At 65.1% G+C, this 111723-nt stretch carries 110 protein-coding genes, 1 tRNA gene and 2 pseudogenes (1 of these 113 cut by a window edge); 68 read left to right on the top strand and 45 right to left on the bottom strand.

The features are described 5' to 3' along the window. Positions 1–1286, bottom strand: the 5' portion of a protein-coding gene (locus tag NATPE_RS09965) for a DUF790 family protein (RefSeq protein ID WP_006180592.1). The gene continues 319 nt to the left of window position 1, outside the view; 1286 of the gene's 1605 nt are visible here — the first part of the coding sequence; the start codon lies at positions 1284–1286; the stop codon falls past the left edge of the window. A gap of 114 nt (positions 1287–1400) precedes the next feature. Between NATPE_RS09965 and NATPE_RS09960 the strand changes: the two genes are divergently transcribed. Next, the gene (locus NATPE_RS09960; protein ID WP_006180593.1) at positions 1401–1982 is read left to right on the top strand and encodes a hypothetical protein; all 582 of its coding nucleotides are present in this window, start codon (positions 1401–1403) and stop codon (positions 1980–1982) included. A gap of 134 nt (positions 1983–2116) precedes the next feature. On the opposite strand, the gene NATPE_RS09955 is transcribed toward NATPE_RS09960, so the two are convergent. After that, complete coding sequence (locus NATPE_RS09955; RefSeq protein ID WP_006180594.1) at positions 2117–3583, bottom strand: DEAD/DEAH box helicase; 1467 nt, start codon at positions 3581–3583, stop codon at positions 2117–2119. 130 nt (positions 3584–3713) lie between these two features. Here NATPE_RS09955 and grpE point away from each other — a divergent pair, with 130 nt between their 5' ends. From grpE to NATPE_RS09930, 6 genes are all read left to right on the top strand, one after another. Continuing rightward, the gene (gene grpE, locus NATPE_RS09950; protein WP_006180595.1) at positions 3714–4796 is read left to right on the top strand and encodes a nucleotide exchange factor GrpE; all 1083 of its coding nucleotides are present in this window, start codon (positions 3714–3716) and stop codon (positions 4794–4796) included. Positions 4797–5023: 227 nt separating this feature from the next. Beyond that, positions 5024–6958, top strand: a complete 1935-nt coding sequence (gene dnaK, locus NATPE_RS09945) for a molecular chaperone DnaK (RefSeq protein WP_015299010.1) — start codon at positions 5024–5026, stop codon at positions 6956–6958. A 264-nt stretch (positions 6959–7222) separates the two neighbouring features. Further along, the gene (locus NATPE_RS21400; RefSeq protein ID WP_015299009.1) at positions 7223–8017 is read left to right on the top strand and encodes a halocin C8-like domain-containing protein; all 795 of its coding nucleotides are present in this window, start codon (positions 7223–7225) and stop codon (positions 8015–8017) included. 639 nt (positions 8018–8656) lie between these two features. After that, on the top strand, positions 8657–9829 hold the full coding sequence (gene dnaJ, locus NATPE_RS09940) for a molecular chaperone DnaJ (protein ID WP_006180598.1): 1173 nt from the start codon (positions 8657–8659) through the stop codon (positions 9827–9829). A 152-nt stretch (positions 9830–9981) separates the two neighbouring features. Continuing rightward, positions 9982–10575, top strand: a complete 594-nt coding sequence (locus NATPE_RS09935) for a DJ-1/PfpI family protein (RefSeq protein WP_006180599.1) — start codon at positions 9982–9984, stop codon at positions 10573–10575. 180 nt (positions 10576–10755) lie between these two features. Further along, positions 10756–11502 carry a hypothetical protein gene (locus NATPE_RS09930; protein WP_006180600.1) on the top strand — a complete coding sequence of 249 codons (747 nt, stop codon included), beginning with the start codon at positions 10756–10758 and terminating at the stop codon, positions 11500–11502. Between the two features lie 66 nt (positions 11503–11568). Here the strand turns inward: NATPE_RS09930 and NATPE_RS09925 are convergent, their stop codons facing one another. Both NATPE_RS09925 and NATPE_RS09920 read right to left on the bottom strand, forming a co-directional pair. Next, a complete protein-coding gene (locus NATPE_RS09925; RefSeq protein ID WP_006180601.1) occupies positions 11569–13149 on the bottom strand; it encodes an FAD-dependent oxidoreductase in 1581 nt (526 codons plus the stop codon). A gap of 56 nt (positions 13150–13205) precedes the next feature. Further along, complete coding sequence (locus tag NATPE_RS09920; RefSeq protein WP_006180604.1) at positions 13206–14414, bottom strand: MFS transporter; 1209 nt, start codon at positions 14412–14414, stop codon at positions 13206–13208. Between the two features lie 191 nt (positions 14415–14605). Between NATPE_RS09920 and NATPE_RS09915 the strand changes: the two genes are divergently transcribed. Beyond that, positions 14606–14887, top strand: coding sequence for a ubiquitin-like small modifier protein 1 (locus NATPE_RS09915; protein ID WP_006180605.1), 282 nt, complete (start codon positions 14606–14608; stop codon positions 14885–14887). A 28-nt stretch (positions 14888–14915) separates the two neighbouring features. Here NATPE_RS09915 and NATPE_RS09910 read toward each other — a convergent pair whose 3' ends face one another. Next, positions 14916–16586, bottom strand: coding sequence for an aldehyde ferredoxin oxidoreductase family protein (locus NATPE_RS09910; RefSeq protein WP_006180607.1), 1671 nt, complete (start codon positions 16584–16586; stop codon positions 14916–14918). 110 nt (positions 16587–16696) lie between these two features. Between NATPE_RS09910 and NATPE_RS09905 the strand changes: the two genes are divergently transcribed. The 4 genes from NATPE_RS09905 (at position 16697) to NATPE_RS09890 (ending at position 20152) form a co-directional block, all read left to right on the top strand. Then, positions 16697–17350 (top strand): HAD family hydrolase, encoded by a 654-nt coding sequence (locus NATPE_RS09905; RefSeq protein ID WP_006180609.1) that lies wholly within the window; start codon positions 16697–16699, stop codon positions 17348–17350. A gap of 77 nt (positions 17351–17427) precedes the next feature. Then, positions 17428–18354, top strand: a complete 927-nt coding sequence (locus tag NATPE_RS09900) for a hypothetical protein (protein ID WP_006180610.1) — start codon at positions 17428–17430, stop codon at positions 18352–18354. 121 nt (positions 18355–18475) lie between these two features. Continuing rightward, a complete protein-coding gene (locus NATPE_RS09895) occupies positions 18476–19438 on the top strand; it encodes a M48 family metallopeptidase (protein ID WP_006180611.1) in 963 nt (320 codons plus the stop codon). A gap of 129 nt (positions 19439–19567) precedes the next feature. Then, positions 19568–20152: a GNAT family N-acetyltransferase gene (locus tag NATPE_RS09890; protein ID WP_006180613.1), complete on the top strand. Its 585-nt coding sequence runs from the start codon at positions 19568–19570 to the stop codon at positions 20150–20152. A 20-nt stretch (positions 20153–20172) separates the two neighbouring features. On the opposite strand, the gene NATPE_RS09885 is transcribed toward NATPE_RS09890, so the two are convergent. Further along, positions 20173–20436, bottom strand: a complete 264-nt coding sequence (locus tag NATPE_RS09885; RefSeq protein WP_015299007.1) for a hypothetical protein — start codon at positions 20434–20436, stop codon at positions 20173–20175. Between the two features lie 56 nt (positions 20437–20492). On the opposite strand from NATPE_RS09885, the gene NATPE_RS21390 reads away from it, so the two are divergent. The 3 genes from NATPE_RS21390 to mce all read left to right on the top strand — a co-directional run bounded on the left by NATPE_RS21390 (position 20493) and on the right by mce (position 23187). After that, positions 20493–20843 carry a hypothetical protein gene (locus tag NATPE_RS21390; protein WP_006180615.1) on the top strand — a complete coding sequence of 117 codons (351 nt, stop codon included), beginning with the start codon at positions 20493–20495 and terminating at the stop codon, positions 20841–20843. 118 nt (positions 20844–20961) lie between these two features. After that, complete coding sequence (locus NATPE_RS09875; protein ID WP_006180616.1) at positions 20962–22644, top strand: acyl-CoA mutase large subunit family protein; 1683 nt, start codon at positions 20962–20964, stop codon at positions 22642–22644. A gap of 159 nt (positions 22645–22803) precedes the next feature. Next, positions 22804–23187, top strand: a complete 384-nt coding sequence (gene mce / locus NATPE_RS09870; protein WP_006180617.1) for a methylmalonyl-CoA epimerase — start codon at positions 22804–22806, stop codon at positions 23185–23187. A 73-nt stretch (positions 23188–23260) separates the two neighbouring features. Here the strand turns inward: mce and NATPE_RS09865 are convergent, their stop codons facing one another. Next, the gene (locus NATPE_RS09865; RefSeq protein WP_006180618.1) at positions 23261–24196 is read right to left on the bottom strand and encodes a hypothetical protein; all 936 of its coding nucleotides are present in this window, start codon (positions 24194–24196) and stop codon (positions 23261–23263) included. 198 nt (positions 24197–24394) lie between these two features. Next, positions 24395–25033: a ferredoxin--NADP reductase gene (locus NATPE_RS09860; RefSeq protein ID WP_006180620.1), complete on the bottom strand. Its 639-nt coding sequence runs from the start codon at positions 25031–25033 to the stop codon at positions 24395–24397. A gap of 266 nt (positions 25034–25299) precedes the next feature. Between NATPE_RS09860 and NATPE_RS09855 the strand changes: the two genes are divergently transcribed. Beyond that, positions 25300–27054 carry a 2-oxoacid:acceptor oxidoreductase subunit alpha gene (locus NATPE_RS09855; protein ID WP_006180621.1) on the top strand — a complete coding sequence of 585 codons (1755 nt, stop codon included), beginning with the start codon at positions 25300–25302 and terminating at the stop codon, positions 27052–27054. Then, complete coding sequence (locus NATPE_RS09850) at positions 27054–27920, top strand: 2-oxoacid:ferredoxin oxidoreductase subunit beta (RefSeq protein WP_006180622.1); 867 nt, start codon at positions 27054–27056, stop codon at positions 27918–27920. The genes NATPE_RS09855 and NATPE_RS09850 overlap by 1 nt, the downstream gene beginning before the upstream one ends. Before the next feature lie 137 nt (positions 27921–28057). Here NATPE_RS09850 and NATPE_RS09845 read toward each other — a convergent pair whose 3' ends face one another. Continuing rightward, positions 28058–28720 carry a DUF6517 family protein gene (locus NATPE_RS09845; protein WP_006180623.1) on the bottom strand — a complete coding sequence of 221 codons (663 nt, stop codon included), beginning with the start codon at positions 28718–28720 and terminating at the stop codon, positions 28058–28060. Between the two features lie 146 nt (positions 28721–28866). Here NATPE_RS09845 and NATPE_RS09840 point away from each other — a divergent pair, with 146 nt between their 5' ends. From NATPE_RS09840 to NATPE_RS09830, 3 genes are all read left to right on the top strand, one after another. Then, positions 28867–29988, top strand: a complete 1122-nt coding sequence (locus NATPE_RS09840; RefSeq protein WP_006180624.1) for a pyridoxal phosphate-dependent aminotransferase — start codon at positions 28867–28869, stop codon at positions 29986–29988. Between the two features lie 68 nt (positions 29989–30056). Continuing rightward, positions 30057–30386 carry a YbjQ family protein gene (locus NATPE_RS09835; RefSeq protein WP_006180626.1) on the top strand — a complete coding sequence of 110 codons (330 nt, stop codon included), beginning with the start codon at positions 30057–30059 and terminating at the stop codon, positions 30384–30386. 79 nt (positions 30387–30465) lie between these two features. Next, positions 30466–31431: an NADPH:quinone reductase gene (locus NATPE_RS09830; RefSeq protein WP_006180628.1), complete on the top strand. Its 966-nt coding sequence runs from the start codon at positions 30466–30468 to the stop codon at positions 31429–31431. 37 nt (positions 31432–31468) lie between these two features. Here the strand turns inward: NATPE_RS09830 and NATPE_RS09825 are convergent, their stop codons facing one another. Both NATPE_RS09825 and NATPE_RS09820 read right to left on the bottom strand, forming a co-directional pair. After that, complete coding sequence (locus NATPE_RS09825; protein ID WP_006180629.1) at positions 31469–31858, bottom strand: DUF7344 domain-containing protein; 390 nt, start codon at positions 31856–31858, stop codon at positions 31469–31471. Between the two features lie 124 nt (positions 31859–31982). Continuing rightward, positions 31983–32990 carry a TIGR04024 family LLM class F420-dependent oxidoreductase gene (locus tag NATPE_RS09820; protein WP_006180630.1) on the bottom strand — a complete coding sequence of 336 codons (1008 nt, stop codon included), beginning with the start codon at positions 32988–32990 and terminating at the stop codon, positions 31983–31985. Between the two features lie 337 nt (positions 32991–33327). Between NATPE_RS09820 and NATPE_RS21385 the strand changes: the two genes are divergently transcribed. Continuing rightward, positions 33328–34320 (top strand): IS5-like element ISNpe16 family transposase, encoded by a 993-nt coding sequence (locus NATPE_RS21385; RefSeq protein ID WP_015298782.1) that lies wholly within the window; start codon positions 33328–33330, stop codon positions 34318–34320. Between the two features lie 21 nt (positions 34321–34341). Here the strand turns inward: NATPE_RS21385 and NATPE_RS09810 are convergent. After that, a pseudogene (locus NATPE_RS09810) lies at positions 34342–35979 on the bottom strand (alkaline phosphatase D family protein); the annotation flags it as partial. A gap of 171 nt (positions 35980–36150) precedes the next feature. On the opposite strand from NATPE_RS09810, the gene NATPE_RS09805 reads away from it, so the two are divergent. From NATPE_RS09805 to NATPE_RS09795, 3 genes are all read left to right on the top strand, one after another. Next, complete coding sequence (locus NATPE_RS09805; RefSeq protein ID WP_006180634.1) at positions 36151–37572, top strand: FAD-binding oxidoreductase; 1422 nt, start codon at positions 36151–36153, stop codon at positions 37570–37572. Positions 37573–37665: 93 nt separating this feature from the next. Next, positions 37666–38535 (top strand): hypothetical protein, encoded by an 870-nt coding sequence (locus tag NATPE_RS09800; RefSeq protein ID WP_015299004.1) that lies wholly within the window; start codon positions 37666–37668, stop codon positions 38533–38535. Positions 38536–38655: 120 nt separating this feature from the next. Further along, the gene (locus NATPE_RS09795; protein WP_006180637.1) at positions 38656–40203 is read left to right on the top strand and encodes a TrkH family potassium uptake protein; all 1548 of its coding nucleotides are present in this window, start codon (positions 38656–38658) and stop codon (positions 40201–40203) included. A gap of 14 nt (positions 40204–40217) precedes the next feature. Here NATPE_RS09795 and NATPE_RS09790 read toward each other — a convergent pair whose 3' ends face one another. After that, positions 40218–42002: a histidine kinase N-terminal 7TM domain-containing protein gene (locus NATPE_RS09790; protein WP_006180638.1), complete on the bottom strand. Its 1785-nt coding sequence runs from the start codon at positions 42000–42002 to the stop codon at positions 40218–40220. 97 nt (positions 42003–42099) lie between these two features. Then, entirely contained in the window at positions 42100–43788 is a 1689-nt protein-coding gene (locus NATPE_RS09785) for a thiamine pyrophosphate-binding protein (protein WP_006180639.1), read from the bottom strand. Positions 43789–43883: 95 nt separating this feature from the next. Here NATPE_RS09785 and NATPE_RS09780 point away from each other — a divergent pair, with 95 nt between their 5' ends. Continuing rightward, a complete protein-coding gene (locus NATPE_RS09780) occupies positions 43884–44744 on the top strand; it encodes a UbiA family prenyltransferase (protein WP_006180640.1) in 861 nt (286 codons plus the stop codon). A gap of 36 nt (positions 44745–44780) precedes the next feature. On the opposite strand, the gene NATPE_RS09775 is transcribed toward NATPE_RS09780, so the two are convergent. The 4 genes from NATPE_RS09775 to NATPE_RS09760 form a co-directional block, all read right to left on the bottom strand. Continuing rightward, complete coding sequence (locus NATPE_RS09775; protein WP_006180641.1) at positions 44781–44984, bottom strand: hypothetical protein; 204 nt, start codon at positions 44982–44984, stop codon at positions 44781–44783. A 158-nt stretch (positions 44985–45142) separates the two neighbouring features. After that, positions 45143–45418, bottom strand: a complete 276-nt coding sequence (locus NATPE_RS09770; protein ID WP_006180642.1) for an amphi-Trp domain-containing protein — start codon at positions 45416–45418, stop codon at positions 45143–45145. 178 nt (positions 45419–45596) lie between these two features. Next, entirely contained in the window at positions 45597–46778 is a 1182-nt protein-coding gene (locus tag NATPE_RS09765; RefSeq protein WP_006180643.1) for a redox-regulated ATPase YchF, read from the bottom strand. A gap of 203 nt (positions 46779–46981) precedes the next feature. Continuing rightward, positions 46982–47710: a GNAT family N-acetyltransferase gene (locus tag NATPE_RS09760; RefSeq protein WP_006180644.1), complete on the bottom strand. Its 729-nt coding sequence runs from the start codon at positions 47708–47710 to the stop codon at positions 46982–46984. Between the two features lie 178 nt (positions 47711–47888). Between NATPE_RS09760 and NATPE_RS09755 the strand changes: the two genes are divergently transcribed. Next, positions 47889–48338: a hypothetical protein gene (locus NATPE_RS09755; protein WP_006180645.1), complete on the top strand. Its 450-nt coding sequence runs from the start codon at positions 47889–47891 to the stop codon at positions 48336–48338. A 28-nt stretch (positions 48339–48366) separates the two neighbouring features. Here the strand turns inward: NATPE_RS09755 and NATPE_RS09750 are convergent, their stop codons facing one another. From NATPE_RS09750 to NATPE_RS09740, 3 genes are all read right to left on the bottom strand, one after another. Next, positions 48367–48924, bottom strand: a complete 558-nt coding sequence (locus NATPE_RS09750) for a DUF7344 domain-containing protein (RefSeq protein WP_006180646.1) — start codon at positions 48922–48924, stop codon at positions 48367–48369. Positions 48925–49322: 398 nt separating this feature from the next. After that, on the bottom strand, positions 49323–50030 hold the full coding sequence (locus tag NATPE_RS09745) for a helix-turn-helix domain-containing protein (protein WP_006180647.1): 708 nt from the start codon (positions 50028–50030) through the stop codon (positions 49323–49325). A gap of 368 nt (positions 50031–50398) precedes the next feature. Then, the gene (locus NATPE_RS09740; protein ID WP_006180648.1) at positions 50399–51322 is read right to left on the bottom strand and encodes an HhH-GPD family protein; all 924 of its coding nucleotides are present in this window, start codon (positions 51320–51322) and stop codon (positions 50399–50401) included. A gap of 125 nt (positions 51323–51447) precedes the next feature. Here NATPE_RS09740 and NATPE_RS09735 point away from each other — a divergent pair, with 125 nt between their 5' ends. Next, positions 51448–51771 (top strand): hypothetical protein, encoded by a 324-nt coding sequence (locus tag NATPE_RS09735; RefSeq protein ID WP_006180649.1) that lies wholly within the window; start codon positions 51448–51450, stop codon positions 51769–51771. Between the two features lie 208 nt (positions 51772–51979). Beyond that, on the top strand, positions 51980–52108 hold the full coding sequence (locus NATPE_RS23255) for a hypothetical protein (RefSeq protein WP_006180650.1): 129 nt from the start codon (positions 51980–51982) through the stop codon (positions 52106–52108). 78 nt (positions 52109–52186) lie between these two features. Here the strand turns inward: NATPE_RS23255 and NATPE_RS09730 are convergent, their stop codons facing one another. Beyond that, on the bottom strand, positions 52187–52573 hold the full coding sequence (locus NATPE_RS09730; RefSeq protein ID WP_006180651.1) for a MaoC family dehydratase: 387 nt from the start codon (positions 52571–52573) through the stop codon (positions 52187–52189). Between the two features lie 168 nt (positions 52574–52741). After that, positions 52742–54649: a DHH family phosphoesterase gene (locus tag NATPE_RS09725; protein ID WP_006180652.1), complete on the bottom strand. Its 1908-nt coding sequence runs from the start codon at positions 54647–54649 to the stop codon at positions 52742–52744. A gap of 169 nt (positions 54650–54818) precedes the next feature. On the opposite strand from NATPE_RS09725, the gene NATPE_RS09720 reads away from it, so the two are divergent. Together NATPE_RS09720 and NATPE_RS09715 are read left to right on the top strand one after the other, a co-directional pair. Beyond that, the gene (locus tag NATPE_RS09720) at positions 54819–55103 is read left to right on the top strand and encodes an AbrB/MazE/SpoVT family DNA-binding domain-containing protein (protein ID WP_006180653.1); all 285 of its coding nucleotides are present in this window, start codon (positions 54819–54821) and stop codon (positions 55101–55103) included. Beyond that, a complete protein-coding gene (locus NATPE_RS09715) occupies positions 55100–55576 on the top strand; it encodes a PIN domain-containing protein (RefSeq protein ID WP_172637289.1) in 477 nt (158 codons plus the stop codon). The genes NATPE_RS09720 and NATPE_RS09715 overlap by 4 nt, the downstream gene beginning before the upstream one ends. Before the next feature lie 65 nt (positions 55577–55641). Here NATPE_RS09715 and NATPE_RS09710 read toward each other — a convergent pair whose 3' ends face one another. Beyond that, complete coding sequence (locus NATPE_RS09710) at positions 55642–56760, bottom strand: PQQ-binding-like beta-propeller repeat protein (RefSeq protein WP_015299002.1); 1119 nt, start codon at positions 56758–56760, stop codon at positions 55642–55644. A 161-nt stretch (positions 56761–56921) separates the two neighbouring features. On the opposite strand from NATPE_RS09710, the gene NATPE_RS09705 reads away from it, so the two are divergent. Together NATPE_RS09705 and NATPE_RS09700 are read left to right on the top strand one after the other, a co-directional pair. Beyond that, complete coding sequence (locus NATPE_RS09705; RefSeq protein ID WP_006180656.1) at positions 56922–57416, top strand: Mov34/MPN/PAD-1 family protein; 495 nt, start codon at positions 56922–56924, stop codon at positions 57414–57416. A 94-nt stretch (positions 57417–57510) separates the two neighbouring features. Continuing rightward, entirely contained in the window at positions 57511–57939 is a 429-nt protein-coding gene (locus NATPE_RS09700; RefSeq protein ID WP_006180657.1) for an adenylyltransferase/cytidyltransferase family protein, read from the top strand. Between the two features lie 20 nt (positions 57940–57959). Here the strand turns inward: NATPE_RS09700 and NATPE_RS22685 are convergent, their stop codons facing one another. Both NATPE_RS22685 and ilvD read right to left on the bottom strand, forming a co-directional pair. Beyond that, positions 57960–58115, bottom strand: coding sequence for a hypothetical protein (locus NATPE_RS22685; protein ID WP_006180658.1), 156 nt, complete (start codon positions 58113–58115; stop codon positions 57960–57962). A 132-nt stretch (positions 58116–58247) separates the two neighbouring features. After that, positions 58248–59975 carry a dihydroxy-acid dehydratase gene (gene ilvD, locus NATPE_RS09695; protein WP_006180659.1) on the bottom strand — a complete coding sequence of 576 codons (1728 nt, stop codon included), beginning with the start codon at positions 59973–59975 and terminating at the stop codon, positions 58248–58250. Between the two features lie 578 nt (positions 59976–60553). Between ilvD and NATPE_RS09690 the strand changes: the two genes are divergently transcribed. From NATPE_RS09690 to NATPE_RS09635, 14 genes are all read left to right on the top strand, one after another. Then, a complete protein-coding gene (locus NATPE_RS09690; protein WP_006180660.1) occupies positions 60554–61540 on the top strand; it encodes a beta-ribofuranosylaminobenzene 5'-phosphate synthase family protein in 987 nt (328 codons plus the stop codon). 236 nt (positions 61541–61776) lie between these two features. After that, positions 61777–62613, top strand: coding sequence for an RAD55 family ATPase (locus NATPE_RS09685; RefSeq protein ID WP_006180661.1), 837 nt, complete (start codon positions 61777–61779; stop codon positions 62611–62613). Between the two features lie 68 nt (positions 62614–62681). Beyond that, on the top strand, positions 62682–62927 hold the full coding sequence (locus tag NATPE_RS09680) for a hypothetical protein (protein WP_006180662.1): 246 nt from the start codon (positions 62682–62684) through the stop codon (positions 62925–62927). Further along, positions 62920–63420 carry a hypothetical protein gene (locus NATPE_RS09675; protein WP_006180663.1) on the top strand — a complete coding sequence of 167 codons (501 nt, stop codon included), beginning with the start codon at positions 62920–62922 and terminating at the stop codon, positions 63418–63420. Before NATPE_RS09680 ends, NATPE_RS09675 begins: the two co-directional genes overlap by 8 nt. 48 nt (positions 63421–63468) lie before the next feature. Next, entirely contained in the window at positions 63469–63798 is a 330-nt protein-coding gene (locus NATPE_RS09670) for a transcription factor S (RefSeq protein ID WP_006180664.1), read from the top strand. Between the two features lie 96 nt (positions 63799–63894). Continuing rightward, positions 63895–64626, top strand: a complete 732-nt coding sequence (locus NATPE_RS09665) for a GNAT family N-acetyltransferase (RefSeq protein WP_006180665.1) — start codon at positions 63895–63897, stop codon at positions 64624–64626. 81 nt (positions 64627–64707) lie between these two features. Continuing rightward, positions 64708–66018 (top strand): DNA polymerase Y family protein, encoded by a 1311-nt coding sequence (locus NATPE_RS09660; protein ID WP_006180666.1) that lies wholly within the window; start codon positions 64708–64710, stop codon positions 66016–66018. Between the two features lie 143 nt (positions 66019–66161). After that, on the top strand, positions 66162–67478 hold the full coding sequence (locus tag NATPE_RS09655) for a J domain-containing protein (protein WP_006180667.1): 1317 nt from the start codon (positions 66162–66164) through the stop codon (positions 67476–67478). An 89-nt stretch (positions 67479–67567) separates the two neighbouring features. After that, positions 67568–68089, top strand: a complete 522-nt coding sequence (locus tag NATPE_RS09650; RefSeq protein WP_015299000.1) for a helix-turn-helix domain-containing protein — start codon at positions 67568–67570, stop codon at positions 68087–68089. Between the two features lie 77 nt (positions 68090–68166). After that, positions 68167–69030: an alanyl-tRNA editing protein gene (locus NATPE_RS09645; RefSeq protein WP_015298999.1), complete on the top strand. Its 864-nt coding sequence runs from the start codon at positions 68167–68169 to the stop codon at positions 69028–69030. 441 nt (positions 69031–69471) lie between these two features. Then, complete coding sequence (locus NATPE_RS22255; protein ID WP_015298998.1) at positions 69472–70266, top strand: hypothetical protein; 795 nt, start codon at positions 69472–69474, stop codon at positions 70264–70266. A 121-nt stretch (positions 70267–70387) separates the two neighbouring features. Then, positions 70388–70663, top strand: coding sequence for a hypothetical protein (locus NATPE_RS22250; RefSeq protein WP_152422569.1), 276 nt, complete (start codon positions 70388–70390; stop codon positions 70661–70663). 424 nt (positions 70664–71087) lie between these two features. Then, positions 71088–72326, top strand: a complete 1239-nt coding sequence (locus tag NATPE_RS09640) for a mandelate racemase/muconate lactonizing enzyme family protein (RefSeq protein ID WP_006180670.1) — start codon at positions 71088–71090, stop codon at positions 72324–72326. Positions 72327–72372: 46 nt separating this feature from the next. After that, positions 72373–73551 (top strand): S1C family serine protease, encoded by a 1179-nt coding sequence (locus NATPE_RS09635; RefSeq protein WP_006180671.1) that lies wholly within the window; start codon positions 72373–72375, stop codon positions 73549–73551. Between the two features lie 91 nt (positions 73552–73642). Here NATPE_RS09635 and NATPE_RS09630 read toward each other — a convergent pair whose 3' ends face one another. Further along, positions 73643–73837 carry a hypothetical protein gene (locus NATPE_RS09630; protein WP_006180672.1) on the bottom strand — a complete coding sequence of 65 codons (195 nt, stop codon included), beginning with the start codon at positions 73835–73837 and terminating at the stop codon, positions 73643–73645. Between the two features lie 156 nt (positions 73838–73993). Between NATPE_RS09630 and NATPE_RS09625 the strand changes: the two genes are divergently transcribed. From NATPE_RS09625 to NATPE_RS09615, 3 genes are all read left to right on the top strand, one after another. Further along, positions 73994–74173 (top strand): protein translocase SEC61 complex subunit gamma, encoded by a 180-nt coding sequence (locus NATPE_RS09625; protein WP_006180673.1) that lies wholly within the window; start codon positions 73994–73996, stop codon positions 74171–74173. Continuing rightward, positions 74173–74610, top strand: a complete 438-nt coding sequence (locus NATPE_RS09620) for a transcription elongation factor Spt5 (RefSeq protein ID WP_006180674.1) — start codon at positions 74173–74175, stop codon at positions 74608–74610. Before NATPE_RS09625 ends, NATPE_RS09620 begins: the two co-directional genes overlap by 1 nt. Before the next feature lie 312 nt (positions 74611–74922). Further along, the gene (locus NATPE_RS09615) at positions 74923–75726 is read left to right on the top strand and encodes an alpha/beta hydrolase (RefSeq protein ID WP_006180675.1); all 804 of its coding nucleotides are present in this window, start codon (positions 74923–74925) and stop codon (positions 75724–75726) included. 67 nt (positions 75727–75793) lie between these two features. Here the strand turns inward: NATPE_RS09615 and NATPE_RS09610 are convergent, their stop codons facing one another. Continuing rightward, positions 75794–76081, bottom strand: a complete 288-nt coding sequence (locus tag NATPE_RS09610; protein ID WP_006180676.1) for a DUF7565 family protein — start codon at positions 76079–76081, stop codon at positions 75794–75796. Between the two features lie 137 nt (positions 76082–76218). Here NATPE_RS09610 and NATPE_RS09605 point away from each other — a divergent pair, with 137 nt between their 5' ends. Next, entirely contained in the window at positions 76219–76971 is a 753-nt protein-coding gene (locus tag NATPE_RS09605; protein WP_006180677.1) for a PHP domain-containing protein, read from the top strand. A 158-nt stretch (positions 76972–77129) separates the two neighbouring features. Beyond that, on the top strand, positions 77130–78353 hold the full coding sequence (locus NATPE_RS09600; protein ID WP_006180678.1) for a mandelate racemase/muconate lactonizing enzyme family protein: 1224 nt from the start codon (positions 77130–77132) through the stop codon (positions 78351–78353). A 172-nt stretch (positions 78354–78525) separates the two neighbouring features. On the opposite strand, the gene NATPE_RS09595 is transcribed toward NATPE_RS09600, so the two are convergent. The 5 genes from NATPE_RS09595 to NATPE_RS09575 form a co-directional block, all read right to left on the bottom strand. Beyond that, positions 78526–78843 (bottom strand): RPA12/RPB9/RPC11 RNA polymerase family protein, encoded by a 318-nt coding sequence (locus NATPE_RS09595; protein ID WP_006180679.1) that lies wholly within the window; start codon positions 78841–78843, stop codon positions 78526–78528. Between the two features lie 117 nt (positions 78844–78960). Further along, positions 78961–79425, bottom strand: a complete 465-nt coding sequence (locus NATPE_RS09590) for a Mut7-C RNAse domain-containing protein (RefSeq protein WP_006180680.1) — start codon at positions 79423–79425, stop codon at positions 78961–78963. Positions 79426–79443: 18 nt separating this feature from the next. After that, entirely contained in the window at positions 79444–81195 is a 1752-nt protein-coding gene (gene polX, locus NATPE_RS09585; protein ID WP_006180681.1) for a DNA polymerase/3'-5' exonuclease PolX, read from the bottom strand. Then, complete coding sequence (locus tag NATPE_RS09580; protein WP_006180682.1) at positions 81192–81632, bottom strand: DUF5788 family protein; 441 nt, start codon at positions 81630–81632, stop codon at positions 81192–81194. Before NATPE_RS09580 ends, polX begins: the two co-directional genes overlap by 4 nt. A gap of 127 nt (positions 81633–81759) precedes the next feature. Next, entirely contained in the window at positions 81760–81963 is a 204-nt protein-coding gene (locus NATPE_RS09575; RefSeq protein ID WP_006180683.1) for a hypothetical protein, read from the bottom strand. Between the two features lie 454 nt (positions 81964–82417). Here NATPE_RS09575 and NATPE_RS09570 point away from each other — a divergent pair, with 454 nt between their 5' ends. The 3 genes from NATPE_RS09570 to NATPE_RS09560 all read left to right on the top strand — a co-directional run bounded on the left by NATPE_RS09570 (position 82418) and on the right by NATPE_RS09560 (position 85462). Continuing rightward, positions 82418–83368 (top strand): rhomboid family intramembrane serine protease, encoded by a 951-nt coding sequence (locus NATPE_RS09570; RefSeq protein WP_006180684.1) that lies wholly within the window; start codon positions 82418–82420, stop codon positions 83366–83368. A gap of 60 nt (positions 83369–83428) precedes the next feature. Beyond that, complete coding sequence (locus tag NATPE_RS09565; protein WP_006180685.1) at positions 83429–84220, top strand: endonuclease V; 792 nt, start codon at positions 83429–83431, stop codon at positions 84218–84220. Positions 84221–84505: 285 nt separating this feature from the next. Beyond that, positions 84506–85462: an SDR family oxidoreductase gene (locus NATPE_RS09560; protein WP_006180686.1), complete on the top strand. Its 957-nt coding sequence runs from the start codon at positions 84506–84508 to the stop codon at positions 85460–85462. A gap of 18 nt (positions 85463–85480) precedes the next feature. On the opposite strand, the gene NATPE_RS09555 is transcribed toward NATPE_RS09560, so the two are convergent. Continuing rightward, positions 85481–86005, bottom strand: coding sequence for a DUF7097 family protein (locus NATPE_RS09555; RefSeq protein ID WP_015298997.1), 525 nt, complete (start codon positions 86003–86005; stop codon positions 85481–85483). A gap of 109 nt (positions 86006–86114) precedes the next feature. Between NATPE_RS09555 and NATPE_RS09550 the strand changes: the two genes are divergently transcribed. The 3 genes from NATPE_RS09550 (at position 86115) to NATPE_RS09540 (ending at position 88685) form a co-directional block, all read left to right on the top strand. Then, positions 86115–86477, top strand: a complete 363-nt coding sequence (locus tag NATPE_RS09550; RefSeq protein WP_006180688.1) for a hypothetical protein — start codon at positions 86115–86117, stop codon at positions 86475–86477. Positions 86478–86592: 115 nt separating this feature from the next. After that, a complete protein-coding gene (locus NATPE_RS09545) occupies positions 86593–87006 on the top strand; it encodes a DUF192 domain-containing protein (RefSeq protein ID WP_006180689.1) in 414 nt (137 codons plus the stop codon). A gap of 77 nt (positions 87007–87083) precedes the next feature. After that, positions 87084–88685 carry a (R)-citramalate synthase gene (locus tag NATPE_RS09540; protein ID WP_015298995.1) on the top strand — a complete coding sequence of 534 codons (1602 nt, stop codon included), beginning with the start codon at positions 87084–87086 and terminating at the stop codon, positions 88683–88685. 66 nt (positions 88686–88751) lie between these two features. Here NATPE_RS09540 and NATPE_RS09535 read toward each other — a convergent pair whose 3' ends face one another. From NATPE_RS09535 to NATPE_RS09515, 5 genes are all read right to left on the bottom strand, one after another. Beyond that, the gene (locus NATPE_RS09535; protein ID WP_006180691.1) at positions 88752–88952 is read right to left on the bottom strand and encodes a hypothetical protein; all 201 of its coding nucleotides are present in this window, start codon (positions 88950–88952) and stop codon (positions 88752–88754) included. Between the two features lie 88 nt (positions 88953–89040). After that, entirely contained in the window at positions 89041–90699 is a 1659-nt protein-coding gene (locus NATPE_RS09530; protein WP_006180692.1) for a 4Fe-4S ferredoxin N-terminal domain-containing protein, read from the bottom strand. A gap of 296 nt (positions 90700–90995) precedes the next feature. Further along, positions 90996–91080 (bottom strand) — tRNA-Ser (locus NATPE_RS09525). 99 nt (positions 91081–91179) lie between these two features. Next, on the bottom strand, positions 91180–93870 hold the full coding sequence (gene ppc, locus NATPE_RS09520) for a phosphoenolpyruvate carboxylase (RefSeq protein WP_006180693.1): 2691 nt from the start codon (positions 93868–93870) through the stop codon (positions 91180–91182). A gap of 383 nt (positions 93871–94253) precedes the next feature. After that, on the bottom strand, positions 94254–95183 hold the full coding sequence (locus NATPE_RS09515; protein WP_006180694.1) for an NAD-dependent epimerase/dehydratase family protein: 930 nt from the start codon (positions 95181–95183) through the stop codon (positions 94254–94256). A gap of 183 nt (positions 95184–95366) precedes the next feature. On the opposite strand from NATPE_RS09515, the gene NATPE_RS09510 reads away from it, so the two are divergent. The 4 genes from NATPE_RS09510 (at position 95367) to NATPE_RS09495 (ending at position 98336) form a co-directional block, all read left to right on the top strand. Next, positions 95367–96689: an MFS transporter gene (locus NATPE_RS09510; protein ID WP_006180695.1), complete on the top strand. Its 1323-nt coding sequence runs from the start codon at positions 95367–95369 to the stop codon at positions 96687–96689. A gap of 82 nt (positions 96690–96771) precedes the next feature. Then, positions 96772–97227: a MaoC family dehydratase gene (locus NATPE_RS09505; protein ID WP_006180696.1), complete on the top strand. Its 456-nt coding sequence runs from the start codon at positions 96772–96774 to the stop codon at positions 97225–97227. 2 nt (positions 97228–97229) lie between these two features. Then, positions 97230–97754 carry a carboxymuconolactone decarboxylase family protein gene (locus NATPE_RS09500; protein ID WP_006180697.1) on the top strand — a complete coding sequence of 175 codons (525 nt, stop codon included), beginning with the start codon at positions 97230–97232 and terminating at the stop codon, positions 97752–97754. Between the two features lie 81 nt (positions 97755–97835). After that, entirely contained in the window at positions 97836–98336 is a 501-nt protein-coding gene (locus tag NATPE_RS09495; RefSeq protein WP_006180698.1) for a molybdopterin-dependent oxidoreductase, read from the top strand. A gap of 19 nt (positions 98337–98355) precedes the next feature. On the opposite strand, the gene NATPE_RS09490 is transcribed toward NATPE_RS09495, so the two are convergent. Beyond that, positions 98356–99612, bottom strand: coding sequence for a cytochrome D1 domain-containing protein (locus NATPE_RS09490; protein WP_006180699.1), 1257 nt, complete (start codon positions 99610–99612; stop codon positions 98356–98358). 233 nt (positions 99613–99845) lie between these two features. Here NATPE_RS09490 and NATPE_RS09485 point away from each other — a divergent pair, with 233 nt between their 5' ends. The 6 genes from NATPE_RS09485 to NATPE_RS09460 all read left to right on the top strand — a co-directional run bounded on the left by NATPE_RS09485 (position 99846) and on the right by NATPE_RS09460 (position 106243). After that, a complete protein-coding gene (locus tag NATPE_RS09485) occupies positions 99846–100340 on the top strand; it encodes a hypothetical protein (protein WP_006180700.1) in 495 nt (164 codons plus the stop codon). A gap of 111 nt (positions 100341–100451) precedes the next feature. Next, the gene (locus NATPE_RS09480) at positions 100452–100853 is read left to right on the top strand and encodes a universal stress protein (RefSeq protein WP_006180701.1); all 402 of its coding nucleotides are present in this window, start codon (positions 100452–100454) and stop codon (positions 100851–100853) included. Positions 100854–100911: 58 nt separating this feature from the next. Beyond that, positions 100912–101826 (top strand): universal stress protein, encoded by a 915-nt coding sequence (locus NATPE_RS09475; protein WP_006180702.1) that lies wholly within the window; start codon positions 100912–100914, stop codon positions 101824–101826. A 151-nt stretch (positions 101827–101977) separates the two neighbouring features. Continuing rightward, positions 101978–102406 (top strand): universal stress protein, encoded by a 429-nt coding sequence (locus NATPE_RS09470; protein WP_006180703.1) that lies wholly within the window; start codon positions 101978–101980, stop codon positions 102404–102406. Between the two features lie 165 nt (positions 102407–102571). Beyond that, positions 102572–103645 (top strand): CNNM domain-containing protein, encoded by a 1074-nt coding sequence (locus tag NATPE_RS09465; RefSeq protein ID WP_006180704.1) that lies wholly within the window; start codon positions 102572–102574, stop codon positions 103643–103645. 1215 nt (positions 103646–104860) lie between these two features. Next, on the top strand, positions 104861–106243 hold the full coding sequence (locus tag NATPE_RS09460) for an ATP-binding protein (protein WP_006180705.1): 1383 nt from the start codon (positions 104861–104863) through the stop codon (positions 106241–106243). Positions 106244–106303: 60 nt separating this feature from the next. Here the strand turns inward: NATPE_RS09460 and NATPE_RS21375 are convergent, their stop codons facing one another. The 5 genes and pseudogenes from NATPE_RS21375 to NATPE_RS09440 form a co-directional block, all read right to left on the bottom strand. Further along, positions 106304–106723: a hypothetical protein gene (locus NATPE_RS21375; protein WP_241432733.1), complete on the bottom strand. Its 420-nt coding sequence runs from the start codon at positions 106721–106723 to the stop codon at positions 106304–106306. A 232-nt stretch (positions 106724–106955) separates the two neighbouring features. Beyond that, a complete protein-coding gene (locus tag NATPE_RS21370; protein ID WP_206538396.1) occupies positions 106956–107645 on the bottom strand; it encodes a site-specific integrase in 690 nt (229 codons plus the stop codon). A 153-nt stretch (positions 107646–107798) separates the two neighbouring features. Further along, positions 107799–108659 (bottom strand): hypothetical protein, encoded by an 861-nt coding sequence (locus NATPE_RS09445; RefSeq protein ID WP_006180708.1) that lies wholly within the window; start codon positions 108657–108659, stop codon positions 107799–107801. An 808-nt stretch (positions 108660–109467) separates the two neighbouring features. Continuing rightward, positions 109468–109599, bottom strand: a pseudogene (locus NATPE_RS23040) (RNA-guided endonuclease TnpB family protein); the annotation flags it as partial. Between the two features lie 46 nt (positions 109600–109645). Further along, positions 109646–110071, bottom strand: a complete 426-nt coding sequence (locus tag NATPE_RS09440) for an ester cyclase (RefSeq protein ID WP_006180709.1) — start codon at positions 110069–110071, stop codon at positions 109646–109648. A gap of 194 nt (positions 110072–110265) precedes the next feature. On the opposite strand from NATPE_RS09440, the gene NATPE_RS23565 reads away from it, so the two are divergent. Further along, on the top strand, positions 110266–111204 hold the full coding sequence (locus NATPE_RS23565) for a helix-turn-helix transcriptional regulator (protein WP_449406627.1): 939 nt from the start codon (positions 110266–110268) through the stop codon (positions 111202–111204). The last annotated feature ends 519 nt before the right edge of the window (positions 111205–111723 follow it).

The raw sequence follows: 111723 nt of genomic DNA, 5'->3' as shown, positions 1-111723 counted from the left end.
TCGGCGACCAGCTGGCGTTCGTACTCCCGGAGGACGTCGGCGACGTCTTTGACCCGGACCGTTCCCGAGTAGGGGATCGCCCGGTGGTCGCGGGCCGCGATCTCCTCGCCGACGCCAAGCGACTCGTCGACGGCCACGAGCATGTCCACGTCCTCGAGGTCGGCCAGTTGCGAGAGTTTCTTCTCGACGTACTCGGGGGTCCAAAACCCCATGATCTCGAAGTAGAGCCGGAAGTCGCCGTAGGCGTAGTCGAACGCAAAGTCCGGGATCATCACCCGCGTCCCCGTCGCGAGCGGCTCGGGCTCGCGCACGAGGTCCCAGTCCAGATCCAGGTTCGTAAAGCGGGCGGCGAAGTCCGCCTCGACGCCGCTGTCGAACGAGACGTCCGCGACCGGTTCGGCGTCGGGCACCCGAACGGGATCATCGTGGGAGAGCGAGAGCGTCCGCTCGGTCCCGCGGTCGTCGATCGTCGCCTCGAGCGACCACCGCTCGGCCGACGCGACGGTCCGCAGCAGCCGGGCAAAGCGGGTGCCGTACCGCCGCGTCGCCCGGAAGAGCCGGGTCGGGCCGGTCACGACGACCTCCCGCTCGGCGATCCCGTCCGCGAGGTCCGTCTCCGAAACCCCGCCGCTCGGCGTCGGTTCCTCCTCGAGTCGGCGAATCTCGTACAGCAGTCGCAGGCGCTTGATCGCCGAGATCAGCGCCTTCGGATCACTCGAGCGGACACGGACTTCGGTCGCGTCGAACAGCGCCGTCTGGGCCAGCGAGAGGTTGTACTGGGCGAGCAGTCCGTCGGGGTCCCAGCGCGACTCGACCGCGGTCAGGACCTGTCGCTCCTCGAGGTCGGCGTAGAGGGCGGTCTCGAGGTCGTCGGCCGAAACGTCGAGCGACTCGCCCGCCCGGATCAGCGCCATCGCCCGCTCGTCCTCGGTGACGACGCCGACCGCCTCGGCGGCCTCGAAGGCCGCCCGGCGAGCCCGTTCGGGGTCGATCGCCGCGTCGGTCTCGAACGTCGCCTCGCGCTCGAGCAGCGCCGAGAGCCCGCGGACGAGTTTGAAGTCGTCGGCCCCGCGCTCTCGCGGCACCCCGCTCGAGCCGTCCGGGACGCGTGGTGTCCCGCGCTCCAACTCCGTCAGCGCGGCCTCGAGTTCGCCACGGGGTTCGCCGACGTGGCCCTGATAGGTGCCGATCACCCTGGCCGCGAGCGGGCGTTGGTCGCGGCCGGCGAACTGCGGGTGGTAGCCGCCGCCGGCCCGCGAGACGCGCAGCAAGTCCTTCGTCAGCATTCGTCCGATGTCGGCGCGGCACCGGCAAAAGTGGCCCGGACGAAGACCCGGCGATCGCCCTCGCCGACGGGGCTCAGCCACTGATATTACGGCGGTTCGGTTCCACCCTCCGGTATGGACGATTCGTCGCTCCGGATCGCGTACGAGACCCACGACGGGGTTCGGGAACTGGTCGACTGCCTGGAACACACCCTCGAGTCGCTCAGCATCGACTTCGATCGGTGGGACGAACAGTACGTCAAAGGTCCCGGGATGTACGTCGCCGTCGTCATCGGGCCGTCGGTCGCGGACTTCGCGTACCCGATGGGCGACAACACGTGGCCGACGGACCGCTGTCACGACGTCCGTCTCGATCCCGACGCCTTCTACGAGACGGCCCGGGAGGTCGCGAGGACCCGCGACGGGGCCGTCGTCGTCAGCGTCGACGGCGTCGTTCAGGAACAACTGGTCCGGTTTACCGACCTCTCACCCGACGAACTCGAGTGCGGGGCGGGGGACCCGGACGACCCCGGCTACGAGGACTGGATGGGGTCGCGTCACATGAGCGCACTGGATACCTCCCGGCGGCCGAACGTGGTGTCGACGCTGACGCTAAGCGAGGAGACCGGCCGCGTGACGCGCTTCGAGGACGGCTCGTTCGAGACGACCGAGCGGGGGGACCTCGGCGGGGAGTGGAACGTAGACGTTACCCACTGAAGCGACGCGACAAGACCACACGGGCCGGATCGCGGGACTGTGCCGCCTCGAGCGTGGGTCGACGTGGACTCCAAGGTCGGTCGGAGTCGCTCGATTCGATCGGTGACGACCCGCTGTGGGGCCCCTTCGGCGCGTTACTCCCGCCGTCGGGCGGCGATCCGTTGCTCGCCGGTATCGGCTGTGATGACCTCGTAGAGGACCGCCCGGCCGCCGTCGGCCTTCGGTCGGAGGATCCGCCCGAGTCGCTGGACGAACTCCCGTTCGCTACCGCTGCCCGAGAGGACGACCGCGACGTTCGCGTCGGGGACGTCGACGCCCTCGTCGAGGACGTTCGAGGTCGCGATCCGGGTATAGCTCCCATCGCGGAACCGCTCTAGGATCTCGCGACGCTCCGCTGTCCCGGTCCGGTGGGTGATCGTCGGAATCAGGAACCGCTCGCTGACGTCGTACGCGAGGTCGTTGTGGGCGGTAAAGACGATGACCCGATCGTCCCGGTGGTCGTCGAGGATCCCCGACAGCGCCTCGAGTTTCGCCTCGCTACCAAACATGATCTCCCGTGCGCGCTGGCGCGCGAGCAGCGCCTCGCGGGCCTCGGGGTCCGATCCCGACCGCTTGACCAGTTCCTGGTAATCCGAGCCGCTTCGCATCTCGATGTTCGATCTCGCGAGATAGCCGGTGAACGTCTCCTGGTTTCGTTCGTATTCCTCGCGCTCCTCGGGGGTCAGCGACACCTTGAGGCGCTTGAGGTCGTAGGCCGCGAGGTGGTCGCCGGCGAGGTCGTCCACGCCGACCTGGTGGACGAGCGGCCCGACGAGGGCTTCGACGACCTCGTGGGCACCGTCGGGGCGCTCGAAGGTCGCGGTCAGGCCCACGCGTGCGGGGGCGGCGAGCAAGCGTGCGATCTCGCGGTACCCCTCGCCGCCGAGGTGGTGGGCCTCGTCGAAGACGGCGAATCCGAACCGGTCTCCCACCGAATCGGCCTTCAGATATGCCGAATCGTACGTCGAGACGGTGATCGGCTCGAGTCGTTGCTCGCCGCCGCCGAAGCGCCCGATCGGCGTGTCGAACTCCCGCTTGAGTTCTCGCTCCCACTGCTCGAGGAGGTCGATCGTCGGGACGACGATCAGCGTCGGGACCGAGAGCCGCTCGATCGCCTTCAGGGCGATGACGGTCTTGCCGCTGCCGGTCGGCAGTTCGAGGACGCCGGCGGGCGCTCGAGCGGGCGACTCCGGCCCGGGCGCGTCGGCCCACCGGTCGGTCCCGAGCCACGCCTCGAGCGCCCGTTCCTGATACGGCCGAAGTTCGTAGGCCGATGTGAGGCTGGCGACGGACTCGAGATCGAGGACGCGGTCCTCGACCGCGGCGTCGGCCCGCCACAGCGCCGCCCGCAGTTCGGCGTAGCGGTAGGCAGGGACGCGCCAGCAGCCGGTTCGGGAATCGGCCTCGAGTTCGGGGACCGACTCCCGGAGCGACGACGGCGAGAGCGGTGCCGTCTCGAGGCCGTCGATCCGAACCGTCCCGTCCTCGTACCGGCATTCGATCGAGGTCGGCTCGTCGTTCGGGCTCCGCGTCACGCGTCCCAGTCGGGGGTAGATACACATATACGGTCGGGTACTCGGGACGGCAAATCTGGAGATGGGGCGGTCTGGGCGACTAGATGGGCACAGCGATGCCGGCGGCTCCGACACGGGTACCTCAACCCTTTTATTACCGCTGTTCGTTGACAGCCATATGAGCGAAGACGAGGGCACGGAGACGTCCGCCCCGGGTGTCCCGTCCGAGGAGGAATCCGACGACGGCGAGACGGCCGCGGCGGACCCCGATGTCTCGACGGATGGGGAATCAGAGCCGGCTCCCGACGTCGAGGAGTCGGACGCGGAACCCGCGGGAACTGACGACGAGAGCGAGGCGACGACCGACGCCGACGGGGACGCGACCGAGAGCGAGTCGGCCCCTGCCGCGGCTGAGACTGACGCACCCGAAACCAGCGAGGACATCCAGCGACTCCTCGATCGGGTCACCGAGTACGACGACGAACTCGCCCGTCAGATCAACTCGATCGTCGAGGAGGCCCGCGATCTGAACGGGACCGTCAGCCACCAGCGCGAGGAACTCGAGGACCTCGAGCAACGCGTCGAGTCACAGGCCGAGACCATCGGCGACCTGCAGGACGAACTCGAGGCCCGCGACGACCGACTCGAGGAATACGAGGCGGAAGTCGAGGACTTGAAAAGCCGGCTCAAGCGCAAGCAGGCCGACTTCCAGAACTACAAGAAACGCGCCAAGAAGCGCCAACAGCAGATCAAAGACCGCGCGACGGAGGACCTCGTCGAGCGGCTCATCACCGTCCGGGACAACCTCAAACGCGCCCTCGAGGAGGACAGCGACGACGTCGAGAGTCTGCAAGAGGGCGTCGAGATGACGCTCAAGGAGTTCGACCGCATCCTCGAGGACGAGAACGTCACCGAGATCGATCCCGAGCCTGGCACCGCGACCGATCCCCAGCGCCACGAGGTCATGATGCAGGTCGACAGCGACCAGCCCGAGGGAACCGTCGCCGACGTCTACACGCCCGGCTACGAGATGGGCGACAAGGTCATCCAGAACGCACAGGTCACGGTCTCGAACGGGGAGTTCGCCGACGATGAGGACTCGAGCGCCGATGCGGACGGCGACGCTGACGGCTCGAGCGCCGACGACGGCGAGTCCGGGACCGAGGAGGAGTCGGCCGAATCCGACGACGGGGCGGCCGACGACGGCGAAGAGGACGCAGAGGCGATCGAACTCGGCGGCGAAGTCGCCGACGACGAATAGCCGTTCTCTCAGAGTATCGCCGTTCTGTCCGTCTCGACGACGCAACTGACCGGTTCACAGTCGACCACCGGTCCGACACGGCGGGCCGATCGACCGATCTCCCCGCCCGTTTTTACTGAGATCCAACTGCCGCGAGCGAGCCGCTACTCCCTCGTATCGGGCTTTTATTCGGGTTTCGAGCCCGGCTAGTAACCTTTAAAACAAAGTGCGCACAATACCCCTCCACGATGGCGAGCAACAAAATTCTCGGAATCGACCTCGGCACGACGAACAGCGCGTTCGCGGTGATGGAAGGCGGCGATCCGGAGATCATCGTCAACTCCGAAGGCGAACGGACCACCCCCTCCGTCGTCGCCTTCTCCGACGACGAGCGACTCGTCGGGAAGCCGGCCAAGAACCAGGCCGTCCAGAACCCCGAAAAGACGATCCAGTCGATCAAGCGCCACATCGGCGAGGAAGACTACACCGTCGAGATCGACGACGAGGAGTATACGCCCGAGGAGATCTCGGCGATGATCCTCCAGAAGATCAAACGCGACGCCGAGGACTATCTCGGTGACGAAGTCGAGAAGGCCGTCATCACGGTCCCCGCGTACTTCTCGGACCGACAGCGCCAGGCGACCAAAGACGCCGGCGAGATCGCCGGCTTCGAGGTCGAGCGCATCATCAACGAGCCGACGGCCGCTTCGATGGCCTACGGCCTCGAGGACGATCAGGACCAGACCGTCCTCGTCTACGACCTCGGTGGCGGGACGTTCGACGTTTCCATTCTCGATCTCGGCGGCGGCGTCTACGAGGTCGTCGCGACCAACGGTGACAACGACCTCGGGGGCGACGACTGGGACGAGGCCATCATCGACTGGCTCGCCGAGGAGTTCGAGGCGGAACACGGGATCGACCTCCGCGACGACCGACAGGCCCTCCAGCGGCTGAAAGACGCCGCCGAGGAGGCCAAGATCGAACTCTCCTCGCGCAAGGAGACCGAGATCAACCTGCCCTTCATTACGGCGACCGACGACGGCCCGATCCACCTCGAGGAGTCGCTGACCCGTGCGAAGTTCGAGTCGCTGACCAGCGACCTCATCGAGCGGACCGTCGAGCCGACCGAGCAGGCCCTCAAGGACGCCGGCTACGAGAAAGACGAGATCGACGAGGTGCTGCTCGTCGGCGGTTCGACGCGGATGCCCCAGGTCGGCGAGAAGGTCGAAGAACTGACCGGCAAGGAGCCCCAGAAGAACGTCAACCCCGACGAGGCCGTCTCGCTGGGCGCGGCGATCCAGGGCGGCGTGCTTGGCGGCGAGGTCGACGACATCGTCCTGCTGGACGTGACCCCGCTCTCGCTGGGGATCGAGGTCAAGGGCGGCCTCTTCGAGCGTCTCATCGAAAAGAACACGACGATTCCGACCGAGGAGTCGAAGATCTTCACCACCGCGGCGGACAACCAGACGACGGTTCAGGTCCGGGTCTTCCAGGGCGAGCGCGAACTGGCCGAGGAGAACGAGATGCTCGGTGAGTTCCACCTGACCGGCATCCCGCCGGCCCCCGCCGGAACGCCCCAGATCGAGGTCACGTTCTCCATCGACGAGAACGGCATCGTCAACGTCTCCGCCGAGGACAAGGGCAGCGGGACCACCGAAGAGATCACCATCGAGGGCGGTGCCGGTCTCTCCGACGAACAGATCGAGAAGATGCAAGAAGAGGCCGAGAAACACGCCGAGGAAGACCAGCAAAAGCGCGAGCGCATCGAAGCGCGTAACGCCGCCGAGGCGACGATCCAGCGCGCGGAAACGCTGCTCGAGGAGAACGACGAGCAGGTCGACGACGATCTCCGCGCCGACATCGAGGGCGCGATCGAGGATCTCGAGGAGACGATCGACGACAACGAAGCCGACGCCGACGACATCGAGTCCGCAACCGAATCCCTGAGCGAGGAGCTGCAGGAGATCGGCAAGCAGATCTACCAGCAGGAGGCCGGTGCCGGTGCAGCTGGCGGCGCTGGCGGTGCGGCAGGCGGCGCTGCAGGTGCCGGCGGTGCCGGAATGGGCGGCATGGGCGGCGGTCCGAACCCCGGCCCCGAAGCCGGCGCTGCCGGCGGCGAGGACGAGGAGTTCGTCGATGCGGACTTCGAGGACGTCGACTTCGAGGACGACGACGAGGAGTAAGCGGCCAGTCCGAGTCGCCGACTCGGAATACGACCGCAGAGCGAGTTTTCCAATTTGACGGAAATAACTAGTAATTTGAGGAGATTTCTTCGCCCGACAGAAGGTTAGCACGAGCATGGTAAATGTGTCCCTCGAGTTGTGAATGGGGTCCATCGTAATTTCGAAACTAAATAGAGAAGGGTTGAAACCAAGAAACCAGATTATTAAATCAATAGTTCGACTATCCATTGGATATAAATAGTGGACAATATAATTGGTATTTGTATGTCGGAAGACAACAGAAACAGGTCGCCGCTTACTCGTCGGAAAGTGTTGAAAAGTACTACAATGAGTTCAGTTGCTATAGGAACGTTCAGTGGTATCGGTAGTGGTTCTGTAGGCAGTCGAACCGGTGAAATAGAAGAAATAGGCAGGCATAATAAAACAAGTCTCGTGTCTAGGGTTCGCCAATCAAACGAGTATCTGACCTATGAGGAGTACTTTGACAATCAAGATTGGATCGACATTCTAGACGAACCATCCGTCTATAAAATAACGGATGGTGAATCCACGGAAGATAGAACAGGAACAATAATCTCATTTCCATTAGATTCTTCTGATTCGACGGTCGATGCCGATCTCACATTTACTCTTGAAAATGGATCTGTTACATACTCTAAAGCGTTAATGTCGGAGTCGATAGCCGACGAGACATACGAAATAACTGAAATCCGGCTACAGAACGGTGAGATAAAGAAGACAGTTACCGAAGCCACATTAGAAAATGGTAGGATTACCACCTCTTCTAGCGATCGTGATGGGGTTGTAACTCCTCAAGGCCGGAACGGTGTTAGTTGTGGTCAGTGTACAACGATAATGAGGGAACTGTGTCGGGTTGGATGTAGCGCCAATACGGGGCTTATCTGTGCAGGGGTCAGCTTTGTTGGGACGCCTCTAGCCGGAATAGGCTGTGGTGTTGTAGCGACGATAGTCTGCGCTCATGTTGCAGTCCCGAACGATTGTACCGTTAGCGATAGTCTTCAACACGAAAACCTCTGTGAAGAAGGCGGATTCTGCTAACTATCCCTCGTTTTTGATCGTAAGAGTGATTGCCACACGTGTACAGAATCGCTGACGAAAAGCCCACTACCGATGTGTGATCAACAATCAGATGACGGGTTCTATTCTAGTAGAGTGAAAAAAACGGTAGTGTATTTTTTCGTTACCTTTTCCGCATCGTTCGTAATTGCCATCTATAGAGGGATGTCCGTAGCGGAATCTATCGGGACCTCGTTTGTATTCGCTGTAGTATTCGCAGCAGTTATCTGGTATGTGTGGGTTGAAGCATAACTCCACTTCGTTTGCGAACCGACGTGGCCGTATTCCTCTAATCACTACCAGCTATCGTAGCCGCCCTCCAAGGTAGGGCGGATCGGTCCAGAAGAGTTACCGACACGTGCCTCGTCAAAATTAGAAAGTGATCATATTGGGATAGTAGGAGTGGAGAATAGGTTTATTAATAATCAATTATAGAGTTAGTTATTATAGATTTAGTAACTATGTGCCCAGAATAAGGGTGGGGATTTTAACTTCTGACCGGACGGCGGTGAACTGCGGGATTAGTTGGAGTTGCCTGTAAATGGGAACTGGCGAACTGGATCGCATCTTCCGTAGAGCGGTCGTTTCAAGTGGCTCAGACGAGTATCGGTTGCACAACGAATGAGCGAGGACTTCTACGACGTTCTCGGCGTGAGCCCCGACGCGTCTGCCGAGGAGATCAAACAGGCGTATCGGTCGAAGGCCACCGAGTATCACCCCGACGTCAGCGACGACCCCGATGCCGAGGAGAAATTCAAGAAAATTCAGAAGGCAAAGCAGGTCCTAACCGACGAGGAGAAACGTGAGGCCTACGACCGGATGGGTCATGACCGCTACGAACAGGCCGAGAAACACGGTTTCGACGCCAGCCAGGCCGGCGGTGCCGGCGGCATGGGCGGCGGCCCGTTCGGCGGGATGGGCGGTGGCGGCATGGGCGGCGGTGGTGGTCTCGGCGACCTCTTCGAACAGGTCTTCGGCGGCGGTGGCGGCGGCGGACGCGGCCGCCGGCAGCCACGCAAGGGCCGGGACCTGCGGACCGAACTCGAGATCGATCTCGAGGAGGCCTACGAGGGGGCTGAAAAGCAGTTCACCGTCGAGCGGCCCGAGGAGTGTGACGTCTGCGAGGGCGAGGGCCACCCGCCGGAGGCCGACGCCGAGACCTGTTCGGAGTGTCAGGGCCGCGGGCAGGTGACCCAGGTCCAGCAGACGCCGCTCGGCCGGGTCCAGCAGACGACGGCCTGTCCCCGGTGTGAGGGCGAGGGGACGATCTACTCCGAGACCTGTGGCGAGTGTCGCGGCGAGGGCTACGTCCGCACCGAGGCGACGCTGACCGTCGAGGTTCCGGCCGGTATTCAGGAAGGCCAGACGCTGCGGATGGAAGGCGAGGGCGCGCCCAGTCCCGAAGGCGGCCCCCGCGGCGACCTGCTGATCGACGTCTCGATCCGCGACCACGAGGAGTTCGAACGCGAGGGTGACGACCTGCGCTACCGGCTTCCCGTCTCCTTCCCGCAGGCCACCTTCGGCGACACCGTCGAGGTCCCCACCCTCGAGGGCGGTGCCGAGTTCGAGATCCCGCAGGGTACTCAGAGCGGCGAGACCTTCCGCCTCGAGGGCAAGGGGATGCCCCGCCTGCGCGGCCGCGGGCAGGGCGACCTCTACGTCAAAGTCCAGGTCGTCACCCCCGAGAGTCTCAACGAGGACCAGCGCGAGGCCCTCGAGGAGTTTGCGGAGGCCGGCGGCGACGAGATCGAAGTGAAGGAAGGCTTCTTCGAGAAGATCAAACGGGCGTTCTGAACCGACGACAGTCCGGTCGGGTCCTCGTCTCGAGTCGGGCAGTAGCGGCGCGGGTTTCTCAGTTGACCGGCTATCCGTTCGCCCTGCTGAGTGTCGTGATAACAACCAACACGTGTTATGATCATCGCGACCGAACTACCGTGTGGAATACCATGACAGAACATCGGATCCTGCTCCTCGCGGGCGACTTCGTCGAGGACTACGAGGTAATGGTCCCGTTCCAGGCGCTCGAGATGATCGGCCATGAGGTCCACGCCGTCTGCCCGGAAAAGGAGGCTGGCGACACCTGTCCGACCGCGATCCACGACTTCGAGGGCGACCAAACCTATACCGAGAAACCGGGCCATCAGTTCGAACTGACCCACGACTTCGACGCGGTCGAGCCGTCCGAGTACGACGCGCTGGTCGTCCCTGGCGGGCGCGCGCCTGAGTACCTCCGGACCTACGACGAGGTCCTCGAGATCACGCGGCACTTCTTCGCGGAAGACAAACCCGTCGCGGCGCTGTGTCACGGCCTCCAGATCCTCGCCGCGGCCGACGTCCTCGAGGGCCGAACCTGTACCGGGTATCCGGCGCTCGAGGCCGACGTCCGCGGCGCGGGCGCGGAGTGGACCGGCGAGGTGACCCGCGACGGGAACCTCGTGACGGGACAGGCCTGGCCCGACCACCCCGAGTGGCTCGCCGAGTTCCTCGAGGTCCTCGGGACCGACGTGGATCACGCCGAGCCGGCGGCCGCCGACGACTGATACGGTTTGCTGTCCCGATGTCAGGTGGGACCGCAGGGCGGTCGCGGTCCCACCGACAATGACTGACAGACCGTATGAGGCGGGCGACGCGGACCGAACCCCGCCGTATAGCGGGAGTCGAAGGCGAGATGGACGACGCGAGTCGGCGTGCTTTTTCCCCCGCGGTCCCCAGTCCCGAGTATGAACGTTGGGACGGTCGACGACCTGCTCACCCGCGAGCTGCGGGACGACCGGATCGCCCTCGTCGACGCGACGGGGCGGGAGTACGACTACCACTGGCTGTGTACGACCGCGTGGAAGGCCGGCAACTTCCTGCGCCACTCGGGCGTTCGCAAGGGCGTCACCGTCGGCGTCGTCGGCGACGGCCCCCTCGCTTTGCTGGCTTTCTTCGGCACAACGTTGCTCGAGGGGACCACCCGATTCGATCCCCCGACGGATCTCGCGGATGAGGACGACTTCCGGACGCTCGTCGCGCCCGTCGATCGTCTCGAGTCCTACGACCTCCCACAGGGGGCCCAGCGGGTCGGGTACGGTGACAAGCCCGACGCCCCGGACGTCCATCACTTCGACGCGGGGCTGTGGAGCGAGAACCCGTCGTTCCCACCGCTCTCGATCGACCCCGAGACCACGATCCTGACCGACGGCGAGCGGACGGTCACCCACAGGCAGGTCCTCGAGGCTGCACACGGTGTTCTCGAAGGGACGGACCTCGGGGCCGACGACCGCGTCGTGGTCCGGGGGCCGCTGTCCGACCCCCGGACCGTCGTCGCGGGCGTGATCGCGCCGCTGCTCGCGAAGGCCGTGATCGTGCTGCCGGGCGACGCGAACGACGGTGAGAAGTTGGGTGACTACGCCGTCTCGAGTGAGTCTGACGCGCCGGTTCCGGAGCCCGGTCGGATCGACCTCGAATCGGTGTCGCTCGAGTAGATTGGTCGCTTTCGCGGCCTCGTTACGCTCGGTTCGCGTCCCGAACGATCGGCAGCGACGACAGCGTCACAGCTGCCGGTACAGCAAGCCCTCGACCGCCGGTCCCGACAGCACCTCGCCCTCGTGGGAGAACCGCGAGCCGTGACAGGGACAGTCCCAGGTGTGTTCGGCGTCGTTCCACCGGACGAGACAGCCCATGTGCGGACAGGTCGCCGAGACGGCGTGGGTCGTGCCCTCGTCGTCGCGGTAGAGTCCCACGGGCTGGCTTGCGCGCCGGACGACGCGGGCATCACCCCGTGGCAGGTCAGCAGCGCCGTCGGCCCCGAGAGCGGCCAGTAGGGACTTGATCCGGTCGCCGACGAAGCTCCCACCGACCGTCGCGTTCTCCTTGAGGAAGCGCTTGGCCGACGCCTTCGGGGTGAACCGCTGGGGGTCGAAGACGTCGGCCCACGGGCTCGAGCCCTCGACGATCAAGTCAGCGAGGATCGTTTCCGCGGCGGTGCCGGTCGTCATTCCCCAGCCCTTGAACCCAGTCCCGACGTAGACGCCCTCCGAGAGCGGATCGATCCGGCCGATGAAGGGGACGTCGTCGACCGGGGAGTAGTCCATCGTCGACCAGCGGTACTCGACCGACGCCACGTCGAAGCGCTCGCGGGCGAAGGCCTCGCAGCGGCGGTAGCGTTCGGAGGTCGGGACGCCGTCGACGCTCGGCTTGTGGCTCTGGCCGCCCACGAGCAGGAGATCGCCGTCCTCGTCGTCCACGTCGTCACCCGCGCCTGCGCCGCCGTTCGCGACCGAGTACGTCCGCATCGTCGCCGCCGGCGAGGCCGTGTTGTAGTACATCCCCTCCGGCGGCGTCCCGTCGATCCGGACGGCCAGCAGGTACGCGCGGTGGGGGTGCATCCGCGCGAAGTAACCGGCCCGATCGAGAACCGGGAAGTGGGTCGCGACGACCACGTCGTCGGCGACGACGGTCCCGTGGTCGGTCTCGACGCGACACGGCGACCCGGGCTCGACCTCGAGCGCGCGGGTCTCCTCGAAGACGTGGCCGCCGTCGTCGTGGATCCGCTCGGCGATCGCGAGCAGGTACTTCCGCGGGTGGAAGGCGGCCTGCTCGTCGAAGCGGACCGCGCCGGGGACGTCGAACGGCAGCGGGGTCTCATCGACGTACGAGGCCGGCAGGTCGACCCGCTGGGCGGCCGCGACCTCGTCGCGGATCTGTCCGAGGTCGTCGGGCGAAGCGGCGTAGGTGTAGGCCGGCGTCCGGCGGAAGTCACAGTCGATGTCCAGCGTCTCGACGCGCCGTTCGACCGTCTCGATCGCCGCCTCGTTCGCCGCGGCGTACTGGCGCGCTTTCCCTTCGCCGAACTGCGAGACGAGCCGGTCGTAGACCAGTCCGTGCTGGGAGGTAAGCTTCGCCGTCGTGTGCCCGGTCGTCCCCTCGACGATCTTGTCGGCCTCGAGGACGACGACCGACCGCCCGGCATCTTGCAGTTCGAGCGCGGCGGAGAGGCCGGTGATGCCGCCGCCGACGACGGCCGCGTCGACGGTCAGTCCGTCCTCGAGCGGGCCGTACTCGGTCGTGGGAGTCGTGGCGAGCCACAGCGACTCGGGGCGCGGGGACTCGGCTGGGATGGAATTCGACATCGATTCGGGTCCGGCTATCCACACCCAGACAAAAGGACCGGGGGGTGAGAACGGGGTCAGGACGACGCGTCGCGGAGCCGGCTCGATCCCAGTCCGACGGCGGCGATACCGGCGATCGCTGCGGCAGCGGCGAAGACGCCGTCGACGCCCGCGAGGGGAACGAGCGCACCGAACAGGACCGGCGAGAGGAACTGTCCGGTGTAGCCGACGGAGGCGATGTAGGAACTGAACTGCCCCTGTCGGTCCGGCGGGACGAGGGCTTCGACCCAGGCGAACGTCGACGGGAAGACCAGACCGATCCCGAGGCCGAACAGGACCACCGGCACGGCCGCGCCCACAGCGGTGTCGACGACCGTCGCGGTCGCGAGTCCGCTGGCCCAGAGGACAAAGGCCGCGAAGACGAGCGTCGACCGATCGGCGTAGCCAAGCAGTCGGTCGTAGGCGATCGCCGAGACGCCGCCCGCAGCGCCGTTGGCGGCCAGATAGAGGCTGATCCGCAGCGACGAGGTCACGCCGATACCGGAGAGCAGTTGGGGATAGTAGACGACGATCACGTACAACAGGGCGTTCGCCCCGAAGTACAGCAGGTAGACCAGCGGGAGCGCCGGCCGGTCCCGGAAAACCGCGAGGACGCCGCCGCCCCCGCGTTCCGCCCCGTCGGCCCGGCCGCTCCCGTTCGCGGCCGTTTCGTCGTCGCCGCTCGAGGCTCCCACCTCGGGGACCGTCGCCGCGGCCAGCAGGCCGAGGGGTACGGCGACGAGATAAATACCGAACGGGGCGTTCCACGCGAGGCTCCCGGCCGCGCCGCCGACGAGGGGCCAGACCGCCGCGCCGGCGCTGTTCGCGCTGCTGCGATAGCCCAGCGCGCGCTCCATCGCCTGCCCTTCGTAGAGATCGTAGATGAGGACGGTCACTGACGTATACACCGCGGCAGTCCCGAGCCCGAGGACGACGCGGGAGGCAAGCAGCGGGAGGAACGAATCGACGAGCAGTCCCGCGCCGCCGCCGAGCCCGTAGACGAACAGGCCGCCCACGAGGGGCCGACGCGGCCCGACCCGGTCGACGAGCGCTCCCACGACCGGGCTCGCGAGGACGATCACGCCGCCGTGAGTGGTGATGATCAGGCCGGCCGCGGATCCCGATACCCCGAGTTCGTCCCGTATCTGGGGGACGATCGGGCCGAGGATCGCCCCGGCCATGACCGTCAGCGTCGCCGCGGCCACCACGACCCAGAGCGTCCGCCGGCGCTGTGTCGACGTTGCCACTGGTCGGCTCTCCGAAGTGAACGTCCAACAGGATTGTGATCGCGGCCGACGCTCCTGACGGGATGGCGTCGGCCGAGCGTGACCGGCTTCGGCAACGCGCAGTCCCGAATGAGTCCGTAGCGTCACGACTGCGTGTTCGTCGCGGCGCTTGCCCCGTCGATTTCAAGGTCTCTCCCGTCGAACGGTTGGTCGTGCAACTCGAGTGCGTCTTCTTCGGCCCCTTTCGCGACGCGGTCGGCGAGAAGACCGTTCGCTACGAGACCGAAGCAGAGACCGTCGGCGACCTTCTGACCGACCTCGAGACCGCGTTTCCGGCCCTCGAGGGGGAACTCGTCGCCGACGACGGGGCGGGGCTGGCCGGGGACACGGTCGTCACGAAGGACCAACGCAACGTCGTCCATCTCGCGGGGCTCGAGACCGAACTCGATCCCGACGCGGTGATCCGGCTGGTGCCATCGGTCTACGGCGGTTGAGCGGCGGGATAACGGGCGGCGAACGGGCTCAGTCTGCGGACGGTGCTGGCGGCGACTCGATCGCGCGGGTCGGGATCGTCCCGTCGTCGTTCCAGCCTCGCGCTGCGTAGTACTCGCCGATCGCTTCGTCGAGATCGGGGATCTCGTAGGGGAGATCGTCGTCCTCGCGGTCGAATCCCCGCCGGTTGTTGAAGTGGCGCTCGAGTTCGACGGTGCGAGCCCCGACCTCGAGCAGCGTTTCGCAGTCGGCATCGAACAGCGTCTCGAGTCGCTCCGGGGTGGCGTAGTCGCGCCCGAAGACGCAGACGATGCCGGTGTCGAGGAAGGCGGCGAGGTCCTCCCGCTCGACCAGCCGCTCGGCCTTGCCGAGCGTCCCCTGCGGATCGAGTTCGCCGCTGTACTCCAGCGCCAGCATGCTGGCATAGAGGTGGTCGGCACCGCGGTTCGCGACGGCGTAAGAGAGTCCCTGCCCGTGGAGGACGCGGCCGTCGTGGGCGGCGAACTCCATGCCCTTCACGGTGTAGTTCTCGACCCCCAGCTCGTCGTGGGCGCGATCGACGCCCTCCGCGAGCAGGTCGCCGATCCCCTCACGGTACGCGATCTTTTCAGTTATCTCGTGGGCGAGGTCCGCATCGCCGAACGCGTCCTCGCTCTCGAGGTAGGCCGCGACCGTGACGCCCGCGGAGATGGTGTCCATCCCCAGCGTGTCACAGAGTTCGTTCGACTGCATGACGTCGACGACGTCGTCGACCCCCTGCATGGAGCCGAAGGCGTAGATCGTCTCGAACTCCGGCCCCTCGGTCTCGAGGCCGGTCTCCTCGTCGCGGGTCGGGAGTTTGCAGGCGTAGGCACAGGCCGAGCAGGCCCCCTTTTTGTACTTCTTTTCCTCGACGGCGTCGCCGCCGATGTCGGCGGCCCCCTCGAACTCGTACTCCCGGAAGTACCGCGTCGGCAGCGAGAAGTTGTCGTTGATGAACTCGGTGCCGCCCGCGGTGCCCTGACTGCGCATCCGGTCGTCTGCCGTCGCCGCCTCGCGGTGGATCTCCGACTCCGGCGGGTCCGGGATCTCGACCGGCGGCTCGGCGTCGCCCTCGAAGGTGACGCACTTGACGTTTTTCGCGCCCAGTATCGCGCCGAGCCCGCCGCGGCCGAAGGCTCGCGAGTCGAAGGTCATCGCCGAGGCGAACCGCACCTGGTTCTCCCCCGCCGGACCGATCGCGATGCAGTGTTCCGGGCCCAGATCGTGGCGTTCGCTCATGTACTCGGAGGTCTCGGGCACCGTCGCCCCCTCGAGGTCGGGTACCGGTTCGAACTCGACGCCCGAATCCGTGACGTGGACAGCGAGCAACTCGTCGCTCTCGCCGACGATCTCGAAGGCACTGATTCCCGTTCCGACGAAGTTTCGCGAGAGATAGCCGCCGGCGTTGGCCGAGACGAGGCCGTCGGTCAGCGGCGAGAGCCCGGTCATGTTCATCCGACCGGTAAACGACATCCGCGACTGCTGGAGCGGCCCGGTCGAGACGTAGACCCGGTTTTCCGGGCCGAACGGGTCGGCGTCGAAGGGGATCCGTTCGTGGGCAAGCGCCGTTGCGGCCGCTCGGCCCCCGATCGCGTCCGCGAGCAGCTCGTCGATTTCCGTCCTGCGTGCGGTCCGCTCGCCCACGTCGACGGTGAGCAGCGGGCCTTCTGCGTGAAGCATGATACCTCATAGCAGGGGAACCCCCTTAGCTTTGGGTCGTCGTGACACGACGGTTCGACCGGTTTCGATCGGACAGATTTACGATCCGCGAGCGGACACCGTCGAGACGAATGCAGTACGATACGGTCCTGTTCGACTTCGACGGCGTCGTGGTCGAGACGCCCTCGAGCCAGCGACTGGCCGACGCCCTCGAGCGAGTCTACGAGCGGCTTGGGCGGTCGGGCCCGGCGGCGGAGACGGTCCGCGAGTTGATGGCCGGCGACTTCGATGCGGTCGCGACGCGGTGTCGGGACCTCGGCATCGAGGCCGACGCGTTCTGTGAGCGAGCGGCCCGTGAACTGGTCCGGACCCAGTGTGAGTCCGTCGAGCAAGGCCTGCGCTCGGCCTACGACGACGTCGCCGCGGTCCGCTCGCTCGAGGTTCCGCTCGGGATCGTCAGCGACAACCATCCGACCGTCGTCTCGACGCTGCTCGACCGGTTCGGGTTCCGATCGCCGTTCGAGACGGTTCGGGGCTGTCCGCTGACGCCGGCCGGCCTGGCCCGGCGCAAGCCCGATCCGACGAACATCGAGGCCGCACTCGCCGACCTCGAGGCCGAGTCGGCGCTGTACGTCGGCGATAGGGCCGTCGACGTGCGGGCGGCCGACAACGCGGGGATCGATTCGGCGCTGCTCTCGCGGTCCGACACGGACTCGGCGGACGCGGCGGTCGACCCGACCTATCGTCTCTCGTCGCTCGCGGCCGTCCCCTCGCTCGTCGACTGAGTCCCGGCGATCGTCCGTCACGGCCCGGTGGCAGATTCGTGGCCGCGCTTTTTCAGCCCCGTCCGCGTAGCCAGCGTATGGAACCCGACGACACCTGGACGAGCCTCCGGCGACACTGCGAGGCCCTCGAGCCGGGTGCGGAGCTGCTGACGCCGGTCTCCGAGCGGCCATTCGGGATCGAGCGCACCGACGACGACCGGCTCGTCGTTCGGTTCGGCGACAGCGGCGAGACGCGGCCGCTCTGGCGCGAGCAGTTCGTCGTCTTCCTCGAGCGACTCGACGAGGGGGCGGTCCCGATCGAGGGGCTTCAGCCGGGCGTCGAGCCCTACGCCAGCGTCCTGACGCTGGCCCCGGCGTACACGGCCGACAACGACGCGGTTCGGTACGATCCCGACGCCACCGGCGGCGAGAGTCCGTTTCTCGTCTCGGCGGCGGCCGCGCGGGACCCGCCCGAGCGCGTCCACGACGATGCCCGCTTGCTCGCCGCCGTCCTCGAGCGGATCGACGCCGACGAGCCCGCCGCCCTCGACACCGAGGCGCTGACCGACCTCTACGTGCTGGCCTCCGATACCCAGCACGGGGCCGATCGCCTGCGGCGCTCGGCACGGGACCCGCTGCTCGAGCGACTCGGGCCGGACCAGCGGCTGCACGGCCGCTACGGCACCGTCCGTCGGACGACGCGGGAGCGCCAGCGCCCGAAAGACGAGGCGACGATCTTCGAGGCCCTCGACGACCACGGCATCCCCCGCGAGTGGGTCACCGGCATCGACCGGGACAAACTCGACGTCGTACTGGCCGTGACCGACCTCGAGGAAGACGATGTCTACGACGTCGACGAGGACGTCTTCGTCCAGAAGGTCGGCGTCGACGAGGACGAGAAGTACACCCGCCTGCAGGGGCTGGCCGACCGGATCGACGACCTCGCGGACGCCGAGGGCGAGGAGTTGCGCGCGGAACTCGACGCGATCGAAGATCGGCTCGAGGAGGCGCTGTCGGCGGGGTAGTGTCGGCGTGACGGCGTCCCGGCGCTCATCCGGGCGAATCGGGAGTCGGCGAGCGACAACGATCGAGTTGGGCCGTCCGATACCCGTTTCAATCGGCCCTCCCTACACGCGACCGACAACCATGTCCGTCTCTCGAGCGGGAAACGGGACCCGGCTCCTGATGGCACTTGTCGGCCTCGCCGTCCTGGTGTGGTACCTCGCGCTGGCCGCGGTCAGCTACTGGGTGCTGTCGGTCCTTCGGGTGACCGCACCGGGTCCACTCGGCACGCTCGCGTTGATCGTCACTGTCGCCGTCGTCGTCGGCGTACTGAGCTACCGCTTTGGCACGTCGCAACTGCTCTCGAGCCTCGAGGCGGTCGAACTCCCCCGATCCCACGCGCCTGACCTCTTCCGCCGGCTCGATCGCCTCGAGTCGCGGATGGACGTCGACTCGCCGACGGTCCTGCTTGCACGATTGCCGATGCCCAACGCCTTCGCGCTGGGCACGGCACGCAACGGGACGATCGTCCTCGACCGATCGCTGTTCCGACTGCTTTCGCCCGACGAACTCGAGGCGCTGCTGGCCCACGAACTCGCCCACCTCGAGCGCTACGACGCGTTCGTGCAGACGCTTGCCTACAGCGGTTTCCGGACGCTCGCCGGGCTCGGCTTTCTCGTGTTGTCCCCGGTCCTGTTGCCGATCGCGGGGATCGCTCGGGCGGTCGCGTGGCTCCGTGGGCGGCCAGGATCGTGGCAGCGAACGGCGTTCGGTCGGCTGCTGGTGGTACTCGAGTCGGGCGCGGTGTTCGCGTTCATCGCCGTGACGCTGCTGGTCCGGGCCCACTCGCGTCGCCGGGAGTACGCCGCCGACGATCGGGCCGCCGCGGTGACTGGCAAGCCGGTCGCGCTAGCTCGCGCGCTCCGCCGAATCCAGCGGGCCGCGGAGCCCCCGCGTGGGCTGCTCGCACCGCTGTACGTCACCACCGACGACGAGGACGCACTGAGCCGGCTGCTGTCGACCCATCCCTCGACGGACGACCGGATCGAACGGCTGCTCGAGCGCGCTCGAGACCGGGAACGGGAAACGCGGCGAGCGGCCGCCTGACTCGCTCGGCTCACGGTGTCGCGGTTCCGGCAGCTCGCTATCGACCGGTGAACCGGCCGTCCCCGACGCTCGCGGAGCGATCCTGCCAACCCACAAACGCTTTTGGCCGCACGTCGCCTACGTCGAGGCATGTACGTGCGGGACGCGAAAAACAGGGAAGAGGTCTGGCTGCTCGACCACATCGAGTCGATGGGGCTCGACGAAACGGCGTTCCGCTCGCGCGACTACGTCGTCGCGATCGACGAAGCGTCCGGCGAGAAGGCCGGCTTCGGCCGCATCCGCGTTCACAAGCCCGATGAGGGCGACAACGTCTGTGAACTGACCAGCATCGGCGTCCTCGAGAGCTGGCGCGGGCAGGGCGTCGGTGCCCACGTCATCGAGCGGCTCGTGGAGTACGCCGGCGACGAGGGGTTCGACACCGTCTACGCCCTGACCGGCGAGGGTGCATACCTTGCCCAGTTCGGCTTCCAGCGGGTCGACGAGTCGGCGCTGCCGTCGATCCTCCGGGAGCGGCTCGAGGCCAAGCGTGAGGGGTCGGATCCGGACGCGAAGCCGCTGACGATCGACGGTGCCGAGTTCCGGGTCCCCGATCGGCTTCGCGAGGCGTTCAAACATGCCCCCGAGGGCCGGGCCGAGGCCGATGACGACGAGTCGCCCGAGGACTTCGGCATCGACCCCGAGTCGGCGACGTACAAGTACGACACGGGTCGATGAGTCGGATGGCGACGCTTCCGTCAGCGACTCGAGCCCGGTCGGCCGGCGCGCTCGTGGAACCCGTGGCGGAACGCGACCCAGCAAATTCCACAGAGAAAGACGATCGGCGGCGCAACGGCGAAGGCCCACAGCGGGTCCAGCCCCCACACCAGCAAGAGCAGGAGGTTCCCGAGCCCGATCACCAGAAACGGCGCGACGTAGCGGGCCGCGCGGCGACGGTCGTCACCGCCGCGGGCCGGCGTCGACGCCTCGGCGGACTCCTCGAGCGACGCGTCGCCGGACATACGCGTGCTGTCGACGCCGCGAAACATAAGTGGCCGTGGCGACGCAAGTGACTCTCATGGAGACGAACCGATCCGACGAGACGGGCGACCGGACCGACGCGGGAGAGACGGCGGATCACGGTGACTCAGCCGATGACGACGGCGTCCGCGTCTGGCTCGTCGAGCGAACCTACGGCGACGACGAACTCAACATCGTCATCCTCGTGTACGCAACCGAAGACGGCCGGCGGTATCACCGGCGTGAGCGGGCCCTGACGAGCTTCGGCGGGCCCGCTCGAGAGACGAAGGCCAGCCTGGTCGTGCCGCCGAACTCGCTTGGTACCGTCGACGACGTGGCGACCCAGGAGCGCTACGCCGAGGAGGCTGCGCGGATGGCCGCCCGACACGACCCCGAGGACAGCGTGTGATACGGTCTCCTGTCGGACAGGAACCCCTCTGAGCCGTCGGCGACGCGACCGCGTCGCCGGCCGCAGATCTCGCCGTGTTCATCAAACTTCAAGCCCCGGCCGGTCCTCGGTAATCATAATGTTCGATCCCGACGAACTCGAGGAGATCCGTGCCAGCAAGGAGGAGTGGCACGAGGCGGAAGTCGAACCCGTCATCGAGCGCTTCGGCGAGCGCAAGGAAACGTTTACGACCGACACGGGGGGGCAAGAGGTCGATCGGCTCTACACGCCCGACGACGTGGGCGATCTCGACTACGAGGACGATCTCGGCAATCCGGGCGAGCCGCCGTACACGCGCGGCGTCTACTCGACCGGCTACCGCGGCCGGCTCTGGACGATGCGCCAGTACGCCGGGTTCTCGACGCCGGAAGACACCAACGAGCGCTATCACTACCTGCTCGACGAGGGCCAGACGGGGCTGTCGATGGCCTTCGACCTGCCGACCCAGATGGGCTATGACTCCGACGCCGACATGGCTGCCGGCGAGGTCGGCAAGGCCGGCGTCGCGATCGACTCGCTCGAGGACATGGAGACCGTCTTCGACGGCATCCCGCTGGACGAGGTCTCGACCTCGATGACGATCAACGCGCCCGCGTCGGTGCTGTTGGCGATGTACATCGCGGTCGGCGACCAGCAGGGTGTCGACCGCGAGGAACTTCGGGGGACGATTCAAAACGACATCCTGAAAGAATACATCGCACGCAACACCTACATCTACCCGCCGGAAGCGTCGATGCGGATCATCACGGACATCTTCGAGTTCTGTGCCGAGGAGACGCCGAAGTTCAATACCATCTCGATCTCGGGGTATCACATCCGCGAGGCGGGGTCGACGGCCGCCCAGGAACTCGCCTTTACGCTCGGGAACGGCATCGAGTACGTCGAGACGGCGATCGAGGCTGGCCTCGACGTCGACGAGTTCGCGCCGCAGCTTTCCTTCTTCTTCAACGGCCACAACAACATCTTCGAGGAGGTCGCGAAGTTCCGCGCGGCCCGTCGGATGTGGCACGACATCATCGACGAGCGGTTCGACCCCGACGACCCCAAGTCCAAACAGCTCAAGTTCCACACCCAGACGGCCGGCTCGATGCTGACCGCCCAGCAGATCGAGAACAACGTCGTCCGCGTCGCCTATCAGGCGCTGGCGGCCGTCCTCGGCGGCACCCAGAGCCTGCACACGAACGGGAAAGACGAGGCGCTTGCGCTGCCGACCGAGGAGTCCGTCCGAACCGCGTTGCGGACCCAGCAGATCCTCGCCCACGAGTCGGGCGCGGCCGACACCATCGACCCCTTGGCGGGGAGTTACTACGTCGAGTCACTGACCGACGAGGTCGAGGAAGAGGCATACGAGATCTTAGACGAGGTCGACGAACGCGGCGGTATGCTCGAGGCCGTCGAGCAGCAGTGGGTCCAGCGCCAGATTCAGGACACCGCCTTCGATCGCCAGAAGGAGATCGAGGAGAAAGAGCGCGTCATCGTCGGCGTCAACGAGTTCGAGAGCGAGGACGGGGAGCCCGAGATGGACGTCCAGGAGATCACCGAGGAGGACCAACAGCGCCAGATCGACAGCCTCGAGCAGACCCGCGAACGCCGGGACGACGAGGCCGTCGACGCGGCGCTCGAGGCGCTGCGGGACGCGGCCCAAAGCGACCGGAACGTGATGCCCTACATCATCGACGCCGTCAAGGCCTACGCGACGGTCGGCGAGATTTGTAACGTCATGCGCGACGAGTTCGGCGAGTACCAGCCCGGCGCGGTCTGACGGCGCTCGAATCGTCGACTGCGACCGAACGAATCTTCGTCCCGATATCCCGTTTTCCGCGGTCGATGTCCGACTGGGGCCCGTCTCCCGGTCCGTGCGGGCTCGAAACGCCACGAAAAATCACAACAGTAACACGGCCATCGACCGGAGTACAGGCCGATGCACTTCGATCACGCCGGCATCGCAACCGACGACGCACAGGGACTCGCAACGCTGTACGGCGATCTCTTCGGTCTCGAGGTCGCTCACGAGGAGGTGTTCGACGGCATGCGCGTTGTCTTCCTCGACTGTGGCGACGGCTATGTCGAACTGCTCGAGCCGATCGAGGAGGGGACGATCGCGCGCTATCTCGAGGACAACGGGGCGGGAATCCACCACCTCGCGCTCGCGACAGACGACATCGAGAGGGCCCTCGAGACGGTCCGGGACCACGACGTGACGCTGATCGACGAGGACCCCCGTCCGGGCGCGTGGGGCCATTCGGTGGCGTTTCTCCACCCCAAGGACACCGGCGGGATCCTGATCGAACTCGTCGAACACTGAGACGGACTCGTCTCCGGCGCGACCGTCGCTCGCGGTTGCACCGGACAAGCAGCCCGTCTGCCCGACCGCCGGGCTACCCGGCGGCGAACTCGTTCGTGGTGATCACCCGCCGTTCGTCGCCGGTCGCGTGGACGACCGCGACCCGGCCGGGATACCGACCCTCGAGATCGATCTCGACCTCGTAGTCCGCGGTCCCGAGGCAGTCGACGCAGGTCTCGGCCTCCTGTTCGCCGACGGCGACGGTGACCACGAGCAGGTCGCGACCGTCGTCGTCGGTGACGTCGGCCAGCTCGAGGGTGTGACACGGCGTCGGGATGCGGATCGACCCCTCGACCAGCACACGCTCGTTTTCGAACTCGACGGTCGCGTCGTCACCGTCGGTCCGGCCCGCACACTCCCGGCCATCGACCGCGAGCGATGCGTCCGCTACGTCGGGCACCGGGCAGGGGATCGTCGACGACGTCGACTCCGTCTCCGTGCCGGATTCGGAGAGTGTGACGGTCGTCCGAGAGCGAACGCAATCGAACGGCCGGCGACTGATCCCGTCGGTGACCGTCGACTCGCCCGTCTCGCCGTCGCGGCGCGACGTGACCGTGACCGTATACGGTCGTGGCTCGACAAACACGATCGTCCGTTCCTCGCCGGCCCCGAGATCGAGATCGCGCTCGAGCAGTGGCTCGTCCCGTTCGTCCTCCCCGTCGCCGTCGATCGGGTCACTTCCGTCAGCGTCGTCGGCCGAAACGACCACGGCGACCGTCCGCTCGGTCTCGCCGTCGTTGCGGAGGGTGAACTCGTGTGGTGGGTGGGCCTCGAGGAACGGTACCTCATCGGGGTTGCCGACCACGATCGCATCGGGCCCGGCGGACTCGCTGCCCCGACGATCGGTGTCGTCGCTCGAGCCGTCGACGTCCGGCCGCTCCGACTGGAGCCGCTCGAACCGCGAGTCGGCACAGCCGGCCAGGCCACACGCCGTTCCGGTCGTGAGCGCGAGGAGGTCGCGACGTCGCATACGCGCTCCCACACCGATCGGGCATAAACACCTTTGTCACGGCTTCGTACCTGTGCTATCGACGGACTTTCAGTTTCGAAGAGAGGCAACTGTTGCGGCCGGACTGACCCCACTCGAGGGGATCGGCGTCACGTTATCAACGGAGTCGCGGGAGTGACGGCGTCGCCACCTCGAGTCGGTGGCCGGTGAGCCGGCCGATTACCCGAAGTTCTCGATCAGCGCGTCGTCGGGATCGCCGCCCGCGGCCTCGATCGCGTCCGCGACAGCGGTGACGAAGTCGTCGAAGCCGAATGCGTAGACCTGACCGTCCTCGTGGTGTGTCGCGATCGCATCGGCCAGTTCCTCGGCCGCGCCGTCATCGATAAAGACCACGGTCGCGCCCGCGTCGGACAGCGCCTCGAGCCGATCGGTGTGGGCGGGTTCGTCGGCCTGATAGATCACGGTGGCGTCGTGACCGGCCTCGTGAGCGGCCTCGGCGACCGCGACTCCCGCACCGACCCCCGGACCCCCGGCGGCGGCGACGACGTCGCCGTCGTCGTCGTAGGTGATTCGGCCGAACGGGCCCTCGACGTGGACGGTCTCGCCGCCCTCGAGGCCCGCGAGCCACGGCGAGAGGTCGCCCTCGGGGTCGATCCCGACGGTGAGTTCGAACGTCTCGCCGACCGTCGGCGAGGAGAGCGTGTAGTGGCGAGCGATCTCCTCGTCCTCGGGGGCGGCCCGCAAGAGGACGAACTGCCCGGGGAGGGCATCGAACCCCGCGGGCGTCTCGAGTTCGAGCGCGACGGTGTCGGGACCGACCTCGCCGACCGATGCGACCGTGACTGGCGTCCCATCCATGTCGAACCCGTTCGTCGGCGGATTGAAAAGGCGTTCCGTTCGCCGCGACCCTCGCGAGCGGCCGTTTCGGTGGGGGACGATACTGTGTGATTACCACACACATTCACTCGCTTCCGTGTTTCTTTCTCTCGTAAACTCTCGCCCCACAATTCCTAACGATTAATAACCAACTGTCCTTCCATCCCGAACATATCCACCACTGATGCGGTGGTCCGCTTGGGGTTTCAGAAGCCTTTTCATTTATGGGGGGCAAGGGGCCTCATAACATGGCTGAGGATCTCAACTGGGCGATCGGAGGCGAGGCCGGTGACGGTATCGACTCCACCGGAAAAATCTTCGCTCAGGCACTGTCCCGGGCCGGAAGACACGTATTCACCTCCAAAGACTTCGCGTCTCGAATCCGTGGCGGCTACACAGCCTACAAGATTCGGACGTCCGTCGAGCAGGTCCAAAGCGTCGTGGACCGCCTCGACATTCTCGTCGCCCTGACACAGCGGACCATCGACGAGAACTTGGACGAACTCCACGAGGGCAGCGCCATCATCTACGACGGCGAGCGCTCGTGGGACGCGGAGATCCCCGACGAAATGACCGCGGTCGACGTCCCGCTGAAATCGCTGGCCGAGGAGGCCGGCGGTGCGATCATGCGCAACATCGTCGCGCTGGGCGCGGCGTGTAAGATCACCGGCTTCGACGTCGAGTATCTGGACGAGGCCCTCGAGAAGCGCTTCGGCGGCAAGGGCTCGAAGATCGTCGAGAACAACAAGGAAGCCGCTCGCGCGGGCCAGGAGTACGTCGAGGAGAACTACGACCTGAGCCACCTCGGCTACAACGTCGAGACCACCGACAACGACTACGTCCTGCTCAACGGCAACGAAGCCATCGGCATGGGCGCGCTCGCGGCCGGCTGCCGGTTCTACGCCGGCTATCCGATCACGCCCGCGACCTCGATCATGGAGTACCTGACCGGGCGCATCGAGGACTACGGCGGCCACGTCGTCCAAGCCGAAGACGAGCTGTCGGCGATCAACATGGCACTCGGCGGCGCACGGGCGGGCGCTCGAGCGATGACCGCCACGTCGGGAGCCGGGATCGACCTCATGACCGAGACGTTCGGTCTCGTCGCGACCAGCGAAACGCCGCTGGTCATCGCCGACGTCCAGCGATCCGGTCCCTCGACCGGGATGCCGACGAAGCAGGAACAGGGCGACCTCAACATGGCACTGTACGGCGGCCACGGCGAGGTTCCGCGGTTCGTCGTCGCCCCCACGTCGATCACCGAGTGCTTCTGGAAGACCGTCGAGGCGTTCAACCTCGCCGAGAAGTACCAGACGCCGGTCTTCCTGGTTTCGGACCTGGCGATGTCGGTCACCGAGCAGACGTTCCCGCCGGAGGCCTTCGACATGAGCGAGGTCGAGATCGACCGCGGCAAGCTCGTCGACGAGGACGAGGTCGACGAGTGGCTCGACGCGCAGGGCCACTTCCGTGCCCACGCCGTCACCGAGGACGGCGTCAGCCCGCGGGCCATCCCCGGCACGACCGACGCTGCCCACATGTCTACCGGCCTCGAACACGACGAACTCGGTCGCCGGACCGAGGAAGAGGACGAACGCGTCCAGCAGGTCGACAAGCGCAACCGCAAGGTCGAGACCGCCAGAGAGAACGAGGACTGGGACTACCGCGAGTTCGGCGATCCGGACGCGGACAACCTCGTCATCTCGTGGGGATCGAACGAGGGCGCGCTCGTCGAGGCGCTCGAGTACCTCGAGGAGGACGGGATCGACGTCCACGTGATCTCGGTGCCCTACATCTTCCCGCGGCCCGACCTGACCGAGGAGATCGAGGCCGCCGACGAGACGATCGTCGTCGAGTGTAACGCGACCGGGCAGTTCGCGGACGTGATCGAACACGACGTGTTGACCCGCGTCAAGCGGATCAACAAGTACACCGGCGTGCGATTCAAGGCCGACGAACTCGCAGACGATATCACCGAGAAACTCACTGAGGAGGTACCCGCATAATGAGCTCCGACGTCCGATTCACCGACTTCAAATCCGACAAACAGCCAACGTGGTGTCCCGGCTGCGGCGACTTCGGGACGATGAACGGCATGATGAAAGCGCTGGCCAACACCGGCAACGACCCCGACAACACGTTCGTCGTGGCCGGGATCGGCTGTTCCGGCAAGATCGGGACCTACATGCACAGCTACGCCCTCCACGGGGTTCACGGCCGTGCACTCCCGGTCGGCACCGGCGTCAAGATGGCCCGCCCCGATATCGAGGTCATGGTCGCCGGCGGCGACGGTGACGGCTACTCGATCGGTGCCGGTCACTTCGTCCACGCCGTCCGCCGGAACGTCGACATGACCTACGTGGTCATGGACAACCGCATCTACGGCCTGACCAAGGGCCAGGCCTCGCCGACCTCGCGGTCGGACTTCGAGACCTCGACGACCCCCGAAGGGCCCAAGCAGCCCCCGGTCAACCCGCTAGCCCTCGCGCTGGCCTCTGGCGCGTCCTTCATCGCCCAGTCGTTCAGCTCCGACGCGATGCGCCACGCCGAGATCGTCGAGAAGGCCATCGAACACGACGGCTTCGGCTTCGTCAACGTTTTCAGTCCCTGTGTCACGTTCAACGACGTCGACACCTACGACTACTTCCGCGACAGCCTGGTTGACCTGCAGGAAGACGAGGACCACGACCCCCACGACTACGAGGCCGCCAAAGAGGTCATCCTCGACAGCGAGAAGGAGTATCAGGGCGTCATGTATCAGGACGAAAACTCGGTCCCGTACCACGAGAAACACGGCGTCACCGAGGACATGTCCGAGATCCCCGACGGCGCGCCCGAGGACGCGATGGATCTCGTCCGCGAGTTCTACTGAGACCGCCGTCGATTCCGACTGATTCGCGCTTTTTCCGTCGTCGGTTCCGGTACTGCCTTCGCCGTTCGGTTACCGACCGCTCGAGAGGCGAGGTTCCAATCGCAAACTAACCGCCGGAGCGACCCGGTCGCCGGTCGTCAGGCTGGATGTTCGACGGACTCGAGCAGGACCTCGGCGTTGGCCGATTCCTCGGTGAGCAGTTTCGGATAGGTGCCAAGGAGGACGAGCAGATCGCCCTCGTGATCGAAGGACGTGAGTTTGATCTCGACGTCGATCGGTTCGCCGCCGAGTTCGGACTCGCCGAGGAACCGGTCGACCTCGCGGCCGTCCCCGAGGATATCGAGGCCGAACGTCTCCTGGTGTCGGATGTTACTGATATCGCCCTGGCCGCCCTCGAACTCGCCGAGGAACCGGTCGAGCAACTCCTCGTTGGACAGATCGTCGATCGGGTTGAGCGATCGGCCCGCGACCTCCATCCCCGGGATGGAGACGGCGGCGAAGGCGGCCCCGTCGCGTTCCTCGCCCTGATACTCCACGGCCTTCGAGTAGATCGCCGTCGCGATCGAGGCCTCGACCTGGCGCTCGACGCCGCCGGGGAGTTCGACCGAGCGGTCGATCGTTCGCTGGCTGACGTCGTCTTCCGCGTAGCCCGTCTCCTCGAGCGCGTCGTCGGTCGGGCGGACGGCGTCGGAACTGAACTCGAGCGGTTCGTTCCCGAGAACGACATCGATACAGCCGGCGGTGAGCGCTATCGCACCGGTCGCGCCCGCGGCGAGCAGCGATCGTCGAGAGGGAGTCATTACTGGTCCCTTCGTCACGAGGGTCATCTTCCTTGTGGCATCTTCAGTCTCGCAGACAAGACTGTCCGGTCTCGTTGAGCGTCGACGGCGGATGATAGGCGATTCACACATCAAGAGTTATCGGGGTCGATACCCCCCGTATAGCTATGACTGATTTCGCAGACCGAGTCGAGCAGGTGTCGATCAGCGGTATCCGGGAGGTCTTCGAGGCCGCGGGCGAGGACGCGATCAACCTCGGCCTCGGCCAGCCGGACTTCCCGACCCCGGCCCACGCCCGCCGCGGGGCCATCGAGGCCATCGAGTCGGGACAGGCGGACGCCTACACCTCGAACAAGGGGACGCCCCAGCTCCGGGAGGCCATTTCCGCGAAGTACGATCGGGACTACGGCCTCGCGGTCGATCCCGCCGACATCATCGCGACCTCCGGCGGGAGCGAGGCCCTGCATCTCGCGATCGAGGCCCACGTGAACCCCGGCGAGGAGGTCATCTTCCCCGATCCCGGCTTCGTCTCCTACGACGCCCTGACTCACATCGCCGACGGGACGCCGAAGCCCGTCGGGCTGCGGGAGGACCTCACCCTCGATCCCGCGGCCGTCGAGGACGCCATCACCGAAGAGACCGCGGCGTTCGTCGTCAACAGTCCCGCGAACCCGACCGGGGCCGTCCAGAGCGAGGCCGACATGCGCGAGTTCGCCCGTATCGCCGACGAACACGACGTCCTCTGTATTTCGGACGAAGTCTACGAACACATCGTCTTCGAGGGCGAGCATCGATCGCCGCTCGAGTTCGCCGAGTCGGACAACGTCGTCGTCGTCAGCGCCTGCTCGAAGACCTACTCGATGACCGGTTGGCGGCTCGGCTGGGTCCTCGGCTCCAATCGTCGCATCGAGCGCATGCTGCGGGTCCACCAGTACGGGCAAGCCTGTGCCTCCGCGCCGGCCCAGTACGCCGCCGAGGCCGCCCTGACCGGTCCCCAGGAACCGGTCGAGGAGATGGTCGGGACCTTCGAGCAGCGCCGCGATCTCGTCCTCGACGGACTGACCGACGCCGGCCTCGAGGTGCCCACCCCCGAAGGCGCGTTCTACGCGATGCCGAAGGTCCCCGAGGGCTGGTGTGACGAAGTGCTGGATCGCGGCGTCGTCGTCGTTCCCGGCGACGCGTTCGGTACGAACGGCGAGGGCTACGCACGACTGTCCTACGCGACGGGGACGGAGGAACTGAAGGAGGCGCTCGAGATCATCGACGACGCGACGCGGGCGGTTCAGTAGCTCTCTCGTCGGTCCCGTTCTCTCGCTGTCCTACAGCTTTATCTGTCGTCGAGTTCACATTCTCGCGTATGGCAGACATCACCGTCACGACGACGGACGAGATCGAAGACCGAGCGGTAACGGAGTACTGTGGCGTCGTCTCCGGCGAGGCGATCATCGGCGCGAACGTCGTCAGTGACATCGCTGGCGGGATCCGCGATATCGTCGGCGGGCGAAGCGGCTCCTACGAGAAGAAGATCAAACAGGGTCGGGAAGAGGCACTCAAGGATCTCCGTGCGGAGGCCGCCGAACTGGACGCCGACGCGGTCGTCGGCGTCGGCTTCGATTACGAGGAGATGCGCGAGGGGATGCTCTGGGTCAACATCTCGGGTACTGCGGTGCGGACCCGCCGCGAGTAGGGCCCGGTCGCGGAGTGGCCCCGTCTTCCCTGCCGTCACGTGTACCGTTTTATCGTCCCGATCCGTGTGTTCGAACGAGATGAGAGCTGTACGCCTTCACGAACATGGCGACGCGGACGTACTGCAGGTCGAGGAGATCGACCGGCCCGAACCGGCCGACGACGAGTTGCTCGTCGAGGTCGCCGCGGCGGGGATCAACCCCGTCGATACCTACTTCCGGGACGGCTCGTACGAACCGGTCGACGTGCCGTTTACGCCCGGCGTCGACGTGGCTGGGACCGTCGCGGTGACCGGCGAAGCCGTCGAGGACTTCGCGGAAGGGGATCGTGTTTACGGTACCGGCATCGGTAACGGCGGCTTCCAGGGCTCGTATGCGGAGTACGCGACGATCCCGACTGATCGAGTGGTTCACCTCCCCGACGGAGCGGACCTCACCGAAGCGGGCGGGGCCGGCGTCGCCGCCGTCACCGCCTGGCGCGCGCTGATCGACCACGCGGACCTCGATCCCGCGGAGTACTGTCTTGTCCACGGCGGCTCCGGCGGCGTCGGCCACGCGGCCGTCCAGATCGCGGCCGCGGTAAGCGCGCGGGTGATCACGACCGCGTCCGAGGAGTACCACGACGAACTGGCCGACTACGGTGCCGAGACGGTGCTTGACTACGGCCGGGACGATCTGGTCGACGCCGTCCGCGAGGCGGCCGACGGCGGAGTCGACGCCGTCCTCGACCACCGCCTCGACGACTACCTGCAGTTCGACGCCGACGTCGCGGCCACGGGCGCTCGCGTCGTCGGCATCGGTGAGAACAGCACCGATCCGGGCTTTACGAACGACGGCGCGGCCCGGTCGAAAGACGTCTCCTACCAGTTCATGAGCATGTTCAACACGCCGGACCTGCGCGTGCCGCTGCGCGGGGCCGCCCACCTCATGGACACCGGCGATCTCTCGATCGACGTGGCCCGTAGCTACGACCTCGAGGAGGCCGCCGAGGCCCAGCGTGCGGTCATGGAAGATAGCTTCCTCGGCAAACTCGTGATCGAGCCGTAACAGAGCCGTTTTCGGTGAAAACAGCGCAGTCGGCCGGTCAGGCGGACTCCTGAACCGCGTCTGCCCGCTCAAGCAGGGTCCGCCCGCGGTCGGTGAGCGTGACGGTCTCGGTCGCCGTGTCGTAGTCCACGACGTCGGCGGTCGTCAGCTTCGGGACGTGGGTGTGATGGAGCGAGATTCGGACGGCGCGGCGCTTTCTCGAGGGGACGTCGCCGTGGTCCGAGATCGCGTTCGGCTCCGTGCCGGCTTCCTGGGTAGCGATTTCGACCGCCAGTTCTGTGAGCGTGGCGTCGCCACCCGTCTCCGCGAGATACTGCAGCGCCGCGCGGCGTCGCCCGTCGGCAAGTAGATCCATCGCCGTATCGACGGCGTCGGCGTCCTCGCCGAACGCGGTGAGGCTCTCGGGCGAACTCAGTAGCGGGATCATACCCCCGATAGGGATCGGGGCGTATATATGCAACTTGTGAGTCCGATCGAAACACCACACTGCGTGTCATGTCGTAGGAGCCCGCTCGAGACGGCTGCGATCGCGATGGAGGACCGACCGGCGGTTAGACGAGGTCGGCGACAGCTTCCATCGTCGTCCGCTTGTCGTCCTCGCTCATCCCGTCGACGAACCCGACGCGAACGGCGTCGACGCCCTCGATAGCGGCGTACTCCGCGAGCCACTCGCGGACCTCGTCGGGGGTGCCCGCGAACGCGAGTTCGTCGAGGACCTCGTCGGGAAGGGCAGCGGCCATCGCATCGGTGTCCCGATCGTCCCAGGCGGCCCGGATCTCGTCGACGACGTCGGGATAGCCCTGTTCGGCGACCGAGTTCCCGTAGTAGGGGCCGTAGGCCCCGAGCATGAACGCGATCGTGCCGCGGGCCTTCTCGCGGGCCGCCTCGCGGTCCTCGCTGGCGATCCCGCGGACGATCGGCGCGACCCGCAGGTCCGAGAGGTCCTTCCCACCGAGTTCGGCACCACGCTCTAAGTCCTCGAGGCGGTCGCGCAGGCCGTCTTTCGTGAACATCTGCGGGGCCCAGCCGTCGCCGAAGCGACCGGCCATCTCGGTGGCTTTGGGACCGAGGGTGCCGACGTCGATCGGCGGCGGGTTCTCGCTCGGCCCGCGCTCGTAGCCCAGCCCAGCGATCTCGAAGATGTCGCCCTCGTAGGCGGGGTTGCCCTCCTCGTAGACGTTGCGCATGATCTCGATCACCTCTCGGGTGCGCCGGAGCGGCCGGTCGAACTCCTGACCGTGCCAGCGCTCGGTGATCGCGGGCGAACTCGGGCCGATCCCGAACCGGAAGCGGCCGTCGGCGGCCGCCTGCATCGTCAGCGCGGTCTGGGCGAGCATCGACGGCGTCCGGCCGTACGGCGAGATGACGTCGTTGGAGATGCCGAGTTCGTCGGTCCTGTCGGCCGCCAGCGTTAGCGGCGGCACGATGTTCCAGCCGGTCGTCTCGCCGACCGTGATCCGGTCGAAACCCAGTTCCTCGGCCTGGACGGCACGCTCGGCGACGCCCTGCGGACGGTCGTAGTCCCCGAGCCGGACCAGCAAGTCGAGTTCGGCATTCATCGGGCTCCCCTCCGCGTCGGCCGTCGAGTCGTGGTTCGGTCTGCCATCACCGCACACCGCGTCACGGACTCACATAAATCTGTAGCGTTTCCGTCCAGTCACGTGCGCGACCGATCACCGGCGATGGGAGGATCGTCACATCTCCGGCGAACCGCTCGCGGCGACCCACCCACTGTGTGCCTACAGTTCCGTGAGGGTCGGGTCGCCGTCCGGGGTACGATATCGGGCGAGGGTCGACCGCTCGGCATCCCGCGGGTCCGCATCTTTGTCGACGCCGTACACGAGGGTGTCATAGAACAGTTCTCATACCAGAGAGCAGGGTGAACGCTGAGGTGGTATGAGCCCAGCGACCCTGCAAGATAATCCTACGGTAGAGACGTTCTTCAATGCCGTGGAGACGGAGACGCTAGCGCTGTTCGAGCATCTCTCCTTCGAGTTTCTCGAAGAATTCGACGTGTTCGCCCCGGCGGAGACGGGGCGAACACGAGACCACGAACCACCCGAGATGATGCGTGGGTTTCTGCACTGCTACTACAAGGATATCTACGGCATTCGTCCGGTTGCGCGAGAACTGAACAACACAGTCGTCTGGCTCAGCTGTGGCTTCGATCGACCGCCGTCGAGAGACGCGGTCGATCGTTTCCTCACCGATCTCGAACACGTCATCGACGAGATTTTCGACCACCTCGTCGAGCAGGCCGCCTTGCGGGGCCTGCTCGACTTGACCTACTCGATTGATTCGACAGACGTGAGAACGATGCCAGCCGATCAAGACGCGTCGAAATGCTACGATCCAACGGCTGAAGAGTACTACTACGGCTACGGCTGCACGATCGTTTCGACTGGTTCAAAGATCCCGATTGCAGCGGAATTCACCGAGAGCAAACAAGCGCCAGAAGAGACGGCGATGCGCGTCACGCGTGACGCGCTCGCCGTCGACACTCCGATCTGGATGCTTGGAGACAGCGCCTATGACACACTCGATTGGCACGACTACCTGCTGACCGCAGGAGTCGTGCCAATCGCCCCGTACAACGCACGCAACACCGACGATCCACTGGACATAGAGTACAGGGTCGAAGACCGTATCAAAGAACACAGCAAGGACGTGAAGTTGAAGCAATCGACGTTAGATGAGACGTACAACCGCCGGACAGGCGTCGAACGAACTAACGACGCAGTCAAGGACTGCGGCCTCGGGCACGTCCACGCCCGAGGCCGCGTCCATGCACGAGCACAAGTGTTCCTGTCGTTGTGTCTGCGTCTCGTTATTGCGATCACCAACTACGAACGAGGAGATAATCCGGGAAGCACGATCATCACGGTGTGACAAGAGTTCTATGACACCCTCGACGCCGTACACGGTATACGTACAGTGATCGCGGGTGAACTCGACGACGGCGTAGCCGTGCTGATGCCAGTCGACGTACTCGAGGTGGTCGTTTTGGTCCTTGGTCAACTCCGCGAGCGCGTCGTCGTCCCAGTCACTCGGGAAATCGACTACGTCGGCGGCGTTGACGCTCGTAACGGCGGGAGTCATCAGCTCGACACCGATTCGGTCGTACGTCTCGAACGGCTCGATTTCGCCGTAGCCGGCTTTCACGTGGCCGGCAAGCGACGCGTGGAGGTCGCCGGTCAGGACGACGAAGTTGCGTGGATCGACGTCCGCGACGTGTTGCATGAGTTCCCAGCGTTCGTGCTGGAAGCCGTCCCACGAGTCGTGGAGCAGTTCGATCTGCGACCAGTTGTCGCCGATGGTCAGGGGCATCGTCAGCACCTCGTTGGCCCAGACCGACCAGACGGCATCGGACTCGCTGACCCAGTCCGTGAAGTACTGTTTCTGTTCGTGGCCGAGCATCGTCCGTCCCTGCGCTTCCTCATCCGTGCAGGTGATCCGTGCGTCGCCACAGGGTGGCCCGTCGCGATAGAGGCGTTCGTCGGTGACGGTCAGATCGACGAGGTCGCCGAACTGGAGATCCCGCCACAGTCGGAGCTGGTCCTGCAGTGCCGACTCGTTGGGATCGAACTCGACGCGGGCGGGAACGTACTCGACCCACGCCTGAATGCCGTCGGCCGTGATCTCCATCGCCCGCTCGGGCTGCTCGCCGCCGTCCGTATCCGGCAACACCGGTGCGTTCGCTTTCTCGTCCCAGTATCGATTGTTCCCGATCTCGTGGTCGTCCCAGCCGTGAATAACGGTGTGTTGCTCGAGTCCCTCTTGGAGGAATTCGTTCCCCTTGTAGGTTCGATACAGCGTCCGGAAGTCGGCCAGGGACTCCGCCAGATCGGCGCCGCTGGGGAGGTCGATGTCGCGCCCGTCCTTGATATCCGTCGTCGGCGAGGTGTAGGCACCGTCGGCGGACTCGTAAATGAAGTCGCCGAGGTGGACGACGAAGTCGACGTCTTCGGCCGCGAGGTGGCGGTAGGCTCCGTAGTACCCGTTCTGGTAGTCCTGACACGTCAGGACCGCGAACGACAGCGAATCGGGGCTCGCGCCGGCCGCCGGTAGCGTCCGACAGCGACCGGTCCGTGTCGCGACGCCGTCGTAGACGAACCGGTAGTAGTAGCGACGATCCGACTCGAGAACGCCGTCGAGATCGACTTTGACCGTGTAATCGTGTGTACTCGAGAGTCGATCGGCGGGGACCGTTCCCTCGTAGACCAGGTCCGCAAAGTCGTCGTCGGTCGCGACCTGGACACCGATCGGCTCCTCGGAGACGACCGCACTGGGGGCGATCCGCGTCCAGAGAATAGCGCCGCTCGAGGTCGGTCCGCCGCTGGCGACCGACTGCGGAAACGTCGCGTCGGGATCGGCTGTCCCGTCGATGTCGAAGACGCTCCGATCGGTCGCCGACGCCGCGGCGACCGGCTGGACGATATCGCGCTGGGCGAGAACCGCCGCGAGGCCGCCAGCGACCGAGGTGGTGCCGATGCTCTCGAGAAAGCCGCGCCGATTCGTCCCGTTCCGTGTGCCATTTTGCTCTGGCATACGATTGTGCTGGCAGAATTCAGTAAAAGACGATTATAATTCAGATGCGTTAGACATTGTTATTATATCGTCGGATACGAGGGATATATACTCGAGTCACGAGGCCGTCTCGAGCGATCCGCGTACGATCCAGTGGGAAACGTTGATACTGTCAGTGTCTAACATGCATGCATGGCACACGATTGTTCGTTCCTCGAGGATCTCGACCTCGGGGACGACCAGCTGTCGTTCGCGGACGGCCGACGCGAATCACACGCGACGGACTGGGGGACCGAGGACTCGGGCGGGGTCATGCCCGACGCGGTCGTCTGGCCCGAGCGGACCGCGGACGTCTCGGCAGTGCTGTCGGCGGCGACCGACCGCGGCGTGCCCGTCACACCCTACGCGGCCGGAACGGGCCTCGAGGGCGCGGCCGTCCCGGCCCACGGCGGGATCAGCCTCGATCTGACCCGGATGGACGCGGTGGTCGACTACCGGCCCGACGACTTTCAGATCGACGTCGGACCTGGAATCATCGGCTCGGATGTCGACGAACACGTCGCCGGTGACGGGCTCTTCTTCCCGCCACTGCCCTCCTCGGGCGAGATCTCGACGATCGGCGGGATGATCGCGACCGACGCCAGCGGCATGGGGACGGTCCGCTATGGCGAGATCGCCGACTGGGTCCTCGGGCTCGAGGCCGTGCTTGCCGACGGGACCGTCGTCCAGACGGGCTCGCGGGCGATCAAGACCTCGAGCGGCTACAACCTGACCGACCTGCTGGTCGGCAGCGAGGGAACGCTGGCGGTGGTCACCGAGGCCACCCTCGAGTTGGCCGGCCGGCCCGAACAGATCCGCGGCGGGCGGGCGATCTTCGAGACGCTGGACAACGCCGCCGAGGCGGTCTTCGACGCGGTCCGGACCGAGGTCGACGTCGCCAAGATCGAACTCGTCGACGGGCTGAGCGCCCGGATGGCCAACGACTACCTCGACACCGGCCTGCCCGATTCGCCGATGGTCTTCCTGGAGTTTCACGCCAACCACGGGATCGAGGCGGAAATCGACCTCTGCCGAACGATCTTCGAGGACCACACTGTCGCCCGCTTCGAGATGAGCGACGACGACGATGAGATGGCCGCCCTCTGGGAGGCCCGGCGGGAACTGGCCTTCGCCGTCAGGAGCTACGACCCGGACCTCGAGTCGCTCCACCCGGGTGACGTGACGGTGCCGATCAGCGCCTACCCCGAGGTCGTCCACGAGACGAAGCGACTCGCCGACGAGTACGACCTGCTGGTCCCCTGTTTCGGCCACGCCGGCGACGGCAACCTCCATTACAGCGTCCTCGCCGATCCGAGCGATCCCGCCCAACTCGAGCGCGGCGAGGAACTCTACCGAGCGATCGTCGAACTCGCCATCGACCTCGGCGGGACGGCCACGGGCGAACACGGCATCGGCGAGGGGAAACAGGCGTACCTCGAGCCGGAACACGGCGCGGGCGCGGTTGAGGCCATGCGATCGGTCAAGCAAGCGTTTGACCCAACGGATACGCTCAATCCGGGGAAAGTCTTCCCCGAGACGGCCGACGGCGAGCGGGTTCGGGAACCGGACCGCTGACAGCGGTCGGGAACGGCGTCAGTAGCAGTCCCATCCTTCCCCTCGGCCGGAAGGACGATATGATCACACTCGCATCCTTCCCTAGAGCGTTCCATGCCAACCCGCCGTCGCGTTCTCGCGTGTGCCTGTAGCGTGGCCGGAACAGCCGCTGTATCGGGAGTCGGCGCGGCTACCGGCAGCGACGGCGATCTGACCCTCGAGATCGTTCGTCACACCTCCGCCGAGCCCGCCGAGGACGCGCTCGACGCGGTCCGCGAGGGCGTCGACCTGTTCGCCGAGACGTGGACCGAGGCGACGCCGGGCACCGCTGATGTAACCCTCGAGACGGATGCGGTCGTCGACTTCGAGATCGCGCCCGCACACGGCAAGACGTTAGACGCCATGGAGACCGACGACGCCCTGCGAGGCGATCGAACGGCGACAACGGTGACGCTGGCCGTCGTCGCCGACGGCGCGACGACCGCCGGGGCAATGCGGGGGTACGCGGGCCGCAGTGACGGTCGTTCCCGCGAACCCGGTGCGTACGGCTACGTCAACGCCGAACTCGCCGCGCTTTTCGGCGCGGGGGTCGGGACCCCTCGAGACCTGCTGCGGAACTTCGCGGCCCACGAGTGTGGCCACGCGGTCGTCGGCTGGACCGACTTTCCGCACTACCCCGTCGAGGCGACCGAATCCGAACCCTCGCCGTCGCGACGCGCCCACAGCTGTGGCGCACAGGACCACCCCGATGCCCGGGGCTGGTTCGTCCGCCACGGTATCACTCCGATGGCGACTGGCTACTCGGCAGTGGAGAGCCGGAACACGCCGCGCGATCACCCGTTCGCGACCGAACGCGGGCCGATCGACGAGTACGCCGGGCCGGTTACCGAGTCGCCGTTCTTCCTCACCATGGACTACGTTCCCGCGTTCTCCGCCACCGCCCGCGCCGCGATGGCTCATCACTACGAGCAGGTCTTCGGCTGATCCGTGGGTTCTCGACGCTGTGTCCGCGATATCGGAGGCACAGTCTTTATTGCGGTCGTACGATTCCCTGGTAGTAGTTACTGTTCGCCGGCCGGCAGTCGTCCGGCCTCATCACCAGCTATGATCGGTAGGATTCACGTCGACGTCCGCTCGAGTTGCAGCCTCCTGGGTACCGTCTTGAAGTTCCTCTCGCTGTCGCTTTTGGTTCCCACGGCGGTCGCGCTGTTCTACCGGGAGAGCCCGCTGCCGTTTCTGGTCGCGCTGGTCGTCGCGGTCGGCGTCGGAACGGGCCTCGAGCGCCTCGAGCCCGAGCCGGACCTCGAACACCGCGAGGCGTTCCTACTGGTGGCGCTGACGTGGCTGGTTCTGCCGCTGGTCGGGACGATCCCGTATCTCGTCGCCGGGACGGGGACGATCGCACAGCCGATCAACGCCCTCTTCGAGTCGATGTCCGGGTTCACGACGACCGGGGCGACGGTGATGGGCGAGATTTCCGTCGAGACCCACTCGCATTCGATCATGCTCTGGCGACAGCTCACCCAGTGGCTCGGCGGGATGGGGATCATCGTCCTCATGGTCGCGATCCTCTCGGAGCTGTCCGTCGGTGGGACCCAACTCATCCGGGAGGAAGCGCCCGGCATTCAGGTCGAGAAGCTGACCCCGCGGATCAGACAGACGGCGCGGGCGCTCTGGCTGATTTACGTCTGGTTCACGCTCGCGGCCGTGGTCGTCTACTACGGGCTCCACCTCGTGGGACTGGCCCCGAACATGACCTTCTACAACGCCGTCTCGCATGCACTCACGACGCTGCCGACCGGCGGCTTCTCGCCGGAGGGACGCAGCGTCGAGGCCTTCGAACCGATCGTCCAGTGGGCGGTCATGCCGTTCATGATCGTTGCCGGGACGAACTTCGCGCTCTACTGGCACGTCTGGCGCGGCAAGCCCGATCGGCTGACCGGGAACGCCGAGTTCCGGTCCTATCTCCTGTCGATGGGTGTCGTCGGTGTCCTCCTCTCGGCCCCACTCTTTCTCGGGGTCGGCCTCGCGACGGTCCCCGACGGCGTCGCCGCGATCCCGGGCAGCCTCGAGCGCTCGCTGCGCCACGGGCTCTTTCAGACGCTGGCGATCGTGACGACGACAGGCTACGCCAGCATGGACTTCAACACCTGGAGCGAGTCGACGCAGGTAATCTTGCTGTTCGCGATGTTTCTGGGCGGTTCAGCGGGGTCGGCGGCCGGCTCGATCAAGATCATCCGCTGGTACGTCGTCGGGAAGTCCATCGAACGCGAACTGTTCACGACCGTCCATCCGCAGGCGGTTCGGCCGGTCCGAATGGGCGACACGGGCGACGTCATCGACGAGGAGGCGATCCACGGCATCTTCGTCTTCATCGTCCTCTTCCTGACGCTGTTTGCTGTCTCGACGGTCCTGCTCTTTCTCGACGCCTACCGAACGCCCGGCCTCGAGCTGACGGCACTCGAGGCGATCAGCGCGACTATCGCGACGCTTGGCAACGTCGGGCCGGGCGTCGGCGTCGTCGGTCCGATGAACAGCTACGAGCCGTTTTCCGGGGCCGCGAAGCTGTACATGACCTTCCTGATGTGGATCGGCCGGCTCGAGATCCTCTCCGTGCTGGTGATCCTGACGCCGGCCTACTGGCGTTCCTGACTACGCGGGGGTCGTTACTCGGCCGCTCCGACCCCGGATGACATCCCGTCGGACCGGTCGTCAGTCGCCGTTTCGTGTCGCTCGACGCCGGTGATCTCGAACCGTGCGCCCCCGTCCCCGTCGGTCGCGGTCACCGACCACCCGTGTCCCTCGCAGATGTCCGCCACGATCGACAGCCCGAGTCCCGTCCCGCGCTCGCTCGTCGTATAGCCGGAGTCGAAAATCTCCTCCGGATCGCCCTCGAAGCCCGTCCCCGAGTCGGCGACGAAGAACCCGCCCTCGAGCGTGCCGACGGTGACGGTCAGGTCGCGGCCGTCGGTTTCGGCCCCCGATCGTCCCCCGTGGTCGATCGCGTTTCGGAACAGGTTCTCGAGTAACTGCCGGAGCTGGGTTCGATCCGCGACGATCGTTCGCTCGTCGACGACCGACAGCGTCGCCCCCGCGGTATCGACCGTCGACCACGCCTCGTGTGCGACGGCCGCGAGTGTGACCGGCTCGGGATCCAGCCCGCGTTGGCCCTGCCGAGCGAGCGTCAGCACGTCGTCGATCAGCTGTTCCATCCGCTCGTGGGATTCGGCGACGGTCCGTACGTACGCCGGGTCGTACTCCTCCTCGAGTAACTCGAGATACCCCTTCGAGACCGTCAACGGGTTCCGCAAGTCGTGGCTGACCACGCTCGCGAACTCGTCGAGTCTTCGGTTCTTGCGCTCGAGTTCGCGTTCGCGATGGACCCGCTCGGTCACGTCGTGGACGACGACCGTCCAGCCGGCCGAGTACCCGCGCCCGTCGTCGATTGACGAAATCGAGAGATCGTAATAGGTCCGTCCGCCGTCGAGCGAGAACTGCATCGTGTCGGCGTTTCCCGCGGTTGCCGCGGTGTCCTCCCCGTCTCGGTCGCGGGACCCGTCGATCACCGCGTCACCATCGATCGGAATTACGTCGTCGATCGATTCCCCGACGAGAGCGTCTCGCTCGTCCGCGAATATCTCCCGCGCGACCGGATTGCTGTCGACGATCCGGCGATCTGCGTCGGCGACCAGCACGCCGTCCTCGAGGTTCGTCACGACCTCGCTGCGGGCGATGGGGGCGATCTCGAGGAGCCGGTATCGATAGAGGCCGAAGGTAATCGCGAGGCCGGTGACGGTAAAGCCGATCGGCGTCGTGCCGACGATCTCGAGCGACGCCGCCGAGAGGACGGCCGTCCCCCAGGGGACCGTGATCGCGACGAAGACGGCGACTCCCTGCCAGCGGTAGAGTCGCTCGGTCCGTGCGATCAGCCGGAAGACGAGGACCGACGTGATCGCGAGACAGAGCGTCGCGTACCCCAGGTGAACGAACAGCCCGAGCCCCGGTTCCGAGGTCACGACCGTCGCGGACGATGCCCACCAACTCCCGAGCGAGATCGGTTCCTCGACCGGCGGCCCCCACAGCACGAACGTGCGGTCGTTGATCGCCAACGCGCCGATCATGGCGAGTGGCTCGATCGACAACAGCCCCAGTCGGGACCGGGTGAGCCAGCGGTCCTCGCCCGTATACTGGAGCGCGAAGACGACGAATAGCGTCGGAATAACCGCGGCACATATCCACTGGAGGTCGGCCCACCACAGTTTCGTGGCTATCGTCGCCGATTCGATCTCGAGGACGTGTGCGCCGAGCCAGACGGCGACGGTCGCCATGAGCGCGGCGAGCGTACTCGAGCCGGCTTCGGGTCGAGTCCGCCACGCCGCGGCCGCGGTTCCGACGGCGACGACGAGCGAGAGCGACAACACGACACTGTACGGAGAGACGGCCCAACCCATCGGTGAACAGGTAGCAATTAGGAACGAGACGCAAGTGTCTACCGGCCGAACCGCGGGAGACGGCGGTCCTCCCTCGACACCGTCGCGGACCGCCGTCTCAGTCCTGTACCAACACGTCCAGCACGTCCGGCCCCGCACGGTCCAGCGCTGCCTCGAGTGCGCCCTCGATCCCATCGGGCGTCTCGACGAGTTCGGCGCGCGCGCCGTGGCTCTCGGCGTTTTTGACGAGGTCGACGTTCGGCTCGAAGTCCATGCCGACGAAGTCGTAGTCGTCTTCCTCGCCGCCCATGATCGCGAGCGTGTTGTCCTTGAGGATGCGGTAGTTGCGGTTGTCCGAGATGACGACGGTCAGGTCGAGATCGTAGCGGGCGGCGCTGTAGATCGAGTGGGGGTAGTACTGGTAGGAGCCGTCGCCGATGAATCCGACCACGTCCCGGGGCTCGTCGTGCTGTTCCTCGGCGACCGCGGCACCGACCGCAGCGGGCAGCCCGTAGCCGAGCCCGCCGCCCTTGTTCGAGATGTACTGCTCGGGGCCGAGGTCCCACCGGGTCAGCATGGCGTACTTCGAGGTGACGCCCTCGTCGACGATCGCGGCGTCGCCCGCAACCCGCTCCATCGCATCGACCAGCTGGGCCTTCGAGGCCCGCGGATCGTCCCCGTCGGCCTCGCCGTAGCCGGCCATCTGGGACTCGACCATCTCCTTGACCTCGGCGACTCCCTCGAGGCGGTCGGCCACGACGTCCTCGGAGAGCTTCGTTTGGACGCGCTCGGCGATACCCTGCATGACGAGCCCCGGATCGCCGATCACGGCCGCGTCGGCGGGCTGGTTCTTCCCGACCTGCCAGCTGTCGTCGGAGAGGTGGATGCAGGTCGTGTCGGGATCGACCAGCGCCTCCTCGTGGCGGGTCAGCGTCGTGTTGGTCGAACAGCCCGCGAACAGAACCGTGTCGGTATCCATCAGCATCGCGGCCAGCTCCTCGTTGGTCGGCAGGTAGGAGACCCATTGCTCGTGGTCGGTCGGGAAGTCCACCTCGCAGGCGAGGATCTCCCCGTGGACGCGGGCCCCCGTCGCCTCCGCGAGATCGACCGCCGCGGCGACGGCGTCGGCTCCCGACCGGGCGACGTGGTCGCCGACGACGATCACCGGATCGTCGGCCTCGGCCAGCAGTTCCGCCGCGCGCTCGAGCTGGCCGGGGTCACCGCCGCCGGCGTTGGGGATCGGGCCCAGCCGTTCCGGTTCGGCGTCGGTTTCGGCCAGCATCACGTCCAGCGGCAGCCCGAGGAAGACCGGCCCCGTCGGCGGGGTCATCGCGACGCGGAACGCCCGCCGGAGCATCGTCGGCAGCGCGTCCACGTCGAGTACCTCGTCGGACCACTTGCAGTACTCGCGGGCCATGTCGGCCAGCCGGCCCGAGAGGATCGGCTCCTCGTGGCGGAAGTCGGTGCTGTGATTGCCCGCGGTCACGACCAGCGGTGCGCCGGTGATCTTGGCTGCATAGAGGTTCCCCAACCCGTGGGCCAGCCCCGGCGCGATGTGGAGGTTCGCGACGCCGACCGGCGTGATCGAGTCGTCGTGGTGGGCGTGATACCGGCGGCGCTGTGCGTAGCCGCCGGCCATCCCCACCGCGATGTCCTCGTGGAGGCCGAGCCGATACTCGAGGTCGCTGTCGCCGATCGCGTCCATGATCGGGAGTTCGGTCGTCCCCGGGTTGCCGAAGACGTAGTCGACGCCGTAGGTCTCGAGAGCGTCAGTGAAGAGATCCGCGCCAGTATACTCGTCCGTCATGCTCGCTCGTGGTACGGCACACCACATCAAATTGTGTGTTTCGGAACCGCGGTGCCCGCCCGAGGTATTATCCGTCAGTTCGTTGTCGTCCGGGTATGGCTCTCGCGAGAGGCGGGACGGGTTCGGGCGCGGTCGCTCGAGCGTACTGGTCACAGGTCCATCCCGTCTTCATGACGCCGCCGATCGCCGCGTCGCTGTTCGGCGCGATCCTCGCGGGGAGCGTCGACCCGGTTCTCGCAGCGGTCCACGTCGTCGCGATGTTCGCGGCGGTCTACACGGCCCACGTCAAAGACGGCTACGTCGACTTCCACGTGCGCGGCGAGGACGACGACCACCCGCTGACCGAACGGGGCTGTCGGCTCGGGCTCGCGGCCTCGACGGCGGTGTTTGCAGGCTGTTGTCTCCTGCTCGTGGCGCTGGTCGACGCCCTCGTGCTGGTGGTCGTCGTCCCGACGTGGCTGATCGCTTACCACCACGCACCCCAACTCGACACGAACCCCGTGACGGCGACGACCGGCTATCCGCTCGGCATCGCCCTCTCGATCCTCGGCGGGTTCTACGTCCAGGCCGAGACGATCACCGCCGTCTCACTCGGCTTCGCCGTCGTCTTCCTGATCCTGTTGTCGGGCGTCAAGGTGATCGACGACGCACAGGACTACGCGTACGACCGCTCGATCCGGAAGCGAACGGTCGCGGTCGCGGTCGGCCCCGACCGCGCCTACGCCGTCGCCTACGGACTGATGACCGCGGCGCTGATCGCCGTCACCGCGTTCGCCGTCCTGCGGATCTTCCCGCTGACCGCGCTGCTGGCGGTCCTGGCCTTCGCTGCGGTCGCCGCTGTCGCGCGCCGGGCCGATCCGGAACTCGCGACCATGCTGCTCGTTCGGGGCTCGTACGTCTTCCTGGCGGTTCTCGTCGCCGCCGTCCGGTTCGATCCGCTCGGCCGACTTCTCTGAGGGCCCGTCGACGGGACCGCCCGTGGCTCGAGCGCTCTACAGCGACTCCCGGAAGCCACAGCGAGGACAGTACATGCAGCCGTCCCCGACCAGCGTATAGCTCTCGTCACAGCGACTGCACTGACAGCCCAGCGAGCGGCCGACCTCGCGAGCGAGTCCGGCGACCGTGGTCCGAAGCAGCCGCTGTTGGCGTTCGGCCGCCTCGAGTCGTTCCTCGAGGGTGGCCAACCGTGCCGCCATCGCTCGGTCGCGTCGGGACTCGGAAACGCCCGTGTGACGTGGGGTCATGCGGGGTGTAGGTCGCCGTCGGAGAAAAGCACGACCCTACCCGACAGCGATCGCGATAGTCCGTGCCGTCGTCGATATCGCGCGGCCGAGAAACCGGGTCCGTCGGCGCGCTACTCCGCTTCGGCCGATTCGGTCCCCTCCGCGGGCTTCGGTGGCTTCCAGTCGAGTTTGACCGTGACCGTTTCGCGGTTCCCGCGCAGGATCGACGACCGCTCGCGGACGCCGACCTCGTAGGCGATCGACTCCGAGGGCGTGAGATCGACCGTTTTGTTCCCCGTTCGGACCGTCGCCTGGCCGGTCCCCTCGATCTCGTCGGCCAGCGCTCGCAGCTGGTCGGCGGCCTCTTCGCGGGTGACCTCGTCGGCGGCAATGGTCTTGTCCACCATGGAACGACCAACCACACTATGCCGGATAAGTCGTCCGCCTAACGACGTATTGGGCGAATATCTGAATAGACAGGTAATAATTTCCTGAACGAGACGAGTTCGTCTAATTCACACACGCTGATCGGTGGCAATCGAGATCGTTCGAGACGCTACGACGAAAACACCGTTTCGCCCGGCGTTACGACGCCGTGCTGACGATCTTGATCACGTCTCCCTCCTCGAGTTCGTACTCCTCGCCGATCTCACGGTTCGATTTGGCGTTGACGGCGTGGAGGTAGCCGTCGCCGATGTCGGAGTGGACGCTGTAGGCGAGGTCGACCGGGGTCGAGCCGTCGGGCAAGAGGAAGGCGTCGGGGAGGACGTTGCCGCTCCCGTCGGACCACTTCGAGGCGTCCTCGACGGGGTAGGCGGTGAGGTGATCGAGCAGGTCGTAGACGGCGTGGTCGAGTGCCGCCTGCACACCGGTGCCGCCCCACTCGGCCATGGTGTCTGCCAGTCCCTCGAGGGCCTCGCGCTGGGCGTCGTTGACGTCGTCGCCGATCTCGAGCGTCTCGTCGCCGGGATCGTAGTCGACCAGCCCGTTCTCGGCGGCCCGGCGCAAGGCGAGTTCGCCCTCCGCCGTGGTCGGGATCACGGGCTTGTCCAGGTCCAGCAGGCGCTCGACGTTCTCCTCGGGTGCGACGTCGATCTTGTTGGCCGCGACGACGATCGGTTTCGTTCGCTCGCGGACCAGCCGTGCGAGTTCCTCGCGGTGGTCGTCGTCCCACTGGATCGGATCGTCGGGATAGTCCAGTTCCCGCAGGACGGTCGCGATCTGCTTGGGAGAGGCACCGAAGCCCGAGAGCATGTCCGCCAGCGCGTCGTCGATGTCGAAGTCCGGGGAGCGTGATTTGCGCTCGACGGACTCCCAGTTGCGGTCGACGATGCCGGCCAGCCAGAGGTCCATCTCCTCCTCGATGAAGTCGATGTCCTCGAGCGGGTCGTGGTCGCCGATATCGACCGGTTCGCCCTTCTCGTTGGTGCCGCCGGAGGCGTCGACGACGTTGACGATCACGTCCGCGTTGGTGAGTTCGTCGAGGAACTGATTGCCCAGTCCCTTCCCTTCGTGAGCGCCGGGGACCAGCCCCGCGACGTCCAGCAGTTCGATCGGCACGTAGCGCTTGCCGTCCTCGCAGTTCTCGGCGTTACAACGGTCCTCGCGCTCGAGGCAGGGACACTCGGTCCGGACGTAGCTCACCCCGCGGTTGGCGTCGATCGTCGTGAACGGATAGTTGGCGACGTCGACCTCCGCCATCGTCGCCGCGGTGTAGAACGTGGACTTGCCGGCGTTCGGTTTCCCGGCAAGCGCGATCGAAAGCATGCCTCCCGATAGCGCCGTCCGGAGGAATTGTCTTTCGATTCGACCGACCTCGGCGGTCGCTCGCGTCGGTCGGGCCGGCGGAAGCGGCGGACACGTCGCGTACGACGGTCGATTCCCCTCGTCACCCGTACTCGAACCGCGTGGGGAGTACAGCGTGCGTTCTACCCCGTTTCGGGGGCGGTCAGATAAATCGGGCTGTCAACTCAGAGTCCGACAGCCATCATCACCTCGTCGACGTAGTGGCCGTTGAGTTTGTAGTGGTCCTCGCGGACGGCTTCCGTCTCCCAGCCGTGACCCTCGAGGAAGGCGATCGCCCCCTCGTTGGTCGAGGGAACGCTCTGGTAGAGCTTCTCGTAGCCGTTCGAACCGGCCCACTCGAGCCCCCGGGAGAGGAGATGCGAGCCGATGCCGTGGCCACGGTACTCCTCCAAGACGCCGACGGTGAGTTCGGCGGTGTGGCTCAGCTTGTCGATTTCGGGCGCGTAGAGGTGGACCCAGCCGACGACGTCGTCCTCGACGGTGGCGACGAAGAACATCCGCGACTCGAGTTCGTTGTGGCGGAGCAGGGCCTCCTCGTGATCGATCTCGTCGGCGACGCTCTCGGCCTCGATGTAGGTCCGTTCTTCGGCAACTTGCCGGATCGCGCCGACGATCCCCGTCAGGTCCTCCTGGCGGGCGGGTCGGATGTGGAACTCGAGGTCCGCCGAGACGTACTCCTCCTCGGCACCGGCGTCGATCGTCACCCGGAGTTTGCCGTCGCCTTTCTCGAGTCGCCCGTCGCGTTTGAGGATCGCGACGTGGTGTCGGAAGCCGCTCGGATCGATCCCCAACCGTTCCCGCGTGTCGTCGGGATCGACCGCGCCGTGTCGCTCGACGTACTCGTAGATCCGTTTGCGGTCCTCGTGACCGAACTCGAGTGTCTCAGTGGCCATGGCACTCGCCACCACGAACCAATACTTAATCCTTGCCTGGCGGAGCCGACCGGTCCCCGACGTGACCTTAAGCCGGCAACTGGTACAGCCGGCCCCCCTTGCACCGGGAGTCCATCGATCCGATCGCGTGAGACGATCGCCGCCCGGTTCCGGGCGGCAGACGTGTCGCGCGCTCCCCATGATCGGATCGGACGTGGTGGTTGCTGGATCGGCCCTCGCGATCGCGGTAGCGGTCGGACTGGTCGCCCACGAGTGGTCACACGCCGCGGTTCTGCGGCTTGCACGCGTCGAGTACGCCGTCTCCTACTTTCCCGGTCGTGCCGACGGCCTCGTCGCACTGGTCACGACACGGCCGTGGGCCGCCGTCCACCCCCGACCGACCGGTACCGAACCGCCCTGGACACTCCGCCTCGCGGCGCTCGCGCCCGCCCTGCTCGCCGTGCCCGTCTTCGGACTGGGACTGTCCGGCCACCTGACCGCGGAGACGCCGGTCGTCGCCGCGGCGGCGATCGGGTGGCTCGCCTGTGCCCTGCCCAGTCCGCAGGACTTCTCGGTCGCCTTTCACGCCGGCCGACTCCTCGAGCGGTCCCGAGAGCGGACCGGAACGGCCCACTCCCGCGCCGACTGACGGTCGTCGCCGGGTCGTTCCCGTCGCCCTACGAGCCGGTCCACGCGTGTGCGGCCGTTACGGCTGCGAACGAACCCAAAACGAGTCCCGCGGCGACGAGCCCGTCGATCGGAGCGAGCCCGGCCGCCACCGCGCCGAGGAACACAGTACCGAGCCCGACGGTCGCCCCGTACCGACGGGGCCACGGGTCGCTCGAGTCCGTTTCGGTCGGTCCCTCGAGATACGGCTCGAGCTGACCGGTCCGCGGCGTCGAGTCGACCCGGCCGCGATCCTTGTCGTACTCGATGATCCCGTGATTGTCGAGTTTCGGCAGATGGGACTGGTACAGCGAGATGTAGACGCGCTGGCGTTCATCGGATCGGAGTTCCTCGACGGTCGTCTCCTGTTCCCAGGCGGCGACCTGTTCGGCGAGTTCGCGCAGTCGGACCGACCCCTCGGCGTCCCGCAGGTATCGCAGGACGTCCCGCCGGCGCTTCGTCTGGAGGAGGTGATGGACGTCGTCCAGTGACAGTTCGGCGGGGATCGCCCCTCCGTCCGCGTCTCGGGCGGCATCACCGGGGTCGTCGGTCCGGCCGCGATCGATCACGTTCGTGTGATTGTATACCAGGCGGACGGATAAACATACTGACCTCGACGGTGTGTCTCGGTGAGTGGCGGCAAAAGCGAACGCTCGGGTCGTGAACGACCCGGAGCGGCCGATAGCAACGCGGTCATACAGCCACGAATGACCGTGAATCGTGATTGAGTACGGGTGATCCACCGGCGCTCACAGCGACGGTCGGTCGTCGGGCGGTCGGCGTCTCGCCGACATAATAATCATTGGTCTATCGGGCAATAAATCTACCTATTGGAACAAGATCGTCATTGTCTGCCGATAGAAAGAGAATTTATTGGGTATTATTGGGCGAAATATGTTTCACTCGGGAACTTACGAGCGCAGGAGGTCGGGAAAACTGCTAGCGTGTCGACCGAGGCTCGGCGGACTCAGGGATCGATCGCCATCGGTGCGGTCCGCTCGGAGAGTTCGGCACTGACCAGAGCCGCGTGGCTTCGGCGGAGTCGTTCGGACAACGCCTGATGAGAGACGTCGAGTTCGGCCGCCAACTCCTTGAGCGTCACCCCCCTCGGCACGTCGAAATACCCCAGTTCGTGGGCCTTGCAGATCGTCTCGTACTGGGTTTCGGTCAGGGGAGTCTGTGCGCTCGCGAGGTCGTCGACGCCGCTGATCCGGGTGACGGTCGCCCGGTATTCGTATTGCTCGAGCAGGTCGTGACACGCCGACACCGACTCCCGATCGTGAAAGAGCAGTTTCACCAGCCACCGACCGTTCCGTCCTCGAGCGGTCAGGATCGCGCCGTCGTTGTCGGTCACGATCTCGGTAAACAGTTTCGCCGCGTCCCCGAACTCGGTCCTGAACAGCCAGCGATCGCCCGGGCCGACGTCCGTCCCGGCGCCGTCGGACGCGCCGGTCGGCGACTCCCCGCCGTCGCCGAGGCTGGCGATTACGTCGACCGACGGATCGGCCTCGAGCGCCCGGGCGACGGCGTCCCGATCCGGACCGCTGGCCCAGATCAGCGGCGGCGAGTCACCGATCATCCCCCCGACCTGAAACTCGAACGTCGATACCCGATCGAAGGTCCGGTCGAAGCCGAGTCGCGCTGCCGGAATCTCGAGTTCGACGACTGTGGTCATCACCGAACCCCACCACGAAGACGTATAGACGGATTTCGCTACCGGTAGCCTTTCCCGCCACCCAAATCGGATGACTGTCATGTCGAATCTAATTTCAGCCGGGTCGATATGCGGGGTGTGGCCGTTCTATGGGAGACTACTGGCCAGTAGTATACGAATTTTAACACTACCGTCGGGTGGGGACTCTCTACGAAGAGACGAAACGATATCGGTGCGTTCTCAATTCCTGTAATTTCCGGTCAAGTACAAGTCCCTGCGTGTCTTCCTTCTAGGTGGCCAAGAACCGATATTTGGCTGACAGGGAATACGAAACCACGGCGCTCCGTCGCCGCCGTTCTCGCCGATTTCTCCACACGATTGGAACACAACTACCGTCGCAGCCGAGCGACGGGTCCGTCCGCACCGTCGCGGTCGAACTCGACCAGCCCGTCGGCCTCGAGGTCCTCGAGCAGGCCGGTCAGCCACTCGCGGCCGTACTCGCCGTCGGGGACGTAGTCGACGCGGATGCGATGGCCGAGCATATCGATCTCGAGTTCGCCGTGTTCGCGGAGGGTGCCGATCACGCGACCGCGGAACTGCCGGCGGCTCCCCTCGAAACTCGGCTGGGTCGGGACGTCGGGGGCGGTGAAGTCGCCGCTAGCGTAGGCCGAACACCATTCGCGCCACGGACAACCGGCTTCGTCACACGAGGGCGTCTGTTCGCAGGCGACCCCGCCCAGTTCCATGATCGCGTTGTTCCAGACTCGGGAGCGGCCCGCCGGCATGAGGTCGTTCGCCGCGTCCTCGAACGCCGCGTCGTCGTCTGGCACGTCGAACGCCCGGTAGAGGACTCGCTTGACGTTGGTGTCGACGACCGCGTCCCCGTTGTTGAAGGCGAAGCTCGCGACCGCGTTGGCCGTGTACGGACCGACGCCCATCAGCTCCTGTAGCTCCGCGGGGGTGTCGGGAAAGTCGCCGTCGTACTCCTCCTCGACCTGCCGGGCCGCCTCGTGGAGGTATTTGGCCCGATTGTTGTAGCCCAGACTGTGGTCGGTCCAGAAGCCAACCACGTCCGCCCGGTCGGCCGCCGCGAGGGCGGCTGTCGTCGGCCAGCGCTCGAGGAACCCCTCCCAGGCCTCGACGACCCGACCGAGCTGGGTCTGCTGGCTCATCACTTCGCTGACGAGGATTTCATAGGGGTCGTCCGTCCGCCGCCACGGGAACTCCCGGTGGTCGGCCTCGTACCACTCGATCAGCGCCTCGCGAACCGCCCCGCGGTCGTCGGGTAGCTGCGCCCCGTCCCCTGCTGTCATCGGCTGGGGTTACGCCGTCGGCTGTAAGTCAGTGTCGCAATGGGGCGGCTCCGATATCGGCTCCCGGCGGTGCGGTCCGGCTCGAACTGGAAAGGCCTATCCGGCCCGCTCGAGTCCCCACGGGTATGAGCCTCGATGATCTCAACGACGACGTAACGGCCGCCTACACCGACATCGGCGACGAACTGGCGCTCTCGCTGGACCGCGAGACGCGCAACGAACTCGCCCTCCTCGAGACGGCCCTCGAGCCCGAGGAGACGGACGAACTCGTTCGGCGGGCCATCCACATGCTCTTCCAGTCGACCGTCGATACGGGCAAGCTCGACTTCCAACTGCGGACGGCCTACGACGTGACCTACGACGAGTACCTCTCGGGGATGACCTTCGAAGAGATGACCGGTGCGGACCAGTACCCCTCGATGGACGACGAACGCCGCTATCAGTTCTGACGACTCACGGCCGTCCCGCCCAGTGTCGATCCGATTTCCGTCGTCCGATAGTAGCCACCGACAGTCACTGCGTACCTGCTCACACGACAGCGGTGCGATCAGTGTGTCAGTCGTTTCAGCGGCTACTCTCGGCGGTGTTCTAGAATTACTATATTATTCTACCGGCATAATAGCCGAGTTTATATTCGTCCAGGTATTCGCCTCGAGTATGGCAGTAACCCAACGCTCACTCGAAATTGACTATCAGTGTCCCGATTGTTCGGGACCGCTCGCGGCTCGGTACGAGTCACTGGTCTGTGACGACTGTGGCTACACGCCGCGTCACGGTGCCGACTGATCGGTCAAGTACAGTGTCGTCGTCGAATCGATACCCGAACGCCCGGTCACCACTCGATGCGCTCGTTTCTCGCTTGCGTTACTCGTCTTTCCAGATGAGGCCTTCAGTCGTTGCGGTCAGGACGGTTTCACCGGCCGAATTCTCACAGACCACATCCGATACGAATTCGTAGCGGTCGTCCCGTTCGATGACCGTGTCGAACGTCGAGCGACACGTGATCGGCTCGCCGGTGTAGACCGGCTGATGGAAGTTAAACTCCATCGTACTGGCCAACACTTCGTTATCGCTGCCCAGTTTCGTCGGTAGCGTCGCGGTCAACAGCCCCTGGACCATCACGCGCCCATCGTCGTCCGGTTCGGTATGCCGCGGTTGGTCGTCACCGGAGAGGTCCGCGAACTGCCGTACGTCTTCGACGGTAAACGTCCGTTCGAACGTTCTCGTCTCGCCTTCGGTGGGATGTGTCATGAGAACTGATCGCTCAGTTGAGACGACACCAATATAGTGGTGGCGAGACGCCGTCCCTGCTGACTCCGTGTTACCGCAGCCGTCGCTCGCTTGACCCACGGTCCGACGTCCGAAAGAAGAGCCTCGTTCGACTCGAGTGGTGCGGTTCCACCGACGGCTGTCCCGGCGTCAGTCGTCGATCGGGGCCGCGCTCGAGAGCGCCTCGTCGATGTCGGCCTCGGCCATCTTCTCGACTAAGGCGTCGATCACTTCCTCGCGCTTGCCGCTGACGAACTTGATCGAGCCGACGACGAGGTGGCCGCCGCCGGAGACGCCACCGCCCGCGATCTCGGCCTCGAGTTCCGAGACCATGTTCGGGATGTCCAGCCGGACGCCGTCGCTTCGAAGCACGGCGAAGTCGGGGCCGTAACCGACCGTGATGACCGGGTCACCGGTCTCCTCGATCTTGCGGTCGTGGATCTCGCCGGTGGTCTTGCCCGGCGCGGGGTAGGTAAAGCGGTGGGCGTAGTTCTCGACGTCGATCCGGTAGAGATGGGCCCCGTTCTCGAGGGTCTCGTGTTCGAGGTGGGGCATCGCGGCCCCGAGTTGCTCGTCGACCTCCTCGCGGCCGCGCTCGGCGAAGAAGTCGACGAGTTCGCGGTGGCGAGCGTCGTCGTCGCTGTCGACCTGCAGCAGGTCCTGAATCAGCTGGTCGCCGGAGTTATAGCGCAGCCAGAAGGCGGCGTAGTCGAGCGCCTCGCTGACGTCTTGCAAGCGCTGTTCGTCGTAGCCCTCCTCGGCTGCCAGTTCGAGGTAGTCGTCCATCGCGTCGGCCTTCGAGCGGTCCGAGAGGCCGGCGACGGCAGGGACGTGGCGGAGTTCCTCGCCCAGGTCGGGATAGATCATCCGCGCGAGTTCGACACAGAGCATCCCGGTGGTGATCCGGTAGTCCTCGTCGTGGAGGTATGGGTTGACGTGGGCGTCGAGCAGGTCGCCGACCGCGTCGGGGTCGGGGTGGTGGTGGTCGACGGCGACGATCGGGATGTCGTAGTGGGCCAGCGTCTCGTAGGCCGGAACGTCCTCGGCCGTCGAGCCGTTGTCGAGCATCAGCAGGAGGGGAAGCTGCTGGCCGTGTTTCTCGCGGTCCTCGAGCGCGAAGTTCAGGTCCCGCGTCGCGTCTTCCATCTCGTAGAACGGCGCTTTGGCCGGCAGCCGCTTGATGAGGTGACGCGGCGCGTCCGCGTCCTCGTGGACATCGGCGATAAAGCGCTGCAGCGCGATCTGGACGGGGACGGCGGCGCACATGCCGTCGCCGTCGGCGTGGTGCCGGACCCGGATCGGGCGTCCTTCGAGGACGGTCCGGCGCAGCAGTCGCGCGACTTCCTCGAGGTCCTCGCGGAGCTTCTCGAAGGCCGGCCAGTCGATCAGCGGCTCGACGTCGTGGGGTTCGGCTCGTTCCTCGAGGGCCGCCTCGAGGCGTTCGCGAGCCGTTTCGGCGTCCTCGCCCTCGAGTTTCGAGAGGCCCTCGACCTCGATCTGGACCGAGCCCTCGCGGTGTTCCGGCGTGCCGGTGACGCGGACGACGTCGCCGACCTCGATCGAGGGGTAGGCGCGGACGCCGGCCTCCTCGAACGCGGCACAGGGAACGACGCCGTTCTCGTCGGCGACGTGGAAGATCGTCGGGCCGCCGGTCTGTTTGACCTGCGTCACCTCGCCCTCGAGGTGGACCTGGTCGCCGATCGAGGCCTCGAGGCCGTCGGTGCCGGTCAGCGAGTAGTCGCGGCTGACCGACTCGGTCTCGTGATCGTCGCCGACGTCGACCGGCTCGAAGGCCATGTCGCCGTTCTCGCGAACGCTCTCGAGTTCGACGACGAGTTCGTCGCCGACGGCGTAGGTGCCCTCGAGGACGGATTCGTGGACGAGTCCGGAGACGGAGTCGGAGAGATCGACGAAGACGCCGTAGTCGACGATGCCGTTGATCGTCGCGAGATAGGGACGGCCTTGTTCGACGTCGTCGGCGGTACAGTCAGGGGCGAGATCGTAGACGACGGAATCCCCGTCGTCTGCGCCGGGTTCCCCGGCGGAGTCACGCGTCATCTTGAATCGTCGTTTGAGGCGGTCGCGTATAACCCTTGTCAAGAAGGGATGGCGGCTCGCCGTGGGGGTTTCGGATACGGGACAGCAGCCATCCCGGGCCGCTATCGTGTCGGTTCGATCCGAGTACGGCACCGTAATACTGATAGAGTATTACCGAGAATGTATACTCGTGCCACGCGTTACGACGAAAGGACAGGTCACGATCCCGAAGGAGATCCGTGATCGACTCGGAATCGAACCGGGTGACGAGATTTCCTTCGAGGAAACCGCTTCGGGATACGAGATCCGCAAGGAGGAACCGACGACGACAGACGGCGACGATCCGTTCGAGAAGTACCGTGGCAGCGCTGATAGCGATGAGACGATGCCGGAACGGATGCGACGACTCCGCGGCGAATACCCTCGTGATATCGGTGATGAGGGCACGGATAGCGAGTCGAGGGCCGAGCAGTGATAACGGCGGTGGATACGAACGCGTTACTTGCACTGCTGTACGAAGACGACTACGCCGATGCCAGCGAACGCGCGCTCCGACGCGCCTATCGAGACGGTCGGATCGTCGTGTCGTCAGTCGTCTACGCCGAACTCGCGGCCGATGGTCACTTCGAGACGACGGCCGATCTCGATCGATTCCTCGAGGACTTCAGTATTCAGCGCTCGGATCCGTCGCGTGAAGCACTGTTCCGGGCGGGACAGCGCTTCCAGCGCTACACCGGTCGGCGACCGAACGGACTCCAGTGCCCGTCCTGTGGTGCGACACAGAGCGTCGACTGTACGGACTGTGGCGACGATCTCTCCCCACGACAACACATCGCCGCTGACTTCGTTATCGGCGGTCATGCGGCCGCCGACGCCGATGTACTGATTAGCTTCGATACTGCGTTCTATCGGACGTACTTTCCCGACCTGACGATCGTCCCGGAATAGGCACTTATACGTCCTCGGTCCGTGTCCGGGTCCCCTACTGATAACGAGATACGACCGACCGGCTCTCACGCGGGAGGCGATAGGGTCCAGAGCGTCCCCTCACTGGTTTGGGCGAACGCGCGCTCGCCGGCCCCACCGAGTACGTAGTTGCCGGTCGGCAGCGTCGTTTCGAACTGCTCGAAGAACGACGCACCGTCGGTCCATTCCACCGTTCCGTCGTTCGTCCCGACGATAAACGTCGTCGCCGTCGACGCCGTTTGGGTGACGGGCGCGTCGAACCGCATCTCGTATCGTTCGCCGCCGTCTTTCAACGAGAGTTCGTACACCGTTCCGAAGGTATCCGACGGCGCTTCGTCCGTGCCTTCTGCGACGAGCAGCGACGACTCGGTCGTGTGGAACCCCGTGACTCCGGCGGCCCGCCCGAACGACGTCCGCCATCGAGCGGTGGCGTCCGCCTCGTCGAGCGCGACGATGTCACTGCCGCCGCCCACGTAGACCGCGTCGCCGATCGGGGTCGGTCCGACGGCGGGCGCCTCCCACTGCTCGGGGCGCCACCGCCACGAGGCGGTTCCGTCGGTCGTCGAGAGCGCAACGACTCCGTCCGCGTCGGCGAAATAGACCGCGTGATCGTCGGCCGCCAGCTGGTCGTCCGGGGCGGCGACGACGGTAAACCCCGTTTCGGCGACGCCGGACCGTTCCCACCGAATCGTCCCGCCGTCGGTCTCGATCGCTGCGAGCCCGCCGTTTGCAGTGTACAGCGTCCCGTTCGCGACGGTCATTGCCGACGAGAGATTGGCGACCCGCTGTGTCCACCGTCGGTCGCCCGTCCGGGCATCGAACGCGAGAATCCGCGCCCGATTCGATCCCCGCTTCTCGCCGACGTACACGGTACCGTCGGCGGCAGTGAGTCCGGTCATCCGCCCGAAATCGAACTCCCACTGGCGTTCGCCCGTCTCGGTATCGAACGCCTTCAGTCGCCCCGACGCTATATCGTCGTCGCGGCGTCCGCCGGCGACGACGACTCCCTCGGTAGCGACCGGAGGTGAGAGGGTACCCGGTTCGGGAACCGACGCTGACCAGTCGGCTCCGTCCGGATCCCGAAGTCCGGGTAACGAGGCACATCCTCCGATCACGGTCGGGAGAACACTGATACCAGTGGCAAGCACCGAACGCCGAGAGGGCATCGCACTATATTGATCAGTCAGAACTGATATCGTTTTTGAACAACCGCCGATAAAACCGGCTGCTTCACCCGCGGCGCGGTCGACGAGCGAGTCCGAATCCGACGCCCGGGTGGAACCGACGCATCGGAACGTTTAGCAACCGCAAGGCCCCAGCGTAGACCATGGGGCTGTTCGACGCGCTGTTTCGCTCGAGCGAGATCCTCGGCATCGCGGAGGAAACGCTCGAGTTCGCCCTCGAGTCCTCGGAGGAGACCCACCCGAACGAGTACATGGGGTTTCTCCGGGGGACCGAGGCCGACCGGTTGGGACTGGACCGCGAGGGGCTGGTCATCACGGACATCCTCGTGGTGCCTGGCACCGAGTCAAACAGCGTCAGCGCGACGGTCAAGACGAACCAGATTCCCAACGACGTGAAGGCGTTGGGAAGCATCCACTCCCATCCGAACGGCGTCATCAGCCCGAGTAACGCGGACCTGGACACCTTCGGCCGGGGCAGCGTTCACGTCATCATCGGCGCGCCCTACCGCCGGACCGATTGGAAGGCGTTCGATTCGAAGGGCCAGCCGACCGGACTGAACGTGATCGACATCGACCTGCCCGAGACCGAGGACTTCTTCGATTTCACGCAGGCGGATATCGACGAGGAACTGCGATGACGAGACTCGCTATGCTCGAGACGATGCCACGTACCGGACCGACAACGGGATCGCCACGGAAACCACGTACCGCCGGATCGACCGCGGGGGCGACATGAGCCGGACCGTCATCGCGCAGGGGACCTTCGACATCATCCATCCCGGCCACGTCCACTACCTGGCGGAAGCCGCCGCGATGGGCGACGAACTCTACGTGATCGTCGCCCGCAAGACGAACGTCGATCACAAGGAGAAGCCGATCTGTCCGGCGACCCAGCGCCGGGACGTAGTCGGCGCGCTCGAGGCCGTCGACGAGGCCCTGCTCGGCCACGAGGAGGACATCTTCGTTCCGATCGAGGAGATCGATCCCGACGTGATCGCGCTAGGCCACGATCAGCACCACGACGACGAGGCCATCGCAACCGAACTCGAGCGGCGGGGGATCGACTGCGAGGTCCGTCGCGCAAGCGCCCGCGAGACCGACGACGACCAATTGCTCTCGACCCGGTTGATCATCGATCGGGTCCTCGAGCGCCGCGGCTGAGCGACGACGCGGCCGATCGATCAGTTCTGCCGGAGTACGGGCGGCGGGAGTCGCAGCGAATCGACCGTGTGTCCCGTCTCGACGAAGTGGTCGATCGCCGCTTCGGACACCTCCTTTTCGGTGTAGCCGTCGGCGGTGCTGACCTGCCAGTCGCACTCGAGACAGTATTTACGCATACGGGAATCTAGTCGGTAGTCGGTGACAAGGGCGGGAAAGACCGGTGCAGGAAATCGAAGGGACCGATCGTCGTGGCTCGAGCGGAGCCGACAAGGAAGTCCCTCACTCGCTCAGTGGGCCGAACGTGTCCGTTAGTCGTCTTTGACGCCGGGGTTTGTCACCGCGCCGTTGGCCGCGGAGCCAAAGGCCTGCCCGTACTTCGCCAGCACGCCGCTGGTGTACTGGCGGTCGGGCTGTTCCCGGTCCGCGAGTCGCTGCTCGATCTCTTCGTCGGAGAGATCGACGGAGAGTTCGAGGTCGTCGATGTCGATGGTGATCGTGTCGCCGTCCTCGAGGGCAGCGATGGGACCGCCGGCCGCCGCCTCGGGGGCGACGTGGCCGATAGAGAACCCGCGGGTCGCACCGGAGAAGCGGCCGTCGGTAAAGAGCGCGACGTCCTCGGCGTGGCCCTGGCCGGCGACGGCTGAGGTGACGCCGAGCATCTCTCGCATGCCGGGGCCACCGCGGGGCCCCTCGTTGCGGATCCCGATGACGTCGCCGGATTCGACGTTGCCTTCCTGAACGTAGGCCATCGCGTCTTCTTCCTGTTCGAAGATCCGAACCGGTCCTTCGTGGTGGAGGTGGTCCTCGCCGGTGATCTTGATGACCGCGCCCTCGGGCGCGAGGTTGCCGGTGAGGATACGGATGGCACCGCGCTCGTGGATCGGGTCGTCGACAGTATGCAGGAAGTCGGCGTCGAGGTCTTCGATCGCGGGCGGGTCGGCCCGCTCGATGGCCTCGGCCATCGTCTCGCCGGTAACGGTCAGCGCGTCGCCGTGGAGCAGGTCGGCCTCGAGCAGTTCACGCAGGACGACCGGCACGCCGCCGACCTCGTGGAGGTCGTTCATCACGCGCTTGCCGCCGGGCTGGAGGTTGGCGATCTTCGGCGTGCGGGCGCTGATCTCGTTGAACGTCTCGATGTCTAAGTCGACACCGGCCTCGGCGGCCATCGCCAGCAGGTGGAGGACGGCGTTGGTCGAGCCGCCGACGGCGACCTGCAGGGCGATGGCGTTCTCGAAAGAGGCCTCGCTGAGGAAGTCGGAGGGTTTCCGCCCTGCTTCGACGGCCTCGACGGCGATCTCGCCGGCCTCGCGGGCGACGTCGTAGCGCGACTCGACTTCGGCGGGCGGGCTGGCGCTGCCAAGCGGTGCGAAGCCGATTGCCTCGGAGATCGAGGCCATCGTGTTCGCGGTGAACATGCCACCACACGAGCCCGCGCCTGGGCAGGCGTTGCGCTCCATCTCGTCGAGTTCGTCCGGGCTCATCTCGCCGTCGGCGACGGCACCGACGCCCTCGAAGAGGTTCTGGACGGTGACCTCCCGGCCCTCGTGTTCGCCGGGCATGATCGAGCCGCCGTAGAGAAAGACCGAGGGCAGGTCGGTCCGGATCGCGGCCATCATCATTCCGGGCATGTTCTTGTCACAGCCGCCGATCGTGACCAGCCCGTCCATGCGCTCGCCGAACGACACCAGTTCGACGGAGTCGGCGATCACTTCCCGGGAGATCAGCGAGGCCTTCATCCCCTCGGTCCCCATCGAGATGGCGTCCGAGATCGTGATCGTTCCGAACTCGATTGGCATCCCACCGGTCTCGTCGACGCCCTCGAGGGCCGCGTCGGCGACGTCGTTCAGATGGACGTTACACGGTGTGATGTCGGCCGCGGGGTTCGGAACGCCGATCATCGGCGCGCCGAAGTCCTCGTCGTCGAACCCCATCGCCCGGAACATCGCGCGGTGTGGGGCCTTGTCCGCGCCCTCGGTCACCTCGCGACTACGTAACTCCTCGTCCTTGCCGTAGTCGAATTCGGTATCGCTGCTCATGGTCTCACGTCGCATCGAAACGGTATAAGTTACCCTTTCTCGGCCAATGGTTCGGAAACTCGGAAAAAGCCGAATACGTTCGTCCGCGAGGCCAACGGCTGCGAGCAGCGACGGATCGGAACCGACGCAGGGACCCACGCGCTCAAAAGGATCGTAGCCGCTGAAACGATTGACACACTGATCGCAGCGCGGTCGTGTGAGCAGGTGTGCAATGACTGTCAGCGGCAACTCTTGTCCCGGTCTGCGACCGCCATGGCAGGATGTACTCGAGGTGGCCGACCGGATACGTCAGGAACAGTCCCGCGTAGCCGACCCGCTCCTGCCGACGGGACAGGTCGGATCGTAGACGACCGTACCCTCGCGGCGTAGCCGCAGGGAGAGGTCGGCCTCGTCACAGGCTGGCACGATTGCCGAGGCGTCGGGACGCGCCATCGTGGAAGCGTGTCTGCGGAATCGGTATCGGCTGTGTCCCGCTGCCCCAAGTCCACGGTCCCGTCGAGTGGACCGTCAGAGCCATCGTCAGGCGTTGCCACCGTCGAAACCCCCTTGCCGGGGGGATCCGTAGCGAGGCCACGATCATGCCGAGCGCGACCGTCAGCACCGGGGCGCGACTCCACGTTGGCTTCCAGAACCTGTCGCTTGCCCGCGGGCGGCTCTACGGGGGCATCGGCATCGGGCTCGCGGAGCCGCGGGTGACCGTCACCGCCGAACCCGCCACCGATGTCGTGACCGACGATCCGCTCGCCGCCACGTACGCCCGTCGCGCCGTCGACGTGCTGGATCTCCCCGGCGTCGCGGTCGCGCTCGAGGAGCGGCTGCCACGCCACGTCGGCCTCGGGAGCGGCACCCAACTCGCGCTGGCAGTGCTGACGGCGACGGCACGGGCCCACGGACTCGAGCCGCGGGTCCGGGAGAACGCGCCCGCGATGGGGCGGGGCGGTCGCAGCGGCGTCGGCGTCGCGACCTTCGAGGGCGGCGGGTTCGTCGTCGACGCCGGCCACCCGACGAACCGCTTCACCACGGAGCCGCCGGCGGAGGGCGACTGGACGGTGCCGCCGGTCGTCGCCCGCCACGACCTGCCCGATGACTGGCGCTTTCTGGTCGTCGTCCCCGACGCCGAGCCCGGCCGCAGCGGCGACGACGAGGACGAGAGCATGCGCGCGGTCGTCGAGCGGGCCAACCCCGCGATCGCCGACGAGATCGCCGGCGTCGTCACCCGGAAACTGCTGCCCGCCGCGGCCGGCGGTGGCCTCGAGCCCTTCGGCGAGGCCGTCGCCGAGATCGGCCGCAAGAACGGTGCTTGGTACGCCGACGCACAGGGAGGGGTCTTCCGGCCGCCCGCGGGCGAACTCGTCGACGCGCTCGAGGACTGTCCGGTCCTCTCGGGCGTCGGCCAGTCGTCGTGGGGGCCGGTCGTCTACGGCGTGACCGATACCCGCCACGCCGAGGAGGCTGCGGCCGCGGCTCGGGACGCGCTCGCGGACCGCGGGCTCGAGGGTCGCGTGATCCTCGCCGAAGCGGCCGAGAGTGGGGCTCGAGTCGAGACGGATGTCGGTCGCCGATAGTGATGGAGATATTGTCACCGCGAGCGAACGAAACCGCGGCGCGTAGCGCCGCGGTAAGACGAGCGGCCGACGGCCGCGAGTCAATGAGCGAGCGGGCCGACGACCGACCTGAAGCGAGTGAAACGAGCGGCAGGGAGGGAGGTGGCTTTTGATCGACCTTTTGCCGAGCGACGCGAGGGAGCGGAGAGCAAACGGTCGGCCGCAACCGGTAAAGGGACGCGAGCGAACGACCCCGTATGAAACGGATGCCGCTCGGCGTCTCGCGGCTCGATCGGATGATCGGTGGCGGCGCGCCAACCGGCAGCGTCGTTTTACTGGCCGGCGAGTCCGGTGCCGGCGCACGTGAGTTCTGCTACACCAGCGCCGTGATGAACGGACTCGTCGAGGCCGACCCCGATCTCTTCGACCTCTACTACGGTGACCTCGAGTCCGACGTGACCCTGCCCGAGGACGTCCACTACGTCTCCTTTACCGACGAACCGAGCGCCGTCGTCGAGGAGATGCAGTTCGTCATGGACGAGGCCCTCGTCGACGCGGGGATGGACGACGTCCGGTTCGTCGAACTCGCCGAGGAGTACTTCCAGCTGACGCCGGTGCCGACCGACTGGTACGCCGACGGGATGGCCGACATCACCGAACTCGGCAGCCACAACGAACGTACTGACGTCCTCGAGGCGCTGGGCGAGTACCTGACCGACCACGCCACCGACAACCTCGTCGTGATCGATTCGGTCACCGACCTCGTGGCGGCGGCCGACGACCGACTGGACTGGTCCGACCTGACCGTGTTGCTGAAGGGGCTCAAACGCGCCTCGCATCGCTGGGGCGGCGTCATCCTCCTGCTGGTCAACGCCGAACTGCTGGGTCCGACGGAACTCGGCCGGCTCAAGGAGGCTACCGACGGCACGCTGCTGTTCGAGTGGGAGAGCGGCGGCTCCGAACGCGCCCGCACCCTCGTCGTCGAGCAGTTCCGGGGCGTCCTCTCCCGACTCGAGGACGAGGATATCGTCCGCTTCGAGACGGAGATCCACGACGGCGGCTTCGACATCAGCAACGTCCGCAAGATCAGGTGACCGGCGGCGCGGCTCAGCGCTCGAGTTCGGACCAACGCTTATACGCTCGATATCCCAAATACGGACAGATGTCCAGCCGAAACCACGATGAGCGCGCCGTCTCCTTTGCCGTCCCCGACGAGGCCGACGACTGGCTGGCCGACGAAGCCGCCCGGCGCGGCGAGAGTCGCGACGAGATCTGTCGGCGGCTGGTGACCGCCGCGGCCGCAGCCGCAACGGAGGACGACCCGACGCCGACGGCCGAATCGACCGACTCGGCAGTGGCGACGCACGACGGCACCGGCCCCGAGACCGGCGGTGAGTCCGATGACTGACGACACCGGAGACGACGAGAGCGAGTTCGAGACGGACGCCGGAGCCGAATCCGCGGCCGGAGACGCCGGAATCGAGATCACTCACGATGCGGACTCGGCACCGCTCGAGTCCGACGATTCCGAATCGGACAACCATGCCGGTTCTCTCGGTGATCCCGCCTCGGCCGCCGCGGAACCGGACGACAGCGCCTCTGAGACGACCGAGTTCGACGACCTATTCGATCGGCAGGACACCGCCGATATCGACGCCGACCGACTCTGGGAGCAACTCGAGGGCGATAATCTACCGGCACCGACGGACGCGGCCGACAGCGAGGTCCGCGAGGTCGACAAGCGAGCCTACTGTCAGGGCTGTGAATACCTCACCGAGCCGCCCGACGTCGCCTGCACCCACGCGGACGCCGAGATCCTGGCGGTGCCGACGATCGAGACGGTTCGGGTCGCGGACTGCCCGTTCGTCCTCGCGGACGAGGCGGGCGACCGGGAGCGGTGACCCGTCGATCTCGAGTGTTTTTGCCGCTCGGGCACGTACCGGCCGGGTATGCAATTCTGCGACGACTGCGGCTCGATGATGAAGGCTCGCGGTGACCGCATGGTCTGTACGAACGACGACTGCGGGGCCTCGAGCGAGCGCGACCGCGAGCAGGAAGACGCCTTCGTCACGACGGAGTCCCAGACCGACGACGACGTGATCGAGTCCGACGAGAACGCCAACTTCGAGGGGAAACCGAAGGCAAACGACGTGATCTGTGACGAGTGCGGTGCCGAAGAAGCGTGGTACACGCTGAAACAGACCGCGTCGGCCGACGAGCCGCCGACGCGCTTTTTCAAGTGTACCGAGTGCGGGAACCGGTGGCGGGAGTACAACTAACTACGCTGTCGGGTCCGTTCGGCGGTTCCGTCCGGATTATTGTGTCAATAGGTACCGATGGGCAAGGAATAAGCGGTGGTCGCCCGTAGCGGTCGTATGGACGCGCTCGAGCGGCCGACGTTCGATTCCGATGCCAGCCGGCGTCTCTACGAGTACGTCGAGCGCCACGGGACCGTCGAACGGCACAAACTGCGCGAGATCGTCTCCCTCCCGGTCGAGGAGTTCCAGACCCGTCTCGAGGAGCTAAAGCAGGACGGCTATCTCGCGGAAGACGGCGGAACCCTCCGACTCGCGCTCGAGTTCGGGGCCGTCGAGAAACACGAGTTGGACGAGTTCACCGTCACCGTCCGCCCCGCAAGACAGGACGACTTCGACGGACTGATCGAGACGATCAGGGACGTCACGGCCGAGGACACCTACGTCGTCGCCGAGACGGTCGCCGAACAACTGCTCTACGACGACACCGTCACCAGACACAACGCGATCGAGACCCGCCAGTTCTTCGTCGCGACCGTCGACGGCGCGGTCGTCGGCTGGACGCACCTCGATCTCCACCGGGTCGAACCGGTCCGGGAGGTCGCCCAGCAGACCGTCGGCGTCCGCGAGGCCTACCGGGGCCACGGGATCGGGAGTACGCTCCTGCAACGCGGGATCGAGTGGGCCGAGGCCAACGGCTACCGGAAGCTCTACAACAGCGTTCCCGTGGTCAACGACACCGCACTCGAGTTCCTGACCGTCCACGGCTGGGACACCGAGGCGATCCGCAAGGACCACTACACCATCGACGGCGAGTACGTCGATGAGGTGATGATGGCCTACGAGCTGTAGCGGCGGCGATCCGGGGAGACCGTGTCCGCCGTCGGCGGGCGCAACGTTCACGTCCGTCCGGACGAATCGATCGGTAGACGAATGTCCGACGGGCCCCGGCTGCCGGGCGTCGAGCGCGAGGCCGACGAGGACCGGATCGTCTGTCACGTCGACGCCGACTGTTTCTACGCGTCCTGCGAGCGACTGCGCGAACCCGAACTCCGGGGCGAGCCGGTCGTCGTCGGCATGGGGTACGAACCCGGCGAGACCGTCGGTGCCGTCGCCACCGCCAGCTACGAGGCCCGCGAGTTCGGCGTCGAGAGCGCCCAAGCCATTTCGACGGCGCTCGAGCGGCTGCCCAGACGCGCGGCGTCCGAGGCCGGCGACCTAGACGGGGAGACGGACCGCGCGGAAACCGGCTACTACCGCTCCGTCGACATGGATTACTACGAGTCGGTCGCGGCCGACGTCCGGGAGATCCTCCACGACTGCGCGGACGTGGTCCGGGAGGTCAGCATCGACGAGGCCTACCTCGACGTGACCGAGCGCACGGCGTGGGAGGTCGCCGACGGCTTCGCCCGGCACGTCAAGGACCGCATCCGCCGGGAGGTCGGCGTGGCCGTCAGCGTCGGCGTCGCGCCGACGATGAGTACGGCCAAGATCGCCAGCGACTTCGACAAACCCGACGGGCTCACCGTCGTCCGGCCCGACGAGATCCGGGAGTTCCTCGCCCCGCTCGCGGTCGACCTGCTCCACGGCGTCGGCCCGGTAACGGCCCGCGAGCTTCGGGCAATGGGCCTCGAGACGGCCGGCGACGTGGCGGCGGCCGACCCGGAGCCGCTGGTCGAGCGCTTCGGCGAGCGCGGCCGAGAACTGTACGACCGCGCACGCGGCGACGACGACCGCCGCGTCGAGCCAAAGGGCGACCCTAAGAGCTTCTCGCGGGAGTCGGCCTTCGCCGAGGCCGTCGCGGAACCCGAGCCGAAGTACGACCAGATCGAGACGCTCGCGGCGGCCGTCGCCGACCGCGCCCGCCGGGAGGGTGCGCTGTACCGAACCATCGGCGTCAAGGCGGTCACGCCGCCGTACGACGTCAACACCCGCGAGCGGTCACTGCCCGGCCCCGTCGACGACCCCGAACTGGTCGACCGCGTGGCACGGGACCTCTTCACCGAGTTCGAGGCCGAGCCCGTCCGCAAGGTCGGCGTCCGCGTCGCCAACCTCGAGTTCGCGGCCGCCGATCAGGCCAGCCTCGAGAGCTGGGAAGGGGGCGGGAACAGTACTGACGGGGGGTCGAGCCTCGAGTCGACCGACGACGAATCCACTGCCGACGCAACCGACGACGAACCGTACCCGGCGGTTTCCGGCGACGATCGCCCGAGCGGGCAAACGTCGCTCGCGGACTTCTCGTGACTGCCACTTCACGGTCGCTCCGATCGCAACGGCCACAACGCACTCCGTACTCGAGACCGAGCCTCCGCTCGGATCGGCAATAACATTGAAACTATAACCTCTCCCCTACAACTCGGGGACAGACTACACTTCCCTACGCTCATATGACAGAGGACTTCTACGATCTGCTCGAGATCTCGCCCGACGCCGATCAGGACGAGATCAAGGACGCCTACCGCGAGCAGGTCCGTGTCTATCATCCTGACGTGAACGACGACGACCGCGCACAGGCGCAGTTCACCGCAGTCAAGACCGCCTACGACATCCTCGGCGATCCCGTCGAACGACAGGCCTACGACCGACTGGGCCACGAGGACTACGTCGCCAAACGGACCAGTGGCCTCCCCTCACCCGACGTCTGGCAGAGCGACGACGGCGACGACGAGGGAACGGAGGTGAGCTACTCGGAGTCGGAGACGGCCTCCGCGTCGGCATCGGCCGCCGGCGCGTCGGCGGCCGGCTCCGCGAGCAGTAGCGCCGGGACCTCGAGTCGCGGTTCGACGTCGACCTCGAGCGCCGGTACGAGCGCAACCGGCTCGGCCGCCGGAACCGGTGGCGCGACCTCGAGCGCGGGCGCGTCGGCTGCCGGCGCGACCGCCGACGCCTCGAGTGCGACCGCCACCGGAACCGCGACGGGGACCGGCGGCGGGACGGGCTCGGGAACGAGCAGTCGGACCGGCGGGTCGGATGATACTGCCGGCAGTACCGATCGATCGCGGACGACCGACAGTGACGACGGGTCGACAGCCAATCCGATCGCCCGCTGGTGGCGGCGACAGAACTTCTCGCTGCCGCTGCTCTGGCTGTCGGTGATCGTCTACGCCGCCGGCCTCGTCCAGTTCGCGCTCGCGAACGAGGGTGCGCTTCGCTCGCTCCGGGCCGAACTGGCCGGGATCGGTGCCGACCCGCAAGGGCTCTGGACCGCGCTCTCGGCCGACCGTGGGGGCGTCGAGACGACCGTCGCGTTCATGCGCGGACTCGAGGTCGTGACCCCGCCCCTCGAGCGGCCGCTGTGGTACGGCGCGCTGGCGGGTGTCGTCGTCCTCGCGTTCCTCGGTCTGCTCGTCTCCCGGGTCGTCCGCCGGGAGGAGACCTGGGGGCCGGTGACGATCGACGAGACGATCGTCGTCGCGCTGTCGGTGGCGGTGCCGACGACGCTGATCGGCGGCCCGCTGCTTGCCGGTGCGGTCCTCATGCCGCTGCTGTTCGGCGTCGTCGTCCGACACACGCGACGCGGCCCGGGGTGGACGCCGTCGTATCTCTACGTCCTCCCGGTGCTTGCCCCGCTCGCGGCCGTCGGCGCGGCGGCAGCGGGCGTCGCCAGCCTCCCGCTCGACATCGCGGCGGTCGTCGTCCTGCCGTTGCTCGGCGGGCTGGGGCTGCCGTTGCGAGCGACGATCAGGAAACGGTTCGGGCGCTGATCGATCGAGGGGAGCCCCGCGGCCCGTGTCCGTCGCGACGGCGTGTACGCTACCGAACCGTTGAAATGCGGCAGATGCCAAACGTCCGCATGGCCAAATACTCGACCGGTTCGTCCGGCGGTGGCGGCGGGACGAACTGCGAACTCTGTGGTACCGAGAGCGACTCGCTGACGCTCGCGTCGGTCGCCGGCGCGGAACTCGAGGTCTGTCCGGACTGCGCGCCACACGACGATTCGACGGCCCACGGCGGGGGAGACCGAAAGCGAAGCGAGCAGGACGCGGGCTCGACCGACGAACCGAACCGCAAGCGGAAGGCGGCCCAGAACGTCGCGAAGGCCAACCCGGTCTGGGACGGCGACTCCGAACACTGGGAGAGCGAGGGCACCAACTACGACGACGACCCCCTGCCCTACCTCGTCTCGGACTACGGCGAGGCCCTCGTCGAGGCTCGACGGGAGGCCGGCCTCCAGCGCGAGGAACTCGCCGAGGAACTCGGCGCACCCGAGAAAGACATCCTCGCGGTCGAACAGGGTCGAGCGACCCAGGCCGGCGTCGGCGGCGGCCTGATCGATGCCCTCGAGGAGCGACTGGACGTGACGCTCGCGGAGTGAGCGACCGGTAGTTTTTCTCGGGTCGGGCGACGGTCTCGGCGGGCAGACTTTTAGTGACCGAGAACCGACTGGAACCGATGACCGGGCAACGGGCGGCAGCGGAGCCGTACGCGACGCGGTTCGAGACCGAGGTGACGTCGATCGACGGGCGACGGGTCTGGCTCGAGCGGAGCCACTTCTTCGGGGCGAGTGCTGGCCAACCGGCCGACAGAGGGACGGTCAGCGATATCACAGTCACCGACGTCGAACTGGTCGACGGCGAGCAGATCCACGTGCTGGCCGACGCCCCCTCGTTTTCGGTCGGCCACCGCGTTCTCTGTTCGGTCGACTGGTCCTTCCGGATGTACTGCATGCGGGCTCACACCGCCACTCACGTCCTGCTCGGGGTCGCCGACCGTCTCCTCGAGGACGCCTCGTACGCGGGCCTCGAGATCGGCCCCGAGACGGTCCGGGTCGACCTCGAGACGGCGGCGATGATCGACGACGAGCGGTTGCTGGAACTCGACGAGGCGGTCAACCGCGTGGTCTGGGAGTCCCGACCGGTGTCGTGGGACGACGAGCCGGTTTCCAACGCCCGTGAGCGTGACGCCGTCGTCTTCGACGACCACGCCGACGACGCCGCCGTGGCGAAGGGGCGCGTCCGAACCGTCTCGATCGAGGACGAGAAGGACCGCCAGCGAAAGGGCCGGTTCACCGCGACGACCGGCTCGCCGGAGCCGTGGGACGCCCGCGCCTGCGGCGGGACTCACGTCCGTAACACCCGCGAGATCGGTCCCGTCACCCTGCTCGGAACCTCGAGGCTCGACGACGGAACGACCCGGATCGAACTCGCCGTCGGACCGGCGGCGATCGAACGGCGGACGGCCGAGAAGCGGGCCGCCTTCGCCGCGATGGAAGCGACCGACGCCGCCCTCGAGGACGTACCCGACGACCTCGAGTAGTAGCCGATACTGACGGTGCCTGTCGTATTTTCGCGATCATGAACGAATTATTAGGATTCTCCGAGACACTGTGGGTAGTGTTCAGATAAGCTGGTTTCATGCAAGTTTGAGAAGGGGAAGGTTCGATGTTTTATAGCACGAAAGACACGTTCGAATTACCATCGGCGGCGTCGCCGATACTGAAGGCTTCCCCGATTCGATCGTCGAACGGACGGTCCCGGACAGCGCAAACTTCCCCAAGGACTTGAGCGATGGCTCCAGACCGTGAGGATCGACGCGCCGGCAGTATTTCGACGACTAAACCAGCGATACTATTTCTAGACTGCAGACCAAGTACAACTGAACGCGGATCTTTGCGGAACAGTTAGCAAATATATAATATTAACTATGTAACTAATATACTAAGATAATTTAATATGTAGGGCGTTGAAAAGTGTGGGCATGGTTACTGACCAGCAGCGTAGAACTAGAAGGTCAATTCTCAAAGCAATTCCTGTAAGCGGTCTTGCGATTAGTGCTACGGGAACGGCGGCGGCAAACCATAGAGACTGTAACCAATATCTACCAGACACCACCTTCGATCCAACAGAGAATAAAGAGGTTGCCAGATTTGTCAAACAATCGGATCAGAATGTACAGGAAGTAGAGAACATTGTTCAGAATAAAGCAATTGAAAAATCTATTCTAAACGATTTGAATAAAGAAGTAGCTAACGACCTCTCCTCGGAGCAAATAGAGGCGGTAAATGAACTACTATCAGAAGGAGAGATGGTTGTTGAACATACATCCTCTGCTCAGACTGTCGAGGAATCAACTGTATCTGCTACTTCGGTACAATCTTCCGCTGTAGGAAAGCCCGCATCATATAAGGATTCAGCAAAAGCCAAAATCAAGGTTCCAGTAATCGATTACTCAGTACATGCTTTCACGTTCACCCATTCGATTGAATGGGAATATAATCCTGGAAAGACTGTAAAAGCGATGAACGCTAGTGCTTCGGGTAAGGGTAGGATTGTTCCTCCGGCCAAATGGAATTATGAGGGGAACGAAGATAAGAAGATTACAAAACGAGCTGATGGGAATTTCTTCGTTTCGGATGCAACCGGAAAATTTGATAGATGTGCGATAACGAAGACTGGATTGAGTTGTTTAGTTACTGACCGATTGTACACCAGATTGTCTGGTGACTGGAATGGGACTGGCAAAAGACTTCGGAAAAACCTTATAAAGGGGTAAGATTAGCGGATTTAACTAAACCTTTAGCATGCAAATATAAGATATATTTCATATTCCAAATACTTATTAGTATTCATCTTGCACTTTTTTAAGACAGTATAACTGAATAATATGTGGGCCAATGGATTCCAGCACAGGAAGAGATGAGGGTACACCACCCGAATTTGATGAACAGGACCTCTATAGGATCATTCATACAGCCGTCAAAGATGCAATGGTTGATATACTACTAACCGCTTGTATTCTCGGTATATCTCTGATTTTTGTGGGTGGAGGCATCTTAGAACTCTTTAATGCATCTGATACTATCGAATTTGTAGGTGTCTTTGCTTATATTCTATTTGGAGTGATATTAGCTGCGGGCGGCCTCGGCTACCTTCCGATTTCTCGCGCCTGAAGCTCTAATTCACAGTTATTTTCAATAGCAGTTTAAAATATTCACCTGTGGTCTTATAACCACGGGAGAATATATGTTAGATTGATGTTTACTCACGTCGAGACGACTATCTCGAACACATCGGCGGCCTTGGCGGGTCCGACATCGTGATCAATCAAGCAGTCTGAACTCCTCTTCCGATTTTGTCGCATCCTCATCATAGGTGAGTTCGACGGTCGCGTAACCGGTCGCCTGGTCGCTCTTTACCACCCAGGATGAGAGACACTGGCTCTCGAGGCTGACGGGGTGGTAGCGGCCACGGACGCCGTTTCGGACGAGTCCAGTACGTGAACCGGCCAGGATACTCCGTCCCGTCCGGCACGACTGCGTAACCCCGCCCACCGCAGGTGACAGTTATTACTATCGTGCGAGTGAACGTCCGACTATGGGAGTCGATTACTCGAGGCTACACGACCCGAACGCCGAGTACACGATGCGGGACCTCTCGGCGGAGACGATGGGAGTCACGAGCGAGCGCGGCGGCGGGCGCGACGTCGAGATCACTGACGTCCAGACGACGATGGTCGACGGCAACTTCCCGTGGACCCTCGTGCGGATCTACACGGACGCGGGGATCGTCGGCACCGGCGAGGCCTACTGGGGGGCCGGCGCGCCGGAACTGATCGAGCGGATGAAACCCTTCCTGCAGGGGGAGAACCCACTCGATATCGATCGGCTGACCGAACACCTCGTCCAGAAGATGTCCGGCGAGGGCTCGATCGGCGGCGTCACGGTCACCGCGATTTCGGGCATCGAGGTTGCCCTGCACGATCTGGCCGGCAAGATCCTCGAGGTGCCGGCCTACCAGCTGCTGGGCGGCAAGTACCGCGACGAGGTTCGGGTTTACTGTGACTGCCATACAGAAGAGGAGGCGGATCCGATCGCCTGTGCGGACGAGGCCGAGCGCGTCGTCGAGGAATTGGGCTACGACGCCCTGAAGTTCGACCTCGACGTGCCCAGCGGCCACGAGAAAGACCGCGCGAACCGCCACCTCCGGGCCCCCGAAATCGAACACAAAGCCTCGATCGTCGAGGCGGTCACCGAGCGCGTCGGTTCCCGGGCCGACGTGGCCTTCGACTGCCACTGGAGCTTCTCCGGCGGCAGCGCCAAGCGGCTCGCGAAGCGCTTGGAGGAGTACGACGTCTGGTGGCTCGAGGACCCCGTGCCGCCGGAGAACCACGACGTGCAACGCGAAATCACGCAGTCGACGACGACGCCGATCACCGTCGGCGAGAACGTCTACCGGAAACACGGCCAGCGCCGCCTGCTCGAGGAGCAGGCGGTAGACATCATCGCGCCCGACATGCCGAAGGTCGGCGGGATGCGCGAAACCCGCAAGATCGCCGATCTGGCGGACATGTACTACGTGCCGGTCGCGATGCACAACGTCGCCTCGCCGGTCGCGACGGTCGCCAGCGCCCACGTCGGCGCGGCCATCTCGAACGCCCTGGCCGTCGAGTACCACTCCTACGAACTCGGCTGGTGGGAGGACTTGGTCGAGGAGACGGTCATCGAGGACGGCTCCATCGAAATTCCCGAGGAGCCCGGCCTGGGCGTCACGCTCGATATGGACGCCGTCGCGGAACACGCGGTCGAGGGAGAGGTTCTCTTCGACGAGGCCTGACCCTGCTGTTCGGAGCCGATCGGCTGCCCCTGCCGGCTCCCGTTTTATGTCGATCGTCGGGGTGGCTACCCGCGTGCCATCGAACGAACGGACGCGACGACGGTTCTTGCGGACGGCTGGAACGATCAGCACCATCGCGGCGCTGGGCCTCGGCGGGGCGGGAACCGGCGCTGCACAGGACGACGGCGACTCGAGCGCGTCGGGGAACGGTCCCAACGTCGACAGCGAGTACGCGGCGGTGTACGAGGCGGCGATCGACTCCGTCGTACTGGTGTCCGTCGCCGGGATGGGCGCGCCAGACGGTGGTGGTCGAGGCGGGATCGGTACCGGATTCGTCCTCGAGAACGGATACGTCCTGACGAACAACCACGTCGTCGAGGCTGCCGGTGAGGGTGAGATCGAACTCCAGTTCAACAACGGCGAGTGGCGGACGGCCGCCGTCGTCGGCACCGACATCTACAGCGATCTCGCCGTCCTCGAGGTCGAGACGGTCCCCGACGTTGCCGACGGCCTCTCGCTGGCCGATGCGGAGCCGGTGATCGGCCAGGAGGTACTCGCGATCGGCAATCCGTTGGGGCTCGATGCCTCCGTCTCGCAGGGGATCGTCAGCGGACTCGATCGGGCGCTCCCCAGTCCGACCGGGTTCTCGATTCCGGCCGCGATCCAGACCGACGCGCCGATCAACCCCGGTAACAGCGGCGGGCCGCTCGTGAGCCTCGACAACGAGGTACTGGGCATCGTCTTCGCCGGGGCCGGACAGACCATCGGCTTCGCGATCTCCGCGCAACTGGCGATCCGAGTCGTCCCCGCACTAATCGAGGACGGCAGCTACGAGCATCCGTACATGGGGGTCGGGGTCCAGCCGGTCGGGCCGAGCATCGCCGAGGAGATCGGTCTCGAGGACGCGATCGGCGTATTGGTCGCCGAGGTCGTCCCGGACTCCCCCGCTGACGGCGTCCTCGAGCCGGCAGCGACGGGACGGCCCGGGACCGGCGACGTGATCGTCGCCATCGAGGGGACGTCGATCCCCACGCAGGACCAACTCTCCTCGTATCTCGCGCTCGAGGCGTCGCCGGACGAGACGGTCGACGTCGAGATCGTCCGCGACGGCGAGCGGGAAACTGTCGAACTGACGCTTGGCTTCCGGCCGGAGCCGGAACGGCAGCGGCCCCCGATTCCGGGCGGTCCGGGTCCGGGCGAGCGACCGCCGGGCCCCCGGCCCTGACTGCTATCGGTTGCCATCGTAACCCCCGGTTCGAGTCGTGGTGACTGCCAGTTCCGAACCGCTCGCGTCACGGTCGGCGAGTCGTCCGGCGTCACTCCGCCTCGGCGTCTCCCTCCGCTTCCTCGAGGGTCTCCGCGTCCTCGCGAGGCGCGTTCTGCGTCCCGAGGGCACCGTCGCCGTCGTCGACCTCGTCGGGATCACGGTCGATCCGCTCGAGTTCGTCTTCGATTTCGGCTTCCCGTTCGGCCTCGTACTCGTCGGTTCTGTCGGTATCGTCTTCGGCCATGCGGCGGCGCTTGGGGGACGAGCGGTTTGGACGCGGGGCCGTCGAGTGCAACGTCGATAGCTGCTTCGAGTCGGCCCGCTGAGCGGGGGCGATCGTGGCAACCCTTCGGCTGACACGAAAGACAGATAAAAGACCCCGCGCTGTGAATAGACAGATATGGACGTTCCCTACGACCTCACCTCGTACGTTCGGGTGTTGAAAATGGCGACGACACCCACGACCGAGGAGTTCCTCCAAGTGTCGAAGATCGCCGGTGCGGGGATCTTCCTGGTTGGCCTCGTCGGCTTCATCATCGGCGCGATTATGCTGTTCATCTCGGGCGGTGGTGGCATCTAATGGGGATCTACGCTGTCAAAACGACGGCGAGTCAGGAACGAACCGTCGCCGACATGATCATCAACCGCGAGGAGCCGGAGATCCACGCGGCGCTGGCCCCCGACTCGCTGACCTCCTACGTGATGGTCGAAGCCGAGGGCAACGCCGTCCTCAACCGTGTCCTCGAGGACATTCCCCACGCCCGCAGCATCGTCCCCGGCGAGTCAGACATTTCCGAAGTCGAACACTTCCTCTCGCCGAAGCCGGACGTCGAGGGGATCGCCGAGGGCGACATCGTCGAACTCATCGCCGGGCCGTTCAAAGGCGAGAAGGCACAGGTCCAGCGCATCGACGAGGGCAAGGATCAGGTGACCGTCGAACTGTACGAGGCGACGGTTCCGATTCCGGTGACGGTTCGGGGCGACCAGATTCGCGTGCTGGATTCCGACGAGCGATAGCGAGTTGGTTCGCTCGGCGCTCGCTCCGCTCGCGCCGAGGGCGTTTTCTACTACATTTTGCGAGGAGCGGTAACCACGGATGTGGCTGTCTACGGCCTTCCGACATCGCGATAAAACCGGGCCAGTGGTATCCCTCGTCACTCCAGCCCGGAGATTCAGCGGGTCGCGAAACCGACCAGCAGTGGATCGAGACGAAACGACCGGTGCCGGTCGTCCGCCCTCACATAAACACGCTCAGTTCCGAAGATAAAGCGGTAACGACGGACACGAGAATGGGATTGTCGTTCGCTACCACAACGCGAACGATAACTGATGACTCACGAGAAACACACGGATTCGACTGCGGGGAACAGCGAGACGACGACGCTCTCGCGGCGGCGAATGCTGCGGACGACGGCGGCAACGGTCGTCGCCGGGACCGGGTTGAGCGTCGCGTCGGGGTCGGTCGCGGCCGACACCGACGAGATCATGGAGGTCGACTTCCGGTATGGGACGCCCAGCATCGACGATGCACCCCAGAACGAGGACGAGGTGGTGTTCAACGTCCACGGCTATACGGGATCGTCGGCCAGCGTCAGCGAGGCCGCGACCTTCCAACAGACCGCCAGAGATCTCGGCTATACCGAGACCGTAACTGCGGTCACGTGGGACGACAGCGGCCTCCCCTGGTCGGCCGAAGCGAGCGCTCGAGACACCGGCGACGCCTTCGCCGCTTGGCTCGGCGACTACACGAACGCGAATCCGAACACGACGATCCGCATCCTCGGCCACTCGATGGGCGGGATCGTCCAGATGGAGACGCTCGCGGCCATCGGCGGCGCGTTCACGGTCGAGACGGCGGACAGCATCGGCTCCTACGAGGTGGACGACGCCCCCTGTGAGAGCGGGGACTTCTACGATGCCATCGAGTCCTCGGCCGGCGCGGTCCACAACTACTACTCGACTAACGACAGCATCGCCCGACTCGGGAGCGGGCCGGCCGACTGCGGCGGCTGGTTCTCCGACGGGGAGACGGCGAGCAACTACGCCGATGTCGACGTGAGCGACGCCGTCCCCGACCACACCTCCTACAAGGAGAGTTCCGGCTGCGTCTCGGCGATTATCGACAACTACTGACGGTGCTGTAACCCGACGCGAGCGGCCGACGAGAGGGAGGACGCCACGGCAGGGACAACGACTGTCGTTACCGCTTCAGTTCGTTCGCGATCGTTTTCATGTCCGCGACCGATTCGATCTCCTCGAGCAACTCCTCGCGTTCACGGACCGCTTCGGAGCTGGCACCGTAGGCGCGGACGTACTCGGCGCGGCTATGTTCGGTGAAGGCGTGTCGGATCGCGAGGTAACCGTCGGGGACGACGGTGCCACAGACCTTACACTCGCGGCGCTGGTGTTCCGTCGCCTGATGGACGACGGCCGACTCGACGTCTTCGAAGACCGATCCACAGCCGTCGATTCCGCATTCCCAGGCCATTCGATACCGGAACTCGCACGGCCGCCCTAATCATCCTTTCGCAGCCGAGCCCATCGGTCGGAAGACAGGTGGCCGAGCGGCCGCCGAATCAGAATTCATAACTCGGCTGTCCCGAAAGTGGGGGGCGTGATCGAGGAGTGACGTACCGAGTCGACCCCCACGTGAAGGTGCTGACCGATCGCGTCGTCGAGCGGGCAAAACGGGCCGGTCTCGACGCGATCGTCTACGCACCGCATTTCACACGGCTTCCGGAGGTCCGCGAGCGGGCGGCGGCCTATTCCGACGACGACTTGCTGGTGATCCCCGCCCGCGAGGTGTTCACCGGAACGTGGCGGAACCGCAAACACGTCCTCGCGCTGGGCCTCGAGGAGCCGGTTCCCGATTTCATCCCGCTCGAGACGGCGATGGCCGAGTTCGATCGCCAGGGGGCGACGGTACTCGTCCCGCATCCGGAGTTTGCGAACGTGAGCCTTGCCGAGGCGGATCTGCGCCGGTACGCCGACGTGATCGACGCCATCGAGATCTTCAACCCGCGACACTTCCCGTGGGATAACCGACGTGCCCGCGACCTCGCCGACTCCCTCTCGCTGCCACCCTTCACGTCGTCGTACGCACACCTCCCGCGGTCCGTCGGGGTCGCCCACACCGCCCTCGAGGCCGCGATCGAGACGGAAGCCGACCTCCTCGAGGCGTTCGACGACGGGGTCGCTCGCCGCGTGATCTACGACGACGGGCCGTATCGCTGGTCGACGACCGCTTCGGAACTCGGCAATCTCGTCTACGAGAACACCTGGGAGAAGGTCGACCGGCTCTTCCTCTCGGGAACCGAGCCGACCCATCCACAGCATATCGCCTACGACGGGCGGTTTGACGACGCCGCCGTCTATTAGTACCGCCCGGACCGCATGCCGCCCGCCATCGATGCTCGAGCCGGTGGTTTGACGTGCGAACGTGTGCCAGTACCTCCCACGATGATCTCGAGTCCCCGTCTCGCCGCGTCGTCGTTCGACCGGGAACCCAGTACCACCGTCGTCGTCGGTGATCGGCGGTGAGGGACTTCTCGAACCACGCCACGGATCGCCCGGCGGGTCACGACGTCGCGATCACCGGAATCGAATCGGCGGTCGTCGACGGAAACTTCGAGTGGAACCTCGTGAAAGTCCACACGGACGCGGGCGTGACGGGGATCGGCGAGGCCTATCGCGGTGGCGGCGTCCCGGAGCTGATCGAGTACGCGAACCGGTTTCTGGTCGGCGAGAACCCGCTGGACGTCGAACGGCTGTTCCGGCGCATCGTGCAGGAGACGTCGGGCCACGGCGGGACGACGGGAAAAGTCGTCACCGCCGCCTCGGGCATCGAGATCGCGCTCTGGGACGCCGCCGGGAAGATCCTGGACCTACCGGTCTACCAATTGCTGGGTTCGCGCTATCGCGATCGGGTCCGGCTCTACTGCGACTGCCACGCCGGCGAGGCCTACGCGGTCGACGACGGCGGGTTCACCGAGTACGCCGACGCGGACGCCTACACCCCCGAGGCCTACGCCGCCGAAGCCGAGCGCGTCGTCGACATGGGCTTCGACGCGATCAAGTTCGACCTCGACATGGAACGGGACAACGAGCCCGATCCCTATAATGGCCGGCTCACCAACGCCGCGATCGACCACAAAGTCTCGGTCGTCGAAGCCGTCCGCGACGCCGTCGGACGCGAGATCGATCTCGCCTTCGACTGCCACTGGGACTACACCGTCGAGAGCGCCGTCCGCCTCGCCCGCACACTCGAGCCCTACGACCTCATGTGGCTCGAGGACCTCGTCCCGCCGGAGGAGACCGACGCCCAGCGGGAAGTCGCCCGGCGGACCGAGACGCCGCTGGCAACGGGCGAGAACCGCTTTCGTATCCACGAACTGAGCGACCTGCTCGACGACTACGCAGTCGACGTGATCACGCCCGACCCGACCACCTGCGGCGGCCTCGCCGAGTCCAAACGGATCGCCCAGCGCGCCGAGGAGCGCTACATTCCGTTCTCGCCGCACAACGTCTGTAGCCCCGTCGGTACGATGGCCTGTGTCCACCTCTGTGCCGCCGTCCCCAACGCCGACGTGCTGGAATATCACGCCCTCGAGGTGGACTGGTGGGACGACCTGCTCGCACGCAAAGGGCCGCTCATCGAGGACGGCTACATCGACGTGCCGACCGAGCCGGGGCTGGGGATCGAACTGGACGAGGACGTTCTCGAGGCGCATCTGTTGCCCGGGACCGACGGGTTCGACTGAGCGGCACGCAGTCGTCATCCGTTCCCCTAAATGGAATGCAATTTTCATTTAAATGGCGTTCGGAATATGCGTTCAGCATAGGTAAACAATATCGCGCAGGAGACGTGATTCAGCCACCAGTTGAGACGACGCTCGTGCAAGATGCAGGGGTGAGGGTTTGCGAGGTGCGACGTCAGGACTCGCGCCACTTGTGGCCACACTCGATGCAGGTTAACAGCCGAACCTCGTAGGAACCGCCCGGCTTCGGCATCATCTCGGAGTAGGCCTGTTCGCTGTCACAGTCGTCCGCTGGACAGGGCTCCTGCATCGTCTCGGCGGAGGCTTGGGTCGCGTCGGCCACGTCGGGTGCCCCATCGTCTTGCTGCCCCTCCCGGGTCGCCATCGCCGCTTCCGCTTGCGAGTCCCGCGGTTCCTCGTTCTCGCAAGAGCGACACACCCACGTGTCGCCCTCCGTGTGCATCATCGAACCACACCCGTCGCAGAATTGCATCGTGAACGAATCTACGCACGTGCCAGATATAGGTTTTCAGTTCGACGCCGTTCAGAAACCAGCGAACTGTACCAAGCGATTCGATCACTCGATTCCATTCCGAACGGCGAACCCGTACTACTGCGCCCCGTCGGCGTCGCCCACCCTCGAGAGCGTCTCCGCGACCCGGTCCCAATGACTCCCCTGCCAGAAGTATTGGCCGCAGTCCCGACAGACCCAGCTCTCGAGGTCCGACGGATCGGGCGCGTACTCCGGCGTCGACGCGCTTGGATCGACCGACTCGAGCGGGCCGTTACACCGTCCGCAGAACGCGGGGTCGTCGGCCAGCGTGAGATCGACGCCCGCGTCGTCGAGTTCGGCGAGTTGTGCTTCGACGTCGCGGCTCTCGAGGAGGATCGACTCGTCGGCGCGGGCCGCGAGGGCGACGCCTCGCGTGACGACGGTTCGGTCCTCGTCTCGGGCGACGGCGAGGAGATCGTCGTCGGCCTCGAGGCCGCGGTCGCCGGCGTAGGCGGTGTCGTGGTTACACATCCGCAGATAGGCACGGAGCCCGCCGCACATGAGATCGAGGAGAAGTCGCATGGCGGTTCAGAAGACGTATCAGTGGAGGAACTGCCGTAACTCGGCGAGTTCCCAGGCGTTGATCACGTCGTCGGGCTCGGCCCAGCCGCGCCGCGCGGTGTGGACGCCCCAGCGCATGTACTCGAGCGTCGCGGGCCGGTGGGCGTCGGTGTTGACCGCGATCACCGCGCCCTCGTCGATGGCCGCCTGCACGGCGCTGCCCCAGAGATCCAGCCGCCGGGGATTGCTGTTGACCTCGAGGGCGGTGTCGTGGTCGGCGGCGGCCGCCCCGAGCGCGGTCGCGTCGAACTCGAGGCCGGAGCGCTCGTTGAGCAGGCGGCCGCTGGGGTGGCCAAGCACGTCGATCGTCGGGTTCTCGACGGCGCGGACGAGCCGCTCGGTCGCGGTCTCGGCGTCCTGACTCAGGGCGCTGTGGGTCGAGGCGACGATCACGTCCAGCGCGTCGATCACGTCGTCGGAGAGGTCGATCTCGCCCGCGGCGTCGACGTTGGCCTCGATCCCCGCGAAGACCTCGATTTCGGCGTCGTCGCCGACCGCGCGAATTTCCTCGACCTGTTCGAGGATCTCGTCGTCGGCGAGGCCCATATCGCCGACGACGCCCGGTCCCTCGGCGTGGTCGGCGATGCCGAAGTAGTCGTAGCCCCGCTCGGCGGCGGCCTCGACCATCGCCTCGATCGAGGTGTTGCCGTCGGACCACTCGGTGTGGGTATGCAGGTCGCCGCGGATATCGCCGCGCTCGAGCAGGGCCGGTAACACGTCGTTCTCGGCGGCGTCGATCTCGCCGCGATCGGTCCGGAGTTCGGGCGGGATCCACGCAAGCCCGAGCGCCTCGTACATGCCCGCCTCGGTCTCACCCGCGACGCGGTCGCCGACGCGCTGGCCCGCTTCGTGGTCTTCCACGTCGCTGACGTCGAAGGCCCCGTACTCGTTCAACTTCATCCCGCGGTCGATCGCGTAGTTGCGCAGGGCGACGTTGTGGTCCTTGCTCCCCGTGAAGTACTGCAGCGCCGAGCCGAACTCCGCGGGGACGACGACCCGCAGGTCGACACGGCTCTCGCCGACGCGGACGCTTGCCTTCTCGGGGCCGGATTCGATCTCGTCGTCGACCGACTCCCACGAAACGAACTGCTCGACGACCGCCTCGCCGTCTTCGGTCGCCGCGAGGACGTCCACGTCGCCGATCGTCTCGCGCCACCGGCGGATCGAACCCGCGACTTCACACCGCTCGACTGCCTCGAGGCCCTCGAGGTACGCGAGGACGTCGTCAGCAAGCGGCCGGGCCTCACCCAGGAGCTGGCGCTGGCCGACCGTTCGGGCGAACTCGAGGTTCTCGAGGATGTTCGCCTCGGTTTTGGGACCGAAGCCCTTGACGTCCTGTATCTCGCCCGCTTCGGCGGCGTCCTCAAGGTCGTCCAGCGTCTCGACCCCGAGTTCCCGATACAGCTTCCCGGCGGTCTTCGGACCGACGCCCTCGATGCGGGTGATGTCGGCGATGTCGATCGGCAGCTCGGCCCGCAGTTCCGCGAGTTCCTCGATCTCGCCGGTCTCGACGTACTCGACGATCTTCGACGAGATGGCGTCGCCGACGCCGTCGATGTTTTCGAGGACTTCACGATCGCCGTCCGCGACTCGGTCCGCGATCGGCGAGGGATGGGCCCGGACGTTCTCGGCCGCGCGCCGGTAGGCGCGGGGCTTGTACTCGACGTCGTCGGCCTCGAGCAGGTCGGCGAACTCCTCGAATCGGGCCGCGATCTCGGCGTTGGTCGTCATCGGCCCCTCCGGGAGGCCCCGTCGTCCTCCCGACCCAGCGCCTTCTTCAGGAAGGACATCCAGCGCTTGCGGTCCTGGGCCTGCTTGGCCCGTTGCTCGCGCTCGAGATCCGTCGGGCCGAGGCTCTCGAGGGCGTTCAACGCCCGGTCGATGCCGATGATGCTCTGGGCGAGTGCCTCGCCTTCCTCGCGGGTGATCGCGCCCTCCTCGATCCGCTCGAGTCGCTCGAGCCGCTCGCGTCGCAGGTTCCGCTTGGCCTGTTCGACGCGATCGCGTTCGCCGGACGGCACCGTCTCGCGGCGCTTGATCTCGAAGACGAAGGTCCGGAGATCGATCTCCTCGCCTTGGACCGAGATCGTCTCCGGGATGTCCGCGCCGACGGTCGCGCCCTCGCGCTCGACGCGCTCGAGCAGTTGCTTGCGCTCGTACTCTTGCACACCGGAACGTGGGGGATGGGGAGGCAAAAATGTACAGTCCGCTCGGATGGGTGTGCGCGCTGACAGCGACCGTGAACGGTGCCGAATCAGGTCACCGATATCGGTCTTCGACCCTCGTCGTGGTACCCTAGTCCCAGATGCGAGCGGAGACGATCGCAAAGACGGTGAGTATCACATACCCAACGGCGGTGACGTATGCGAACCACAGCACTCCGTCCATCGCAGTCACGACGCCGTCTCCGTAGTTGAACAGCGTCAAGAGGCCGCCGAGTACGAGAGCCAGAACTCCGCGACTGTAATTCACGAGGTCGGCGTCGATAATATCATCCATTGTTGTTAGTATACTGTTGTCGTTTCTTTAGGTGGTGCCGACTGTCTTCAGTACGCTTCGTCTGTTCCGGCCGCCGTTTGAGTCCCCGTTTTCGTCTTTCATTGCATAATATAATCATGTGTCGAAACATATGGGAATATCTTAAATTATAATATATAATTATCTCCGCCGGACACGTTACCCTAGGCGAGATTCGTGTTCCTCGCGGCACTCCGGTTTCCAGCAATAGTTCGTCTCGAGTCACCGACATTCGAACGCTTCTGGTCGTGGTGTGCATCGGCCGGGTGACCCCCGTCCAGACGATGGCCGAGTGCATACCGGGACGCGAATATTGACTCTGATACCACCTCGTTCCCGGCGACACTTCGGTACAGATCTCTCAGGGAGCGGGACTCGGAGAGAAATGGCGGCTAAACCCCAAATCCCTTAGCGACGCCGCACATACCCCCGATCAATGGCGAAGTGCGACGTGTGTGGGAACGACGAAAACATGCCGTATAACTGTCGTCACTGCGGCGGCACCTACTGTGGCGACCATCGGCTGCCCGAGAACCACGACTGCTCGGGACTCGAGAACTGGAACGACCCGCAGGGCGTCTTCGACAGCGGGTTCGACGACAGCGTCGGCTCCGGCGGGGGGACGTCCCGGGCCTCCGGGATCATGGACAAACTCCCGATCGACACTGGCCCGGGCGGCCCGCTGGCGTACTTCCGCGGGAACATGACCTACACGTTCTTGCTTCTGATCTGGGTCACCTACGCCCTCCAGATTTTCACACTCCTCATCAGCGGTCTGGAACTCCATCAGTCGCTGTTCGTCCTCTCGTCCCAGCATCCGGAGTACGTCTGGACGTGGGTCACGTCTGTCTTCTCCCACTCGCCGTTCCTCCTCCCCGATGGGAGCTTCTTGCACATCGTCGGGAACAGCATCGTGATATTCTTCTTCGGGCCGCTCGTCGAGCGGTACGTCGGCTCGCGGAACTTCGCGGCCCTGTTCATCGTCAGCGGCGTCCTCGCCGGCCTCGGCCAGATCGCGATCTCCGTCGCCCAAGGGAGTCCGACCGCCGTTCTCGGAGCCAGCGGCGCTGCCCTCGCGATCATGGGCGTCCTGACTGTCCTGAACCCCGGTCTGAAGGTCTATCTCTACTTCATCCTTCCCGTCCCAATCTGGCTGCTGACCGCCGGCTACGCCTTCATCAGCGTCTTCTTCCTCACCGGCGCGACCGGCGGCGGCGGTATCGCCCACGGCGCCCACCTCGTCGGCCTCGTGATCGGGCTCGCCTACGGCCAGTACGTCAAACAGAACCGCAACGTCAGCGCGCCCAGTCGCCTCGAGTTCGGCGGCGGCGGTGGCGGTCCCGGCGGGCCCGGTGGTCCGGGCGGGCCCGGCCGCGGCCGGTTCTGACGCCCGCACTCGCCCCAGGACCCTGTAACTGATTTTCGCCCGGCGTCTACCCCTGACCGAATGCACCAGCCCCGTCCCGACCTCGCTCCCGACGGCTCGCTCTCACGTGCGGAGATGGAGTCGCTCCAGCGAGAGATCGCTTCCGTCGCGACCTTCGAGGACGATCTGTCGTTCGATCCAGCCGTGCTGTCGAACCCGCTCGAGGCCGCGGCGAGCGGCGATGAGCAACCGGTCGTCGTCGGCGTCGATCAGTCGTTCCTGACGAACGAGGACGGCGAGCAGGACCGCGCCTTGAGCGCCGTCGTCGCGACCCGCGGCGGCGAGGTGATCGAGCGCGTCCACGCGGTGACCGACCTCGAGATCCCCTACATCCCCGGCCTGCTCTCCTTTCGCGAGGGGCGGCCGATCCTCGCGGCGCTCGAGGAACTGTCCGTCGAGCCCGACCTGTTCCTGTTCGACGGCAGCGGTCGGATTCACTTCCGGCAGGCCGGGATCGCGACCCACATCGGCGTGGTCCGGAACGTGCCAAGCGTCGGCGTCGCCAAGAGCCTGCTCTGTGGTACTCCACGTGAGAATACCGACGACCTCCTCGAGGGGACGACGATCGGTATCGAAGCGAACTCGAGGGTCGACGCGCCCGACGGTACCCTGCTGGGCTATGCGGTCCAGACGCGCCAGTACGACTCCCCGAACCGGTATATCAACCCGCTCTACGTCAGCCCCGGCCACCGCGTGGGCCCCGAGACGGCGGCCGACATCGCACTCGCGCTCTCCTCGTCGTACAAACTCCCAGAACCGGTCCGGCTCGCCGACAAGTACGCCGACGAGGCCAAGGGAGAGATCGATACGTAGCCGATTCGCCACTCCACCGGCGATTGCCTGCCGACCGTCCACCCGCGGCGGGTGGGACTGAAAGGGGCCGGGCCGATCGACGACGCACGACGACGGAAGCACCGCAGCGACCGTCGGGAGCGAGGAGCGCACCGAGGCGCGCGAGTCGATCGATCCGGGGGCTTTCAGGTCGTTTGCCGTCTCGAGGGGGTCGCTCGTCACCCCGTGATCGTCGCCGAATCCGAACAGTACGATCAGCGCGACAAACCATCGATACTTAGGTATCGTCGCACGAACCCGTCGCGTATGGCTACCGATGCGGACGTCGAGAGGACAGCCGACGATGGCGCCGACGGGACCGTCGTCGAGGACGACCCCGGCCGCGAGACCACCGTGGACGACGCGGGCCCCGCAGGCGACGAGGACCGCTACACGCGCAAGCAGTCGGTACTCATCACCGGCTGCTCGTCCGGCATCGGTCGCGCGACCGCCCGCGCCTTCCTCGACGACGACTGGCAGGTCTTCGCGACGGCGCGCAACGTCGACGACGTCGCCGACCTCGCGGACGAGGGCTGTGAGACCCTCGCGCTGGACGTCACCGACCCCGAACAGGTCGCCCGGACCGTCGAGGAAGTCGTCGACGTCGCCGGCTCGATCGATTGCGTCGTGAACAACGCCGGCTACGCCCAGATGGGCCCGCTCGAGGACGTCTCGACGAGCGACCTCCACCGACAGTTCGACGTCAACGTCTACGGCCCCCACCGGCTGACCCGCGCCGCCCTCCCGCACATGCGTGCCCAGGGAGAGGGCCGAATCGTCAACGTCTCGAGCGTCTCCGGCCGGATCTCGATGCCCGGCTCGGGCGCGTACTCCGGCTCGAAGTTCGCCCTCGAGGGGATGAGCGACGCACTGCGGGCCGAAGTCGACGAGTTCGACATCGACGTGGTGCTGATCGAACCCGGGCCGGTCGAGACGGCGTTTACGACCCGCGTCGACGAGGAACTTCCGGAGAACGAGCGAACGGCAGACTACGAGTCGCTGTACGAACTCTACGACGACGCCCAACTGATCGGCGGCGGTAGCGGCGGCCCCTTCGCCTCCGAACCCGAGGACGTCGCCGAGGCGATCCTCGAGTCGGCGACCAGCCCCGATCCGCCGGCCCGGTACCCGGTCGGTCCCCTCGCGCAGTACGGGCTGTACGCCCGGTTCCTCCCGGCCTCGATTCGCGACAAGCTCTACGGGCTGGTCCGCAAACTCGTCTGAGCCGCGGCTTCGCGGCCGCTAGGAGTCGTCGTATCGTTCCGCCGCCGACTCGAACCCCAGTTCCGACTGTTCGCGGCCCCGTCGCTGCTCGAGGGCGGCGATCGCCTCGGGGTCGGGCGCGGCGTCGTCGGTGATCCGCGCCCACGAATCGTGGACCTTCGAGTGGAACCAGCGACAGAGATAGACCGTGATCTCGTGAGAGAGGGTCTCGCCGTCGCGATCGTAGGAGAGGTGGTGTTCCTCGAGCAGCGGTCGCTCGTCGTCGTGGGCCATCCGCTTTTCCGCGAGGCCACAGCGAACGCACTCGCGATCGTGATTCCGCGACCGGAAGTGCGGGCAGTCGGCCCACGAGGGGTCGGACTCGGGGTCGACGACGGGACACTCGTAGTCCTCGGCAGCGCGCTCGCGGGCGAACTCGGGGTCGTGGTCGTAGTGATCGAAGGCGTACCGACACGTCCCCTCGCCGGTCAGGTAGTCACAGACGCCCGCGAACTCGTAGGGGTCGTCGACGCCGACCGAGGTTCCCTGCGGCGTTTTCTCCATCGTCGCCGGCACTAGGGCTCCGGGGATGTTGAATCGACCGCCCGCGTCCGAGGGAAGTCAGCCGTCGCCGTCGATGGGGTTTTGCCCCCGGCCCGCGTTACCGCCGGTCGTGCTTCCGACCGACGATCCCGACACCCTCCTCTCGACCGACGACGTCCTCGCGGCCGTCGACGCGATCGGCGACCGCGACCAGTTTGCGGTCGCGTACGCGGTGTACGCACACTCGGACGACGGCGTGACGGTTCCCGAGATCGCGGCCGAAACGGACGACGGGGAGGCGGCTATCGAACCCGCCATCGACGCGCTCGTCGACGGCGGCGTCCTCGCCGAGCGAATGCCCTGCCTCGTCGACCCGTCGGTCGACGGCCCCGAATACGAACTCTCCGAATTCGGCCGGCTCCTGCTCGAGGAGGGCGTGCTGGCGGCGTTCGACGCTGCAGCGACGGTCGCGGATCTCTATAGTAGCCACTGAAACGATTCACACACTGATCGCAACGCTGTCGTGCGATCAGGTGTGCAATGACTTTCAGTGGCTACTATAGGCGCGGCCCGAGACCTTTTTCTCGTCGCCGTTCGGACTCGAGGTCGTGCGACTCGTCCACGAGCCGGCGTCCGACGCCGACGACGAGATAGTCGAGGAGCGGACGGAAACGCTGGCGACGACGGTCGAGGTCGCGGACACGCTCGTGAGCCAGGCCCGCGGGCTCATGTTCCGGCGCTCGGTGCCCGACGACTACGCGCTCGCCTTTCGGTTCGACGACCCGGCGGTCCGGGACCTTCACATGCTGTTCGTGTTCTTTCCGATCGACGCCCTCTGGATAGAGGACGGAGTCGTCCAGCGCGTCGAGCGGCTCCGGCCGTGGCGGAGTTTCGCCCGCGCCCGAGCCGATCTCATCGTGGAACTGCCGGCCGGCAGCGCCGCGGGTGTCGAGGCCGGCGACCGGGTCCGCCTCGAGGACGCCGGCCCCGAGTCCGGAACCGGCGGTTTTAAGACACCGTGATACGTTGTGACGGGATACAATGGCACGCCATACGCCATCTGACGAGGATAGAGGAAGTCGGGGCGACCCGGCTGGGCGTGAAATTCTCCGACGAGTATAATCACCGTTCCGACGACAACACCCGCAGTTCCCGTAATTCACCACTCTTGCCTGTAACTCACTCACCCGAACAGACGATCGCATCGGACCGTACAGTACGCCTGCTTGATACGACGCTTCGCGACGGCGAGCAAGCGCCGGGCGTCTCGCTCTCGCCCGACGAGAAGGTCGAAATCGCCCGCTCGCTCGAGCGCGCGGGCGTCTCCGTCATCGAAGCCGGCAGCGCCTGTACCGGTGCGGGTGAGCGACAGGCCATCTCGCGGGTGACCGACCTCGATCTCGACGCCCGCGTCACCAGCTTCTGTCGCGGAATGAAAGGCGACATCGACCTCGCGCTCGAGTGTGATGTCGACGGGGTTCACATCGTCGTCCCCGCCAGCGATCGCCACGTCGAGGGCAAGGTCGGCACGTCCCGCGCGGACAACCTCGAAAACACCGCCGAACTGGTGGCCTACGCCAAAGAGAACGACCTCTGGGTCGAGGTCATCGGCGAGGACGGCTCGCGAGCGGATCTCGACTACCTCGAGGAACTCGCCGAGACGTCCTTCGAGGCCGGCGCGGACCGATTCTGTTTCGCCGACACCGTCGGCCACACCGGCCCCGAACACACCCACGAGGCCGTCTCCCGACTCGCCGACCTCGGTCCGGTGAGCGCCCACACCCACGATGACCTCGGGCTGGGCGTCACGAACGCGCTCGCGGCCGTCTCCGCGGGGGCCGACCTGGTCCACTGCACGGTCGACGGGCTCGGCGAACGCGCCGGCAACGTCGCCCTCGAAGAGGTCGCGATCGCGCTCGATCACGTCTACGACGTCGAAACGCTCGATCTCGAAGAGGTGTACGACCTCGCCCAGACCGTCGCCCGGGCGACGGGCGTCCAGCTCCCGCCGAACAAGGCCGTCATCGGCGAGAACGCCTTCACCCACGAGAGCGGCATCCACACCGACGGCACGCTCAAAGACGACAAGATGTACGAGCCCTACGCCCCTGAGACGGTCGGGCGCGAACGCCGGCTCGCGCTGGGCAAACACACCGGTCGCGCCGGCGTCAGGGCCGCGCTCGAGGAACACGACGTCGAGGCCGCCGACGACGAGGTCGCCGAGATCGCGACTCGCGTGACGGAACTGGGCGACCGTGGCCGCCGGGTCACCGACGCCGACCTGCTGGCGATCGCCGAGGACGTCACCGGGGACGACCGCGAGCGCGTCGTCGACCTCCTCGATCTCTCCGCCACCAGCGGCGGGGCGGTCCCGACCGCGAGCGTCCGCCTCGACGTCGACGGCGAGGAACGCGTCGCCAGCGGCACCGGCTCCGGCCCCGTCGACGCCGCCGTCTCCGCCGTCCGCGAGGCGCTGGGCTCGATGGCCGACGCCGAACTCGAGTCCTACCACGTCGACGCCGTCACTGGCGGCACCGACGCCGTCGTCACTGTCGAAGTCACGATGGTCCGCAATGACCGCTCGGTGACGGTCGCCCGCAGCGAGGCCGACATCACTCGTGCGAGCGTGAAAGCGATGGTCGACGCGCTCGATCGGCTGCTCGCGGCCGACCAGCAGCCGCTCGCACCGGCCGACGACTGAGGAGTTCGGTGGCCGACTCGGTTCTCGCGGTCCGATCCACCGGAGAGCGACGGCGTCGGCGCTGGCCTATCCCTGCCGGAACGGATCGCTCACGACGTTCCACGGGTCGAGCGCGTAGACGGCGGCCAGAAACAGAGCGACGGCGACGACGAACAGGCGAGCGACCGCGCTCGCAGACGTGGGCAGGCCGACCTCGAGGGTCGTCGCCATCACGATCGCGACCCCGATCCAGAGGCCCCCGACGATCAGTCGCTTTCGACGGTCCATAGTCGCCCGTTCGGCTCGAGTCGCTTGAATGCGTGGGGTTTCGAACGGCTCGGCCCCTGACTGCCGTCTCGATTGGGGTGAAAGGAGGTCAAGACGAGTCGATCGGCCCGAGGCCGATAGTCCGCTTCTCGAGGGCGTTCTGGCGCCTATTGAGCATGCCGACGTCCGCGTACGAGACCGGTCCGCGAACCTGCTCGGCTTCGGGCCCGGGTTCATGGCCGAGGTAGTCGACGTTCGGGTTCGTTCCGATATCCGCGAGCAACTCGAACTCGTTTTGGGGCGCGTTGACGTAATCCTCGAACAGTTCCTGTGCGACCTCTTCCGTGTCGGCGACCTGGACGTCCTGGCTCGGCCCCTCGAACTGGTCCGCCAGCAACCCGAGTTCCTCGCGAACCTGCTCGCTTTCGAGGACGAGGCCGGTGTCTTCGATCGCGCTGACGACCTCGAGGATGCCCGTTTCCTTGTCCGGGAGCGAATCGCCCGGCGGCGCTTCCTCCTCGTACTCCTCTTGGGTGATTTGGACCCCCGTCGCGAGCGCGATTCGCGTCCTCGTGAACTCGTCGACGGCATCGATGACCGCGTCTAAATTCCCGCTGACGCCCTCGAGCGACGACGAAACCGAATCCGCGGACGGAAGCTCCGCATTCAGGTTGATGATCGTTCGCGATCGAGCCGGGTTCTCCCTGTACCGTTCGGGATCGCTCGCGGGGTTGTTCTTGTCGCCGAACTGGATCACGTTCGGTGGGCAGGCGACCTCGCAGGCGACCGTGCCGACGTTGCCCTCGCCGAAGTTCCCGTCCTGACGGGCGGGGTCGAAGACGCACTTCGACATGACGCCGCGAGGGGCACGAGCGCTGACGCGCCGGTCGCGATAGTCGTAGACCATGTCGGCACTGAGTTCGTCCTCGTCGGTTTCCGGTTCCTCCCACTGGAAGTAGTTGACGCCGTACGGGCAGGCGACCTGACAGTACCGGCAGCCGATGCAGATGTCGTAGTCGGTCAGTACCATCCCACCCTTCTCGCGGGTATGACGGGCCGTCGTCGGACAGACCTTCTCGCAGGGCGCGTCGGTGCAGTGCTGACACGGGCGGACGAGGTAGTTGAACTCGTGGACGACCGGGTTGTCCCCACAGTCCTCGGGGTCGACGTCGACGGTGTCGGGATCCGGAGACTCGACCGAGCCGTCCTCGAAGGCGAGGACGTACATCCAGTTTGACCCCTGGTCCCAGTTGTGTTCCTGATTGCAAGCGGTCACGCAGGCGAGACAGCCGTCACAGTTCTCGAGGTCGATCGTCATCCCCCACTGGGTTCCCTCGTCTGCGTCCTGGACTTCTCCCGCCTCCTCGACGGCGGGCTCCGGCTCCTGTTGATCGACCGCGCCCCAGCCGAGACTCGCGAACCCCAGCCCGGCCCCGGTCTTTTTGAGCATCTCACGACGGGATCCGTCGCCGTTGGCGAATTCCAACAGCGTCGACCCGATCCCATCCTCGTTGCCGTCCGCATCGTCCGGGCTGGCGATCGGCCGTTCGTCCTCGCCGAACTCCGCGACCACGTCGTCGTGATATCGCTCGTGGAACTCCTCCTCCGAGAGTTCCCCCTTCGTGACCCGCATGGCGTCTCTCCCCATTTCCATGCCGAGTTCGGTGTCGTACTCGGTCTCGTCGAGCATCTCCTCGAGGTCGTCCTGCCACGACTCACCGAGGGGGTGAAACGCCTCGTCGTCCGAGGTGTCGTCGTCGAAACTCATCGTCCCCACCGGTCCGGTGTCGCTCGAGGTCCGTTCATTGTGGCTCGTGTTCCCACACCTATCACAAGTCCTCGCAAAGAGGCCCAGCCTGCAAATGACGGGACCGTCGGCGCCAGAGCGGAACATGTCGTACCCCTCCGCCGCCATCGGACGGTGCGACTCGAGAATTGAAGCGTCCAGTCAGCACGACTCGGCGGTGTCAGTTTGGACGACCGCAAATCGTCCGGAATCGTGTTGCAGCACCGAACATCGATTCGCGCCGCTACGCGGCGCTCATCGGTTTGTTGCTGTAAAAGCGCCGAGAGGGAGATTCGAACTCCCGTGTCCGTGAGGACAGCAGATTTCGAATCTGCCGCCTTGGCCGGGCTAGGCTATCTCGGCTCACTCCTCTCTACTCGAGAGACGTTTTTACCCGTTTCGATTTTTTCGCTCCGTGCGAACGGTTCGCCCGAGGGCGATGGCACCTCGAGCCGAGCGGCGTTACCCGGTGTTCTTCATCCCGGCCGCGATCCCCTTGACCGTCAGTCGCAGCGTTCGCTCCTCGATGTCGGTCCGGTGGGTCCGGTCGAGCAGGTAGACCTGAAGCATGTTCAGCGGGTCGACGTAGGGGTTTCGTCGCTCGAGGTTCTCGCCGAGCCAGTCGCGGGTGTGTAACTGTTCGCGCTGGCCGATTTCGGTGATCAACTCGCTTGCCCGCTCGTACTCGTCGGTCACCCGGGGGAAAAAGCGCTCCCGGAGGTCGTCGTCGGCCATTTCGGCGTAGCGCTCGGCGATCTCGAGTTCAGTACGCGAGAGCGAGAGCGCGGCGTTGTCGAGCGTGGTCCGGAAGAACGGCCACTCCTCGTACATCTCTTGGAGCGTCTCCATCGAGCCGCCGTCGTCTGCGTAGGCGTCGATTCCCGTCGCGAGCGCGTACCAGCCCGGGAGGATACACCGCGACTGGGTCCAGGAGAACACCCACGGGATCGCCCGCAGATCCTCGACCGTGCGCTCGCCGCTGCGGGAGGCCGGCCGCGAGCCCAGATCGAGATCTTCGATGACCGTGATCGGCGTCGCCTGCTCGAAGTAGCGGACGAACCCGTCGCTCTCCAAGAGGTCGCGGTACTCCCGGCGGGCGGCGTCGGCCATCGTTTCCATCGCGTCGACCCACTCCTCGGGGACCTCCTCTTCGGGCTGGTCCAGCGCCTGCTTGCGCGCCCGCAACTGGGCGTTGAGCATCTGTTCGATGTTGCGCTCGGCGATGCGGGGGTTGGCGTACTTCTCGGCAATGGCTTCGCCTTGCTCGGTGAACTTGACCTGCCCCGTGACCGTGGAGTTGGGCAGGGCCAGCAGCGCCTCGTTCATCGGGCCGCCGCCCCGCGAGATCGAGCCGCCGCGACCGTGGAACAGCCGCATCGTCACGTCGTGATCGTCGCAGATCTCGCCGAGCCGGCGCTGGTTCTTGTACAGCGACCAGTTGGCCGCGAGAAAGCCGTTCTCCTTGTTCGAGTCGGAGTACCCCAGCATGATCTCCTGGGTCCGCCCGCGGGCCGCCAGCGCCTGCGCGTAGGCCTCGTTCTCGAACAGCGTGCCCATGATCCGGCGGGCCCCCGAGAGGGCGTATTCGGTCTCCAAAAGCGGGACGATATCGAGCCCCGAGTGTTCGGGCAGGGAGACGACGCCGGCCTGGTCCGCGAGGAAGAGTACCTCGAGGACGTGGCTCGGCTCCTCGGTCATCGAGATGCAGTAGGTGTCGATCGCGTTGCTCCCGTACTCGGTCTGCCACGCCGCGAGGCGATCGAACAGGTCGAGGACTCGTGCCGATTCCTCGGAGAGGTCCGCCGTCCGCTCGAGGTCGATGACGGGCTCGTCCTGCAGGACCGCGTCGGTCAGGAACTCGACCCGCTCGTCCTCCGAGAGGCCGTGGTAGTCGATCTCCTCGGCCTCGAGGGCCTCGGCAATGGCGTCGGTGTGTTTCTGCTGGTGATCCCGCAGGTCCAGACTCGCCAGCGAGAAGCCGAAGGTCGCGACCCGCCGCCGGATCGGGTCGACGTGAGCGTCGACGACGCTTTCGGCCCCGTTGTCCCGGAGGCTCTCGGCGATGACCGCGAGGTCGTCGCGCAGGCCTTCGACCGTCTCGTAGCCGCCGGGGCGAACGTCGCCGACCCGGCGGAGTCGCTCGCGCATCAGCTTGAGCTTCTGTCGGTACGGCTCGTCGGGGTAGCGCTCCTCGGCCGTCCGAGCGGTCCCCGGCAGCCGCTCGCGATCTTCCTCGAGCGAGGCCTGAAACGCCGAGCCGGCGTCGATCCGGCTGCCGTCCTGGCTCAGGACTCCGGAGAGGCGTTTGAGCTGATCGCGGTACTGCTCTAAGACGACCGAACGCTGGCGCTCCAGGGTGTTCGCCGTGACCTCGGGGGTCACGTAGGGGTTGCCGTCGCGGTCGCTGCCGGCCCACGACCGAAACTCGAAGAGCTTCGGGATTTCGAGACTGCCGGGGACTTCCTCGTCGATCGCATCGGCGAGTTCGTCGTAGACCTCGCCGACCACGTCGAACAGCGTGTTCTCGAGGTACCACTGGACGTTGCGCGCCTCGTCTTCGGGTTCGGGCTGGCGATTGCGGACCTGCGGGGTCTGCCAGAGGCTCGTGACCTCCGCGTCGACGTCCCGCCAGACCTGCCCCTCCTCCTTGTCGGTCAGCAGCCGCTCGTCGACGGTCTCGAGCGACGTCGAAATCTCCCGCAGTTTGGACTTGACCGTCTTCCGGCGGGCCTCGGTCGGGTGGGCGGTAAACGTCGGCTCGATCAGGACGTCGTCGAGGACCTGCCGGACGGTCTCGACGTCGGCCTCGCCCAACTCGGCGGCCGCGGTCTCGAGGCTGTCCTCGAGGGTCCCCTCCTGAGACGCGGTCCGAATGGTCCGAACCCGCTCGCGTTCCTCAGCGAGGTTGATCAACTCGAAGTAGGTGGTAAACGCCCGGGCGACGATCCGTTGCTGGTGGGGCGACAGTCCCTCGAGTTCCGCGATCAGCGGCTCCCGGGACTCGAGGTCGCCCGACCGGTACTCGATCGCGGTCCGGCGACAGGACTCGACGGTCTCGAACGCGCGTCGGGAAGTCTGGTCCTCGAGGACGTCGCCGAGCAACGCCCCGAGTTCGCGGACGTCCTGGCGGACGTTCCTGTTGTGAAGTCGCATATCGTGTGGATGTGCGTGCCATAGTAAAAACCCCTAGCAGGAGTGCTACCCGACTCATACATCGTTTTCCGTGATAGTTACTGGCGGTGATGTTGGGCCGACGAGCGGCTCCTGCCGATCCGTTCGCTCGCCGGCCCAATCGCTATCGACACCACAACCAGGACCAGGAATGTTTACTATAAGTATAAATTATACCTCTAGCTGGTTGGTTTCGGCTGTACTATACGAACGACTGCGGCATTCAATTTCGAATAGCGGGTAGTCCTCGCCCCCAATTGGTTCACCAACTCACTAGTCGCACGAAACGTATCCGTGCCGGATGCGACGACCGAGGTGGCGGCGGGTTCTCGATCGGACTCCGGGAGATCACAGCCCGCGATTCGTCACTCGTCGGTGTACTGCGCACACACCCGCCGAATCCCCTCCTCGAAATCGATCTGCGGTTCCCAGCCGATCGCTTCGCGGATCTTCGAGGCGTCGGCGCAGGTGTCGTGGACGTAGACATCCTCGGGGATAGGGTTCTCGACGTACTCGGGCTCGACGTCAGTCCCCAGTTCGTCGTTGATCATTTCGACGACCGTCTCGAAGTCGTAGGCCTCGCCGGTCCCGAGGTTGTAGATCCCGTCGAGTTCGGCCGCCGCCGCGCCCTCGAGCCCGCGGACGATGTCGGAGACGTGGGTGAAGTCCCGCGTCTGGGTGCCGTCGCCGTACAGGACCGGCGACTCGCCGTTTGCGATGTCGTCGGCGAACTGCGCGATCACGTTAGCGTACTCGCCCTTGTGTTCCTCCGCGCCGCCGTAGCCCTGATACACCGAGAAAAAGCGCATGCCGGCCATCGACATGTCGTAGTGGTTCGCGAAGTACTCGCCGTAGCGCTCGCGGGCGAGCTTCGAGGCCTCGTAGCCGGTGTCGACGCCCACGTCCATGTCCTCGGGCGAGGGTTCGGTACGGCTGCCGTAGATCGACGACGTGGAGGCATAGACGACCGTGTCACAGCCGTCCTGTCGCGCCTGCTCGACCACGTTGACGAAGCCCTCGACGTTCACGCGAGCGCCCGTGGTTGGGTCCTCCTCGTGCATCGCATAGGACGACAGCGCCGCGAGGTGGAAGACGACGTCGACATCGGTCGGCAGGTCGTCCTCGAGGACGCTCGCGTCGACGAAGTCGACGTCTTCATCGAGGTTTTCCGGCGTGCCCAGATACTGGTCGTCGACGACTGTCACGTCGTTGTCCGCAGCGAGGTGGTTCGCCAGGTTCGAGCCGATGAATCCCGACCCTCCGGTGACGAGAACGGTCCGATCGTCCAGAGTCATATCGGAACTCCCAGTTCGGTGATCCATAGGTGTTTTGAAAGCCCGAGCGGTGGCAACGACTGCGACTGACGTGACCGGCCAGCAGTCGACGACAGGCCGGGGATCGACGCTCGAGTCGCCGCGGTGGTACCGATCCGCCGCTCGAGCCGTAGCTTTAACAAATATGATAGCATACTCCAAACGGTGAGCCTGCTTTCGAACCCGTATCGACGGCGCTGGATCGGCTGGGGACTGCTCGTGGCGTCGTTCTTCCTCGTCAGCCTCCACCGGTCGTCGACCGCGGTTCTCTCGGGGGAGCTGATGCGTGCGTTCGACACGACGGCGACGAGCCTCGGACTGCTGCATTCCTCGTTTTTCTACCTGTACGCGGCGTTTCAGGTGCCCGCGGGACTGTTGACGGACCGGTACGGATCGCGGGCGATCGCTGCAACGGGGACTGCCGTGATGAGCGCCGGCGCGGTCGCGTTCGGGCTGGCGTCGACCTATCCGGTCGCGTTCGGCGGCCGCGTGCTGGTCGGGCTGGGGGCCAGCGTCCTCTTCGTCGCGGCGCTGCGGTTCTGTGCGAACTGGTTCCGACCCGACGAGTTCGGTACGATGACTGGCGCGACGTTCAGCGTCGGCATTCTGGGCGGCCTCGCGGCGACGACGCCGCTCGCGGTCGCCGTCTCGCGGCTCGGCTGGCGGGGGTCGATGGTCGGGCTCGGTGCGTTCGGCCTCGCGGCCGCGGTCGGCATCCTCCTCGTCTCCCACGACTCGCCGGCCGACGCCGGCCTCGAGCCGATCGACGACGTGCCGGATCGGCCGGACGTGACCGACGCCGCGACGCTCAAGCGGTACGTCTCGGACGCGGTTCGCGAACCGGAAACGTGGCTGCTGGGGATCATGCTTTTTTTCATGACCGGGATCGGGATCACGATCTTCGGCCTGTGGGGGATCCCCTATCTCGTCCAGACTCACGGGATCTCCGTGACGGAGGCGTCGGTCTACCTGCTGGTGGGCAACGTCGGCGGCATGATCGGGCCGACGGCCTTCGGCTGGCTCTCGGACCGATGGGGACAGCGAACCGGCCTCATCGTCTTCTCGACGGTCGTCTTCGGGCTGACCTGGACGGTCTTCGCCGTCTTCGGGACCGTCCCCCTGTTGCTCGTCGGCGCGATCTTCCTCTTCTCTCGCGTCCTGCGTGGCGGCGTGCCGCTCGCTTTCACCGTCATCAAGGAACGCCACCCGGAGGGGGCCAGCGGGACCGTGATCGGCATCGTCAACACGATGGGCTGGGTCGGCGCGGCCGTCTTCCCGGTCGTCCTCGGGGCCGCCCTCGACGCCTACTGGACCGGCGACACCGTCAACGGCACCCGCGTCTACACCGAGTTCGGCTACCGGGTCGCGTTCGCCATCGCGGCCGCTGCGGGGTTGCTCGCCGCGGCCTGTGCGATCCTGCTTCACGTCCGGACGCGGGCGGAACGGCCCCTCGAGTCCGGCGCTGACGTCGAGCAGCCGGCCGGGTGATTCAGGCTCGAGACGGTCGGTCCCCCGCCGTCGCCTGCCTCAGCCCACAGCTACTTGCCGATACGTACCACACCACACGGTCATGCGCTACTACGAGGACATCGAGGTCGGGGAGACCCGCGAGTTCGGCGAGTACCACGTGACCAAAGAAGAGGTACTCGAGTTCGCCGGACAGTACGACCCGCAACCGTTCCACACCGACGAGGCGGCCGCCGAGGACTCCGCGTTCGGCGAACTGGTCGCCTCGGGCTGGCACACCGCCGCGATGTGCATGCGGATGCTCGTCGACGGGCCGATCCAGGACCGCGCCAGCATGGGCGCTCGCGGCGTCGACGAACTCCGGTGGAAACGACCGGTCAAGCCCGGGGACACCCTCTCGGTCCGGACCGAGATCGTCGACAAACGCGTCTCCGAGAGCGATCCGACTCGCGGCTACGTCGACAGCAAACTCGAGGGGATCAACCAGGACGGCGACGTAGTCATCTCCTGGATCGGCCTGGGGATGATCGCCCGTCGACCGGACGACGCGGAGGAGTGAGGATGGCCCGGGTGCCGCTGCTCGAGGCCGACGACCTCCCCGAGGAGTACCGCTATCTGTTCACCGAGAACGACGTGGGCGACGCCCACATCTTCCAGGCGATGGCCAACGCTCCGGAACTGCTACAGTGGTACATGCGCTACTCGACGCGGCTCTGGGACGTCCTGCCGGCGCGTGAACGCGAGGTGGTCATCCTGGCGGCCGCCCGCGCCCTCGAACACGAGTACGAGTGGCACCAGCACGTTCGGCTGGGCCGCGAGGCCGGCGTGACGGACGCCGAGATCACCGCCATCAGTGAGGGTGATCTCGCGGCGCTTTCGGACCGCGACGCGGCGCTGGTCACCTACGCCCGCAGCGTCGCCCTTGGCGATCCCCGCGACGGCGACCACGACCGGCTCGGCGAGTACTACGACGTCGAGACCGTCGTCGGCGTCGCCATGCTCGTGGCCCACTACGTCGCGACGGCCCGGGTGCTGGACGCGTTCGACGTCGCGACCGAGGAGGCGTTCGTCGGCTGGCGGCCCTGACCCCTCGCGGCGACCGCGGGTCGATTTCGGCCCGAACCCGTTCGGATCGTTGCTTATTCGATTCGCCACCGTTCCGTCGGTATGGGCGACCTCAGGCAGTTCGACGTGCCCGAGAGCGTCGACCCCGACGAGTGGCGACTGTCGGTGACCGGCGCGGTCCGGCACCCGACCGACTTCGGGCTCGCGGACCTCACCGATCTCCCGCTCGAGACCTATACCCATGACTTTGCCTGCGCCGAGGGGTGGGTGGCCGAGGGGCTGTCGTGGCGGGGCGTACCCGTCGCCCGACTGCTCGAGCGGGTCGAGCCGGTCGACGGGAGCGCGTACGCGCTCGTCGGCGGGATGGACGACGGCTACGCCTGCTCGATTTCCCTCGAGCGGCTGTCCGAGGCGGTGCTGGCCGTGGCACTCGACGGCGACCCGCTCCCGGTCGAACACGGCGGGCCGGCGCGGCTCGTGCCGACGGGCGACGGGGCCGACTGCTGGGAGAGCGTCAAGTGGGTGCGCGAACTCGAGGTCCGCGAGACGGAACCGACGGCGGACGACACCGCGAAGAACGTGGCGCTCTCACGAATCGAGTGACCGGCACGGGTCCCGTCGGTCAGGGTTCGGTAGCCCGGTCCCCGAGGAAAGTCCCGGTCGGGGTCTCTAACCCGTCGATTTCGGCGGTCAATGCCCCCGTCGAACTGTCGAAGACCAACAGTTTCCCCGCGTCCCAGCAGCTGACGTAGACGTGGCCGCCGTCGCGGGTGAACTCGGGATGGAGCGACCGGCCGGGAGCCCACTCGGTCGTGTCGATGACCGTCGACACGACCAGGTCGTCGGGGTCGATCGCGTAGATGACCCCCTCGTTGTCTCGATCCGTGTCGTCGAAGATCACGTCGCCCCAGACGTAGTCGCTGTCAGGGTGGGAGTTGCAGAACATGCCGTGGCCCGGCACCTCGATATCGGCCACGGGATCGCGGGCCTTGAGGTCCCACGCCGTGATCGCGTCGCTCATCACGGTCCCCGTAAAGCCGAGCCCGCGGTACTCGTCGATCGCACCGGGGGTCGGATGCGGCGGGCCGGCCGTCGGTACCCGGTCGACGACCGCCCGCTCCCGGACGTCGAGGACGTACAGACACTCGTCGCCCTGCGAGGCGAGATAGCAGTATCGCTCGTCGGGTCCGTAGACGCCGTCGTGGAGGGTCCGGCCGACGGGGACCTCATCGACGATCGGGAACGAGGGATCGTCGTAGTCGACGAACCAGACCCTGCCGGCGTCTTTCAGGACGACCAGAAAGCAGCGCTCGCCCGGCACGTCCCGGACGGTACAGATCCGCGAGGCGATCGATTGGCCGTCCGGATCGACCGCGTGGGCCGGGAGCCGATGCAGCGGCTCGAGCGTCTCGGCGTCGAGGACGACCGCGTGGTTGGGGTTGTAGTACCCCGCGAGGAGGTAGTTCGAGTCCGCCGAGATCGCAATGGCTCGCCCGGAGGTACCGGCCCGGACGCGGCGGACGAGGTCGCCGCTGGAGAGATCGAGCTTGCTCACCCACCCTTGCCGGGACTGGACGTACGCGGACGCCTCGGAATCGGTGTCGGCGAGCGACCGGTGAAAGACGATCGAGTGGGGCGCTCTCCCCACGTTCTCGATGCGACCGAGCCGCTCGTGACGCGTGGTATCGATCAGCGACACCGACCCCGGCTGGCGTTCCGCAACGAGCAGCAGGTCCCGCAGGTCCGGACAGTCATATTGTGGTGTTGCCGGTGGATCAGTCTCCTCACGGTGAACCTCGAGGGAATCGGCGATCTCCTCGAGCCCCAATTCGCGAAACGACGGCGGTCTGACGGTGCTGGCGGCGAGTTGCTCGCTCATCGAGTCTCTCGCTACCCTTTCGACCTGACTCGAAAATACACGTCCGCGAAGACGTTCGGGACGGACGACGGACAGTGAGCCGAGCCGGGTCGGGGTGGATCGTGATGTCCGCTCGAGGGCGGCCACGGCCCAGCCGCGGACGGAAAAGCACGCGACACACGAGCGCGCGGCGGGCTTCCGGACGGGCGGCGATTACCCTCGGAGTTATTGGCCGCGGCGTCGAGACGGACCGTATGACCTTTGTCGTCCCGTTCGACGGATCGGCACTCGCGGAAGCCGCGCTCGTCAGAGCCGTCGAATACGACGCCGCACTCGAGGAGGGAATCGCGGCCGTCGTCGTCGTCCCGGAGCGAAAAGGATACGCACGGGAGAAAGGCTGGATCGACGAGGACGAACCGTACGACGTCGATGCGGTCGTCGACCGCCTTCGCGAACGAGTGCGGACGCTCGCACCGTCGGCGGCGTTCGAGTGCGAACGGATCCGCGAGTTTCCGCCCGAGGCCCAGCTGGCCGGCCACATCGAGCGACTGATACGGAACCACGATCCGAGCGTCGTGTTCCTCGGCAGCGACAACGTCGGCCGCGTCGTCACGCCGTTGACGAGCGTCGGCGTTCACGTCGCCGCCGATGAAGCGTACGACGTCTTCATCGTTCGCCAGCCGACGCCGCCAGCGCTCGAGGCCCTCGACCCCCATCCCGACTTCTACCGGGAATCCGACTCGACGTAGCGACCGACGAGTGATCACCGGTCGACTCGAGGCGAACCCGTCGCCTCCGCCGTCGGACGAACGTCGCCACCGAGCCCAGCGATTAATGATCCCGTCGACCAAGGAGACGGTATGTACGACCGAATTCTCGTTCCGACCGACGGGCGCGAGGAGACCGACCGGGCGATCGACGAAGCGATCGCGCTCGCTGCCGAACACGACGCGACGCTGCACACGCTGTACGTGGTCAACTCCGCTGCGATCGCTCCCGGCATCGACTTTAGCGATCTCGAGGACGTCGGCAGACAGGCGGTCGAACACGTCCGCGATCGGGCGACGGCCGCCGGTGTCGATCGGATCACGGGTGACGTGACACATGGCCTTCGCCATCGCGCGATCCTCGACTACGCCGCCGACCATGATATCGACCTGATCGTTATCGGTCGCCATCGGGAACTCGACCATCTCGTTCGCGGGAGCGTGTCGAAACGCGTCTCCGAGGCGGCGATGGTCCCGGTGTTACTCGTCGAGTGACCGGCTGCCGGCCGCCCCCCCCACAGCATTAATCAACGGGAAACCGAAGTCACTCGCGATGTCACCGACGATCGATACGATCGATTCGGTCCTCATACCGACCGACGGCAGCGACGGTGCGCTCGCAGGGGCGAAACGAGGCGTCGATCTCGCCGCGATGGCCGACGCGAGCGTCCACGTCCTCTCGGCCGTCGACACCTCCGCGATCGAGGGTATTACGTCCGTTCTCGAGTCGGACGCGGACGAACAGCGGGCCGCGCTCGAGGCCGACGCCGAGTCGGCCGTCGAATCCGTCTCGTCGATGATCCGCGACCGGTATCCGGATCTCGAGGTCACGACGGCGACCGAGCAGGGGACGCCCTTTCGGGTCATCGATCGCTACGTCGATGAACACGATATCGACGTCGTCGCGATGGGAACAAAGGGGCAAACGGGTGTCAAACGGGTCGTTCTCGGGAGCGTCACCGAAAACGTCCTCCGGACCGTCGGGGCCCCGATACTCGTCGTGCCGCCAGCGGCGAGTGACGAGCCGCTCACCGAGGACACCGTCCGGAACGTCCTCCTGCCGACGGACGGGAGCGACGGTGCGGCGGTCGCCGTCGACTGGGGACTGGCGCTCGCGGCGGCCTTCGACGCGATGACCCACGCGGTCTACTCGGTCGACACGAGACGGTTCTCGCCACAGCGAGCGCCCGGTGAGGTCCTGTCCGAACTCGAGCGCCCCGGGGAGGACGCCCTCGAGTCGGTCCGCGAACGAGCGCGCGAGCGCGGCTGCACCCTCACGGGAACCGTCGCGACGGGGCCGCCGGCGAGAGTCGTCCTGGATTACGCCGACGGCAACGATATCGATCTCATCGCGATGGGGACACACGGCCGCTCGGGCCTCGAGCGACACTTCCTCGGGAGCGTGACCGAAAACGTCGTCCGGAACGCCGAATTGCCGGTGTTTTGTGTTCCGATGAACGCCACCTGAGAGCGATAACCGGGACGCTGGATGTCCCCCGCCGACCACATCAACCGGAGACAGTCGGCGAGTCCGGCCGACGGGTCGCTGTCGCCGGCCGATCGGCCGGCGGTTCGAACACGGTGCCGGTATTATACTGCCGGTCGTCGTAGCGGTCGGTATGAGTGACCGACTCCTCGTTCCCTACGACGGGTCAGCGCCGGCGAAAGACGCACTCGAGTACGCGCTCGAGAAGTTCCCGGATGCGGACGTCACCGCCCTGTACGTCGTTCCGGTTCCGGACGGGTACTGGACGGCGTTTCAGGACCCCGAGGATCGGGTTCCGGCCGTCGAACGCGGCCGCGATGACGGGCGCGATATCCTCGACGAAGCAGTCGACATCGCCACGGACCACGGCCACGATATCGATACCGAAATCGCGACGGGGAAACCCGACCAGGAGATCGTCGAGCTGGTGACGGTGGACGACTACGAGACGGTCGTTATCGGAAGCCACGGCCGCGAGCGAATGTCGCGTATCATGCTCGGCAGCGTCGCGGAAAAGGTGGTCCGCCGATCACCGGTGCCAGTCATCGTCGTCCGCGACTGAATCGATCGACGGCTCTCCTCGGAACCGACCCCGTCGGTCGGACGAGGACGGCCGGCCACCGATCGAAGTGACAGTGTACTGGCAGCGCCGTCGGTAGATACCGACGTTCCAGCCTGCCGGAAAGTAGAAGTATTTTCATATGAACTCTCGACGAATCGTCAGTTCATGGAGCCGGTCGAAATCGGCGGACGGTTGGTCGCTGGCATCGCCCTCATTCTGGCGAACGCCTTTTTCGTCGCGATCGAGTTCGCGCTCACTCGCGTCCGACAGTACCCCGAGTCGGAATTCGACGAACCGGGGCTGCGGCGTGCGTGGGAAATGACCAACGAACTCGAGATCTACCTGACCAGCTGTCAGGTGGGCATCAGCGGAACGAGCATCGCCGTCGGTATCGTCGCCGAACCGGCGCTCGCGACGATCATCCGTCCCGTCTTCGAGAACACCGCGCTTGCCTCCGCGGGTTCCGGTGCCGTCCTCGCGTTCGTCATCATCAACCTCCTCCATCTCACCCACGGCGAACAGACGCCGACCTACCTCGGCGTCGAGCGAACGAAGTTCGTCGCGAGGTACGGGGCCACCCCGCTGTACTGGTTCGCGAAACTCCTCTCGCCTGTGATCTGGTTCGGTGATGCCGTCGCGAAGTGGACGCTACACCGGTTCGGGATCGAGATGACCGGTGCGTGGCTCGAGACCGAGACGGAGATCATCGAAACGCGTGCCGAACTCCGGAACCGACTCGCGTCGGTCCTCGAACGGGGCGACGTCCCCGACGACCGACGCGAGGAGATCATCAACGCCCTGACGGTCGGCGACCGGCCGGTCGAGGACGAGATGACGCCCGTCGAGAACGTCACGTTCCTCTCGACGACGACCTCCACTGCGGAGAACGTCGACCGGATCGGCTCGAGTCCTCACACCCGGTTTCCACTGATCGAGGAGAGTCCGGAGTCGTTCGTCGGGATCGTCTACGCCCCGACGGTCGTCGACCGGATCGACGAGCTGCGAACCGGCGACGTATCCTTCGCCGACATCGCGACACCGCCGATGACGCTTCCCGCCGATATGCACGTCAGCGACGCGATCGACAAACTACAGGCGGCACAGCAGGAACTCGCGCTCGTCGAGGCTGACGGGACCGTCGTCGGACTCCTGACGGCGACCGACGCCCTCGAGGCACTGGTCGGTGACTTCGAGGACCCGCTCGACGTGAACGACGGCTTGCTACAGGGACGATCGTAGTTCCGACAGCGTTCACTTTGGCTGCCATCGGCTCGTCTCCCGTCGCAGTCGCGTCGGTAACGGGATCAAAACTGGAGTCTGCCTCCAAATATCACTGGTCGACTCGGAGTGAGAGAAATGCTCCGACAGGGATTCGAACCCTGGTCATTGCCGTGAGAGGGTATACTTCACCTCGCTGGCAATTCCCGTCTCACACAATTACCCGTCCGCTGAGACCATGGTTTTCGACCGTGTGAGCGATACTATGGTCTGGAGGTTAAAAAGGCACCCAGTTAATTGCCTTAGTGGGACACCCGACCTATCCTAACGATTTGCGACTCGATTAAGCGTACCCAGATGAGTGTTCGTTGTGGGCAAATAGAGGCACCGAACCGGGATCGCCAATTTCGAGATTCTTTAAGTCAGCCATGGTTCTATTCATCCAGAAGTCCCATTCCGACAAAGATTGCCTCATTCCCTTTATAAGCGAAGGGAGAATTCACCAAATCGGTATTATTTCATTTCTCAGAGTGTGATAGATGGGGCTGGCCGTAGCCATGATTCTGGAATATAGCTCGGAACACTCACATCTGCATTGTACTGTATTGAGGTAGGTTTCGATGGGACTGTAACGGGTACCAGTACCATGATACCGTACCATCGGACAGTACCAGATCAGCAGACCAAGATACTGTACCGCGTTACAGAACCATGATTCTGTATCACGTCTGTGTCCCACGAACTGGATACACAGTAGCGTTCCACGTCAGTGTACCATGGGACTGCTATGTGTCCGAACGGAGCGTAGATCTGTTCCTCCTCTACCGGTGTTGTTGACAGAATCTCGTTGAATAAACAGTGTGTATTTCGCCCCCGCTGCTCCATTGATTACTTGGCAATAATCCGGGCGATCCAGACAATTGGGATCACCGGGATGGCCAATCCGGTGATCAAAAGCACGATGGCGATCACGGCTTTCGGCGCGACTCGATCCATGCCATATCGGCTGCTACATATCATCGATCGCCTGTGCCGTTCGCTGGATCAATCCAGCCATAGATGGTGCTGAGGGTATAGAGCCGGAAAATCCCACGGCATGCAAAGGATTGGGATCCCGTTACACAGCGTTTGGGACATTCGCCTCCAGCTTCTCTCCCCATAGAAAGAAATCACACGTTTGGAAATCGTGATTTCTGAAATCGAAAATTCCATTTGGTCGGAGATGCTACTGGCTGTATGGAGCACTTCGTTGATCGAGACATCGAACTCGATCAACTCACGGACTGCTATGAGTCCGAGACTGGGGATCTCGTCGTGATCTACGGCCGGCGTCGCCTCGGTAAGAGTGAGCTCGTTCGCCAGTCCATCGCTGATCGGGACGACGCTGTCTACTACCAAGCGGTCGAGTCCACAGCACAGAACCAACTCGAACAGTTCGTCGATACCGCCACCGCACAGTTCCCGTCGCTGCGGAACGTCCGCCGTGACTGGGAAGCACTCCTTGAAGCACTCGGCGAGGAAGACGCGATCGTCGTCATCGACGAGTTTCCGTTCCTCATTGAGGAGGACGAGTCGTTGCCGTCCCGAATTCAGCGCGTCTGGGATATGGTGTTACAGGAGACGGGGATGACGCTCGTACTCGTCGGCTCGTCGATCAGTGTCATGGAGGACAAGGTGCTTTCTGGAAGCGCACCGCTGTACGGTCGGCGGACGGCGACGATCGATCTCAAACCACTCGACGTAGCCGATGCACACCAGTTCTTCCCGGAGTACGACCCCGAGACCGCTATCACCGCGTGGTCGATCTACGGGGGCACACCGTACTACCTCCAGACCATCGATCCCGACCAACCGTTAGGAACGAACGTCCAGCAGTCGATTCTATCGGAGCGTGGCCTCCTGTACTCCGAGCCCGAATTCCTGCTCCGCACCGAACTCCGACAGCCGAATACGTACTTCAGCATCCTCCGTGCGCTCGCCCACGGCCGTCGCACCCCGAACGAGATTGCGGGCATGGCCGGCGTGGACTCCGGATCGCTCAGCACGTACCTCCAGAAACTCCGCCGACTCCGCCTCGTCGAACGCCATATCCCCGTAACGGAATCGCCGACGTCCTCGAAACGCGGTCGGTATCGCATCGCGGCTCCCTTGTTCCGGTTCTGGTTCCGGTTCGTGTACGGAACCCAGGACCAACTTCGTATGCTCGGTGACGACGCATACGACGAACTCGTCGCGCCCGAGCTGGCGGATTACGTGAGCCCGTTGTTCGAACGGTTCTGCCAGCGCGAACTCCCTGACCTCATCGACCGACGGTTCCATGACGTCGGGCAGTGGTGGTTCAAGGAACACGAACTGGACGTCCTCGGCCTCACCGACGAGGGGCTCGTCGCTGGCGAGTGCAAATTCACCTCCCGACCTGTGAGTGAAGGTGTCCTCGCCGATCTCGAACGAACAGCGTCCGAAATACGATGGTCAGAAGAGCCAGCAGACGGGGAGACACTGTACGTCTTGTTCAGCCGCTCCGGATACACCGACGACCTCGATCGCGTCGCTGATGCGCGTGACGATGTCCTTCTCTTCGAATTATCTGATCTGGTTACTCCCAAAAGTAACTCATGAGTACAGAGAGGGCAGAATTTGCAGCCCCTTGTGATGGCAGAATGAGTGATTTGACGGGAATTAGTACGGTTCTTCTTGGGCTATCTCAACGCTAGGACAGTTCGGAATATGATCGGAGTAGCTTGAGATAACGGATCCACACCAGTCGCAGGTTTGTTCTTGTTGGAGTGCGGTTTCCTTATCTATCGTTTGTCGGCAATGAAGACACTGGTCTATTTCACGCGGCGTTCGTTGATGACATCGAGGGCATTCGATTGGTGCGGTAGATTCGGGTTCATCTGCCTCGCTTATTTCTAATCCGTGGGCACGAGCGACTTCTCGGCCAGTATCATCGGCGAATACAGAAACGTATCGAGAAGCAACATCGCTCCCCCGAGTCCAACCATGGTGATCCTCTATATGAGCTTGATTCAGTCCGCGTGAAGCCAAGTGGGACGCGCTGGACTTACGGAAGTTTGTGAACGTCACTGGCTTACTCACTCCTGCTCGATCTGCGGCGTCCTTCACAGCTGTTCGAAGAGCGTTGTAGCTCGGTGCCTCTGGCTCGCTCAATTTACTCCAAAGGAGCGTGTCATAGAATAGTTCTCAGGAGGCGTTGTTCACGGTTTCGCCCTTGAGCAAAACCCATGGCTGACGAAATTCATAGGATTACACGCGAATTGGAAGCTGTATAATCGCCAAGTTGAGGGTATGAGACGTATTCTATGACACGCTACCAAAGAGGTGCCTGTGGATCATCGCTCGGATGGGCTGCAAGCCATCGCTGGAGAAACGGAACACTGGGAATGAGTGGAACCGTTCGCTGCCCTGTTTTCCCTTGAACAGTGATCTGATAGCCGTGTTCGTAGTCAGTAATATCCCCAACCGTGAGGTCCCGAAGCTCACCTGACCGCGGTCCTGCATCCCATCCAACAGCGATGAGGGCTGCATCACGAGGGTTTCGAGTAGCGTCGATCAGTGGAAGCACGTCCTTCTTCCACTGAAGCATGTTACTGGGTTCTGGAGCCGGGTCGTACGTACTCGGAGTGTTCGATGGAATCCACTCCATCGATTCAGGCGGATCATCTCCGTTCTCGTCAGTGACTCGCCGTCCGAATTGTTTCAGCGCGACTCGGTAATCCCGGTTGGTTTCCTCGTTGTCGTATGTGCGGTGAATCCAGCGAACGATCTCTTTCGCAGCGTCCTCATCTTCAAGCGCCTCTACGGGACTACCAGCATGCTCAGCCATCCTCACATTATGTCGAAGAAGTTTGAGGTGCCGATAATCGCCGACTTGGCTGGGGATGAGGAAAAGTTCGTCACTGAATTCGATCAGGGCGTTCTGGTTAGCCTCATCAAGCTCTCGGTCGCCATTGCGAATCTTCTCTCGAAGCGTCTCGATATGAGTGTCAGCGTTCGTCATGAACGGAACGTGAAGTCATTTCAAGGAATCATCGTTAGAGTCTATCCCCGCATTGGATCGAATCTCCGAAATGAGGAGAGATTCAAGTGGCTAGGCTCTTAGACGTCTGTTGGGACATTTTGGGTAAAATGGTAATTCAACCATATATGATGGTTAATTGTCGAGCCCGTACAGATCAGGCCGGTCATCGAGGCACCGGTTGATAGTGCGGTGTGACGTGTCCAGACGCCGCGCTGCTTCCCCCTTGGAGATCCCTACGTCACCTGACTCCGCTTCGATGAGTTCCAACGTCGAACACACGCGAGAGTACTGATCCGAGGTTACGAGTTCGCCATCTCGCCATTCGAAACCCAGCGGAGCTCGCCCACCCGAGGGCAGGTCCGCGCCGCGCGCACGAAGGTCCGACACAGTCGCTTCCCGCTGTATTTCGATCCCGGCACGATCAACCGCGGCGAGCGTTCGGATGTGCGCTTGCGCTGCCTCACTCTCCGCTTCGAGGTGGAGACCTGATTCGAGAAGGACCAAGTCACAACCATGCGAATCGAGGATCCGCGCCGCTCGCTCCTCCATGTCTGCCGCGGTCGCCCCGAGACTCTCGATTTTGTCAATAACCACTACCGAAAGGCTCTCCGTGTCATCAAGCAACTCAAGCCCAGCATCGACCGCAGATCGATCCGGGCGAACGCTCCAGGTAATGATTCCACCGTGGGCAGCGACGGGTGCGGACTGGCTCGTGCCAGTTGTGACGTCGGTAACGAGCTCGGTCCGATCCTTGTAGTCGCTCTCTGCTCCCTCCTGCTCCGCGGCATATTTGAGGACTGCTCGGATCGGATCCGAGAGCGATGTACGAGCTTTTGCGGTCGCTACCGCGAGGAATTGAGGGGTGTCCTCGTTATCGGACTCGACTCCCGTCTCTTCCTCTGTTTTGGACGGGAATTCCTCGCCGTCGATCTCTGCCTCTGTCTCAGAGGATCTTCCAACCGAATTGTAATCCTCAATCGTCGTATCTATCATGACTCATTTCGATCGATATCTGGGTTACGTAAATGCTTTCGCAGGGGTTCTTGCAGGAGAGCGGAAATCCTTGCAGAAGTTGTAGACTTTCAATCTCCTTCTCTCACACCCCCTGCGAAAAACAACTGACCCGTGCATTACCCGGCGGAAAACCCTGCGAAAAGAGAAGGTCCGTCACTACTACCCTGGCGAAACACCCCGCGAAAGCACAAACGGGCTCCTACGAAACCATTCCAAAAACCAATTGAAAACGAAGAGAAGAACCGGAAATACCGAACACCACCCCCACGACGTCTTGCCATTTTCACTCTATCGTTGCAGATTTACATTGACCGGTTAAACGCCACCGTTTCAGATTTCAATTACCTCGATCGAGGACCTCTCAAATTCGCCCGGAAATCGGATCGCCACCCCCGCGACGCCATGCGATTTCCACAACACCATTCCAAATACCAATAGAAATTCAGCAAAACCCTATATCAGAAAATCGTCATACCTAAACCAAACCACGGTTTTTGAAGCCTTTAGCGACCGTGGGGAGGTATCTAAAACCGTGGCTGCGACTTGCCACGGTTCTATACCCCGGTGAATTTTCCTAAGATGTACCGTGGTGTAGTGGGGCATTCAACCCGCCTGTATCTATTCATTGACATTCCTTGCAGGGCGAGAGGCTGCGCTTACACGCCGCGCGGCTCACGGGGAGGATGACACGTGTTGATGATCAATCCCGCACACGTTCTCGCTGAGCGCACCTAGCGAGAACAGGAACGACGAGACGAGCGATCAATGAGCAGGGCAGACTCGGCCCGTTACCTCGTTTGCGATACCCTGGCGGGGTATCGTCTGGGTCGTCGCTTGCATACCAGCCGATGAACGCTTCAGCGAACTCTTGGAGAACTCGCTGGCTGGATTGCGAGTGTAGATCCCTGTAGCGTTCGTGTAGTGTTAGTACAATAGTATTTTAAGTGGGAGAGTGAGGTCTACCCCTATTCGTCGGTAAGACCAAGCTGTTCCAAGAAGGCGTAGAAATCGTGACACACCTGATCTTCCACGATTTGTCCGTCTCGGACCACGGTTTTCGACATTCCTTGGAGTTCGATCTTACGATTGGTTGCTGGGATATCGTTGAATTGCCCGTCGTGTGTGGCCGTTGCAGTCCACTCTGTCATGACGACTCCATCCTCCGAAAGCATCTCCCCAATCTCGATGGTAAAATCTGGAAATCCTGTTCGAAGTTCTTGCAGGTGGACTTCGAACTCGTCACGTCCCTCTAGCACTCCGCCTGGTGCACCGGGGTCGTACACTGTCGCTGATTCGTCGAGGACGTCTGGAAGTCGTTCGTACGCCCCGTTGTTCCAGATATCTATCCACTCTTTGACGCACTGTTCGATGTCTGAGGTAGCTTGTGCCATGGGTGGTCCACCCATCCTCACTGAAGGACTGCAAGCAGTTGGCCTTACTCGGCGAGAACGTTCCCACAGTCTGGACACTGATAGATTTCATTGTACAGGGGATCGACCTGCTGGTTTGGACCACAGCATTACGACCTGTGAACTGCCTCGGGGTCAAGCTCCGAGACACTCGGCCTGCTCTGCCTGTAGACACAATGGATGTGCCTCAGAGTCCCTCGCTTGGTGTGGTGAGCGGGTATCTTATCTACCTTGTTCGTCCGGGTATCGAATCCACGGAAATTCTTAGTCTATCGCCTACTGCATTTTTACCGACTAGGGTGGTATTGACACACATGGGGGCTACGCTAGACGATAGCCAATTCCTAGCGAATTCGGCTAATCGTATCCGGGTGCTGGAGGCACTCACCAGTGGCGAAGCATCCCGCCGAGAACTACAGGACGCGACCGGGGTACCGCGATCGACAGCTGCACGGGTACTTGATGATGCTGAAGCCCGTGGCTGGGTCAGGTCGGAAGGGAGTCGCTACCGAATCACATCGCTGGGAAAGGCAATGGTTACGGAATTCCGTCGGTATCTGACGGCGACGGAGGGAATTCATCACCTTGGCCCGGCGATCGAGTGGTTACCCGAACCAGCCTGGGATCTCGATTTTCGCTGTTTCCGTGAGGCCGAGGTGACAACACCGACGGAAGCCAATCCGACCGCCCACTTCGACCGTGCGATGGAGTACCTCCGCGGAAGCGACCGCTACCGAGGACTCACACAAAACTCACTCCCGGAGTACATGAACGTGCTTCACGGTCGTGTCGTTGAAGGGCAATTCGATTTCGAGGGAGTTGTCGAAACGAACTTTATCGATGTTGTGGGTAATGACCCGGAGCGGGCGGCGCTCTGGCAGGACATCGCTGATCGGATGTGGCTATACAACGGGCGCGTCCCGCTTAATATGCACATCGTCGATGGAACTGTCCTGCTCTGGTTGTGTGACGAAAATCAGGCCGGTAACGACGTGCTTGTGAAGGGGCTCTTAGAGAGTACTCACTCAGATGTTGTTTCGTGGGCTGAGTCTCTGTATAAGGAACACCGGGCGGATGCAGAGCCACTCGAACCCACAGTGTTGACGTCAGATTGACATTCTCCCCGCCCTGAACAGTAGTTGCCGAATCAACTTGATAATTGGATTGATCAAGAGTATCCCCCCAGAACACCCCCGCCCCTCGTTTCCGCTCCAAAACCCTCCGAGAGTCCCCCTCCCCCCAGAGATTTCGAGAAGCGGGAATTGAGGATCGTTGATAAATCTGGCTATCTGAGCGCCATTCTTGGACTCTTATTATATATTTACTTGTATAGGCAACATATACATACATATGCCAATCACAGAAGCAGTATGTAGAGGGTGTTCTATCAACCACGAAAACCAGATCAGCAAATTCAACACCCAGTAATCAATCGCCAGTATTCACTTCTTTTTATCGGGGGTAGCGTCTAATCGGTGAAGAGAACGCCTCTTCGTCCAGAACCCGACAATTCAGAATCGAGGGATCACTATTTTCGCTTCTCTCCGCTGCTCTTCGCAGCACTTGGAGCGGAAACGAGGGGGGCGTCCCCCCTAAAGTGAGCGGAAGATGAACGACACAGTAGCGGGCAGTGT

Source organism: Natrinema pellirubrum DSM 15624 (assembly GCF_000230735.2).
GTDB classification, from domain to species: Archaea; Halobacteriota; Halobacteria; order Halobacteriales; family Natrialbaceae; genus Natrinema; species Natrinema pellirubrum.
This window is presented reverse-complemented; position numbering and strand designations above follow the sequence as displayed.

Excerpts from the sequence above, each read along its gene's own strand:
- NATPE_RS22255 (WP_015298998.1), top strand. The coding sequence starts at position 69,472 with ATGGTTACTGACCAGCAGCGTAGAACTAGAAGGTCAATTCTCAAAGCA.
- NATPE_RS23255 (WP_006180650.1), top strand. The coding sequence starts at position 51,980 with ATGGCAGTAACCCAACGCTCACTCGAAATTGACTATCAGTGTCCCGAT.
- NATPE_RS09620 (WP_006180674.1), top strand. The coding sequence starts at position 74,173 with ATGGGGATCTACGCTGTCAAAACGACGGCGAGTCAGGAACGAACCGTC.
- NATPE_RS09755 (WP_006180645.1), top strand. The coding sequence starts at position 47,889 with ATGATCGGATCGGACGTGGTGGTTGCTGGATCGGCCCTCGCGATCGCG.
- NATPE_RS09495 (WP_006180698.1), top strand. The coding sequence starts at position 97,836 with ATGGGCGACCTCAGGCAGTTCGACGTGCCCGAGAGCGTCGACCCCGAC.
- NATPE_RS09460 (WP_006180705.1), top strand. The coding sequence starts at position 104,861 with ATGGAGCACTTCGTTGATCGAGACATCGAACTCGATCAACTCACGGAC.
- grpE (WP_006180595.1), top strand. The coding sequence starts at position 3,714 with ATGAGCGAAGACGAGGGCACGGAGACGTCCGCCCCGGGTGTCCCGTCC.
- NATPE_RS09745 (WP_006180647.1), bottom strand. The coding sequence starts at position 50,030 with ATGACCACAGTCGTCGAACTCGAGATTCCGGCAGCGCGACTCGGCTTC.
- ilvD (WP_006180659.1), bottom strand. The coding sequence starts at position 59,975 with ATGAGCAGCGATACCGAATTCGACTACGGCAAGGACGAGGAGTTACGT.
- NATPE_RS09595 (WP_006180679.1), bottom strand. The coding sequence starts at position 78,843 with ATGCAATTCTGCGACGGGTGTGGTTCGATGATGCACACGGAGGGCGAC.
- NATPE_RS09730 (WP_006180651.1), bottom strand. The coding sequence starts at position 52,573 with ATGACACATCCCACCGAAGGCGAGACGAGAACGTTCGAACGGACGTTT.
- NATPE_RS09570 (WP_006180684.1), top strand. The coding sequence starts at position 82,418 with ATGGCGAAGTGCGACGTGTGTGGGAACGACGAAAACATGCCGTATAAC.
- NATPE_RS09930 (WP_006180600.1), top strand. The coding sequence starts at position 10,756 with ATGAACGTTGGGACGGTCGACGACCTGCTCACCCGCGAGCTGCGGGAC.
- NATPE_RS09860 (WP_006180620.1), bottom strand. The coding sequence starts at position 25,033 with ATGGATGGGACGCCAGTCACGGTCGCATCGGTCGGCGAGGTCGGTCCC.
- NATPE_RS09825 (WP_006180629.1), bottom strand. The coding sequence starts at position 31,858 with ATGATCCCGCTACTGAGTTCGCCCGAGAGCCTCACCGCGTTCGGCGAG.
- NATPE_RS09465 (WP_006180704.1), top strand. The coding sequence starts at position 102,572 with ATGGAGCCGGTCGAAATCGGCGGACGGTTGGTCGCTGGCATCGCCCTC.
- NATPE_RS09800 (WP_015299004.1), top strand. The coding sequence starts at position 37,666 with ATGCCAACCCGCCGTCGCGTTCTCGCGTGTGCCTGTAGCGTGGCCGGA.
- NATPE_RS09615 (WP_006180675.1), top strand. The coding sequence starts at position 74,923 with ATGACTCACGAGAAACACACGGATTCGACTGCGGGGAACAGCGAGACG.
- NATPE_RS09885 (WP_015299007.1), bottom strand. The coding sequence starts at position 20,436 with ATGTCCGGCGACGCGTCGCTCGAGGAGTCCGCCGAGGCGTCGACGCCG.
- NATPE_RS09665 (WP_006180665.1), top strand. The coding sequence starts at position 63,895 with ATGGACGCGCTCGAGCGGCCGACGTTCGATTCCGATGCCAGCCGGCGT.
- NATPE_RS09675 (WP_006180663.1), top strand. The coding sequence starts at position 62,920 with ATGACTGACGACACCGGAGACGACGAGAGCGAGTTCGAGACGGACGCC.
- mce (WP_006180617.1), top strand. The coding sequence starts at position 22,804 with ATGCACTTCGATCACGCCGGCATCGCAACCGACGACGCACAGGGACTC.
- NATPE_RS09760 (WP_006180644.1), bottom strand. The coding sequence starts at position 47,710 with ATGGCCACTGAGACACTCGAGTTCGGTCACGAGGACCGCAAACGGATC.
- NATPE_RS09805 (WP_006180634.1), top strand. The coding sequence starts at position 36,151 with ATGGCACACGATTGTTCGTTCCTCGAGGATCTCGACCTCGGGGACGAC.
- NATPE_RS09515 (WP_006180694.1), bottom strand. The coding sequence starts at position 95,183 with ATGACTCTGGACGATCGGACCGTTCTCGTCACCGGAGGGTCGGGATTC.
- NATPE_RS09875 (WP_006180616.1), top strand. The coding sequence starts at position 20,962 with ATGTTCGATCCCGACGAACTCGAGGAGATCCGTGCCAGCAAGGAGGAG.
- NATPE_RS09560 (WP_006180686.1), top strand. The coding sequence starts at position 84,506 with ATGGCTACCGATGCGGACGTCGAGAGGACAGCCGACGATGGCGCCGAC.
- NATPE_RS09655 (WP_006180667.1), top strand. The coding sequence starts at position 66,162 with ATGACAGAGGACTTCTACGATCTGCTCGAGATCTCGCCCGACGCCGAT.
- NATPE_RS09680 (WP_006180662.1), top strand. The coding sequence starts at position 62,682 with ATGTCCAGCCGAAACCACGATGAGCGCGCCGTCTCCTTTGCCGTCCCC.
- NATPE_RS09955 (WP_006180594.1), bottom strand. The coding sequence starts at position 3,583 with ATGTGTATCTACCCCCGACTGGGACGCGTGACGCGGAGCCCGAACGAC.
- NATPE_RS09830 (WP_006180628.1), top strand. The coding sequence starts at position 30,466 with ATGAGAGCTGTACGCCTTCACGAACATGGCGACGCGGACGTACTGCAG.
- NATPE_RS09735 (WP_006180649.1), top strand. The coding sequence starts at position 51,448 with ATGAGCCTCGATGATCTCAACGACGACGTAACGGCCGCCTACACCGAC.
- NATPE_RS09890 (WP_006180613.1), top strand. The coding sequence starts at position 19,568 with ATGTACGTGCGGGACGCGAAAAACAGGGAAGAGGTCTGGCTGCTCGAC.
- polX (WP_006180681.1), bottom strand. The coding sequence starts at position 81,195 with ATGACGACCAACGCCGAGATCGCGGCCCGATTCGAGGAGTTCGCCGAC.
- NATPE_RS09865 (WP_006180618.1), bottom strand. The coding sequence starts at position 24,196 with ATGCGACGTCGCGACCTCCTCGCGCTCACGACCGGAACGGCGTGTGGC.
- NATPE_RS21370 (WP_206538396.1), bottom strand. The coding sequence starts at position 107,645 with ATGACGAACGCTGACACTCATATCGAGACGCTTCGAGAGAAGATTCGC.
- NATPE_RS09590 (WP_006180680.1), bottom strand. The coding sequence starts at position 79,425 with ATGCGACTTCTCCTCGATCTCATGTGCGGCGGGCTCCGTGCCTATCTG.
- NATPE_RS09490 (WP_006180699.1), bottom strand. The coding sequence starts at position 99,612 with ATGAGCGAGCAACTCGCCGCCAGCACCGTCAGACCGCCGTCGTTTCGC.
- NATPE_RS09480 (WP_006180701.1), top strand. The coding sequence starts at position 100,452 with ATGTACGACCGAATTCTCGTTCCGACCGACGGGCGCGAGGAGACCGAC.
- NATPE_RS09475 (WP_006180702.1), top strand. The coding sequence starts at position 100,912 with ATGTCACCGACGATCGATACGATCGATTCGGTCCTCATACCGACCGAC.
- NATPE_RS09650 (WP_015299000.1), top strand. The coding sequence starts at position 67,568 with ATGGCCAAATACTCGACCGGTTCGTCCGGCGGTGGCGGCGGGACGAAC.
- NATPE_RS21390 (WP_006180615.1), top strand. The coding sequence starts at position 20,493 with ATGGAGACGAACCGATCCGACGAGACGGGCGACCGGACCGACGCGGGA.
- NATPE_RS09820 (WP_006180630.1), bottom strand. The coding sequence starts at position 32,990 with ATGAATGCCGAACTCGACTTGCTGGTCCGGCTCGGGGACTACGACCGT.
- NATPE_RS09770 (WP_006180642.1), bottom strand. The coding sequence starts at position 45,418 with ATGGTGGACAAGACCATTGCCGCCGACGAGGTCACCCGCGAAGAGGCC.
- NATPE_RS09795 (WP_006180637.1), top strand. The coding sequence starts at position 38,656 with ATGATCGGTAGGATTCACGTCGACGTCCGCTCGAGTTGCAGCCTCCTG.
- NATPE_RS09505 (WP_006180696.1), top strand. The coding sequence starts at position 96,772 with ATGCGCTACTACGAGGACATCGAGGTCGGGGAGACCCGCGAGTTCGGC.
- NATPE_RS09635 (WP_006180671.1), top strand. The coding sequence starts at position 72,373 with ATGTCGATCGTCGGGGTGGCTACCCGCGTGCCATCGAACGAACGGACG.
- NATPE_RS09925 (WP_006180601.1), bottom strand. The coding sequence starts at position 13,149 with ATGTCGAATTCCATCCCAGCCGAGTCCCCGCGCCCCGAGTCGCTGTGG.
- NATPE_RS09440 (WP_006180709.1), bottom strand. The coding sequence starts at position 110,071 with ATGGCACAAGCTACCTCAGACATCGAACAGTGCGTCAAAGAGTGGATA.
- dnaK (WP_015299010.1), top strand. The coding sequence starts at position 5,024 with ATGGCGAGCAACAAAATTCTCGGAATCGACCTCGGCACGACGAACAGC.
- NATPE_RS09935 (WP_006180599.1), top strand. The coding sequence starts at position 9,982 with ATGACAGAACATCGGATCCTGCTCCTCGCGGGCGACTTCGTCGAGGAC.
- NATPE_RS21385 (WP_015298782.1), top strand. The coding sequence starts at position 33,328 with ATGAGCCCAGCGACCCTGCAAGATAATCCTACGGTAGAGACGTTCTTC.
- NATPE_RS09725 (WP_006180652.1), bottom strand. The coding sequence starts at position 54,649 with ATGACGCGTGACTCCGCCGGGGAACCCGGCGCAGACGACGGGGATTCC.
- NATPE_RS09660 (WP_006180666.1), top strand. The coding sequence starts at position 64,708 with ATGTCCGACGGGCCCCGGCTGCCGGGCGTCGAGCGCGAGGCCGACGAG.
- NATPE_RS09575 (WP_006180683.1), bottom strand. The coding sequence starts at position 81,963 with ATGGATGATATTATCGACGCCGACCTCGTGAATTACAGTCGCGGAGTT.
- NATPE_RS23565 (WP_449406627.1), top strand. The coding sequence starts at position 110,266 with ATGGATGTGCCTCAGAGTCCCTCGCTTGGTGTGGTGAGCGGGTATCTT.
- NATPE_RS09530 (WP_006180692.1), bottom strand. The coding sequence starts at position 90,699 with ATGAGTTTCGACGACGACACCTCGGACGACGAGGCGTTTCACCCCCTC.
- NATPE_RS09535 (WP_006180691.1), bottom strand. The coding sequence starts at position 88,952 with ATGGACCGTCGAAAGCGACTGATCGTCGGGGGCCTCTGGATCGGGGTC.
- NATPE_RS09610 (WP_006180676.1), bottom strand. The coding sequence starts at position 76,081 with ATGGCCTGGGAATGCGGAATCGACGGCTGTGGATCGGTCTTCGAAGAC.
- NATPE_RS09790 (WP_006180638.1), bottom strand. The coding sequence starts at position 42,002 with ATGGGTTGGGCCGTCTCTCCGTACAGTGTCGTGTTGTCGCTCTCGCTC.
- NATPE_RS09780 (WP_006180640.1), top strand. The coding sequence starts at position 43,884 with ATGGCTCTCGCGAGAGGCGGGACGGGTTCGGGCGCGGTCGCTCGAGCG.
- NATPE_RS09470 (WP_006180703.1), top strand. The coding sequence starts at position 101,978 with ATGAGTGACCGACTCCTCGTTCCCTACGACGGGTCAGCGCCGGCGAAA.
- NATPE_RS09500 (WP_006180697.1), top strand. The coding sequence starts at position 97,230 with ATGGCCCGGGTGCCGCTGCTCGAGGCCGACGACCTCCCCGAGGAGTAC.
- NATPE_RS09895 (WP_006180611.1), top strand. The coding sequence starts at position 18,476 with ATGTCCGTCTCTCGAGCGGGAAACGGGACCCGGCTCCTGATGGCACTT.
- NATPE_RS09910 (WP_006180607.1), bottom strand. The coding sequence starts at position 16,586 with ATGCTTCACGCAGAAGGCCCGCTGCTCACCGTCGACGTGGGCGAGCGG.
- NATPE_RS09685 (WP_006180661.1), top strand. The coding sequence starts at position 61,777 with ATGAAACGGATGCCGCTCGGCGTCTCGCGGCTCGATCGGATGATCGGT.
- NATPE_RS09645 (WP_015298999.1), top strand. The coding sequence starts at position 68,167 with ATGACCGGGCAACGGGCGGCAGCGGAGCCGTACGCGACGCGGTTCGAG.
- NATPE_RS09765 (WP_006180643.1), bottom strand. The coding sequence starts at position 46,778 with ATGCTTTCGATCGCGCTTGCCGGGAAACCGAACGCCGGCAAGTCCACG.
- NATPE_RS09845 (WP_006180623.1), bottom strand. The coding sequence starts at position 28,720 with ATGACTCCCTCTCGACGATCGCTGCTCGCCGCGGGCGCGACCGGTGCG.
- NATPE_RS09710 (WP_015299002.1), bottom strand. The coding sequence starts at position 56,760 with ATGCCCTCTCGGCGTTCGGTGCTTGCCACTGGTATCAGTGTTCTCCCG.
- NATPE_RS09785 (WP_006180639.1), bottom strand. The coding sequence starts at position 43,788 with ATGACGGACGAGTATACTGGCGCGGATCTCTTCACTGACGCTCTCGAG.
- NATPE_RS09855 (WP_006180621.1), top strand. The coding sequence starts at position 25,300 with ATGGCTGAGGATCTCAACTGGGCGATCGGAGGCGAGGCCGGTGACGGT.
- NATPE_RS09625 (WP_006180673.1), top strand. The coding sequence starts at position 73,994 with ATGGACGTTCCCTACGACCTCACCTCGTACGTTCGGGTGTTGAAAATG.
- NATPE_RS09640 (WP_006180670.1), top strand. The coding sequence starts at position 71,088 with ATGGGAGTCGATTACTCGAGGCTACACGACCCGAACGCCGAGTACACG.
- NATPE_RS09485 (WP_006180700.1), top strand. The coding sequence starts at position 99,846 with ATGACCTTTGTCGTCCCGTTCGACGGATCGGCACTCGCGGAAGCCGCG.
- NATPE_RS22685 (WP_006180658.1), bottom strand. The coding sequence starts at position 58,115 with ATGCGTAAATACTGTCTCGAGTGCGACTGGCAGGTCAGCACCGCCGAC.
- NATPE_RS09840 (WP_006180624.1), top strand. The coding sequence starts at position 28,867 with ATGACTGATTTCGCAGACCGAGTCGAGCAGGTGTCGATCAGCGGTATC.
- dnaJ (WP_006180598.1), top strand. The coding sequence starts at position 8,657 with ATGAGCGAGGACTTCTACGACGTTCTCGGCGTGAGCCCCGACGCGTCT.
- NATPE_RS09900 (WP_006180610.1), top strand. The coding sequence starts at position 17,428 with ATGGAACCCGACGACACCTGGACGAGCCTCCGGCGACACTGCGAGGCC.
- NATPE_RS09670 (WP_006180664.1), top strand. The coding sequence starts at position 63,469 with ATGCAATTCTGCGACGACTGCGGCTCGATGATGAAGGCTCGCGGTGAC.
- NATPE_RS09740 (WP_006180648.1), bottom strand. The coding sequence starts at position 51,322 with ATGACAGCAGGGGACGGGGCGCAGCTACCCGACGACCGCGGGGCGGTT.
- NATPE_RS09630 (WP_006180672.1), bottom strand. The coding sequence starts at position 73,837 with ATGGCCGAAGACGATACCGACAGAACCGACGAGTACGAGGCCGAACGG.
- NATPE_RS09690 (WP_006180660.1), top strand. The coding sequence starts at position 60,554 with ATGCCGAGCGCGACCGTCAGCACCGGGGCGCGACTCCACGTTGGCTTC.
- NATPE_RS09705 (WP_006180656.1), top strand. The coding sequence starts at position 56,922 with ATGGGGCTGTTCGACGCGCTGTTTCGCTCGAGCGAGATCCTCGGCATC.
- NATPE_RS09960 (WP_006180593.1), top strand. The coding sequence starts at position 1,401 with ATGGACGATTCGTCGCTCCGGATCGCGTACGAGACCCACGACGGGGTT.
- NATPE_RS09555 (WP_015298997.1), bottom strand. The coding sequence starts at position 86,005 with ATGGAGAAAACGCCGCAGGGAACCTCGGTCGGCGTCGACGACCCCTAC.
- NATPE_RS09905 (WP_006180609.1), top strand. The coding sequence starts at position 16,697 with ATGCAGTACGATACGGTCCTGTTCGACTTCGACGGCGTCGTGGTCGAG.
- NATPE_RS09565 (WP_006180685.1), top strand. The coding sequence starts at position 83,429 with ATGCACCAGCCCCGTCCCGACCTCGCTCCCGACGGCTCGCTCTCACGT.
- NATPE_RS09700 (WP_006180657.1), top strand. The coding sequence starts at position 57,511 with ATGAGCCGGACCGTCATCGCGCAGGGGACCTTCGACATCATCCATCCC.
- NATPE_RS09850 (WP_006180622.1), top strand. The coding sequence starts at position 27,054 with ATGAGCTCCGACGTCCGATTCACCGACTTCAAATCCGACAAACAGCCA.
- NATPE_RS21400 (WP_015299009.1), top strand. The coding sequence starts at position 7,223 with ATGTCGGAAGACAACAGAAACAGGTCGCCGCTTACTCGTCGGAAAGTG.
- ppc (WP_006180693.1), bottom strand. The coding sequence starts at position 93,870 with ATGCGACTTCACAACAGGAACGTCCGCCAGGACGTCCGCGAACTCGGG.
- NATPE_RS09445 (WP_006180708.1), bottom strand. The coding sequence starts at position 108,659 with ATGATAGATACGACGATTGAGGATTACAATTCGGTTGGAAGATCCTCT.
- NATPE_RS22250 (WP_152422569.1), top strand. The coding sequence starts at position 70,388 with ATGGATTCCAGCACAGGAAGAGATGAGGGTACACCACCCGAATTTGAT.
- NATPE_RS09835 (WP_006180626.1), top strand. The coding sequence starts at position 30,057 with ATGGCAGACATCACCGTCACGACGACGGACGAGATCGAAGACCGAGCG.
- NATPE_RS09775 (WP_006180641.1), bottom strand. The coding sequence starts at position 44,984 with ATGGCGGCACGGTTGGCCACCCTCGAGGAACGACTCGAGGCGGCCGAA.